At 65.9% G+C, this 115,343-nt stretch carries 105 protein-coding genes, 2 tRNA genes and 2 pseudogenes (1 of these 109 running past the window's edge); 46 read left to right on the top strand and 63 right to left on the bottom strand.

Features of this window, described 5'->3' with window-relative positions:
- The 5 genes from octT to ACGFK1_RS25645 form a co-directional block, all read right to left on the bottom strand.
- Positions 1-682 carry the 5' portion of a diglucosylglycerate octanoyltransferase gene (gene octT, locus ACGFK1_RS25665; RefSeq protein WP_393436105.1) on the bottom strand. It extends 62 nt beyond the left edge of the window, so 682 of the gene's 744 nt are visible here — the first part of the coding sequence; its start codon is at positions 680-682; the stop codon falls past the left edge of the window.
- Positions 672-1,340 carry a glucosyl-3-phosphoglycerate phosphatase gene (gpgP, locus tag ACGFK1_RS25660; RefSeq protein ID WP_393436102.1) on the bottom strand — a complete coding sequence of 223 codons (669 nt, stop codon included), beginning with the start codon at positions 1,338-1,340 and terminating at the stop codon, positions 672-674. The genes octT and gpgP overlap by 11 nt, the downstream gene beginning before the upstream one ends.
- Positions 1,337-1,705: a ribosome silencing factor gene (rsfS, locus tag ACGFK1_RS25655; protein ID WP_393436099.1), complete on the bottom strand. Its 369-nt coding sequence runs from the start codon at positions 1,703-1,705 to the stop codon at positions 1,337-1,339. The genes gpgP and rsfS overlap by 4 nt, the downstream gene beginning before the upstream one ends.
- Positions 1,702-2,340 carry a nicotinate-nucleotide adenylyltransferase gene (gene nadD / locus ACGFK1_RS25650; RefSeq protein ID WP_393436096.1) on the bottom strand — a complete coding sequence of 213 codons (639 nt, stop codon included), beginning with the start codon at positions 2,338-2,340 and terminating at the stop codon, positions 1,702-1,704. The genes rsfS and nadD overlap by 4 nt, the downstream gene beginning before the upstream one ends.
- A 108-nt stretch (positions 2,341-2,448) precedes the next feature.
- A complete protein-coding gene (locus ACGFK1_RS25645; RefSeq protein WP_393436093.1) occupies positions 2,449-3,198 on the bottom strand; it encodes a GntR family transcriptional regulator in 750 nt (249 codons plus the stop codon).
- A gap of 138 nt (positions 3,199-3,336) precedes the next feature.
- Here ACGFK1_RS25645 and ACGFK1_RS25640 point away from each other — a divergent pair, with 138 nt between their 5' ends.
- The 4 genes from ACGFK1_RS25640 to ACGFK1_RS25625 are packed head-to-tail and all read left to right on the top strand — an operon-like array spanning position 3,337 to position 8,902.
- The gene (locus tag ACGFK1_RS25640; RefSeq protein WP_393436295.1) at positions 3,337-4,839 is read left to right on the top strand and encodes an amino acid permease; all 1,503 of its coding nucleotides are present in this window, start codon (positions 3,337-3,339) and stop codon (positions 4,837-4,839) included.
- Positions 4,840-4,842: 3 nt separating this feature from the next.
- On the top strand, positions 4,843-6,282 hold the full coding sequence (locus tag ACGFK1_RS25635) for an FGGY family carbohydrate kinase (RefSeq protein WP_393436090.1): 1,440 nt from the start codon (positions 4,843-4,845) through the stop codon (positions 6,280-6,282).
- Positions 6,279-7,670, top strand: a complete 1,392-nt coding sequence (locus ACGFK1_RS25630) for an NAD(P)/FAD-dependent oxidoreductase (protein ID WP_393436088.1) — start codon at positions 6,279-6,281, stop codon at positions 7,668-7,670. The genes ACGFK1_RS25635 and ACGFK1_RS25630 overlap by 4 nt, the downstream gene beginning before the upstream one ends.
- Positions 7,667-8,902: an NAD(P)/FAD-dependent oxidoreductase gene (locus tag ACGFK1_RS25625; RefSeq protein ID WP_393436085.1), complete on the top strand. Its 1,236-nt coding sequence runs from the start codon at positions 7,667-7,669 to the stop codon at positions 8,900-8,902. The genes ACGFK1_RS25630 and ACGFK1_RS25625 overlap by 4 nt, the downstream gene beginning before the upstream one ends.
- A 13-nt stretch (positions 8,903-8,915) precedes the next feature.
- Here the strand turns inward: ACGFK1_RS25625 and ACGFK1_RS25620 are convergent, their stop codons facing one another.
- From ACGFK1_RS25620 to ACGFK1_RS25610, 3 genes are read right to left on the bottom strand one after another with little or no spacing between them, the layout of a single operon-like run.
- Positions 8,916-10,358, bottom strand: a complete 1,443-nt coding sequence (locus ACGFK1_RS25620; protein WP_393436082.1) for a VWA domain-containing protein — start codon at positions 10,356-10,358, stop codon at positions 8,916-8,918.
- Positions 10,358-11,257 (bottom strand): AAA family ATPase, encoded by a 900-nt coding sequence (locus tag ACGFK1_RS25615; RefSeq protein ID WP_393436080.1) that lies wholly within the window; start codon positions 11,255-11,257, stop codon positions 10,358-10,360. Before ACGFK1_RS25615 ends, ACGFK1_RS25620 begins: the two co-directional genes overlap by 1 nt.
- Positions 11,258-11,267: 10 nt before the next feature.
- The gene (locus ACGFK1_RS25610) at positions 11,268-12,515 is read right to left on the bottom strand and encodes a glutamate-5-semialdehyde dehydrogenase (protein ID WP_393436077.1); all 1,248 of its coding nucleotides are present in this window, start codon (positions 12,513-12,515) and stop codon (positions 11,268-11,270) included.
- Positions 12,516-12,590: 75 nt separating this feature from the next.
- Between ACGFK1_RS25610 and ACGFK1_RS25605 the strand changes: the two genes are divergently transcribed.
- The 6 genes from ACGFK1_RS25605 (at position 12,591) to ACGFK1_RS25580 (ending at position 16,219) form a co-directional block, all read left to right on the top strand.
- On the top strand, positions 12,591-13,463 hold the full coding sequence (locus tag ACGFK1_RS25605) for a ribokinase (protein WP_393436074.1): 873 nt from the start codon (positions 12,591-12,593) through the stop codon (positions 13,461-13,463).
- Positions 13,460-14,281: an enoyl-CoA hydratase/isomerase family protein gene (locus ACGFK1_RS25600; protein WP_393436072.1), complete on the top strand. Its 822-nt coding sequence runs from the start codon at positions 13,460-13,462 to the stop codon at positions 14,279-14,281. Before ACGFK1_RS25605 ends, ACGFK1_RS25600 begins: the two co-directional genes overlap by 4 nt.
- Positions 14,282-14,373: 92 nt before the next feature.
- Positions 14,374-14,679 (top strand): ArsR/SmtB family transcription factor, encoded by a 306-nt coding sequence (locus ACGFK1_RS25595; RefSeq protein ID WP_393436069.1) that lies wholly within the window; start codon positions 14,374-14,376, stop codon positions 14,677-14,679.
- Entirely contained in the window at positions 14,676-15,281 is a 606-nt protein-coding gene (locus ACGFK1_RS25590) for a cation transporter (RefSeq protein WP_393436066.1), read from the top strand. The genes ACGFK1_RS25595 and ACGFK1_RS25590 overlap by 4 nt, the downstream gene beginning before the upstream one ends.
- A gap of 43 nt (positions 15,282-15,324) precedes the next feature.
- Entirely contained in the window at positions 15,325-15,669 is a 345-nt protein-coding gene (locus tag ACGFK1_RS25585; RefSeq protein WP_393436063.1) for a hypothetical protein, read from the top strand.
- 10 nt (positions 15,670-15,679) lie between these two features.
- Complete coding sequence (locus tag ACGFK1_RS25580; protein ID WP_393436060.1) at positions 15,680-16,219, top strand: YbhB/YbcL family Raf kinase inhibitor-like protein; 540 nt, start codon at positions 15,680-15,682, stop codon at positions 16,217-16,219.
- Positions 16,220-16,246: 27 nt separating this feature from the next.
- Here the strand turns inward: ACGFK1_RS25580 and ACGFK1_RS25575 are convergent, their stop codons facing one another.
- The gene (locus ACGFK1_RS25575; protein WP_393436057.1) at positions 16,247-18,289 is read right to left on the bottom strand and encodes an NAD(+) synthase; all 2,043 of its coding nucleotides are present in this window, start codon (positions 18,287-18,289) and stop codon (positions 16,247-16,249) included.
- A 43-nt stretch (positions 18,290-18,332) separates the two neighbouring features.
- Between ACGFK1_RS25575 and ACGFK1_RS25570 the strand changes: the two genes are divergently transcribed.
- From ACGFK1_RS25570 to ACGFK1_RS25550, 5 genes are all read left to right on the top strand, one after another.
- Entirely contained in the window at positions 18,333-18,872 is a 540-nt protein-coding gene (locus tag ACGFK1_RS25570) for a cysteine hydrolase family protein (RefSeq protein ID WP_393436054.1), read from the top strand.
- Positions 18,873-18,906: 34 nt separating this feature from the next.
- The gene (locus tag ACGFK1_RS25565; RefSeq protein ID WP_393436052.1) at positions 18,907-21,351 is read left to right on the top strand and encodes a molybdopterin oxidoreductase family protein; all 2,445 of its coding nucleotides are present in this window, start codon (positions 18,907-18,909) and stop codon (positions 21,349-21,351) included.
- Positions 21,348-21,827, top strand: coding sequence for a hypothetical protein (locus ACGFK1_RS25560; RefSeq protein ID WP_393436049.1), 480 nt, complete (start codon positions 21,348-21,350; stop codon positions 21,825-21,827). The genes ACGFK1_RS25565 and ACGFK1_RS25560 overlap by 4 nt, the downstream gene beginning before the upstream one ends.
- A gap of 99 nt (positions 21,828-21,926) precedes the next feature.
- On the top strand, positions 21,927-22,433 hold the full coding sequence (locus ACGFK1_RS25555; RefSeq protein WP_393436046.1) for an Hsp20/alpha crystallin family protein: 507 nt from the start codon (positions 21,927-21,929) through the stop codon (positions 22,431-22,433).
- Between the two features lie 24 nt (positions 22,434-22,457).
- Positions 22,458-23,294: an NAD-dependent protein deacetylase gene (locus ACGFK1_RS25550; RefSeq protein WP_393436043.1), complete on the top strand. Its 837-nt coding sequence runs from the start codon at positions 22,458-22,460 to the stop codon at positions 23,292-23,294.
- Between the two features lie 11 nt (positions 23,295-23,305).
- Here the strand turns inward: ACGFK1_RS25550 and proB are convergent, their stop codons facing one another.
- The 12 genes from proB to ACGFK1_RS25490 form a co-directional block, all read right to left on the bottom strand.
- A complete protein-coding gene (gene proB / locus ACGFK1_RS25545) occupies positions 23,306-24,418 on the bottom strand; it encodes a glutamate 5-kinase (protein WP_393436040.1) in 1,113 nt (370 codons plus the stop codon).
- Positions 24,415-25,860 (bottom strand): GTPase ObgE, encoded by a 1,446-nt coding sequence (gene obgE, locus ACGFK1_RS25540; protein ID WP_393436037.1) that lies wholly within the window; start codon positions 25,858-25,860, stop codon positions 24,415-24,417. Before obgE ends, proB begins: the two co-directional genes overlap by 4 nt.
- Before the next feature lie 87 nt (positions 25,861-25,947).
- Complete coding sequence (gene rpmA / locus ACGFK1_RS25535) at positions 25,948-26,214, bottom strand: 50S ribosomal protein L27 (RefSeq protein WP_393436035.1); 267 nt, start codon at positions 26,212-26,214, stop codon at positions 25,948-25,950.
- Between the two features lie 46 nt (positions 26,215-26,260).
- Positions 26,261-26,584 (bottom strand): 50S ribosomal protein L21, encoded by a 324-nt coding sequence (gene rplU / locus ACGFK1_RS25530; RefSeq protein WP_393436032.1) that lies wholly within the window; start codon positions 26,582-26,584, stop codon positions 26,261-26,263.
- Positions 26,585-26,717: 133 nt separating this feature from the next.
- A complete protein-coding gene (locus ACGFK1_RS25525; protein WP_393436029.1) occupies positions 26,718-29,399 on the bottom strand; it encodes an Rne/Rng family ribonuclease in 2,682 nt (893 codons plus the stop codon).
- Positions 29,400-29,693: 294 nt separating this feature from the next.
- Entirely contained in the window at positions 29,694-30,104 is a 411-nt protein-coding gene (gene ndk / locus ACGFK1_RS25520; RefSeq protein ID WP_393436026.1) for a nucleoside-diphosphate kinase, read from the bottom strand.
- A gap of 10 nt (positions 30,105-30,114) precedes the next feature.
- Positions 30,115-30,504, bottom strand: coding sequence for a DUF4233 domain-containing protein (locus ACGFK1_RS25515; RefSeq protein WP_393436023.1), 390 nt, complete (start codon positions 30,502-30,504; stop codon positions 30,115-30,117).
- Positions 30,501-31,907, bottom strand: coding sequence for a bifunctional folylpolyglutamate synthase/dihydrofolate synthase (locus tag ACGFK1_RS25510; RefSeq protein WP_393436020.1), 1,407 nt, complete (start codon positions 31,905-31,907; stop codon positions 30,501-30,503). The genes ACGFK1_RS25515 and ACGFK1_RS25510 overlap by 4 nt, the downstream gene beginning before the upstream one ends.
- 124 nt (positions 31,908-32,031) lie before the next feature.
- Positions 32,032-34,686 carry a valine--tRNA ligase gene (locus ACGFK1_RS25505; protein ID WP_393436017.1) on the bottom strand — a complete coding sequence of 885 codons (2,655 nt, stop codon included), beginning with the start codon at positions 34,684-34,686 and terminating at the stop codon, positions 32,032-32,034.
- Positions 34,687-34,778: 92 nt separating this feature from the next.
- Positions 34,779-35,387 carry a DUF937 domain-containing protein gene (locus ACGFK1_RS25500; protein ID WP_393436014.1) on the bottom strand — a complete coding sequence of 203 codons (609 nt, stop codon included), beginning with the start codon at positions 35,385-35,387 and terminating at the stop codon, positions 34,779-34,781.
- 82 nt (positions 35,388-35,469) lie between these two features.
- Positions 35,470-36,726 carry a saccharopine dehydrogenase family protein gene (locus ACGFK1_RS25495; RefSeq protein WP_393436011.1) on the bottom strand — a complete coding sequence of 419 codons (1,257 nt, stop codon included), beginning with the start codon at positions 36,724-36,726 and terminating at the stop codon, positions 35,470-35,472.
- Between the two features lie 11 nt (positions 36,727-36,737).
- Positions 36,738-38,705: a prolyl oligopeptidase family serine peptidase gene (locus ACGFK1_RS25490; RefSeq protein ID WP_393436008.1), complete on the bottom strand. Its 1,968-nt coding sequence runs from the start codon at positions 38,703-38,705 to the stop codon at positions 36,738-36,740.
- Between the two features lie 78 nt (positions 38,706-38,783).
- Here ACGFK1_RS25490 and ACGFK1_RS25485 point away from each other — a divergent pair, with 78 nt between their 5' ends.
- Genes ACGFK1_RS25485 through ACGFK1_RS25470 form a run of 4 tightly spaced genes read left to right on the top strand, consistent with a single transcriptional unit; the run spans position 38,784 to position 41,449 of the window.
- Positions 38,784-39,173, top strand: coding sequence for a winged helix-turn-helix transcriptional regulator (locus tag ACGFK1_RS25485; RefSeq protein WP_393436005.1), 390 nt, complete (start codon positions 38,784-38,786; stop codon positions 39,171-39,173).
- On the top strand, positions 39,170-39,700 hold the full coding sequence (locus tag ACGFK1_RS25480) for a PaaI family thioesterase (RefSeq protein WP_393436002.1): 531 nt from the start codon (positions 39,170-39,172) through the stop codon (positions 39,698-39,700). The genes ACGFK1_RS25485 and ACGFK1_RS25480 overlap by 4 nt, the downstream gene beginning before the upstream one ends.
- 16 nt (positions 39,701-39,716) lie before the next feature.
- The gene (locus ACGFK1_RS25475) at positions 39,717-40,886 is read left to right on the top strand and encodes an FAD-dependent oxidoreductase (protein ID WP_393435999.1); all 1,170 of its coding nucleotides are present in this window, start codon (positions 39,717-39,719) and stop codon (positions 40,884-40,886) included.
- The gene (locus ACGFK1_RS25470) at positions 40,883-41,449 is read left to right on the top strand and encodes a VOC family protein (protein ID WP_393435996.1); all 567 of its coding nucleotides are present in this window, start codon (positions 40,883-40,885) and stop codon (positions 41,447-41,449) included. The genes ACGFK1_RS25475 and ACGFK1_RS25470 overlap by 4 nt, the downstream gene beginning before the upstream one ends.
- A 117-nt stretch (positions 41,450-41,566) precedes the next feature.
- On the opposite strand, the gene ACGFK1_RS25465 is transcribed toward ACGFK1_RS25470, so the two are convergent.
- From ACGFK1_RS25465 to ACGFK1_RS25435, 7 genes and pseudogenes are all read right to left on the bottom strand, one after another.
- Positions 41,567-42,493 (bottom strand): alpha/beta hydrolase, encoded by a 927-nt coding sequence (locus tag ACGFK1_RS25465; protein ID WP_393435993.1) that lies wholly within the window; start codon positions 42,491-42,493, stop codon positions 41,567-41,569.
- Positions 42,494-42,664: 171 nt separating this feature from the next.
- Positions 42,665-43,141, bottom strand: coding sequence for a transglycosylase family protein (locus tag ACGFK1_RS25460; protein ID WP_393435990.1), 477 nt, complete (start codon positions 43,139-43,141; stop codon positions 42,665-42,667).
- A gap of 210 nt (positions 43,142-43,351) precedes the next feature.
- Positions 43,352-43,579: pseudogene (locus ACGFK1_RS25455) on the bottom strand (transglycosylase family protein); the annotation flags it as partial.
- 1,124 nt (positions 43,580-44,703) lie between these two features.
- Positions 44,704-45,291 (bottom strand): molybdenum cofactor guanylyltransferase, encoded by a 588-nt coding sequence (gene mobA / locus ACGFK1_RS25450; protein WP_393435987.1) that lies wholly within the window; start codon positions 45,289-45,291, stop codon positions 44,704-44,706.
- An 11-nt stretch (positions 45,292-45,302) separates the two neighbouring features.
- Positions 45,303-46,412, bottom strand: a complete 1,110-nt coding sequence (locus tag ACGFK1_RS25445) for a 2-oxoacid:ferredoxin oxidoreductase subunit beta (protein WP_393435984.1) — start codon at positions 46,410-46,412, stop codon at positions 45,303-45,305.
- A complete protein-coding gene (locus ACGFK1_RS25440) occupies positions 46,409-48,346 on the bottom strand; it encodes a 2-oxoacid:acceptor oxidoreductase subunit alpha (RefSeq protein ID WP_393435982.1) in 1,938 nt (645 codons plus the stop codon). The genes ACGFK1_RS25445 and ACGFK1_RS25440 overlap by 4 nt, the downstream gene beginning before the upstream one ends.
- 290 nt (positions 48,347-48,636) lie before the next feature.
- Complete coding sequence (locus tag ACGFK1_RS25435; RefSeq protein ID WP_393435979.1) at positions 48,637-49,641, bottom strand: LacI family DNA-binding transcriptional regulator; 1,005 nt, start codon at positions 49,639-49,641, stop codon at positions 48,637-48,639.
- A gap of 186 nt (positions 49,642-49,827) precedes the next feature.
- Between ACGFK1_RS25435 and ACGFK1_RS25430 the strand changes: the two genes are divergently transcribed.
- The 4 genes from ACGFK1_RS25430 to ACGFK1_RS25415 are packed head-to-tail and all read left to right on the top strand — an operon-like array spanning position 49,828 to position 53,832.
- Positions 49,828-50,991 (top strand): phytanoyl-CoA dioxygenase family protein, encoded by a 1,164-nt coding sequence (locus tag ACGFK1_RS25430; RefSeq protein ID WP_393435976.1) that lies wholly within the window; start codon positions 49,828-49,830, stop codon positions 50,989-50,991.
- Complete coding sequence (locus ACGFK1_RS25425) at positions 50,988-51,995, top strand: Gfo/Idh/MocA family oxidoreductase (protein ID WP_393435973.1); 1,008 nt, start codon at positions 50,988-50,990, stop codon at positions 51,993-51,995. The genes ACGFK1_RS25430 and ACGFK1_RS25425 overlap by 4 nt, the downstream gene beginning before the upstream one ends.
- Positions 51,992-52,873 (top strand): sugar phosphate isomerase/epimerase family protein, encoded by an 882-nt coding sequence (locus tag ACGFK1_RS25420; protein WP_393435970.1) that lies wholly within the window; start codon positions 51,992-51,994, stop codon positions 52,871-52,873. The genes ACGFK1_RS25425 and ACGFK1_RS25420 overlap by 4 nt, the downstream gene beginning before the upstream one ends.
- On the top strand, positions 52,870-53,832 hold the full coding sequence (locus ACGFK1_RS25415) for a Gfo/Idh/MocA family protein (protein WP_393435967.1): 963 nt from the start codon (positions 52,870-52,872) through the stop codon (positions 53,830-53,832). Before ACGFK1_RS25420 ends, ACGFK1_RS25415 begins: the two co-directional genes overlap by 4 nt.
- On the opposite strand, the gene ACGFK1_RS25410 is transcribed toward ACGFK1_RS25415, so the two are convergent.
- The 4 genes from ACGFK1_RS25410 to ACGFK1_RS25395 are packed head-to-tail and all read right to left on the bottom strand — an operon-like array spanning position 53,829 to position 59,859.
- The gene (locus tag ACGFK1_RS25410; protein WP_393435964.1) at positions 53,829-55,421 is read right to left on the bottom strand and encodes a GMC family oxidoreductase N-terminal domain-containing protein; all 1,593 of its coding nucleotides are present in this window, start codon (positions 55,419-55,421) and stop codon (positions 53,829-53,831) included. The two genes, ACGFK1_RS25415 and ACGFK1_RS25410, sit on opposite strands and share 4 nt — an antisense overlap.
- On the bottom strand, positions 55,418-56,107 hold the full coding sequence (locus ACGFK1_RS25405) for a hypothetical protein (RefSeq protein WP_393435961.1): 690 nt from the start codon (positions 56,105-56,107) through the stop codon (positions 55,418-55,420). Before ACGFK1_RS25405 ends, ACGFK1_RS25410 begins: the two co-directional genes overlap by 4 nt.
- A complete protein-coding gene (locus ACGFK1_RS25400) occupies positions 56,107-57,186 on the bottom strand; it encodes an alpha/beta fold hydrolase (protein WP_393435958.1) in 1,080 nt (359 codons plus the stop codon). Before ACGFK1_RS25400 ends, ACGFK1_RS25405 begins: the two co-directional genes overlap by 1 nt.
- A gap of 30 nt (positions 57,187-57,216) precedes the next feature.
- Positions 57,217-59,859 carry a LuxR C-terminal-related transcriptional regulator gene (locus ACGFK1_RS25395; protein ID WP_393435955.1) on the bottom strand — a complete coding sequence of 881 codons (2,643 nt, stop codon included), beginning with the start codon at positions 59,857-59,859 and terminating at the stop codon, positions 57,217-57,219.
- A gap of 194 nt (positions 59,860-60,053) precedes the next feature.
- Here ACGFK1_RS25395 and ACGFK1_RS25390 point away from each other — a divergent pair, with 194 nt between their 5' ends.
- The gene (locus ACGFK1_RS25390) at positions 60,054-61,424 is read left to right on the top strand and encodes a YncE family protein (RefSeq protein WP_393435953.1); all 1,371 of its coding nucleotides are present in this window, start codon (positions 60,054-60,056) and stop codon (positions 61,422-61,424) included.
- Positions 61,425-61,660: 236 nt separating this feature from the next.
- Here the strand turns inward: ACGFK1_RS25390 and ACGFK1_RS25385 are convergent, their stop codons facing one another.
- Genes ACGFK1_RS25385 through ACGFK1_RS25375 form a run of 3 tightly spaced genes read right to left on the bottom strand, consistent with a single transcriptional unit; the run spans position 61,661 to position 64,533 of the window.
- Positions 61,661-62,485 (bottom strand): ATP-binding cassette domain-containing protein, encoded by an 825-nt coding sequence (locus tag ACGFK1_RS25385; RefSeq protein WP_393435950.1) that lies wholly within the window; start codon positions 62,483-62,485, stop codon positions 61,661-61,663.
- A 3-nt stretch (positions 62,486-62,488) separates the two neighbouring features.
- Positions 62,489-63,547 carry an ABC transporter permease gene (locus ACGFK1_RS25380; RefSeq protein WP_393435947.1) on the bottom strand — a complete coding sequence of 353 codons (1,059 nt, stop codon included), beginning with the start codon at positions 63,545-63,547 and terminating at the stop codon, positions 62,489-62,491.
- On the bottom strand, positions 63,547-64,533 hold the full coding sequence (locus ACGFK1_RS25375) for a substrate-binding domain-containing protein (protein WP_393435944.1): 987 nt from the start codon (positions 64,531-64,533) through the stop codon (positions 63,547-63,549). Before ACGFK1_RS25375 ends, ACGFK1_RS25380 begins: the two co-directional genes overlap by 1 nt.
- Positions 64,534-64,686: 153 nt before the next feature.
- Here ACGFK1_RS25375 and ACGFK1_RS25370 point away from each other — a divergent pair, with 153 nt between their 5' ends.
- A complete protein-coding gene (locus tag ACGFK1_RS25370) occupies positions 64,687-65,460 on the top strand; it encodes a TIM barrel protein (RefSeq protein WP_393435941.1) in 774 nt (257 codons plus the stop codon).
- A 14-nt stretch (positions 65,461-65,474) separates the two neighbouring features.
- Here the strand turns inward: ACGFK1_RS25370 and ACGFK1_RS25365 are convergent, their stop codons facing one another.
- From ACGFK1_RS25365 to ACGFK1_RS25320, 10 genes are all read right to left on the bottom strand, one after another.
- The gene (locus tag ACGFK1_RS25365) at positions 65,475-66,248 is read right to left on the bottom strand and encodes a GntR family transcriptional regulator (protein ID WP_393435938.1); all 774 of its coding nucleotides are present in this window, start codon (positions 66,246-66,248) and stop codon (positions 65,475-65,477) included.
- A gap of 65 nt (positions 66,249-66,313) precedes the next feature.
- Positions 66,314-67,255: a Gfo/Idh/MocA family protein gene (locus ACGFK1_RS25360; protein ID WP_393435935.1), complete on the bottom strand. Its 942-nt coding sequence runs from the start codon at positions 67,253-67,255 to the stop codon at positions 66,314-66,316.
- On the bottom strand, positions 67,252-68,193 hold the full coding sequence (locus ACGFK1_RS25355) for a sugar phosphate isomerase/epimerase family protein (protein WP_393435932.1): 942 nt from the start codon (positions 68,191-68,193) through the stop codon (positions 67,252-67,254). The genes ACGFK1_RS25360 and ACGFK1_RS25355 overlap by 4 nt, the downstream gene beginning before the upstream one ends.
- Positions 68,194-68,217: 24 nt before the next feature.
- Positions 68,218-69,342 (bottom strand): Gfo/Idh/MocA family protein, encoded by a 1,125-nt coding sequence (locus tag ACGFK1_RS25350; RefSeq protein ID WP_393435929.1) that lies wholly within the window; start codon positions 69,340-69,342, stop codon positions 68,218-68,220.
- A gap of 34 nt (positions 69,343-69,376) precedes the next feature.
- Positions 69,377-70,333, bottom strand: a complete 957-nt coding sequence (locus ACGFK1_RS25345) for a sugar phosphate isomerase/epimerase family protein (RefSeq protein WP_393435927.1) — start codon at positions 70,331-70,333, stop codon at positions 69,377-69,379.
- The gene (locus ACGFK1_RS25340) at positions 70,320-71,219 is read right to left on the bottom strand and encodes an ABC transporter permease (protein WP_393435924.1); all 900 of its coding nucleotides are present in this window, start codon (positions 71,217-71,219) and stop codon (positions 70,320-70,322) included. The genes ACGFK1_RS25345 and ACGFK1_RS25340 overlap by 14 nt, the downstream gene beginning before the upstream one ends.
- On the bottom strand, positions 71,212-72,138 hold the full coding sequence (locus ACGFK1_RS25335; protein ID WP_393435921.1) for an ABC transporter permease: 927 nt from the start codon (positions 72,136-72,138) through the stop codon (positions 71,212-71,214). The genes ACGFK1_RS25340 and ACGFK1_RS25335 overlap by 8 nt, the downstream gene beginning before the upstream one ends.
- A 1-nt stretch (position 72,139) precedes the next feature.
- A complete protein-coding gene (locus ACGFK1_RS25330; RefSeq protein ID WP_393435918.1) occupies positions 72,140-73,270 on the bottom strand; it encodes a PotD/PotF family extracellular solute-binding protein in 1,131 nt (376 codons plus the stop codon).
- A 16-nt stretch (positions 73,271-73,286) separates the two neighbouring features.
- On the bottom strand, positions 73,287-74,291 hold the full coding sequence (locus tag ACGFK1_RS25325; protein ID WP_393435915.1) for an ABC transporter ATP-binding protein: 1,005 nt from the start codon (positions 74,289-74,291) through the stop codon (positions 73,287-73,289).
- 100 nt (positions 74,292-74,391) lie between these two features.
- A complete protein-coding gene (locus ACGFK1_RS25320; protein WP_393435913.1) occupies positions 74,392-75,528 on the bottom strand; it encodes a Gfo/Idh/MocA family protein in 1,137 nt (378 codons plus the stop codon).
- Between the two features lie 643 nt (positions 75,529-76,171).
- Between ACGFK1_RS25320 and iolC the strand changes: the two genes are divergently transcribed.
- From iolC to ACGFK1_RS25290, 6 genes are read left to right on the top strand one after another with little or no spacing between them, the layout of a single operon-like run.
- Positions 76,172-77,143: a 5-dehydro-2-deoxygluconokinase gene (gene iolC, locus ACGFK1_RS25315; protein ID WP_393435910.1), complete on the top strand. Its 972-nt coding sequence runs from the start codon at positions 76,172-76,174 to the stop codon at positions 77,141-77,143.
- On the top strand, positions 77,136-78,017 hold the full coding sequence (locus ACGFK1_RS25310) for an aldolase (RefSeq protein ID WP_393435907.1): 882 nt from the start codon (positions 77,136-77,138) through the stop codon (positions 78,015-78,017). Before iolC ends, ACGFK1_RS25310 begins: the two co-directional genes overlap by 8 nt.
- 2 nt (positions 78,018-78,019) lie before the next feature.
- The gene (gene iolB / locus ACGFK1_RS25305; RefSeq protein WP_393435904.1) at positions 78,020-78,904 is read left to right on the top strand and encodes a 5-deoxy-glucuronate isomerase; all 885 of its coding nucleotides are present in this window, start codon (positions 78,020-78,022) and stop codon (positions 78,902-78,904) included.
- Between the two features lies 1 nt (position 78,905).
- Complete coding sequence (gene iolD, locus ACGFK1_RS25300) at positions 78,906-80,846, top strand: 3D-(3,5/4)-trihydroxycyclohexane-1,2-dione acylhydrolase (decyclizing) (protein ID WP_393435901.1); 1,941 nt, start codon at positions 78,906-78,908, stop codon at positions 80,844-80,846.
- Positions 80,847-80,849: 3 nt separating this feature from the next.
- Positions 80,850-81,752 carry a sugar phosphate isomerase/epimerase family protein gene (locus tag ACGFK1_RS25295; RefSeq protein WP_393435898.1) on the top strand — a complete coding sequence of 301 codons (903 nt, stop codon included), beginning with the start codon at positions 80,850-80,852 and terminating at the stop codon, positions 81,750-81,752.
- A 14-nt stretch (positions 81,753-81,766) separates the two neighbouring features.
- The gene (locus tag ACGFK1_RS25290) at positions 81,767-82,762 is read left to right on the top strand and encodes a Gfo/Idh/MocA family protein (RefSeq protein WP_393435895.1); all 996 of its coding nucleotides are present in this window, start codon (positions 81,767-81,769) and stop codon (positions 82,760-82,762) included.
- Between the two features lie 13 nt (positions 82,763-82,775).
- Here ACGFK1_RS25290 and ACGFK1_RS25285 read toward each other — a convergent pair whose 3' ends face one another.
- The gene (locus ACGFK1_RS25285; RefSeq protein ID WP_393435892.1) at positions 82,776-83,156 is read right to left on the bottom strand and encodes a VOC family protein; all 381 of its coding nucleotides are present in this window, start codon (positions 83,154-83,156) and stop codon (positions 82,776-82,778) included.
- Positions 83,157-83,263: 107 nt separating this feature from the next.
- Between ACGFK1_RS25285 and ACGFK1_RS25280 the strand changes: the two genes are divergently transcribed.
- The 3 genes from ACGFK1_RS25280 (at position 83,264) to ACGFK1_RS25270 (ending at position 85,604) form a co-directional block, all read left to right on the top strand.
- Positions 83,264-84,364, top strand: coding sequence for a Gfo/Idh/MocA family protein (locus tag ACGFK1_RS25280; RefSeq protein ID WP_393435890.1), 1,101 nt, complete (start codon positions 83,264-83,266; stop codon positions 84,362-84,364).
- Positions 84,365-84,408: 44 nt separating this feature from the next.
- Positions 84,409-85,233 carry a formate dehydrogenase accessory sulfurtransferase FdhD gene (gene fdhD, locus ACGFK1_RS25275; protein ID WP_393435887.1) on the top strand — a complete coding sequence of 275 codons (825 nt, stop codon included), beginning with the start codon at positions 84,409-84,411 and terminating at the stop codon, positions 85,231-85,233.
- Between the two features lie 236 nt (positions 85,234-85,469).
- Complete coding sequence (locus ACGFK1_RS25270; protein WP_393435884.1) at positions 85,470-85,604, top strand: hypothetical protein; 135 nt, start codon at positions 85,470-85,472, stop codon at positions 85,602-85,604.
- Between the two features lie 17 nt (positions 85,605-85,621).
- Here the strand turns inward: ACGFK1_RS25270 and clpX are convergent, their stop codons facing one another.
- Positions 85,622-86,902, bottom strand: coding sequence for an ATP-dependent Clp protease ATP-binding subunit ClpX (gene clpX, locus ACGFK1_RS25265; RefSeq protein WP_393435881.1), 1,281 nt, complete (start codon positions 86,900-86,902; stop codon positions 85,622-85,624).
- Between the two features lie 260 nt (positions 86,903-87,162).
- Here clpX and mmuM point away from each other — a divergent pair, with 260 nt between their 5' ends.
- Entirely contained in the window at positions 87,163-88,041 is an 879-nt protein-coding gene (gene mmuM, locus ACGFK1_RS25260) for a homocysteine S-methyltransferase (protein ID WP_393435878.1), read from the top strand.
- Positions 88,042-88,095: 54 nt separating this feature from the next.
- On the opposite strand, the gene clpP2 is transcribed toward mmuM, so the two are convergent.
- The 4 genes from clpP2 to ACGFK1_RS25240 form a co-directional block, all read right to left on the bottom strand.
- On the bottom strand, positions 88,096-88,743 hold the full coding sequence (gene clpP2 / locus ACGFK1_RS25255) for an ATP-dependent CLP protease proteolytic subunit ClpP2 (RefSeq protein WP_393435875.1): 648 nt from the start codon (positions 88,741-88,743) through the stop codon (positions 88,096-88,098).
- Positions 88,740-89,324 (bottom strand): ATP-dependent Clp protease proteolytic subunit, encoded by a 585-nt coding sequence (locus tag ACGFK1_RS25250; protein WP_200828136.1) that lies wholly within the window; start codon positions 89,322-89,324, stop codon positions 88,740-88,742. The genes clpP2 and ACGFK1_RS25250 overlap by 4 nt, the downstream gene beginning before the upstream one ends.
- Positions 89,325-89,434: 110 nt before the next feature.
- Positions 89,435-90,829 (bottom strand): trigger factor, encoded by a 1,395-nt coding sequence (gene tig, locus ACGFK1_RS25245; protein ID WP_393435872.1) that lies wholly within the window; start codon positions 90,827-90,829, stop codon positions 89,435-89,437.
- A gap of 40 nt (positions 90,830-90,869) precedes the next feature.
- Positions 90,870-90,943, bottom strand: a tRNA-Pro gene (locus tag ACGFK1_RS25240).
- Positions 90,944-91,099: 156 nt separating this feature from the next.
- Between ACGFK1_RS25240 and ACGFK1_RS25235 the strand changes: the two genes are divergently transcribed.
- Positions 91,100-91,173: transfer RNA gene (locus ACGFK1_RS25235), tRNA-Gly, on the top strand.
- A gap of 210 nt (positions 91,174-91,383) precedes the next feature.
- Here the strand turns inward: ACGFK1_RS25235 and ACGFK1_RS25230 are convergent.
- Positions 91,384-91,623, bottom strand: coding sequence for a hypothetical protein (locus tag ACGFK1_RS25230; protein ID WP_393435869.1), 240 nt, complete (start codon positions 91,621-91,623; stop codon positions 91,384-91,386).
- Between the two features lie 279 nt (positions 91,624-91,902).
- Here ACGFK1_RS25230 and ACGFK1_RS25225 point away from each other — a divergent pair.
- Positions 91,903-92,372 (top strand): annotated as a pseudogene (locus ACGFK1_RS25225) (YkgB family protein).
- Positions 92,373-92,382: 10 nt separating this feature from the next.
- Here the strand turns inward: ACGFK1_RS25225 and ACGFK1_RS25220 are convergent.
- Positions 92,383-92,991, bottom strand: coding sequence for a CGNR zinc finger domain-containing protein (locus tag ACGFK1_RS25220; protein WP_393435867.1), 609 nt, complete (start codon positions 92,989-92,991; stop codon positions 92,383-92,385).
- 201 nt (positions 92,992-93,192) lie between these two features.
- Between ACGFK1_RS25220 and ACGFK1_RS25215 the strand changes: the two genes are divergently transcribed.
- From ACGFK1_RS25215 to ACGFK1_RS25205, 3 genes are all read left to right on the top strand, one after another.
- Positions 93,193-93,357, top strand: a complete 165-nt coding sequence (locus ACGFK1_RS25215; protein ID WP_393435864.1) for a hypothetical protein — start codon at positions 93,193-93,195, stop codon at positions 93,355-93,357.
- Positions 93,358-93,519: 162 nt separating this feature from the next.
- The gene (locus ACGFK1_RS25210; RefSeq protein ID WP_393435861.1) at positions 93,520-97,134 is read left to right on the top strand and encodes a PQQ-dependent sugar dehydrogenase; all 3,615 of its coding nucleotides are present in this window, start codon (positions 93,520-93,522) and stop codon (positions 97,132-97,134) included.
- Between the two features lie 91 nt (positions 97,135-97,225).
- Positions 97,226-99,553: a CocE/NonD family hydrolase gene (locus ACGFK1_RS25205; protein WP_393435858.1), complete on the top strand. Its 2,328-nt coding sequence runs from the start codon at positions 97,226-97,228 to the stop codon at positions 99,551-99,553.
- A gap of 8 nt (positions 99,554-99,561) precedes the next feature.
- On the opposite strand, the gene ACGFK1_RS25200 is transcribed toward ACGFK1_RS25205, so the two are convergent.
- On the bottom strand, positions 99,562-100,602 hold the full coding sequence (locus ACGFK1_RS25200) for a tetratricopeptide repeat protein (RefSeq protein ID WP_393435855.1): 1,041 nt from the start codon (positions 100,600-100,602) through the stop codon (positions 99,562-99,564).
- Positions 100,602-101,810 (bottom strand): ATP-binding protein, encoded by a 1,209-nt coding sequence (locus ACGFK1_RS25195; RefSeq protein ID WP_393435852.1) that lies wholly within the window; start codon positions 101,808-101,810, stop codon positions 100,602-100,604. The genes ACGFK1_RS25200 and ACGFK1_RS25195 overlap by 1 nt, the downstream gene beginning before the upstream one ends.
- Before the next feature lie 145 nt (positions 101,811-101,955).
- Here ACGFK1_RS25195 and ACGFK1_RS25190 point away from each other — a divergent pair, with 145 nt between their 5' ends.
- On the top strand, positions 101,956-103,149 hold the full coding sequence (locus ACGFK1_RS25190; RefSeq protein WP_393435850.1) for a serine hydrolase domain-containing protein: 1,194 nt from the start codon (positions 101,956-101,958) through the stop codon (positions 103,147-103,149).
- 35 nt (positions 103,150-103,184) lie between these two features.
- Entirely contained in the window at positions 103,185-104,018 is an 834-nt protein-coding gene (locus ACGFK1_RS25185; protein ID WP_393435848.1) for a DUF1542 domain-containing protein, read from the top strand.
- A gap of 3 nt (positions 104,019-104,021) precedes the next feature.
- Here the strand turns inward: ACGFK1_RS25185 and ACGFK1_RS25180 are convergent, their stop codons facing one another.
- The 4 genes from ACGFK1_RS25180 to ACGFK1_RS25165 form a co-directional block, all read right to left on the bottom strand.
- Positions 104,022-105,701 carry a cation:proton antiporter gene (locus ACGFK1_RS25180; protein WP_393435845.1) on the bottom strand — a complete coding sequence of 560 codons (1,680 nt, stop codon included), beginning with the start codon at positions 105,699-105,701 and terminating at the stop codon, positions 104,022-104,024.
- Positions 105,702-105,745: 44 nt separating this feature from the next.
- Complete coding sequence (locus ACGFK1_RS25175) at positions 105,746-106,540, bottom strand: Fpg/Nei family DNA glycosylase (RefSeq protein WP_393435842.1); 795 nt, start codon at positions 106,538-106,540, stop codon at positions 105,746-105,748.
- Between the two features lie 2 nt (positions 106,541-106,542).
- Entirely contained in the window at positions 106,543-107,022 is a 480-nt protein-coding gene (locus ACGFK1_RS25170; RefSeq protein WP_393435839.1) for a ribose-5-phosphate isomerase, read from the bottom strand.
- 289 nt (positions 107,023-107,311) lie between these two features.
- Entirely contained in the window at positions 107,312-107,932 is a 621-nt protein-coding gene (locus tag ACGFK1_RS25165) for a DsbA family protein (RefSeq protein WP_393435836.1), read from the bottom strand.
- Positions 107,933-108,108: 176 nt separating this feature from the next.
- Here ACGFK1_RS25165 and ACGFK1_RS25160 point away from each other — a divergent pair, with 176 nt between their 5' ends.
- Positions 108,109-108,480, top strand: a complete 372-nt coding sequence (locus ACGFK1_RS25160) for a DUF732 domain-containing protein (RefSeq protein WP_393435833.1) — start codon at positions 108,109-108,111, stop codon at positions 108,478-108,480.
- 36 nt (positions 108,481-108,516) lie between these two features.
- Complete coding sequence (gene pepN / locus ACGFK1_RS25155; RefSeq protein WP_393435828.1) at positions 108,517-111,111, top strand: aminopeptidase N; 2,595 nt, start codon at positions 108,517-108,519, stop codon at positions 111,109-111,111.
- Positions 111,112-111,201: 90 nt separating this feature from the next.
- On the opposite strand, the gene ACGFK1_RS25150 is transcribed toward pepN, so the two are convergent.
- From ACGFK1_RS25150 to ACGFK1_RS25135, 4 genes are all read right to left on the bottom strand, one after another.
- Positions 111,202-111,543 (bottom strand): HNH endonuclease, encoded by a 342-nt coding sequence (locus tag ACGFK1_RS25150; RefSeq protein WP_393435824.1) that lies wholly within the window; start codon positions 111,541-111,543, stop codon positions 111,202-111,204.
- A gap of 87 nt (positions 111,544-111,630) precedes the next feature.
- A complete protein-coding gene (locus ACGFK1_RS25145; RefSeq protein ID WP_393435821.1) occupies positions 111,631-112,107 on the bottom strand; it encodes a DUF5130 domain-containing protein in 477 nt (158 codons plus the stop codon).
- On the bottom strand, positions 112,094-112,339 hold the full coding sequence (locus ACGFK1_RS25140) for a hypothetical protein (protein WP_393435818.1): 246 nt from the start codon (positions 112,337-112,339) through the stop codon (positions 112,094-112,096). The genes ACGFK1_RS25145 and ACGFK1_RS25140 overlap by 14 nt, the downstream gene beginning before the upstream one ends.
- 89 nt (positions 112,340-112,428) lie before the next feature.
- Positions 112,429-113,088, bottom strand: a complete 660-nt coding sequence (locus tag ACGFK1_RS25135; RefSeq protein WP_393435815.1) for an HNH endonuclease — start codon at positions 113,086-113,088, stop codon at positions 112,429-112,431.
- A gap of 130 nt (positions 113,089-113,218) precedes the next feature.
- On the opposite strand from ACGFK1_RS25135, the gene ACGFK1_RS25130 reads away from it, so the two are divergent.
- Positions 113,219-113,623 (top strand): globin, encoded by a 405-nt coding sequence (locus ACGFK1_RS25130; RefSeq protein WP_393436292.1) that lies wholly within the window; start codon positions 113,219-113,221, stop codon positions 113,621-113,623.
- The gene (locus ACGFK1_RS25125) at positions 113,623-115,188 is read left to right on the top strand and encodes an alpha-amylase family glycosyl hydrolase (protein WP_393435812.1); all 1,566 of its coding nucleotides are present in this window, start codon (positions 113,623-113,625) and stop codon (positions 115,186-115,188) included. The genes ACGFK1_RS25130 and ACGFK1_RS25125 overlap by 1 nt, the downstream gene beginning before the upstream one ends.
- Positions 115,189-115,343 lie beyond the last annotated feature (155 nt).

Below are 115,343 nucleotides of genomic sequence, written 5' to 3'. Positions count from 1 at the left end.
CCGCCTGATGGGCTTCGAAGTTCCAGTGGATGCCGTCGGGATTACCACGGCCACTCATGATGTGTTCTTCGACCGCGGCCTTCAGATCGACGAGCGCAACCTCGTGCTCTCTGGCCCATTGGGTGATCGCCCTGACCGTGCCTTCTCGACCGTGGTGCGCCCTGCCGTAGGTCTCGGCGATGTGCACAGACGGCAGTGATGCGACGATGGGTATTCCCGGACGATTGAAATTAATTGCGCCCCTGGTCATTTCCAGATATTCCACCGATACATGCGGCGGAAGGGCGGCACGCGATACGGGTGACAGCCGTGGCTGCACCCAGCCGTAGCCGTCGCGCATCAACCGCCGCAGCCAAGCGGGCCGGACATACCGGATCAACTCACGCAGCGCGGTTGGCAGCGGTGAGGGCAGCGAATCCATGCCGCCGGTCGCGAATATCACGGCCCCCGCTCGGGGCAATGCCGCCCACGCTCGCGGATCCTGAGTGGCTGCCCACCAGACGTCACGACACGTCCATCCGATCCGACCGATCACCTCGACGTCCCAACCCAGTTGAGAGGCAACGATATTCGGCCAGATACGCGGATCGTCTGCCGGCAGTCCTCCGGTGGGGCCGTAGTAGGACAGGGAGTCACAGAAGACGAGAAGCGTCCGGCGGGGTTGATTTGGGTCAGAGGACATCGTTGGCGACCTGTGCCGAAGCGTTCCAGACATCGAGTCGCCAGCGGATGTCGTGCGCCGTGGCGTCGCTTCCCGAATACCCGGACAGCTGTACCCAACTGGCGTTGCCCATGCCGCCCAGTGCGGGCCAGTTGTCGACGGGCAGACCGAGCAGCGCGGCCGTCAACGCGGCGATCAGGCCGCCGTGCGCGACAAGCACCACCGGGCGCTCGGGATCGTCTACTCCCCACTCGGTCTGGTCGGCGATCAGTTCGGTCACCAACGGCATACTGCGGGCGGCGACGTCGACGCGACTTTCCCCGCCGTGCGGCGCCCAGCGTGCGTCGTCACGCCACGCCAGCCGCGCGCCGGGGGCGGCGGCATCGACCTCGAGGTGGGTGAGCCCCTGCCAGTCGCCGAGATGCGTTTCGCGCAGCCGGGTGTCGACGAGCACGGGCTGTCCGGACCGTTCGCCGAGTGCGACCGCGGTGTCGAGCGCACGTCGGAGATCCGATGAGATGATTACCAGCGGTTGCCTTTTCGCCAGCACCTCGGCAGCGGCGACGGCTTGATCGCGACCCAGATCGGATAGGTCGGTGTCGAGCTGGCCCTGCATCCGGCTGCTGGCGTTGTAGCCCGTCTGCCCGTGCCGCAGCATCACCAGCCGGCGCACCCTCATGGCGTCTCGTCCAGATCTACCGGCACGAGCGGGCAGTCGCGCCACAACCGGTCGAGCGCATAGAACTCGCGTTCATCCTGATGCTGGATGTGCACCACGATGTCGACGTAGTCGAGCAGCGTCCACCTGCCTTCGCGGGTGCCCTCACGACGCGCAGGCTTGTAGCCCGCAAGGCGCATCTTCTCCTCGACCTCGTCGACGATCGCGTTGACCTGGCGCTCGTTGGACGCCGACGCGATGACGAAGCAGTCGGTGATCACGAGCTGGCCGGACACGTCGATCACGACGACGTCGTCTGCCAATTTGGCGGCGGCCGCACGCGCCGCCACGGTCGCCATCTTCACGGCTTCGTCGGAGGCGCTCATGAATTCCCGTCCTTGGTCACCGCCGGCTGACCGGCGTAGAGCTTGCGCTTGGCCACGTACTGCACGACGCCGTCGGGCACCAGATACCAGATCGGCCTGTCCTCCTCGGCGCGTTTGCGGCAGTCGGTCGACGAGATGGCCAAGGCGGGCACCTCGACGAGGCTGAGTGCATCGGCGGGCAGTTCGGCAAGTGCCGCCGCGATGTGCTTGCCGTCCAATTCATAGCCGGGCCTGCTGACTCCGACGAACTTCGCGATCGAGAACATCTCCTCCCAGTTCTGCCACGACAGGATCGACGCCAGCGCATCGGCGCCGGTGATGAAGTAGAGATCGGCCTCGGGGTTGAGCGCCCTCAGATCACGCAGCGTGTCCTTGGTGTAGGTGGGGCCGCCACGGTCGATGTCGACCCTGCTGACCGAGAACCGCGGATTGGACGCGGTCGCGATGACGGTCATCAGGTAGCGGTCCTCCGCGGCCGTGACGTAGCGGTGGTGCTTCTGCCATGGCTGACCTGTCGGCACGAACACCACCTCGTCGAGCTCGAACAGGTCGGCGACCTCACTGGCCGCTACGAGGTGGCCGTTGTGGATGGGGTCGAATGTCCCACCCATCACCCCAAGCCGCCGTGAATTCACAAAGAGCCAGCTTACGGGACTGCCCGACGCGGCTATCCGCCCGCCGAAACGGTATTCCAGCAGGCCTGTACTCGCACTTTCGCTGCTGGAATACCGTTTCGGCGGAAATCAGACCGACGAGAGCCGGCGCGAGCCCAGCAGTTCGGATACCTCGAACGACGCGCGGTCGGCGCGGTAGACGTCGCGTGCGTATTCCACGCATCGCCCGGACGCGTCCTCGGTGCACCGGGTGAGCAAGGTACCCGCCGATCCCGCCCGCACACCGAGCTGCGCGCTGGAGGCGTCGTCGAGGACGATCGACTCGAGTACGGCCGTCGAGCGGGCCAGGTCGATGCCGTACCGGGTGCGCAGCACCGCCCACAGCGAGCCGTCGTCGGAGACGTCGAGAATGCCGGGGGTCAGCTCCGCGGGCAGGAAGGTCGTCTCCAGGGCGAACGGCACGTCGTCGACGGTGCGCAGCCGGTGGAACACATTCACCATCGCCTGGTCGTCGAGCCCGAGCGCCATCCGCACGGCGGGCGTCGGGTGTTGATGCTCGGCCCACAGCAGGCGGGCGGCGGGCCGATGGCCGAGCCGGGACACCTCTTCGGAGAAGCTGCCGATGTGGAAGCGCACCCGCGGCTCGGCGACAAACGTGCCCCGGGGCGGCTTGCGGTAGACCACGCCTTCGCTTTCCAGCAGCGAAAGGGCCTGCCGCGCGGTCATCCTGCTGACCCCGTGCGCTGAGGCCAGCTCGCGCTCGGAGGGCAGCAGCGTATGAGGTCCGAGCTGGTCAGTAGCGATACGGTCGCGCACCAGGGCCGCGATCGCGATGTAACGCGGCGTCGCCGGCGGCCCGGTTCGTGCGGCGCGAGGCATGCCATGGAGCTTAACCGCTTTGGCCAACCAACTGGTCTAGGCCATCGACTTGTGAACACTTCGTGACCGGGGTTGACGAGATCTGGATCACATCACATACTACGGTTCAACCACATGGTCTATACCACGGGAGGGACGATGACCGGTCCGAATTCCTCGCCGGACAGCGACGCCGCTGACCTGGCCAAGTTCGGTTACAAGGAAGCGTTGGAGCGGCACACCGGAAAGTTCGCGTCGTTCGCGGTGGCGTTCGCATTCGTCTCGATAGCCACCGGCATCTTCACCACCTACGGGTCGGTGCTGAACTCGTCGGGTCCGATGGGCATCTGGACGTGGCCCATCGCCGTGATCGGACAACTCGCCGTCGCTTTCGTGCTCGGCGCCCTCGCCGCCCGCATCCCGGTGACCGGCTACCACTACCAGTGGATGTCGCGGTTGGCTAATCCGGTGCTGGGCTGGATTCTCGGCTGGATCTCCTTCACGTTCCTGGCCATCGTGGTGGTCGCGGTCGACTACACCATCGCGTCGACGATCCTGCCGGTGCTGCTGAACTATCAGGGCACCGCGACGATCGCCTGGCTGGTGACCGCGCTCGTGCTGCTGATACAGGCGGCGTTGGTGGCGTTTTCGACGCCGTGGGCGGAGCGCCTCAACAACGCCTTCGTCTCGCTCGAACTCATCGGAATGGTGACCCTGACGGCGCTGCTGCTCGTCGTCGCGGCGGTGCGCGGCGACATGGATTTCTCGAATCTGTTCAGCAAGGGCGCCGTGCCCGCCGAGAATTACTGGAGCTTCGGCGATTTGACCACCGCAGGCCCGTGGATGCTGGGCTTCCTGCTCGGCGCCTTCACGATTGTGGGTTTCGAGTCCGCGGCGAATCTCGCCGAGGAGACCAATGATCCGGAACGCGTCGTGCCGCGGGCGATGTGGCAGGCGGTGCTGGCGTCGGGTGTGCTGGGTTTCCTCTTCATCGTCGCGGTGACGCTGGCCGCGGGCGACCCGGTCGCCCTGGCCCAATCCGGTACGCCTATCGCCGACGTGATCGACAAGACACTGGGTTCGGCGGTCGCGACGCTCCTGCTGCTGATGGTGGTGCTGGCGATCTTCGCCTGCGGGCTGGTGATCATGATCACCGGCGTCCGGCTCACATGGGCGATGTCGCGGGACCAACGCTTCCCCGGCTGGCAACAATGGAACCAGATCTCGCCGAAGTTCCTCACGCCGCTGAAGGCCACGGTGCTGTATGTCGTTCTCGCCGAACTGATTTTGGCGATCTTCTCGCACTCCGAGACGGCGTTGTTCACGTTGTTCGGCGCGGCGACGCTGCTGCCCGCCGTGATGTACGCATCGACGGTGGCGTTGTACCTGGTCAAACGCAAGTCGCTGCCGGTCAGCGATAAGTTCAACCTCGGCGCGTGGGAGATCCCTGTCCTCGTGGTGGCGGTCGTGTGGCTGGTGTTCGAACTGGCGCTGTTCCGGGACGCGAGTTTCAAGCAGGCGTGGGCGTACGTCATTGTGATGGTGGTCATCGGCGCGCTCTATCTCGGTTACCTGTTGGTCAGCCGGGGCAGGCACGGGTTGTCGATGCCGGATATGCATTCGATCGACGCCGAACTCGAGGCGCAGGCCGCGAAGGATTGAGCTATGCCCCATTTCCTGGCGATCGACCAGGGCACCTCGGGCACAAAGGCCGTTGTGGTCGACGACGCCGGGCGGACCGTGTCGATCGCCGAGGTGCCGGTGCGACCGGCGTACCTGGCAGGCGGAGGCGTCGAGCAGGATCCGGAGGCTTTGTTCGACTCTGTCGTCACGGCTGGCCGACAAGCCTTGGCGCGCAGTGGCGTTGCGGTCGCCGCAGTGGCACTGGCCAACCAGGGTGAGACCGTACTCGGCTGGGACCGAGGGACCGGGCAGCCGTTGACCCCGGCCGTGGTGTGGCAGGACCGCCGAGCGGAATCCATCTGCACACCCCTGGCCGCGTCGGCGGATACCGTCGCGCAGCGCACCGGGCTGGTGCTCGACCCCTACTTCTCCGCGCCCAAGATGGCATGGATCCGTGCCAACATGACAACCGACGGCGTGGTCACCACCACCGACACCTGGCTGGTGCACAGGCTGTGCGGCGCGTTCGTCACCGATGCATCGACAGCAAGCAGGTCGCTGTTGATGGCATTGGATTCCGTCGAGTGGGACGAGTTTCTGGTAGGCCTGTTCGGCCTGGCGGACGAGACGCTGCCCGAGATCGTCGACTGCGATCAAATCGTCGGCAGCACAGATGTTTTCGGCCCGACCATTCCGGTTGCGGGGCTGATCGTGGACCAGCAGGCGGCGCTGCTCGCCGAAAGCTGCCTCGACCCGGGCCAGGGCAAAGCCACGTTCGGCACGGGCGCCTTCCTGCTGGCCCAACTGGGCGGTAAGCCGACGCGATCGACTTCGGGCCTGACCACCTCGGTGGCGTGGCGGCTGCGCGACCTGACGTCGTACTGCGTCGACGGTCAGGTGTACACCGCCGCCAGCGCGGTGCGGTGGGCGATTGATCTTGGGTTGCTGGGCGCGGCCGACGAAATCGATTCCACCGCAGCGGCTTCCAGTGACGGTGTGCTGTGTGTGCCGGCACTGGCTGGGCTGGCCGCTCCGTGGTGGGATGCGGCGGCCACCGCGTCGTTGACCGGGATGACGTTGAGCACTGGTCGCGGACACCTGGTGCGCGCACTCGTGGAGGGCATCGCCGCCCAGGTGGCCGCGTTGGTCAACCTGGTCGGCACCGACCTGAGCCAGCCACTGACCCGGCTTCGAGTCGATGGTGGGCTCACTCGTTCCGCGGTGCTGATGCAGGCACAGGCCGACCTCGCGCGCATCCCCGTCGACGTCTACCCGTCGCCGCATGCCACCGCCCTCGGCGCCGCGGCCTGCGCGCGGTTGGCGCTCGACCCGAGCCTCGAGGTGGCGGACGCCGTCGGGGCGTGGACTCCACAGCACACATATCAGCCCGAATGGTCCGCAGACCGGACCGCAGCGTTCTTGTCCGCGTGGATGCAAGCCGCGGAATCCGTTCTGACACAGAAGGAAAGATCGATCTCATGAGCAACAACCCGGACGTTTCCGACGTGGTTGTGGTGGGCGGTGGGATCGTGGGCTGCGCGATTGCCCGCGCCGTGGCGGGGACGAGGCTCTCGGTGACCCTGCTGGAAGCCCGGGCCGATGTCGGCGACGGCACCAGCAAGGCCAATACGGCATTGCTGCACACCGGGTTCGACGCGACGCCCGCAACGCTCGAATCGCGGTTGGTGGCGCGCGGGTATGAATTGCTCAGCGGCTACGCGGAGCAGACCGGGATACCGGTCGAGCGCACCGGCGCCGTGTTGGTCGCGTGGACCGACGAGGAACGCGACGCGCTGCCTGGTCTGAAGGACAAGGCGGAACGCAACGGCTACCACGACTGCGCGATCGTCACCGCCGACGAGGTGTACCGGCGGGTCCCTGATCTCGGCGCTGGGGTGTTGGCGGGCCTGACCGTTCCCGGCGAGTCGATCATCTGTACCTGGACCACGAACCTCGCCCTTGCCACCGACGCCGTCCAACGCGGCGCGCGTCTGCTTCGCGGCGCGCGCGTGACAAGCGTCGAGGCCGCGGACGGATGCACCACGCTTCAGACGACTCGAGGCGACGTTCACGGTCGGTGGGTCATCAATGCCGCGGGCCTTGGTGCGGATCATCTCGACGCGCAGTTCGGGCACCACCGCTTCACCGTGACGCCGCGGCGCGGCGAACTGCTCGTGTTCGACAAGCTGGCGCGGCCGATGGTCCCGTTGATCGTGCTGGCGGTGCCGTCGTCTCGGGGCAAGGGTGTGTTGGTCAGCCCGACCATCTACGGCAACGTCATGGTGGGGCCGACATCGGAGAACCTCGACGATCGCACCGCCACAGGCACTTCCGAGCAGGGTTTCGACTTCCTGGTCAGCAAGGGCCGCGCGTTGATGCCCTCGTTGTTCGACGAGGAGATCACCGCGACCTACGCCGGGCTGAGGGCCGCGATCGACCGCGACGACTACCTCATCGACCTCGACGCGCGGGCGCGCTATGTCCTCGTCGGCGGAATCCGCTCCACTGGGCTCACGTCGGCAATGGCGATCGCCGAGCATGTGCTCGGTCTGCTCGGCGATGCTGGGGTTGACGTCACCGAACGCGCGGATTTGCCCGCGCCGCCACGGATGCCGAATATCGGCGAGGTCGGCGTGCGCCCATACCGGGACTCCGCGCGCATCGCCGAGGATCCCGAGTACGGCCGCATCGTCTGCTTCTGCGAGCGGGTCAGCGCAGGCGAGATCCGCGACGCGTTCCAATCCCTGATTCCGCCAGCCGATCTCGACGGCCTGCGGCGCCGCACCCGGGTGATGAACGGCCGCTGCCAGGGCTTCTACTGCGGCGCCCGCACAAGTGAACTGCTGGCCACCTGCGGTGACGTCCGATGAGCGAGGTGGCGGTCGCGATTGTCGGCGGCGGACCGTCGGGACTGACGGCCGCGGCGGCGCTGGCGCCGCACGTCGACGGCCGGGTCGTGGTCATCGAACGCGAGCCCGAGATGGGCGGAATACCCAGGCACAGCGACCATCCGGGCTACGGGATGCGCGACTTGCGGCGCTTCCTCTCGGGTCCGGCGTATGCGCGAAGGCTGACACGCATGGCGCAGGACGCTGGTGCGATGCTCGAAACCGAGGCGATGGTCACCGGCTGGGCGGGTGAGCGGACGCTGCAGATCACGTCGCCACGCGGGGTACGGACCGTCACCGCCGACGCGGTGATACTGGCCACCGGCGCACGCGAGCGGCCCCGGCCCGCGCGACTGGTCCCCGGCGACCGTCCCGACGGCGTGTACACCACCGGGCAGTTGCAGAATCTCGTGCACCTTCACCATGCGCCGGTGGGCAGCCGCGCGGTGATCGTCGGTGCCGAACTGGTGAGTTGGTCCGCGGTGCTGACGTTGCGCGAATCCGGCTGCACCACTGTCGGAATGGTCAGCGCGTACCCTTCTGCGGAGGCCTATACGGCGTTTCGGCTGCCCGGCCGGTTACTGATGAGCGGACCGGTGTTGACCTCGAGTCGGCTCGTCGAGATACGCGGTAAAGACCGGGTGCACAGCGTGGTGATCGAGAACACCGACAGCGGTGAGCGGACCACGATCGACTGCGACACCGTGGTGTTCACCGGCGACTGGATTCCCGATCACGAACTCGCCCGCACCGGCGGGCTGGCCATGGATGCCGGCACGCGTGGCCCGCTCGTTGATGCCGGCCTACGAACCAGCCAGCCAGGGGTGTTCGCGGTCGGTAACCTCCTACACCCGGTGGACACCGCCGACGGCGCCGCCTTGGATGGCCGCCACGTGGCAACTGCCGTGCATCGATGGCTGCGGCACCGCGAAGAGCCCGCGAAGGCCGTCAAGATTCGTGTCGACCCACCATTCAGATGGGTTGCGCCTCAGCTTGTTTCGCCTGACGGTGGCGTCGCTGCGCGTGGCGACCTGTTGTTCTGGTCCGACGAGTACCGCAGGCTACCGAAGCTGATCGCCGTGCAGGACGGCCGGGTCATCGGGAGCAAGCGGACGCCGTGGCCGGCCTCGCCGGGGCGCGTCTACCGGGCACCGTGGTCGCTGGTGGCCAACGCCGACCACGACGGCGGTGACGTCACCGTGTCGCTAGCCTGATGTCCGGCGGAAATCAGACGGGCAGCAGGGCGTCGATCACGCCGGCCAGTTGTTTGGCCGACCGGCATTCGTGCATGGTGATGACGTCCTGATACCGCGGTACCGCCGAGTCGCCGCTGCCCCAGAGATGTTTGGGCTCCGGGTTCAACCAATGCGCGTGCCTGCTGGCGTTGACCATGTGGGCCAGCAGGTCGGTTTCCGGGTTGCGGTAGTTGTTGCGGCCGTCGCCGAGCACCAGCAGCGAACTGCGCGGCGACAGCACGTTCGGCCACTTCTCCATGAACGACACGAACGCGTTGCCGTAGTCGGAGTGCCCGTCGCGGGTGTACACGCCGGCCTCGCGGGTGATGCGCTGCACCGCAACGGCCAAATCGGCGTCCGGCCCGAACAGCTCGGTGACCTCGTCGGTGGTGTCGATGAACGCGAAGACGCGCACTCGCGAAAACTGTTGACGCAGCGCGTGCACCAACATCAGCGTGAAATGGCTGAAGCCGGCCACCGATCCCGACACATCGCACAACACCACCAGCTCCGGGCGGGCCGGATGCGGCTTCTTCAGCACGACGTCGATGGGCACTCCACCGGTCGACATCGACTTGCGCAGCGTCTTGCGCATGTCGATCTCCCCGGCGCGGGACCGGCGCCTGCGCGCCGCCAGCCGGGTGGCCAGCGTGCGGGCCAACGGCTGCACCACCCGCCGCATGTTGCGCAGCTGTTCGCCTGAGGCCCGCAGGAATTCGACGTTCTCGGCGAGCTGCGGCACGCCGTACATCTGCACGTGGTCACGGCCGAGCTGCTCGGCGGTGCGACGCTTGGTCTCCGCCTCGACCATCTTGCGCAGCTGCGCGATGCGTTGCGCGGCAAGGGCTTTGGCGATCTGCTCCTGCGACGGAGTCGGCTCGTCGCCGTAGGGCGCCAGCAGCCCGGCAAGGAGTCTGCCCTCGAGATCGTCGAGGCTCATCGCTTTGAGCGCCTGATACGACGAGTACGACGGGCCGCGGCTGGACTGGTAACGGCCGTAGGCCTCGACGATCTGCGCGATCATCGCGGCCAGTCGCTCGTCCATGTTGGCCAGATCCGCGTTCTCGCTGAGCATGTCGACGAGCGCCGAGCGCAGTGCCTCGATGTCCTCCGGCGGCAGGCCCTGGTCGTCGGCGGGCTCCTCGTCGTCCTCGAGCACCGTTCTGGCGCCCAACGCCGCAGGGAAGAACAGGTCGAACAGCGCGTCGTAGGTGTCGCGGTGGTCGGAGCGGCGCAGCACCGCACAGGCGAACCCCTCGCGCAGCGCCTCGCGGTCGCCAAGCCCGAGTACGGACAGCACCCGTCCGGCATCGACTGTCTCCGAAGGCCCGACCGAAATCCCTTGTTTGCGCAGCGCTTCGACGAACTCGACCAGGTGGCCGGGGATACCGTGGGGAGCCAGCGGCTGAGGCGGCCGGACGCGACGGGCGGCCATCAGTTCAGCCTGAGTTCCCCGGATGCCTTGATCTGATCGGACTGGTGCTTGAGCACCACGCCGAGTGTCGCGGCAATGACTTCGTCGTCGATGGTGTCCATGCCAAGCGCCAGCACCGTGCGACCCCAGTCGATGGTCTCAGCGACCGAGGGCAGCTTCTTGAGTTGCATGCCGCGCAGCACGCCGATGATCTTGACGAGTTCGGCAGCCAGATGCTCGGGCAATTCGGGAACGCGCGACAGCAGGATGCGGCGCTCCAGGTCAGGGTCGGGAAAGTCGATGTGCAGGAACAGGCATCGACGTTTCAGCGCCTCCGACAACTCCCGGGTGGCGTTGGAGGTCAGCAGCACGAACGGCGCACGTTGGGCGGTGATGGTGCCGAGTTCGGGCACGGTGACCGCGAAGTCGGACAGCACCTCCAGCAGCAGGCCCTCGATCTCGATGTCGGCCTTGTCGGTCTCGTCGATCAGCAGCACCGTCGGATCGGTGCGCCGGATCGCGGTGAGCAGCGGACGCGACAGCAGGAACTCCTCGCTGAACACGTCCATCTTGGTCTGGTCCCAGTCGCCGCCGGCCGAGCCGGCAGTCGAACTATTCCCGGCCTGGATGCGCAGGATCTGCTTGGCGTGGTTCCATTCGTACAGCGCGCGCGCCTCGTCGACACCCTCGTAGCACTGCAGCCGCACCAGGCCGGAACCGGTGGCCTGCGCGATGGCGCGCGCCAACTCGGTCTTGCCGACACCTGCGGGACCTTCCACCAGCAGCGGCTTGCCCAGCCGGTCGGCGAGGAATACCGCCGTGGCCGTTGCGGTGTCGGGCAGGTAGCCGGTCTCCGCCAGCCGTCGCGCGACATCGTCGATGTCGGCGAACAGCGGCGCCGGGCGTGCGGGGACGCTCACATGTGCTCCTTTAAGCCGGGCGAGTGTGGCCGTCTCCCCACACAATCCACTTGGTCGAGGTCAATTCGGGCAGGCCCATCGGTCCGCGTGCGTGCAGCTTCTGGGTGGAGATGCCGATCTCGGCGCCGAACCCGAACTGCTCGCCGTCGGTGAAGGCCGTCGACGCGTTGACCATCACCGCGGCGGCGTCGACTCGCTCGCTGAACCGTTGGGCCACAGCAAGATTGGTGGCAACGATGGCCTCGGTGTGGCCGGTGCCGTACTCGTTGATGTGATCGATCGCCGCGTCCACGCCGTCGACGACCGCCAGCGCGATGTCCATCGACAGGAATTCGGCCCGCAGTTCCTCGTCGGACGGATCGCTGTGCACGGTGACGCCGGCGTCCTGCAGCGCCTTGGTCAGCCGCGGCACCGCGTGCTCGGCGATCGCCTTGTCGACCAGCAACGACTCGGCGGCGTTGCAGACGCTGGGCCGACGGGTCTTGGCGTTGAGCAGAATCTGCTCGGCCACGTCGAGGTCGGCCGATTCGTGAACGTAGACATGGCAATTGCCGACGCCGGTCTCGATGGTGGGCACCATCGCGTCGCGGACCACGGCGTCGATCAGCCCGGCCCCGCCACGGGGAATCACCACGTCGACAAGGCCGCGTGCCTGGATCAGATGCGTGACGCTGGCACGGTCCTGGCTCGGCAAGAGCTGGACCGCATCGGGATTGCGGTTCTCGAGTTCCAGCGCATCGCGGAGCGCCTTGACCAGTGCGGCATTCGAGCGCGCCGCCGACGAGCTGCCGCGCAGCAGCACCGCGTTACCCGACTTCAGTGTCAACCCGAACGCGTCGACGGTGACGTTCGGCCTGCCCTCATAGACAATGCCGACCACGCCGAGCGGCACGCGCTGCTGCCGCAGTTGCAGGCCGTTGGGCAGCGTGCGTCCCCGCAGCACCTCCCCGATCGGGTCGGGTAAACCTGCCACCTGACGCAAACCCGAGGCGATGCCGTCGATGCGGTTCGGGTTCAGCGCGAGCCGGTCGAGCATCGCGTCGGGCGTGCCCGCCGCCTTTGCCGCCTCCAGGTCCTCGGCGTTGGCTGCGAGGATGGCGCCGGCGTCGCGCAGCAGATTGTCGGCCGCGGCATGCAACGCGGAATTCTTCGTCTCGGTACTCAGCGTGGCCAACCCACGGGCGGCGATCCGGGCCCGACGCGCAGCGTCGTGCACCTGCTCACGCAAGTCCGAGGCCGCTGGTGCCTGCACACTCATCGATCCAGCGTATCGGACATGCCCGAGCCGCTCGACGGGTGTCAGGTCGACCAAGCTGGGCTAGCGTTGAGGCTTATGGTCGCGCGGGTCTGTGTGGTGGGAAGTGTCAACGCCGACCTCACCTTCACAATGGATGCGCTGCCGCGCCCCGGGCAGACCGTGCTGGCGTCGTCACTGGCGTCGGCGCCGGGCGGCAAGGGCGGTAACCAGGCGGTGGCAGCGGCCCGAGCGGGCGCTTCCGTTCAGCTGGTGGCGGCGCTCGGCGCGGACTCCGCGGCTGACCAACTGCGCGCCCACCTCCGCGACAACGAGGTAGGCCTCGACGGGGTGGTCACCGTGCCGGGACCGAGCGGCTCGGCGGCGATCTTCGTGGACTCGGCGGCCGAGAACACGATCGTGGTGGCCCCTGGCGCGAACGCCCACCTGACGATCACGTCCACCGACGTCCGCGCGGTCATTGCCGACAGCGACGTGGTGCTGCTGCAACTCGAGATCCCGATCGCGACGGCCGTCGCGGCCGCCGGGGTCGCGCGGGCCGCAGGCGCGGTGGTGATGCTCAACGCGTCGCCGGCGGGCGCGCGGCCCCATCAGCTGCTTGCGTTGTCCGAGCTGGCCGACGTGGTCGTCGTCAACGAGGCCGAAGCACGCGAATGGCATTGGCCGGTACCGCATTTGGTCATCACCCGGGGTGCGCGAGGGGCAAGCTACCTCGGCGACGACGAACGGTTCGACGTGCCTGCGCCCGCCGTGGAGGCCGTCGACACCACCGGTGCAGGCGATGTGTTCGCCGGGGTGCTGGCCGCGGGATGGCTGGACGGCCACGAAGACGCGCTGCGCCGGGCCTGCGCGGCAGGCGCATTGTCGACGCTGGTGCCCGGCGCCGGCGACTGCGCACCGTATGCGGAGGCCATCGACGACGCGGTCACCGACAGAGAAAGGCAGTTATGACGTCAACCACGCCGCGCCCACCCGATGGCGACTGGCTCGGCACGCCGTATCTGCGCTTCACCCGCGAGGGGCCGTTCGGGGTCTGCACGCTGGACCGCCCTGCGGCGCGCAACGCGATGACACCCGCGATGTACTTCGGCATCCGATACGCCGTCCGGCATGTCGACGCCGACCCGGACCTGGCGGGACTGCTGATTACGGGCACCGGCGACGTGTTCGCGCCCGGCGGCGACATGGGCGGCGGCGACGGTTCGGACAACTGGCTGACGTACGGGTCGGCGCTGGGCATGGATGTCACGCCGTTCGAGACGCTGCGACAGTCGGTGAAGCCGGTGGTATCGGCTGTCAACGGGTTGTGTCAGGGCGGTGGAATGCAGATCGCACTGTGCAGCGACATGGCCGTCGTCAGCGACCGCGCGACGTTCCGCGTGCCCGAACTGCTTCGCGGTATCGCCGACACCTATTACAGCCAGATGCTGGCCCGGTTGATCGGACCGGTGCGCACCCGGGACTTGATGTTCACCGGTCGCACGTTGACCGCCACCGAGGCGCACGAATGGGGCATGGTCGCGCGGGTGGTGCCGCACGACTCGCTGCTCGACGAGGCCCGCGAGGTGCTCGGGCATTGCTGCCGGACGGCGCCCGCGGCGCGCAGCGTGGTGAAGTCCAGCCTGGACACCTACATGGGATTGTTCGACCGCATCGGCATGCAGGCCAGCTACTCGTCGCCGGAGGCGGCGGAAGGCTTCCGCGCGTTCAAGCAACGCCGCTCCCCCGACTGGGTGCACCCGGACCTGCGCGTCGACGGTCGCCTCTGAAGCGATTTGTGGAGTCTTACCCGCGCTGACCGCGGCTGCGGCTCCACAAATCGCTACCGGATAGTACAGAATTTGCTGTACTATCCGGACTCATGCAGACAGCGACGAGCATCGACGCTCTGGCACGATTTGGCTACGCGCTCTCAGACACCACCAGAACCAAGATCTTGCTGACGCTTCGGCGCGGACCCGGTTATCCGTCCGACCTCGCCGAGGAGATCGGGGTGTCACGGCAGATCCTGTCCAACCACCTGGCGTGTCTGCGTGGTTGCGGCTTGGTGATCGCCCAACCCGAGGGTCGACGCACGCGTTACGAGTTGGCCGACCCGAGGATCGCGCACGCGCTTGCCGACCTCGTCGGCCTCGTGCTGGCCGTCGACCCCGCCTGCTGCTCATGACGGTCGAGGCGCGGCGTTCGACATTGCGCCGCCGGATCCGCCTCCTGGTCGCCGCCACCATCGCCTACAACGTCGTCGAAGCGGTGGTAGCGCTCGCGGCGGGCACCCGCGCGTCGTCGTCGGCGTTGGTCGGGTTCGGGCTCGACTCGATCGTCGAGGTCTCCTCGGCGGCGGTGGTGGCGTGGCAATTCTCGGCCGAGGATCCGGAGAGGCGGGAGAAGGCCGCGCTGCGGTTCATCGCGTTCTCGTTCTTCGCACTCGCCGCCTATGTCTCGGTCGACGCGGTGCTGTCGCTGTTCGGCGTCGGCGAGGCCCGGCCCTCGCCGATCGGCATCGTTCTCGCGGCGGCGAGCCTGGTCGTCATGCCGGTGCTGTCGCTGACGCAACGGCGTGCCGGTCAGGAGTTCGGATCGGCCTCGGCGGTCGCGGATTCCAAGCAGACGCTGCTGTGCACATATCTGTCCGCGATCCTGCTGGCGGGCCTCGTGCTGAACAGCCTGTTCGGGTGGTCGTGGGCCGATCCCGTCGCGGCTCTCGGCATCGCCGCGATCGCAGTGCGGGAAGGAATCAACGCCTGGCGGGGTGACCCATGCTGCCCGTGATCTCACTGCAGCTCTTCGCGGTGTTCGCCGTGCTCGGATTCGGTTGGCGCAGCTGGGCACAACGACGTCGCACCAGTTGGTCGTCGCACTGCTCGGCGTGGTGTCACCCGTCGGCGTGCTGCACGCGCCGTGGCTTCAGGCTGCGGGCGTCGCGATCGGCATCGCCGCAACGGTGTATGCGCAACTGGACATGGGCGACTCGTGGCGCATCGGAGTGGACCCAAGCGAAACGACGACGTTAGTGCGTTCCGGCGTGGTGTTCGGATCCGGAATCGCTTTGGCGACAGCGAATCCGGTCGCGATTGCCGGATTGTCCAAGCATGGCGATGCCTACCGCTACTACCTCGCCGATGTCGGTCGCTTAGTCCCGGGAATCGGGCACGTCTAGACTGCCGGGCATGCCTTTGCCAGGAAAGCTGCTCCGCCGGTTGCGCGCGGGCGAGGCCCGCAGTCCGCTGTCCGGCAAGGAGTACTCCGCGGCCGCCACCATCGACGTCAGCAGCCCCGCCTTCACCGACGGCGGCGCCATCCCGCAGAAGCATGCGGGTAAAGGCGTCGGCGACAACGTATCCCCCGCGCTGCAGTGGACCGGCGTGCCCGCCGACGCCAAGCAGTTGGTGCTCGTCATGGACGACCTCGACGTGCCGATGCCCAAGCCGTTGATGCACACCATCGCAGTGCTCGAACCCGATCGCGGCGGGCTTGGCGAAGGCGAACTGACGCCGGGCACCACCGGTGTGCGGCTCATCAAGGCGTTCGGCGACACGTATGTCGGCCCGCGTCCCATCGCCGGCCACGGTCCGCACCACTATCGGTTCCTGGTGTTCGCACTCGATCGCGCCATCGGAGATGACGTCGCCGACCACGGCGCGTTGCTGTCAGCGATGGCCGGCCACGTCGTCGCGCGCGGTGCACTGACGGGCACCTACGAACGCTGATCACTTGCGCGCCAGCGCTGGAAGCCGTTAGTCCTCGGGAACTTCGCGCTCGATCTCGTCCAGCCAGACCCGGGCGGACATGTCCGACGGCGCCCGCCAGTCACCGCGGGGAGACAGCGATCCGCCGTGCGAGACCTTCGGCCCGTTGGGCAGCGCCGACCGCTTGAACTGTGAGAACGAATAGAACCGCTGCGCGAAGACCTGTAACCAGTGCCGAATCTCCTTCAGCGAGTAGGCGGGTCGCTCCTGGTCGGGGAAACCGACGGGCCAGTCGCCGTGGTCAGCATCGCGCCAGGCATGCCACGCGAGGAACGCGACTTTCGACGGCCGGAACCCGAAGCGCAGCACCTGGAACAGCGAAAAGTCTTGCAAAACATACGGGCCGACCTTCGATTCGCTGCTTTGAATCTCATCGTCCTCGCCCGCCGGCACCAGTTCAGGGCTGATCTCGGTGCCGAGAACGGATTGCAACACGTCGTTGACGGCGTCGTCGAACTGCCCTGATGTAATCACCCACCGGATCAAGTGCTGGATCAGTGTTTTCGGCACTCCGGCGTTGACGTTGTAGTGCGACATCTGATCGCCGACACCGTACGTGGACCAGCCGAGGGCCAGTTCGGACAGATCACCGGTGCCCAGCACGATGCCGCCGCGCTGGTTGGCCAGCCGGAACAGATAATCGGTGCGCAGACCCGCCTGGACGTTCTCGAACGTGACGTCATAAACCTTCTCGCCACGAGCGAACGGATGATCCAACTCCTTGAGCATCAGTTCCGCGGTGGCCTTGATGTCGATGGTCTCGAACGTCACCCCCAGCGCTTCAGCGAGCCGTGTCGCGTTGCTCTTGGTACGGTCACCGGTCGCGAAGCCCGGCAGAGTGAACGCGAGAATATCGCTGCGCGGCCTGCCTTCCCGGTCCATCGCTCGGGCGGCGACGATCAATGCGTGGGTGGAGTCCAGTCCGCCGGACAATCCCAGCACCACCTTCGGGTAGTCCAGCGCCCGCAGCCGTTGTTCCAGCCCCGCGACCTGGATGTTGTACGCCTCGTAGCAATCCTGTTCCAACCGTTGGGGATCCGCAGGGACGAACGGGAACCGCTCGACCTCACGGCGCAGCCCGATGTCGCCGGTGGGCGGGTCGACCCGGAATTCGATGCGCCTGAACGATTCCGCGGTGATTCCGTGGTGCAGGCGGTTGTCGTCGAACGTGCCCATTCGCAGTCGCTCCGAGCGCAGCAGTTCCAGATCGACGTCGGCGACAGAACGCCGGTCGCCCAGCGGAAACCGCTCGGACTGGGCCAGGCAGACGCCGTTCTCCCACACCATGGTCTGACCGTCCCAGGCCAGATCGGTGGTCGACTCACCCTCGCCTGCCGCGGCATAGACGTAGGCGGCCAGGCATCGCGATGACGCCGACCGAGCCAGCAGACAACGGTCCTCGGCCCTGCCGATGGTGATCGGGCTGCCGGACAGATTGGCCAGCACCGTTGCACCGGCCAGCGCCGCCTGCGCGCTCGGCGGGATCGGCACGAACATGTCCTCACAGATCTCGACGTGCAGCACGAACCCCGGCAGGTCTGTCGCGGTGAACAGCAGATCGGGCCCGAACGGCACATCGGTGTCGCCGATCCGGATCGCGCCGCGCATGGCGTCGCCCGCCGCCATCTGGCGCCGCTCGTAGAACTCGCGATACGTGGGCAGGTACGACTTCGGCACCACGCCCAACACCCGGCCGCGGTGAATCACCACGGCGGTGTTGTAGATCCGGTGCTGATACCTCAGCGGAGCGCCGATGACCAGCACCGGCATCAACTCGGCCGAGGCGACCACGACGTCGAGCAGCGCGTCCTCGACCGCGTCCAGCAGTGCGTCCTGAAGCAGAATGTCCTCGATCGAGTAGCCGGACAGGGTCAGCTCGGGGAAGACCGCCAGCGCGACGCTGTCGTCATGGCAGGCCTTGGCGACCCGCACCACGGCTTGCGCGTTGGCCAGCGGATCAGCGATGGACGTGTGGTGGGTGCACGCGGCCACTCGCACGAACCCGTGGCGGTAAGCCGAGTAAAAATCCATACCTCAATGTTGCCCGAAAACGGATCGGGGTATGCAAACCCCCATGAGTGACGTCGCGGTGCTGGTCATCGACATGCTGAACACTTACGCGCACGAGGATGCCGACGTGCTGGCGAAAAATGTCGCCGACATCGTCGACCCGTTGGCCGGCCTCCTCGGCCGGGCCCGAAAGCGCGACGACGTGGATGTGATCTACGTCAACGACAACTACGGCGACTTCACCGCGGACTTCGACGACCTGCTGGACGCGGCGCGAAATGGGGAGCGACCGGATCTGGTGACCCCGATCGAACCCGCCGGGAACTGTCCGCGACTGCTCAAGGTCAGGCACAGCGCGTTCTATTCCAGTTCGCTGGACTATCTGCTGGGCCGCCTCGATGCGCAACGGCTGATCCTGACCGGTCAGGTGACCGAGCAGTGCATTCTCTACACCGCCCTGGACGCGTACGTGCGGCACTTCTCGGTGATCGTCCCACCGGATGCCGTCGCGCACATCGATCCCGAACTCAGCGACGCCGCGCTGACCATGATGCACAAGAACATGCACGCCGAGGTCGTGCCCGCCGACAAATGCCTGGACTAGGTTTTGACCTGAGGTTCCTGGGTAAGCGCCCGACGTGGCGACGCAGGACCGGATCGCCGAACCGTGGGGTGGCCGAACTCCATACGGCCGCGGTGAACATTGGCCCGAGCGGGTCGACTGTTTCCTCGACGGTGTCGACGCCGACGCGGTGGACAAGTGGGTTCAATCGGCGTCCGTCCTGCATTCCAACGGTGACGGGCTCGACATCGCCGTCAAGGACGGTCGCATCGTGGGTGTTCGCGGTCGGGTCGACGACCGGGTCAACCATGGTCGAGTCGACGCCAAGGATCTGTTCGGCTGGCAGGCGAATCGGTCCGCCGACCGGTTGACCACACCGCTGATCCGCCGCAACGGCGAGCTCGTCGAAACCGACTGGGACACAGCGATGGACGCGGTTGTGCAGCACAGCAAGCAGCTGCTGGACACCATGGGTCCCAGCTCCATCGGCTTTTACACCTCGGGTCAACTGTTCCTCGAGGAGTACTACACGCTCGGCATGATCGCGCACGGCGCGATCGGCACCAACCACGTCGACGGCAACACCAGACTGTGCACGGCGACCGCCGCGGCCGCCCTCAAGGAATCCTTCGGCAGCGACGGACAGCCGGGGTCCTACACCGACGTCGATCACGCCGACGTGATCGCGCTATACGGCCACAACGTCGCCGAAACCCAGACAGTGCTGTGGATGCGGATACTCGACCGGCTGGCGGGGCCGAACCCGCCCGCATTGGTGTGTGTCGATCCGCGTCAGACACCGGTAGCACGACATGCCGCGGTCCACCTGGCGCCGTTGCCCGGCACCAATGTCGCATTGATGAACGGTTTACTGCACGAGATCATCCGCAACAACTGGGTCGATCACGACTACATCGCCGCGCACGCGGTCGGTTTCGACGAACTCGCCAAGCGCGTTGAGGAGTTCCCTGCCGACCGTGCCGCCGAGATCTGCAAGGTGCCCGCCGCCGACATCCGCGAGGCGGCCCGGTTGATCGGCACCTCCACCGCGCTGATGTCGACCGTGCTGCAGGGCTTCTACCAATCGAATCAGGCGACCGCGGCAGCCGTGCAGGTGAACAACATCCACATCTTGCGCGGCATGTTGGGTAAGCCCGGATGCGGCGTGCTGCAGATGAACGGCCAACCCACGGCCGAGAACACCCGCGAGTGCGGCGCCGACGGCGATCTCGCCGGATTCCGCAACTGGTCCAACGATTCTCACGTCGCGGAACTGTCCGCGCTGTGGAACCTCCAGATGCATCAGATCCCGCACTACGCACCACCAACTCACGCGATGCAGATGTTCCGCTTCGCTGAACAAGGCACGTTGCGCATGCTGTGGGTCAGCGCGACCAATCCGGCGGTGTCACTGCCCGAGTTGGCCCGCATTCGCAGCATCCTCGCCCAAGACCGGCTTTTCCTTGTGGTGCAGGACATGTTCGGAACGGAGACGACCGCGCTCGCGGACGTGGTGCTGCCCGCCGCAGGATGGGGTGAGAAGACCGGCACCTTCACCAATGCCGACCGCACGGTGCACCTCTCCGAGAAGGCGGTCGACCCGCCCGGTGCGGCCAGAGCCGATCTCGACATCTTCCTCGACTACGCGCGCCGGATGGACTTCCGCGACAAGGACGGCAGGCCGCTGCCGCCGTGGACGGATCCCGAGTCGGCGTTCGAAGCCTGGAAGCAGTGCAGCGCCGGACGGCCCTGCGATTACACCGGGCTCAGCTACGCGAAGCTGCGGGGATCGAGCGGCATCCAATGGCCATGCACCGCAGAACATCCCGACGGCACCGAACGGCTCTACACGAACGGCGAGTTCTGGGCCAAGCCCGACTACTGCGAGTCCTATGGCCGCGACCTCATCACCGGGGCGCCGCTGGAGCCCACCGAGTACCGGGCGATGAATCCCGACGGCAAGGCCATTCTCAAGGCGGCCGAATACTTGCCGCCGCACGAGGCACCGAGTGCCGACCATCCCTTCGTGTTGATCACCGGGCGAACGCTGTACCAGTTCCACACGCGCACCAAGACCGGCCGTACGCCGCAACTCGCCCACGCCGCGCCAGAGCCGTGGGTCGAAATGTCAGCGCGCGACGCCGAGCGGCTCGGGGTTGCCGAAGGTGACGCGGTGGAGGTCGCCACGCCGCGGCACTCGGTGATCGCGCCGTGCCGGATCAGCGGCATCCGCGACGGTGTGGTGTTCGTGCCATTTCACTACGGCTACTGGGATGTCGACGATCCCGACGGTCATCACCGCGCGGCCAACGAGATGACGCTCACAGATTGGGATCCGGTTTCCAAACAGCCGATCTTCAAGACGGCCGCCGCCAGGGTGCAGCGTCTCCGAAGGGGAAGCTCGGCGGCACCAGCGCCGACGACGGCCGGCTCTGCACCGGTCAACGGGCACATCGCGAAGACGGCAGGCGGGCACGCCGCCGAGGCCGTCGAGACACTGAGCGGAGCGGACCGACGATGAAGCTGGGACTCGCGCTGCGTGAGCTACACCGTTCAGAGTTGAGGCTGGCGCGTGCTCTTGACGCGATCGCGTCGCGCCACCACAACGACCATGGCATCTATCACGTCGCGTTGGACCTGGCCATGTGGTCTCGCGAGCACGTCGAGCTCATCGCCAAGGCCGGTGAGCGGTATGGGGTGCGGCTGCGTCACAAGCCGCGCATCACGGCGGTCACCGAGTCCGCGCAGGCGTGGATCAGCGACCGGATGGGCCGACGCCCCGAAACCGGACTGCTGCTGTTGGCTGACCTGCGCCGGCTGCACCGGCTGGCGGCCGGCGTGTCACTGGACTGGGAACTGCTCGCGCAAGGCGCGCAGGGCGTGAAGGACACCGACCTGCTCGAGTTGGCCGAGCGCTGTCATCCGCAGGCGCTGCGGCAAATGCGTTGGGCGAACGCGATGCTCAAGGAACTCTCACCGCAGACGCTCGCGAATTGACCGTGTCGGATTTTGTTGGCCTGTAGTTCGCCCGTCGGCACCGCGCTTTTTGCTCTGCTCGCGCATCGTGGCTGACACCACCCAACCCTGGAGGTCATCGTGAACAAGCCTGCCGTGCAACGTCAATCGCGTACCTTGCTGCCGGAACTCTCCGATCTGTTCGGCGGACTTCCTACGCTCGCCCACCTGCGGCCGCTGCTCGACAACCGGCTGCCTCGGCTCGAAGACGAGCACAAGTACGGCGTCTACGAGGTCCGCGCCGAGCTGCCGGGTGTCGACCCGGTCGCCGATATCGAGGTGACGGTCCACGACGGCCGGCTGACCATCAAGGCCGAGCGGACACAGACCAGCGAATCCAACGGTCGATCGGAGTTCTCGTACGGATCGTTCACCCGCACGCTCGCGCTGCCCGCCGGCGCGGACGAAGACGACATCAACGCCACCTATGACCGTGGCATCCTCACCGTGTCGGTTCCGCTTTCCGACGACAGCCCAACCCAGAAGCGAGTCCAGGTGGTCGAGACGACCGTGGTCGACGAGGACGAGCAGCCAGTGCTCGAGGCCGCCGAGCACGCGGAGTCCGAGGAGCAGCACCAACCCGCCTGAACTGGATCGCATAGCCTGGGATACGTGGAAGCACCGGAACTCGTCGCGCTGCTGTACGGGCGGCGTGTTGCGGTGCTCACGGGCGCGGGCATGTCGACCGACTCGGGCATCCCGGACTACCGGGGCCCGGATTCGCCGCCGAGCAATCCGATGACGATCCGCCAGTTCACCGCCGACCCGCTCTTTCGGCAGCGGTACTGGGCCCGCAACCACGTCGGGTGGCGGCACATGGACGCGACGGTGCCCAACGCAGGCCATCGCGCGCTGGCCAGACTGGAGCATGCTGGCGTCGTGTCCGGGCTGATCACCCAGAACGTCGACCTTCTGCACACCAAGGCGGGCAGCCGCACAGTGGTCAACCTGCACGGCACCTACGCCCAGGTGATCTGTCTGGACTGCGGGCACACCATGTCGCGCGCCGCGCTCGGCGACTTGCTGGATGCCGCCAACCCCGGCTTCATCGAGCGCGCCGAGGCGCTCGGCGGCATCGCGGTCGCCCCCGACGCCGACGCCGTGATCGACGACACGGCCTCTTTCGTGATCATCGACTGCCCCATGTGCGGCGGCATGCTCAAGCCCGACATCGTCTACTTCGGTGAGAATGTGCCGAAACAGCGTGTGGGCGACGCGTATTCGCTTGTCGACGCCGCCGACGCGCTACTGGTCGCGGGGTCTTCGCTGACGGTCTACTCGGGATACCGATTCGTGCGGCACGCCGCGGCGCTCGGCATCCCGACCGCGATCATCAACCGCGGGCCCACCCGCGGCGACGAGTTGGCGACGGTGAAGGTCGACAGCGGGTGCTCGGAGATGTTGGTGCTGCTGGCCGACGAACTACCCGCAGTCGCGAATTCGGCATAGCTATCCGCAGATCAGACGGCGACCAGATCGTCGGCGTGCACTGCGGGACGGCGCATTTCGGCTGGCAGGTCCGAGGTCGAGCGCCCCAGCATGGTGGCAAGCTCGTTGTGGTCGTAGGCCACCACGCCACGTCCCACCATCGTCGCGTCCTGTGACCGCAACTCCACCACGTCGCCGCCGTAGAACCGGCCCGACACCGCGGTGATACCCGCAGGCAGCAGCGAACGCCGTTGCCGCACAACGGCTCGCACCGCGCCGTCGTCGAGTGTCAGCGCTCCCGCTGACTCGGCCGCGTATCGCACCCAGAATCTGCGCGCCGACATCCGTTCAGCCCTCGGCGCGAACACCGTACCCACCGACGCGTCGGACAATGCGGTCGCCGCATCGGTCGCGGCGGCCAACAACACCGGAACCCCAGCATCGGCGGCGAGCAACGCCGAGGACAACTTCGACGCCATTCCGCCGGTACCGAGGTGGCTGCCCCGCCCGGCCACCACGCCGTCCAGGTCCGCGGGCTCGTCGACCTCAGGAATGAAGCGCGCCCCGCCTGTTTCGCGCGCTTTTCGCGGGTCCGAGTCGTAGAGGCCGTCGATGTCCGACAACAGCACCAGCGCGTCGGCGCCCACCAGATGTGCGACCAACGCCGATAACCGGTCGTTGTCGCCGAACCGGATCTCGTTGGTCGCGACGGTGTCGTTTTCGTTGACGATCGCCACCGCGTGCAACGCGCGCAACCGGTCAAGTGTGCGCTGTGCGTTGGTGTGCTGCACCCGCATCGAGATGTCGTGCGCCGTCAGCAACACCTGACCGACGGTCCGGTGGTAGCGGGCGAACGCCGCGCTCCACGCATTGACCAGCGCCACCTGCCCGACGCTGGCCGCGGCTTGTTTGGTGGCCAGATCGGTGGGGCGCCGGGACAGCCGCAGCGGTTCGATACCCGCCGCGATCGCACCCGACGACACGATCACCACGTCGGAACCGGATTTCATGCGGCCCTCGATGGCGTCGGCCAGCACGGCCAGCCTGCTCGCATCGAACACACCGGCCGGGGTGGTCAGGGCGGTGGTGCCGATCTTGATGACCACGCTGCGCGCGGTGCGGATGGCTTCCCGATGTTGGCTCACGACTGGTCACCGGGGCGTCGCCGCTCCCTGCGCGCCGCCTTGCGCTCGGCCGCGCCGACGCGGTCCGTCTGCTCCAGCCGCGAATCAGTGCCGCGGCCGGACAGCGTGACGTCCACTCCCGCGGGGGTCTGCGGCTCCCAGTCGAAGGTCATCGCGCCAATCGTCACCGCGCAGCCCGGTTTGGCGCCGAGGCGCAGCAGTTCGTCCTCGACACCGAGGCGGGCCAACCGGTCGCCCAGATAACCAACCGCCTCGTCGTTGTCGAAATCGGTTTGGTTGATCCAGCGTTCGGGCCGCGTGCCGCGCACCACGAAGCCACCTTGGCCGTCGGATTCGACGGTGAAGCCGCTTTCGTCGACGGGGATCGGCCGAATCACCGGCCTGCGTGGCACGACAGGCGGCTGCGCCGCGCGGTAGGCCGCGACCATGTCCCACAGCGCGAAGGTCAACGGCCGCAGCCCTTCTCGCGACACTGTCGACACCTCGAACACCGGCCAGCCGAATCGGCGGGCGATCTCGCCGCGGACGAAATCCGCCAACTCCCGCGCATCGGGCACATCGATCTTGTTGAGCACCACCGCGCGCGGGCGTTCGGCCAGATCGCCGAGCGTCAGGTCGCCCTGCAGCGTCGGAGTGTATGCGGCCAATTCCGCTTCCAGCGCCTCGATGTCGGATACCGGGTCGCGGCCGGGCTCCATCGTCGCGCAGTCCACCACGTGCACCAGCACCGCGCAGCGCTCGATGTGACGCAGGAAGTCCAGCCCAAGGCCGCGGCCCTCGGACGCGCCCGGAATCAGGCCGGGCACGTCGGCGACGGTGAACGTGTGCTCCCCCGCCGACACCACCCCGAGGTTGGGCGTGAGCGTGGTGAACGGGTAGTCGGCGACCTTCGGCTTGGCCGCGGAGACGGCCGACACCAATGACGACTTGCCGGCCGACGGGAAGCCGACCAGGCCGACGTCGGCGACCGTCTTGAGTTCCAGCGTGAGGTCGCGGATCTGACCCTTCTCGCCAAGCAACGCGAAACCCGGCGCCTTGCGGGCCCGCGACGCCAGTGCGGCGTTACCCAGCCCGCCGCGGCCGCCCGCCGCCGCCTCGAACCGGGTGCCCGCCCCGACGAGGTCGGCGAGCAGTCGGCCGTTCTCGTCGAGCACGACCGTGCCATCGGGAACCTTGACCTCGAGGTCGGATCCCGCGGCGCCGTCGCGGTTGCTGCCCGCGCCTTGCTTTCCGGACGGCGCGACGACATGCGGATGGAAGTGGAAGTCGAGCAGGGTGTGCACCTGCGGGTCGACGACCAGGACGACGCTGCCACCGCGGCCACCATTACCGCCGTCGGGGCCGCCCAACGGCTTGAACTTCTCCCGATGGACCGACGCGCAGCCGTTGCCACCGTTGCCCGCCCTCGCGTGAATGACAACGCGGTCTACAAAGCGGGGCATTGGCTGTCCTTCTCGACTGTGAAGCTGTTGCGAGATTTCCGGTCAGAACTCGCAGCAGCTTCACATTCGCGGAAAGTCCTCCGGCGGCTAGGCCTCCTGCGGCTGCGGTCGCACCACGCTGACCGTCTTGCGACCGCGTTTGGTGCCGAACTCCACCGCGCCGGGAGCCGTCGCGAACAGCGTGTCGTCGCCGCCGCGGCCGACGTTCACACCGGGGTGGAAATGAGTACCCCGCTGCCGCACCAAAATCTCGCCGGCCTTGACGATCTGGCCGCCGAATCGCTTGACGCCGAGCCGCTGGGCGGCTGAGTCGCGGCCGTTGCGTGAGCTGGAAGCGCCCTTCTTGTGTGCCATTAGATTGCCCTCCGCCTGTGCTGTCTGTTCTTCGCCTGACGGCTGATCACGCGATGCCGGTGACCTTGAGGACCGTCAGCTGCTGGCGGTGCCCCTGCCGCTTGTGATAGCCGGTCTTGTTCTTGAACTTGTGGATGCGGATCTTCGGCCCCTTGGTGTGCTCGAGCACCTCACCGGTGACCGCGACCTTCTCCAGGTCCTTGGCGGCGCTGGTGACCTTCGCGCCGTCAACAACGAGCGCAACGGGCAGCGACACGGATGCGCCGGCCTCGGCGTCGAGCTTCTCGACCTTGACCACGTCTCCGACGGCGACCTTGTACTGCTTGCCGCCGGTCTTGACGATTGCGTACGTGGCTGTCTCGGCTGCCATCTTTCCTTCTTCAGTCTCTTGGCGCGCATGACCTGCGCTGCTCATGTCTGGGTCTTGGACTGCCGCCGGCTGGGCCTGGCGACAACCGCTCAAGGGTACGTGAGGGCCGCCTACAGGGTCAAATCACCGCAGGTCAGCCGTCATGGCTTGGCGGACCGGCCGGGCGCGCCGCGGCGCGGCGACGGTGACGGCCACCGGGCGAAGTCACGGCAACCTGCTGGGCACCGTTGTCGGAATCCTCGGAATCCTCGGAGTCGTCCTCGTCATCGAAGTCCTCGTCGTCCGAGTCTTCCTCGTCCTCCGAGTCGTCGGTGTCACCGTTGATGACCTCGATGTCGTCGTCGATGTCCTCGTCCTCGTCATCGGCGTCGAGGTCGATCTCGTCCTCATCGGACTCATCGTCGTCTTCATCGTCGGCGGACTCGTCTTCGTCGTCGAAGTCCTCGTCGTCGAGTTCTTCGTCCTCTGACTCGACGAACGCCTCCCCGATGGTGGAGGGCTCGAGCTCGGCCACGTCCTCGGGCGCCGCGGCTTCCTCTGTCTCTCCGTCGGCGTGTTCATCGTGGTCGTGCTTGCCGTTGGCCGCGGCCATCGCCTTGAACATCGGGTGCTCGCCGGCGGGATGCGGCGGCACCTTCGCGACCTCGACCTCTTCGGCTTTGCCACCCTTCTTGCCGCGCTTGCCGCGGCGCCCGCCCGAGTCGGACTTGCGGCCCATCGCCGACGCGGAGTCGACCGGATCGCCGTGCAGCAAAATCCCGCGGCCCGCGCAGTGCGGGCACTGGGTGGAGAATGCCTCAATCAGTCCGGTACCCAACCGCTTTCGCGTCAACTGCACCAGCCCCAGCGACGTCACCTCGGACACCTGATGACGAGTGCGGTCGCGAGCCAGCGCCTCGGTCAACCTGCGCAGCACCAGATCCCGGTTCGACTCCAGCACCATGTCGATGAAGTCGATGACCACGATGCCGCCGATGTCGCGCAGCCGCAGCTGGCGCACGATCTCCTCGGCGGCCTCGAGGTTGTTGCGGGTGACGGTCTGCTCCAGGTTGCCGCCGGAGCCGGTGAACTTGCCGGTGTTCACATCGACAACCGTCATCGCCTCGGTGCGGTCGATGACCAGCGTGCCGCCGGACGGCAGCCACACCTTGCGGTCCATCGCCTTGGTCAGCTGCTCGTCAATGCGATGCACCGCGAAGACGTCCGGACCGTCCGCCGCCGGTTCGTACTTGGTCAGACGCGGGACAAGCTCGGGGGCAACGGAATTCACGTAGTCGTTGATCGTGCTCCACGCATCGTCGCCGGACACAATCAGCCCGGAGAAGTCCTCGTTGAACAGGTCACGGATCACCTTGACCAGCACATCGGGTTCTTCGTACAGCGCGACGGCAGCGCCAGCCTTCTTCGCGGTGGTCTCGGCGGCCTTGGCCTCGATCTCGGCCCAGCGCTTCTGCAGGCGCTCGACGTCGGTGCGGATGTCTTCTTCCTTGACGCCTTCGGACGCAGTGCGGATGATCACGCCCGCATCGGCGGGCACTACCTCACGCAGGATTTCCTTGAGCCGCTGGCGCTCGGTGTCGGGCAGCTTGCGGCTGATGCCGGTCGAGGACGCGCCGGGCACATAGACCAAATAGCGACCCGCCAGCGACACCTGCGTGGTCAGTCGGGCGCCCTTGTGACCGACCGGGTCCTTGCTGACCTGCACCACGACGTAGTCGCCGGGCTTGAGCGCCTGTTCGATCTTGCGGTTGGCGCCGCCCAGTCCGGCGGCCTCCCAATTCACCTCGCCCGCGTAGAGCACGCCGTTGCGGCCACGGCCGATGTCGACGAACGCCGCCTCCATCGACGGCAGCACGTTCTGGACGATGCCGAGATAGATGTTGCCGACGAGCGACGCCGACGCGGCTGACGTGACGAAGTGTTCGACCACGACGCCGTCTTCGAGCACCGCGATCTGGGTGTAGCGGGCGCCTTCGTGCGGCGGTTCGGTGCGGACCTTGTCGCGCACCACCATCGTCCGCTCGACAGCTTCGCGCCTGGCCAAGAACTCGGCCTCGCTCAGGATCGGCGGGCGCCGCCGTCCGGCATCGCGGCCGTCGCGGCGGCGCTGCCGCTTGGCCTCCAGCCGGGTAGACCCGCTGATGCCCTGGATCTCGCCGTTGTCCTTGTCGGCCTTGTCCTTGCTTGCCCGGGGCGCGCGCTCGTGGACGACGGTGTTCGGCGGATCGTCGGGCGATCCGGAGTCGTCGCCATCGTCACCGGAACCCGACTTGCGGCGGCGGCGGCGACGGCGGCGACGGGTCGCCCCCTCCGCGCCGGTCTCGTCGTCACCGGTGTCCTCGTCGGAATCCTCGCCGGAGTCGTCGTCCTTGGCGTCGGCCTGCGAATCGCCGGAGTCGTCGTCGTCCTCGCCGCCCTGCTCACCGCGACCACGTCCGCGGCCACGCCGGCCGCGGCGGCGGCGCCGCCCTGCGGGACGCTCCCCCTGGTCGTCGTCGGTATCGGGACCGCCGTCGTCGTCCTCGTCGTCCTCGTCGGCGTCCGACTCGTAGTCCGACTGGACGGGCTGCGGTGCCATGAACAGCGGCAGGTAATCGGCGCGCTCGGGTTCAGCGGACGTTTCCAGGATCAGCCGCGACTCGGGTTCCTCATCGTCAACCTCTGCCGGCGGATCCGCGGCGTCCTCGGAGCTTTCGGTGCCCTCGTCGGAGCTTTCGGCGGGCGCGTCGATCAGCGTTACGTGCTGATCGTCACTTGGCTGGGTCTCTTCTGAAAGCTCTTCGGTATGGGCTGGAAAATTTTCACTGTCGGCCACGTATTCTCCTCAAGCCCCCGGGCGCGTCATGTCTGACGCGGCCACGCGAGGGCTCTCGCTCTTGTACCCGGGCAACTTCCCCGAGCTTGTTATGGTCTCGCCCCGAGGGGTTCCGGTCAGGAACCGTCTCGGTGCCGGTCTGAATGATGGCTGGACGGTCGGCGCCGCATCGCGGTAGCGATGGTCGCGCACGTCGAAGTCTTCATTCGAGCATCCGCCCCGCGTAACAGGACGGCTACCCGGAGCCAGTATCCCACATCACGGGTGCCAGACCGACCAGGCTGGACCAGCCGACTATTTGCCAGGGAACCAGAGTTCGATTTCGCGGGCCGCCGACTCGGGCGAATCGGAGCCGTGCACGAGGTTGTCCTGGGTGATAAGTGCCAGGTCACCGCGGATTGTTCCGGGCGCGGCCTTCTCCACCGGGTCGGTGCCGCCGGCGATCTGCCGGAACGCGGCGATCGCCCGCGGACCCTCAACGACGGCGGCCACGACGGGTCCCGAGGTGATGAATTCCAGCAGCGACCCGAAGAACGGCTTGTCCTCGTGCTCGGCGTAATGCTTGTGGGCGAGGTCGTCGTCGACATTCTTGAGTTCGAGCGCCGCGATGCTCAGGCCCTTGCCTTCGATCCGGCGCAGGACCTCTCCGATGAGGCGTCGCTGCACACCGTCGGGCTTGATCAAAACCAGGGTCCGCTCAGTCACGGCCGACAGCCTAGTCGGACGGTGGCTTTTGTCCCGGCAGCAGGCCACGCTTCTGCCGACGCAGCACTTCGGCGCGCAGGTATGCGATGAACAGCCATACCGCGGCGAAGATCAGCCCGATGAAGCCGACCGCGCCGTGCGCCAGCCACCCCGCGATCAACACCACCTGCACACCGACGTTGGCCCAGATCGCCCACGGCCTGCCCTGTACCCCGCACAACAGCACCAGAACGATCGCGAAGCCGATCAGGTAGCCGGCGGTCAACGGGGTGAGTCCGTGATCGGCGGCCGCCACGACCGGCAGGGCCAGCAGCACAACGATCGCCTCGAGGATCAGCGTGCCCGCCATGACCCCGCGGAAGCTCTTCCACGGGTCTGGCGCTTGTGGCTGTTGGGTCACTCGGGGTCCTTCCCGAACAGGGTGCGGGCCGCTCCGGCGGTGACGACAGATCCGGTGATCACCACGCCCGCGCCGCTGAACCCCTCGCCATCGTTCCCGGACTCCTCGACCAGCGCGGTGGCGGTCTCGATCGCATCGGGCAACGTCGCCGCGACGACGACGCGCTCGGGTCCGAACCGTTCCTCGGCACGAATCGCCAGCCCTTCGACGTCGAGCGCGCGCGGAGATCCGTTGTTTGTCACCACAATCTGGTCGAAGGCGGGCTCCAGGGCGGCCAGGATGCCGTCGACGTCCTTGTCGGCCATCACCGACACCACGCCGACCAGGTAGCGGAAGTCGAACTCGTCTTGCAGCGCCTGCGCGAGCGCCGTTGCACCGGCGGGGTTGTGGGCCGCGTCGATGAACACCGTCGGTGCTGTGCGCATCCGCTCCAGCCGGCCAGGGCTGGTGGCAGCCGCGAAACCCGCTCTCACCGTGTCGATGTCGAGTTGGCGCTCCGCACCCGCTCCGAAGAACGCTTCGACCGCTGCAAGCGCCACTACTGCGTTGTGGGCCTGATGCTCACCGTGCAGAGGGATGAAGATGTCGGAATAGCGACCGCCGAGGCCCTGCAACTCCAGCAGTTGACCGCCGACGGCGACCTGGCGGCCGAGCACCGCGAACTCGGAGTCTTCGCGTGCCACCGCGGCGTCGGCTCGAACCGCTTGCGCGAGAAGCACTTCCATCGCCTCGGGCAGCTGGCGGCCGATAACTGCCACCGTGTCGGTAGGAACCAGGTCGTCTTGCTGTTTGGTGATGATGCCAGCTTTTTCACCAGCGATCTGCTCGATGGTGTCACCGAGATAATCGGCGTGGTCCACGCCGATCGGCGTGATCACCGCGACCGGGGCGTTGACCACATTCGTGGCGTCCCAGCGCCCGCCGAGGCCGACTTCGACCACGGCCACATCGACGGGGGCGTCGGCGAACGCGGCGAACGCCATCGCGGTGACGACCTCGAACTTGCTCAGTCGCGGCCCGCCTCCGGCTTCGGACTGCTGGTCGACCAGTTGGACGAACGGCTCTATCTCCTGGTAGGTCGCAACGTAAGAGGCCGGGCTGATCGGCCTGCCGTCGATCGAGATCCGCTCCACCGCTGACTGCAGGTGCGGACTCGTGGTGCGACCGGTGCGGCGACTGAACGCGGTGAGCAGCGAGTCGACCATCCTGGCCACCGACGTCTTGCCGTTGGTGCCAGCGATGTGGATCGACGGATAGCCGCGCTGCGGCGAGCCGAGCAGTTCCATCAGCGCAGCGATGCGCGTGGTGCTCGGCTCGAGTTTCGTTTCCGGCCAACGCTGATCAAGCAGGTGCTCGACCTGTAGCAACGAAGCGATTTCGTCAGGAGTCGGGACGTCACTCATCCGTTGTCGCTCTTCGCGCAAGCGCTCATCGGCCGTTGTCCGCTCTTCGCGCAAGCGCTCATCGGCCGTTGTCCGCTCTTCGCGCAAGCGCTCATCGGCCGTTGTCCGCTCTTCGCGCAAGCGCTCATCGGCCGAGCCCAGCCAGCCTCGACGTGATCCGGTCGACCTCTTCGCTTGCCACCTCTTGACGCGCGCGGATTTTCTCGACGACGTCGGCGGGCGCCTTGGCAAGGAATGCGTCATTGCTGAGTTTTCCTGTGGTGCCTGCCAATTCCTTCTGCGCAGCGGCCAGGTCCTTCTCGAGGCGACGCCGTTCGGCGGCGACGTCGACGGTGCCCGAGGTGTCGACCTCGACGACGACGGTGGCCTGCGACAGTCGCACCTCGACCTGTGCGGAAGCCTTGAACGATTCGTCGCTCTCGGTGAGCCAGGCCAGCGACCGTACGGCGGGCACCTGCGCTTCGAGGTCGCCGGTCTCGATGTCCGACAGTCGGGCGGGCACTCGCTGCCTGTCGTTGAGCCCCTGATCGCTACGGAATCGGCGGACCTCGGTGATCAGCTTCTGCATGTCCGCGATGCGTTGCGCGGCAATGGGATCCACCGTGAAGCCGGACGACTGCGGCCAGTCCGCGATGACGATCGACTCGCCGCCGGTCAGCGTCTTCCACAGCACCTCGGTGACGAACGGCATCACCGGATGCAGCAGCTTGAGCAGCGTGTCCAGCACGGCGGCCAGCACCGCCGTCGTGTGCTTCACACCGTCCGCCAGCTGGACCTTGGCAAGCTCGACATACCAGTCGCAGAACTCGTCCCAGGCGAAGTGATAGAGCGACTCGCAGGCCCTGCCGAACTCATAGCCGTCGAACGCCGAATCCACTTCGGCACGAACCTGTTCCAACCTGCCGAGGATCCACCGGTCGGCGTCGGTCAGCTCTTCGGCGTCGGGCACGGGCGCCGGCGCCGCGCCGTTCAGCAACGCGAACCGAGTCGCGTTGAACAGCTTGGTGGCGAAGTTGCGCGACGCACGGGCGTGGTCCTCGCCGATGGACAGGTCGCCGCCGGGGCTGGCGCCGCGGGCCAGGGTGAAGCGCAGCGCGTCGGCGCCGAACTGCTCGACCCAGTCCAGCGGGTCGATGCCGTTGCCGCGCGACTTGCTCATCTTGCGACCGAATTCGTCGCGAATCAGGCCGTGCAGGAACACGTTTTCGAACGGCACCTGCCGTGCACGCGTGCCGCCGAGGGTGATGGCGGGGTCGTCACCGACGAACGTGCCGAACATCATCATCCGCGCGACCCAGAAGAACAGGATGTCGTATCCGGTCACCAGCACCGTCGTCGGATAGAACTTCGCCAGGTCGTCGGTGTGCTCGGGCCAGCCCATGGTGGAGAACGGCCACAGCGCCGAAGAGAACCAGGTGTCGAGCACGTCGGGGTCCTGCCGCCAGCCCTCGGGCGGGGCTTCGTCGGGTCCGACGCAGACGGTTTCACCGTTGGGACCGTGCCAGATGGGGATGCGATGGCCCCACCACAGCTGACGGGAGATGCACCAGTCGTGCATGTTGTCGACCCAGGCGAACCACCGCGGCTCCAGGCTCGGCGGGTGAATCACGGTGTCGCCGTTACGCACGGCGTCACCCGCAGCCTTCGCCATCGACTCGACCTTGACCCACCATTGCAGCGACAGTCGCGGCTCGATCGGCTCGCCGCTGCGCTCGGAATGGCCGACGCTGTGCACATAGGGGCGTTTCTCCGCGACGATGCGGCCCTGCTCGGCCAGCGCCTCGCGGACCTTGACGCGCGCCTCGAAACGGTCGAGGCCGTCGAATTCGGTTCCGGTGTTCGCGATCCGGCCCTTGGTGTCCATGATCGACGGCATCGGCAGCTGGTGCCGCAGCCCGATCTCGAAGTCGTTCGGGTCGTGCGCGGGGGTGACTTTCACTGCGCCGGTGCCGAATTCGGGATCGACGTGGCTGTCGGCGACGATGATGATGTCACGATCCAAGAACGGGTGCGGCAGTGTCTTGCCGACGAGATCACGATAGCGGTCGTCGTCGGGGTGCACGGCGATCGCGGTGTCCCCCAGCATCGTCTCGACGCGGGTGGTGGCGACCACGATGTGGGATTCGCTGTCATCCAGTGAGCCGTACCGGAACGACACCAACTCGCCCTCGACGTCGACGTAGGACACCTCGAGGTCGGAGATCGCGGTTTCCAGGATGGGCGACCAGTTGACCAGACGCTCGGCCTGGTAGATCAGCCCCGCGTCGAACAGCCGCTTGAAGATGGTGCGGACCGCCCGCGACAGGCCGTCGTCCATGGTGAACCGGTCGCGGCTCCAGTCCACGCCGTCACCGAGCGCGCGCATCTGCCAGCCGATGGTTCCGCCGGATTCGCGCTTCCAGTCCCAGACCTTCTCGATGAACAGTTCGCGGCCGAAGTCTTCCTTTGTCTTGCCGTCGACCAGCAACTGCTTTTCCACCACGCTCTGGGTGGCGATACCCGCGTGATCCATGCCGGGCAGCCACAGCACCTCGTAGCCCTGCATCCGTTTGCGGCGGGTCAGCGCGTCCATCAGCGTGTGGTCGAGCGCATGACCCATGTGCAGGCTGCCGGTCACATTCGGCGGTGGCAGCACGATCGAGTACGGGGGTTTACCGCTGGCGGCGTCGGCCTTGAAGTAACCGGCGTTCACCCAGCCCTCGTAGATCTGCGATTCCACCGCGCCCGGATCCCACGACTTGGGCAGGGCTTCGGCGGATGCGTTGGTGCTGGCGGTCACCTCGGCAATTCTAGGGAGACACCGCGAGCAGTCGTAAAAGGCCCCGACACGCCGCGCAAAAGCGACCCCGCCGCGTCCGCTCGGGAGTGGGCCTACTTCTTGCCGCCCAGCAACCCGCCGAGGATCTCCCCGATCGGATTGCTCTGACCGCCACCGCCGCCGCCGAGCACGCTGCCGAGGATGCTACCCAACGGGTTGTCTCCGCCGCCGCTGCCTGTGCCTGTGCCGCCGAGGATGCTGCCAAGCACGTCACCCAGCCCGCCACCACCCGCGGCCTGGCCCTGCTGTTGTGAGCCCCTCGTCAATTGTTTGCCGAGGTAGGCCAGCACGATCGGCGCCAGGATCGGCAGCAGTTTCTTGATCAGATCGCCACCGCCGGCACCCTGGCCCGCCAGCGCGGAGGCGACCGCATTGCTGTCGTTGCCGCCGAAGATCTTCGCGACGTACTGGTCGCCCCGATTCTCGTCGACCGCGTCGACGCTCACCCCACCGTCGAGCAGGCCGCTGGTGCCTTCTTGCGCGACGGCGGACTCGAGGTCACTGGAATCGATCTGATCAGCGTGCACGTTTTCCGCGACACCACCGACGAGCGCGGGCACCAAAGTCCGAATCGCGTTGTTCACTTCGCCTTCGTCGGCACCCAGTTTGGTCGCTATCTCCGAAACAGGGATCTGGGCGTAAAGATCGTCGAGATCAGCCATCGCATCTCCACCTTCGTCGTTGAAAGTCGCGGTGCCGACACTAGCCGGTCTGATCTTGGCGCACAGCGTTCTGCGCAGGCCTTCAATTCAACCGCGTTGTCTCCAATGCCACTCCGGCGCCGGGAAATCGGGCGATCAGCGCATCGCCCATCGCGGCGGCCGGGGTCAGCACACCGCGTAGCTCGGACAGGCGGTCGCGGTCCAGCGCGAGCGCCAATCCGCTCTCGCCCAGCAACACCGACGTGGCCTTGTATCCGGGATCGCCCTTCTGCGACATGGTGCACCGGTAGCGCGCCCCTGAGGTCGTCGTGGTGTAGGTCTCGAAGGTGTAGTGGCCCTGTTCGCGGACGCGTTCGTTGGGCCCGGTGCCCGGTTTCGGGACGATCCGTTCGATGAGTTTGTCGGGCAACCGATTGAAATAGCGCGTGCCGAGCGCCACCGTCGCGGTGTTGCCTGCGGTGGCCATGGCAGCGGCAACAGGCGCGGCGATCGACTTGCCAAGGCTCATCTGCTCGGCGTACTCGAACCGCCTGCCGTATGCATAGTCGAGTAATGCGTTCGAGCGGCGGACAATTCGGGTATTCGCGATGGCCATCACGAACGCCCCGGTCCAGTAGCCGTCCAGTTCGGGCGCGATCTCCCTGCCACGCCGCCACCGGGCGTCGGGCTGTCCGCCCAGTTCCGGTTCCGCGCTGCGGTCGGGGGTCAGCGTGTACGGGTCGGACATCAAGGCCCGCGCCTCGGGATCGGACGACGCCGCGCGGAACAGTTCGATCATCGACGCGATGGTGCCGCCGGACACCCCGGCTGCAAACGAACGCACCACCATGTTGGTGTCGGTCAGCTGACCCGCGTCGTCCTCTGCGGCGCGTCGGTACAATGCGAAGACGGTGAGATCCGAAGGGATGGAATCGAATCCACACGAGTGCACGATGCGGGCGCCGGTGTCGATGGCCTGCTTGTGATGGAGGTCAATGCTTTCCCGGATGAACAGCGCTTCCCCGGTCAGGTCGGCGTAATCCGTGCCGGCGGCGGCGCATGCGGCGACCAACGGCAGCCCGTACTTGAGGTAGGGCCCGACAGTGGTCACCACCACCTGCGTCCTGGCGGCCATGGCATTCAGCGTCGACGGCTGTGAGGCGTCCGCCACGATCAGCGGCCATTGCTGCGCCTTCTCCCCGAGCGTCTCCCTGACAGCGAGCAGTCTGTCCGGCGACCGGCCCGCCAGCGCGATGCGCGCATCGCCTCCTGCACTGGCCATATACTGTGCGGTCAGCTTGCCGGCGAAGCCGGTCGCGCCGTACAGGACGATGTCGAATTCACGCTCAGTTGCCGCCATGCAAGACGACGCTACCCCAGCAATTCCGGCGGTTCGACGTGCTGTCCCAACACATGACGGGCCAGAAACGCGGTGACCACCTGGTACCAGATCTTGGCGTGCTGCGGGCTGAGCACCCAGTGGTTCTCCGACGGAAAGTAGAGGAACCGATGCTCGCTGGTGCCGTCGTCGGCGGCGGGCAGGCCGGACTCGGTGAGAAGCTCGAACCACAACCGCAGCGCTTCGCCGATCGGCACCCGGTAGTCCTTGTCGCCGTGGATGACGAGCATCGGCGTGCGGATCTCGCCGACGAAGCGGTGCGGTGAATTGCGCTCCGTCATCTCCGGTGTCATCTCGCGCGCCCACCAGTACGCGCCGTCGGTGGTCGGTCCGAACTGGTCGAGCGCCCACAGGCTGGCGTGCGTGACGATCGCGTCGAACCGGTCGGTGTGCCCCGCGATCCAATTGGCCATGTAGCCGCCGAACGAGCCACCCATCGCCGCGGTGCGCGTGGCGTCGATCCTGGGGTGCGCGCACGCGGCGTCTGTCGCCGCCATCAGATCGGTGTACGGCGCGAAACCCCATGCGCCCCACCCGCGTTGAATGAAATCCTGGCCGTAGCCGGTAGACAGTGCGGGATCCGGTAGCAGCACTGCATAGCCCTTGGCGACGAGCAGCCATGGATTCCACCGCCAGTGCCAGGCGTTCCAGCTGGCCAGCGGTCCGCCGTGCACCCACAACACCAGTGGCGCCGGATCGTCACCGTGCGGCACCGCCAACCACGACCGCACGGCCCGCCCGTCGTCGGCCGTCGCGGTCACCTCCGTCAGTGTGCCGGGCAGGTCGGGGACCGCCAGGCACGCCAACTCCGTCACGGTGCCGTCGGGATCGATCCGGACCGGATGCGGCGGCCGTGCATAGTTACTGCGCATCGCGTACACGACCGCGTCGGGTGCAGCGCGTACGTCGGTGTAGGTGTAGTCGTCGTCGGTGAGCCTGCGAACGGCGCTGCTGGCAGGATCGACAAGGAAGATGGGGCCGCGGCCGTTGTCGTCGGCAGTGACGATCAGCGCCGAGCCGTCGACGGACCAGGTGACCGACGTCGGCCATCGGTCCCATTCCGTCAGTTCGACGAACGGCGCACCGAACCGCATGTGACACAGCGTGATTCGCGGTGCCTTCTGCGGCGTGGAATGAGTCTCCCTGGTGAACGCCACCGCGGCCCCGTCCGGCGAGATCGCGGGTAACCCCAAGTCGGCGCTGGGGTCGTCGGCGATAACGGTGCGCTGCGCGTCGGCAACGTCGATGCGGACCAACGTGCCGCGGATCGCGGCGCCGGGCGCCGGGACATGCCACGACGCCACCACGAAGGTGCCGTCCGGACTGACCGCGAAGTCGGCCTCGCGCAACGCGTCACCGGGCACAGGAGTCAGGTCGCGCGACCCGTCCACATCGAGTAGGTGCGGCTGGTCGGGCCCCAGATCGTGATCCCAGTACCGCACCGGATAGCCGCTGTGCAGCACCGCCGACACCTTGTTGTCCTTGCGCAGCGCCCACAGGCGCTGGTTCTCGTCGACGCCGTCGGCGGAGCGCAGCAGCTTCGCGGTCACCACTGTGGTGCTCGCGGTCCGCGCGGTGCGTACGCCGTCGACGCCGCCGGGCAGCGCCAGCACCTCGACGGCTTCGCCGCCTCGGGCGGGTAACCGCCACAACGACGCGGGCGGCGTGTCGTCGTCCTCGGTCGGCCGGGCGGCCAGGAACAGCAGATCGCCCTCGGCTGTGAACACTGGCGACGACTCGCCCTTCGCGCCGCGAGTCAGCCGGCGAGCAGGTCGTCGGCCGTCCGGGTGCACTTCCCAGATGGCGGTGACGAACTCGGTGCGCTTTTCGTTCAGTTCGGTGATCGACGTGACGACACGCGATCCGTCCGGTGACACCGCCAGACCCGATGCGCGCGGCAAAGCGAGGGATTCGTCGAGGTCGTCGAATGGTGTCGTCATGTGCACTTGGTAGCACACGACGCAAACCGATTCCCTAGTCAGTTTGACTTTCAAACTCATAGTGGTCATGCTGGAGGCATGAGCGCAGTGGTGTTGCGTGAGCTTCCAGGGCGGCCATGCCCGATCGCCGCGGCGCTCGAACTCGTCGGCGAGCGGTGGGCGCTGCTGATCGTCAGGGAGATCGCACTCGGGGCAACCCACTTCGGCGACATCGTCGCCGGCACAGGGGCGCCCCGCGACCGGATCTCGGCGAGACTGAAGGCACTCGAGAGTGCCGGCGTCGTGGTGCGGTCGCCCTATCAAAGTGCGCCCACCCGTTACGAGTACCGACTGACCGCTGCAGGGGAAGCCCTGATTCCGGTGCTCGACGCGCTTCTGGCGTGGGGTAAGGCGCACGCCGTCTCCCCCGATGATCCCGACCGACAGCAGAAGTACCGACTACTGAGCGAACAGAAGGAATCTCGATGACCGCAGAACTCGTTGACCCCGACCTTCGCGCCGACTGGGGTCAGGAACGCTCGCGCACCGTGAGGTGGCACTCGCCCGGTCCCACCACCGCCAAGGGACTCTCGATGGCGGGTATCGACTACTTACGCGCGATGGTCGACGGCGCACTTCCCCCGCCGCCGATCGCAGGACTCCTGCAATTCGAGCTCGTCGAGGTCGAGCATGGCCGGGCCGTATTCACCTGCGTCCCACACGAATCCGCGTACAACCCGATCGGAACCATCCACGGCGGATTGATCTGCACGCTGCTGGATTCGGTGACGGGCTGCGCGGTGCACACCACGCTGCCGCGGGGCAAGGGCTACACCTCCATCGAGATCAAGGTGAACTACCTCAAGGCGGTCCGACTCGACAGCGGACTGCTGACCGCCACCGGCACGGTGGTCAAGGCCGGTTCGCGAGTCGGCTTCACCGAAGGAGTTTTGACCGATACCCGCGGAACCGTGGTCGCGACGGCAACGAGCACGCTGCTGACCTTCGACCTGTAACCGTTACGTTGATGGGATGGCCCAGCACATCCTGATCATCGGGGCAGGCATCACAGGACTGGCGACGGCCGTCGCGCTGCAACGACGTGGGCACGACGTCAGCGTCATCGAAGAACGCACCGACACCGCGTCCGGTGCCGGAATCAGCATCTGGCCCAATGCTCTTGCGGCACTTGATGAAATCAGCCTCGGCGACGCAGTCCGGGACGCCGGTGGGCGGGTGACCGCCGGTGCGCTGCGCTGGCGCGACGGCACCTGGTTGCGTCATCCCGCCAAACAGCGACTGGTCAAGTCGCTGGGTGAGCCGTTGGTGGTGATCCGTCGCTCCGCGCTGACCGGCGTGCTCACCGATGCGCTCAGCGACGGGACCGTGCACACCGGGCGATCCGCTCAGGAGTTGGTGGCGACGGCCGACGGTGTGCGCGTCACGCTGTCGGACGGATCGACCCGTGAAGCCGCGGCCATTGTCGGCGCCGACGGCACCCGCTCGGTGGTGGCGCGTCACCTCAACGGCGCCCTGGCCGACCGCTATGTCGGCTACACGGCGTGGCGCGGAGTGGCCGACTGCGTGATCGACCCCGATGTTGCCGGCGAAGTGCTGGGTCCCGGCGTCGAGTTCGGCCTGGTCCCGCTCGGCGCCGAGCGCACCTATTGGTTCGCCACCGAGCGCGCACCGGAGGGCGGCGCTGCGCCGCACGGCGAACTGGCCTATCTCAAGGCGCGATTCGGGTCATGGGCCGACCCCATCCCGTCGGTGCTGGCGACGACCGATTCGTCGGCGGTCCTGCGCAACGATCTTTATGACCGCGACGAGGCGCGGCAGTGGTGCAGGGGCCCGGTCGTGGTGGTTGGCGATGCCGCTCACCCGATGCGTCCACATCTGGGTCAGGGTGGGTGCCAGGGGCTGGAAGACGCGGCGACGCTGGCCCGGTTCGTCGACCACCCCGACGACCTCGCGGCTTCGTTTTCTCGATTTGTGCAGTTTCGTCGGAAGCGGGCGCGCGCCCTGGTGCGGGAATCGAAGCTGGTCGGCCAGATCGTCAACCTGCGGCCCGCGCTGCTCAGCGGTCTGATAGGCCGCGCGACGGTGATGGTGCCAGAAGCCGTGATGACCCGGCACCTCGCGACGGTGGCGGCGCGATCAGCCTTTGTGCTGCCCAACGGTCGTGAGATCGAGGCGACGTGAACCTCACTCTCGGTCCTCTGGTGGTCGATGCGGTCGATCCGCAGGGGTTGGAAGACTTCTGGGCCGCCGCGCTCGGCCGGCAGGCGCAGCGGACGTTGTTGTCGGCCCGCCCACAGACTCAGGAAAAGGTCGTGAAAAACCGTGTGCACCTTGACATCTACACCAACTCGATCGAAGCACTGCTCGAACTCGGTGCGACGGTGTTGGCCGATTACCGTCCGGAACGCGTGACGCTGGCCGATGTCGAGGGCAACGAGTTCTGCGCTTTCCTTGATGGCGGGCTAACGGATCAGCCACCGGCCCGAGCCTTCGCGGTCTGCACAGACAGCGATCGTCCTGAGGAGCTTGCGGCCTGGTGGGCGGGCCGCGTCGGTGCCCAGGTGCGCGACGGTCCCGACGGCACACCGCGTTGGCTCTATGGGTCAGCGGGCTGGGAGGACTTGGTTTGGAAGTTCGTCCGGGTCGCCGACAAGCGGATGGTCCCGAATCGCTGGCGGTGGAGCGTGCGCGAGAACCCCGGCGTACTGGGCGACCCTCAAGGCAATGAGTTCGCGGTCATGTGACGCCGCACCCGGGTGGAATCCGCGCACCCGGCGGGTGTGACGACGACCGGCGATATCGCAACTGCGGCCGGCGTTGTGGGAGTCAACAACGCCAATAGCGTCACGAGACTCCGTTCATCAAACTGCAGGGCTGCGAGAAGAGTTCAGATGCCGGGAAATGAACTCGGCGGCTGTGTCGAGCGCACGGCGTGCGGGGATCAATTGCTCGACGTTGAGCTGGAAGACGTGGTGCATCCCTTGCCACACTTCGAGTTCCACGGTGCCGCCGCGGCCCGCGACGGCGTCGGCGAACCGGCGGGAATCGTCGAGTAGGATCTCGTCAGATCCGACCTGGATCAACAACGGCGGCAACGCATCACCACCGGAAGCGACCCCGAACAGTGGTGAAGCCCGAGGGTCTTCCGGCGCTGCGGGTCCCAAATAGGCGGCCGCCGACGCACGCAGATACGCCACATCGAGCAGCGGATCACCGACGGCGTGCTCGCGGACGCTGGCACCGGTCAGGCTGAGGTCGGTCCATGGCGAGAATGCGACCGCTGCAGCCACTTCGAGTCCGGCCCGCACCGCACGCGCCACGGTCGCGAGCGCAAGACCGCCGCCCGCTGAATCACCGACAACGGCGACGGCGGCGTGGCTGTCACAAAGACGGCCCAGCGTGGCCACGGCGAGATCGAGCGCGACAGGCAGTTGGGCCTCGGGGGCCAACGGATATTCCAGTGCGAACACCGGTACCCGTGTGCGGGCGGCAATCTGGCTGACCAAACCGACGTACGACGATGCGCTGCCCAATCCGTATCCGCCGCCGTGGACGAACATGATGGCCGCGCCCGCGGTTGCGTCGTTGGGCCGCACCCAAATTCCCGGACCCGGATCATCTGTCGTCGCATTCTGGGCGTTTACGTCGGCAGCCGTCGGAGTGGCCGCGGTGAACCGGTCGTAGACGGTGCGGGGCTCCCCGCGCTCAGTGGACCAGAAGCGGGCGAACTCGGTGCGCAGCGCGCGGGCGGCGGGGATGTCGGCGTCGTCGATGGGGATCACGGACACTCGTCCTCCTTCGCGCGACTAGACGAGTCGTCTGCTGCTGGCTCCGGCGATCGTGACGGTGGTCAGGTTGGTACCGCCGAGATGGTATCGGGCTGATCGACGCGACGGTTGCCGCAATGAGCCGGCGGGCGCGATACAACTCGGGGGCTCGGCGATCCCGACCGCGAGCAGTCAGGCCCCCAGCGGGTTGAGCAGCGCCGAGCACATTTGGCGCGGGTTGATGAAGCCGAGAAGGCCGCTGGTCGGCATCGCGGCGCATCCAGTTGCAGTGGTGGGGGCCGACGGGGTGCTCGGTGTCGTCCACACGGCGGGGCTGGCGCCGCGAGCGCCGCACTTGGGCCACGCCTTCAGGCCCTGGGTGCGCAGCACGTTCTCGGCGACGCGGATCTGCTCGGCACGCGACGCGGTGGCGGGGTTGCCCACACCGCCGTTGGAGCTCCAGGTGGCCTGCTTGAACTGCAGGCCGCCGTACGCGCCGTTGCCGGTGTTGGTGGCCCAATTACCACCGGATTCGCACTGGGCGATGGCGTCCCAATTCACGCTGTCGGCGCTGGCCATGCCCGTCGACACGGCCATCGGCACGCAGCCGAGCGCTCCGGCGATTGCGGTGGCCAACAAGCCCTTGGTGAAAGCCTTACCAATGTTCATCACTGCGGTCCTTCCCCGACCGTTTGAAACAAGGCCCGCTGTGGAGAAGCTGTGCTGCTCCGACGCGGCTATCCGGTGTTTCGGGTGATCAACATCACGCGTTACGCAAGTGTCAAAAGTTTTAGTCGTTACTTAATTGGTGTAAGAGGTCTATGAGGAAGAAGAGGCGGTGCCGGAACGACCCCGGCACCGCCTCTGTCCCGCTGACTATCAGCCGCGCTTGCCGCACACCGGCCAGGCGCCGATGCCCTGCGAACGGAGCACGTTCTCGGCGACGCGAATCTGCTCCTCACGGCTGGCGTGCTGCGGCGAGCCGCTGCCGCCGTTGGCATGCCAGGTACCCATGGTGAACTGCAGGCCGCCGTAGTAGCCGTTACCCGTGGCGATCCCCCAGTTGCCGCCGGATTCGCAGGCTGCGACGGCATCCCAGTTGACGCCGCTTTCCGCATTGGCGGTGCCGGCCCCCAGCGCGATCGGTGCCACAGCGAGCGCACCGGCAAAGGCGGCCAGTCCAAACGTCTTGCGGATGTTCTTCACTTCTATCCTTTCGCCAAGCGCGCGCCATGAACACCCGCGCGAGGACGCGGGCGTGGGTGCCTGATGCACAGGCGAGGGGGATGGGCCGCACCGTCTCGGTCAGGTGCGGCAGCGGGAGGCATGAAGTGCCTCACCGGGCATCAGGCCCGGCGGCCGAGGAAGCGAAAACCGCTTCCCGTTAGGTGTCAGCCCCGACTCACACGCAGGTTCTTGGTTTTGAAATTATTTGCTCCGTTTGAAGCTTTTGGGAACGTACAAAGCGCGCGGCGCAAAGTCATATCAAGCGATCGGTGTGTCGCGGTTAGATCACGGGAAGATCACGGTCGGTGTGGAGAAACGTCCACGCAGGTCAAATACCGATTCGGCGAGGCCGCGGAACTCGTAGCCCCGGCGTGGCACCGTGACGCGAATCACGATCATTTTGTGAGCTGGCCCACGTACTGGCGGGTTTAATCGCAGGCGAAACCCACCGCGCGAGTGGGTAAACCGTTGCTCGTGGCGCCGAACAGCGCGATCAGCGTCAACCGTTCGCTGAGCGGTGGAGTGCCGGTGCAGCCGACGCTCATCCGAATCACGCTGTCCCACTTAGGTATTCGCCGCCTCCCGCGATGCTGCGGATGCGGCGCTCACCGATCGGGACATGCAGGTCTGTCACGAATACCACTGTCGGAACGCACATTTCGGCTTCATTAACCCGGCGGCGCCTAGCCTCCCGCCAAGGTGTCCACCCGACGCGGGCCGAACCAGCGCAGCCGTGACAACCAACGGCCTTCACACGGTGTGGCGTCATGGCTGTTCCCTGCGGCCGGTCGAATTCGTAACGTGACGAAATCAGCGGCATTGTCGACGCAGCGGCAGATTAAGCCCTTGGCGCGCAGCCGATCTCAGACCGGTCGGCGCCACCAGACGACGCGGTGACATTCGACGTCACCGGCCGCATGAATAAAGGCGAAAATCGGAAGAGATTTGGGCGCTGCAATTGGCAGAAAGGGTGTCGAATTCGAAATTCAGAATCGGCGAATTTGCTAGGCAATTCGGGGCGGCATACTGGCGGCCAGTTCGGCGGCGGTGTTGACGTTGGTCAGCGACGGCTGTTCTGGCATGACGATCCGCTGGGTGTCCACGCGGTCCACCAATGCCCGCATGCTGCGCTCCCCCGCCGCGACCAGTTCATGGACGCGACCGGCCAGCGAGGTTCGGTAGATACCGGCCAGGTAGTGGTCGCGACCGTCCCATGGCAGCACCACGTCGGCGCCTAGACGCACCGCGGGCCCGACCAGTTCGTCGATCAAAGCGGCGTCGAGATGCGGCATGTCCACCGCACAGACGAAGGCCAATTCGCGCCCGGCGTCGGCGGCCGCCTGCAGGCCTTGCCCCGTCGCCAGCAAGGGGCCGACCCCGCGGGCCTCGTCGCGCAGCACTTCGGCGTCGACCGCGGGAAGTGCCTGCCCCAACGCGGCCATCACGAAGACCGGTGAACAGCGCGGACTCACGATCGACACCGTGCGCTGCAGCAGCGTGGTGCCTTGGTACGGGAGGCTGGCCTTGTCGCGGCCCATCCGGCGGGACTCCCCGCCGGCCAGAATGATCGATGCAAGCGGCAGGGGGGTCACGTCAGATGAGGCTAGTCGACGGTCCAGGTGTCCTTGCCGCGAAGCAGCGACTGAAGCGCGGCCGTGTCGTGCGGCTTGGCTTCGCGCGCCGACGCGACCTGATTGCGCGCCGCATCGTCGTAGGTCGGCTTGCTCACCTGACGGAAGATGCCCATCACCATGTGCTCGAGGTTCTGCTCGGACAACCGCGACAATGCGAACGCGTACGCCGGATCCTCGACATTGGCGTTGTGCACCACGATCTCGTCGGCGGACACGTCGGCGGTCTTGGCCACCTCGAGCCCGTAGCCCGACTTCACCACGCAGTAGGCGCCGTCGGTGCCGAAAGTGATGGGCTCGCCGTGGGTCAGGTTGATGATCCGCTCCTCGGCGCCTTCCTTGCGCAGCGCGTCGAACGAGCCGTCGTTGAAGATCGGGCAGTCCTGCAGGATCTCGACCAGTGCGGCGCCGCGGTGCGCGGCCGCGGCGCGCAGCACCTCGGACAGCCCCTTTCGGTCGGAGTCCAGCGCGCGGCCGACGAATGTGGCGTCCGCACCGAGCGCCAACGACACCGGGTTGAACGGGTAGTCCAGCGAGCCCATCGGCGTGGACTTGGTGATCTTGCCGACCTCGGAGGTGGGCGAGTACTGGCCCTTGGTCAACCCGTAGATCCGGTTGTTGAACAGCAGGATCGTGATGTTGATGTTGCGGCGCAGCGCGTGGATCAGGTGGTTACCACCGATCGACAGCGCGTCGCCGTCGCCCGTGACCACCCACACCGACAGATCGGGGCGGGCCAGCGCCAGCCCGGTCGCGATGGTCGGGGCGCGGCCGTGAATCGAGTGGAACCCGTAGGTTTCCAGGTAGTACGGGAACCGGCTGGAGCAGCCGATACCGCTGACGAACGCGATGTTCTCGCGGCGCAGCCCGAGTTCGGGCAGGAAGTTGCGAATGGTGTTGAGGATGACGTAGTCACCGCATCCGGGGCACCAGCGGACCTCTTGGTCGCTGGTGAAGTCCTTGGCCTTCTGCGGCTCGTCGGTCGTGGGGACTCCGCTGAGCTTCGACAGCGGGGTGACGCCGAGGTCCGATCCGATCAGCTGGGTCGATGCCCGATCCGCTTGGCTTCTCGCTGTTGTCATGCGTTAGCTCCCACGCCATTCTCTATGGTGGCCGTCGCCAACCGTGCGAACTTGGCCTTGTCGATTTCCTTGTCGCCCAACGTCCCATCCAGCGCGGCGTCGATGATGCCCTCGACCTCGTCGGCCAAAAACGCCATGCCCTCCACCTTGGTCACCGACTGCACGTCGACCAGGAACTTGCCGCGCAACAGCAGCGCGAGCTGGCCCAGGTTCATCTCCGGCAGCACGACCTTCGGGTAACGGCGCAGCACCTCGCCGAGGTTGGCGGGGAACGGGTTGAGGTTGCGCAGCTGGGCGTGGGCGACCTTGATGCCCTTGCGGCGGGCGCGCCGGCATGCCTCGCCGATCGGGCCGTAGCTGCTGCCCCAGCCGATCATCAGCAATTCGGCGTCGCCGGTCGGGTCGTCGACCTCGAGGTCGGGCACCTTGATGCCGTCAATCTTGGCCTGACGCAACCGCACCATCAGGTCGTGGTTCTTCGGCTCGTAGGAGATGTTGCCCGAGCCATTGGCGGCTTCCAGACCGCCGATGCGGTGCTCGAGACCCGGTGTGCCGGGCACCGCGAACTGGCGTGCCAGGGTCTCCGGGTCGCGGGCGTAGGGCTGGAACGGCTCGCCCGTCTTGGCGAAGGTGTGCTCGATGGGCGCGTAGGTGCTGACGTCCGGAATGCGCCACGGCTCAGAGCCGTTCGCGATCGCGCCGTCGGAAAGGATCAGCACCGGGGTGTGGTAGGTGACCGCGATGCGGGCGGCCTCGATCGCGACGTCGAAGCAGTCCGACGGCGAGCGGGGTGCCACGATCGCGACCGGTGACTCGCCGTTGCGACCGAACATCGCCTGCAACAAGTCGGCCTGCTCGGTTTTGGTGGGCAGGCCGGTGGACGGTCCGCCGCGCTGCACGTCGACGACGATCAGCGGAAGCTCCGTCATCACCGCTAGGCCGATGGCCTCTGATTTCAGCGAGATGCCGGGACCCGAGGTGGTGGTGACGCCGAGCGCACCGCCGTAGGACGCGCCGATGGCCGAGCCGATGCCCGCGATCTCGTCTTCGGCCTGGAAAGTCAGCACGTTGAAGTTCTTGTGCTTGGACAGCTCGTGCAGGATGTCCGATGCCGGCGTGATCGGGTAGCTGCCGAGCACCAATTGAATGTCGCCAAGCTGGCCCGCGGTGATCAGCCCGTACGCCAGCGCCGTGTTGCCCGAGATCTGGCGATACTCGCCGGAGGTCAGCTTGGCCGGCGACACCTCATAGGTGCTCGCGAACGCCTCGGTGGTCTCGCCGTAGTTCCAGCCCGCCTTCAACGCCAGCACGTTGGCCTCGGCGATATCGGGCTTGCGCGAGAACTTCTCGCGGATGAACGCCTCGCTGTGCTCGAGTTCGCGGCCGTACATCCACGACAGCAGCCCGAGCGCGAACATGTTCTTGGCGCGCTGGCCGTCCTTCTTGGAGGCACCGATCGCCTCGACGGCGCCGAGGGTCAGTGTGGTCATCGCGACCGGCTGCACGACGTAATCGGACAGCTCGTCGGTTTCCAGCGGGTTGGTCTCGTAGCCGACCTTCGCCAGATTGCGCTTGGTGAACTCATCGGAGTTGGCGATGATCAGGCCGCCGCGGGGCAGATCGGACACGTTGGCCTTGAGCGCGGCGGGGTTCATCGCGACCAGCACGTCGGGACGGTCACCGGCGGTCAGGATGTCGTAGTCGGCGATCTGGATCTGAAACGACGACACGCCGGGCAGCGTGCCCTGCGGGGCACGGATCTCGGCGGGGTAGTTCGGTTGCGTCGCAAGGTCATTGCCGAACAGCGCCGCTTCCGAGGTGAACCGGTCACCGGTGAGCTGCATGCCGTCGCCGGAATCACCGGCAAAACGAATGACGACCTTTTCGAGCTTGGTGCGCGTCGCCGGATTGGCGCCGTTTCCGTTCGCCCCCACTCGCCTGCCTTCCGTGCTGATTCGAACCGTCCGGGCGAATGTCCTCCGAGTCGCGGTAAGGCCGACGCGGCGTCGATGGACTACCACCTGATTTTTGATGTCACTGCCAGTACCGATTATTGCACTTCTCTTAGGCATGCCTTTACCCGACGCGCAGGTGAAGCCCGCATGACCGGGCGCCAAAGTCAATGCTCAGTGCATGTGTTCGCGGTTCACACCAGACGCCATTGTGTTTTCCGTCACGTTTGGGAGAACGTCATTCTCTTAGAAATGGTTACCGATCAGTAGCTCTAGCCCGGCACGTTGTAGGGCGTGATCACCTGGATCGGCGTTGGCCGCGGCGGCTCGACCGGCAAAGCTCCACGCTCCTGAAGGATCAGCCGGATGGCCAGCCGCGCATCGGCGCGCAAGTCGTTGTGCAGCACGACCGAGATGCGGCCCTCTCGCAGCAGTCGCCGATTGTCGGCGTCGAGGTCATGGGCGATGAACACTCGGCAGGGCCGCCCGAGTGCGTCGAAGGCCGCGACGGTGGCGGTGTTACCGCCGCCAACGGAGTAGACGGCCTCCACATTGGGGTGCTCTTGCAGCGCGTGGAGTACCAGCCGTTCGTTGGTGGCGTCGATCCCGTCGCTGTCGCTGACCTCGACGATGCCGCGCCCGGTGGCCCGCAATGCTGACCGGAATCCGACCTCGCGCTCGCCCTCGCCGCGGAACACCGTGCGCGACAGCGTGATGAGCACATCCGAGGGGGCAGACCCCAGCCACTGGTTCATCAGGTAGGCCGCCGTCACCCCGGCGCCGTGGTTGTCGATGCCGACGTAGGCGCAGCGCGAACTGGCCGGGACGTCGGTCGTGTAGGTCACCACCGGCACCCCGGCGTCGACGAGGCGGTCGATGGCGTCGGCGACCTCGGGATCGTCCTGCGCCTTGAGCACCACGCCGTGACTGCCGCGCAGCCGGCCCAGCGCGTCGACCATCTGCGCCGTCGAACCCGACTCCCAGAGGTGGAATCGGGCGCGCACCATCGCCGGAGCGAACGCGGGCAACTCGGCCTCGACCGCGGCGCGGAAGGCGTCGGAGAACCGTTGCGGTGTCTGCATCACGACGTCGATCAGGTAACGGCGTCCAACCAGCCGCAGCTGAGCCCGTTGTTTGTCGAGGTCCGTGATCGCCTGCATGACCTCGGCCCTGGTGTTCTCCCGCACGCCCGGCCGCTGGTTGAGCACGCGGTCGACAGTCGCCTCGCTCAGCCCGCACTGCTGGGCGATCTCGCGGACCTTGTAGCGGTGCGGCACGGCGTTCCCTCTCTTCGCCGAGGGCTTCCTCTTCGCCGAGGGCCCCCGCGGAGCCGAGCAGACGTAAAACTGCCCACTTTTCGGCCTTTTAGGGCAGTTTTGTGTCTGTTCGCCGCCGGTGGCTGAGGCGTTTTTGATGGGTTTCTGGCGTTGATTGCGGTTGGTGTCACAGCAAGACTAACCGGCATGACGGCCGCGGCACACACGACACCCAAGGCGTGGATCGACGAGGCGGACGTGCGCCTCGACGACTTCCGCGCGCAGGTGCTGCGCAGTGTCGAACCCGCCGACTATCCGCTCGCGACTGACATCCGAAGCAACGTGCTCTGCTACTCCTCGGCCGCACTCGCCGCCGCCGACCGCAGGGCGCTGCAGTGCGAGGTGATCCAGGCGCTGGCCGACGGTCCCGGCGTGGTGGTCTTCGAGGGCGCGTTCGACGGGGGTGTCGTCGACCGGGCCAGCGACGCGTTCTTCGCGATCATCGACGAGCAGCGCGCCGCGGGCACCGCCGCCGGTGACCACTTCGGCAAGCCGGGCGCCAACGACCGGATCTGGAACGCCGCGCAGAAACTCGCGCTGCATGACCCGGAGGTATTCGCCGAGTACTACGCCAACGACACACTCGCCATCGTCTCGCAGGCCTGGCTCGGCCCCCGGTACCAGCTCACGTCGCAGGTCAATGTGGTCAACCCCGGTGGAACGCAACAGGTTCCACACCGCGACTACCACCTAGGATTCGTCTCCGACGAGCACCTCGCCGCCTATCCCGCGCATCTGCACCGCACCTCCCCGGTGCTGACGCTGCAGGGCGCCGTCGCCCACTGCGACATGCCGGTCGAGAGCGGCCCCACCATGCTGCTGCCGTTCTCACAGCGCTTCGAGGGCGGCTACCTCGCGTTCAACCGCCAGGAGTTCATCGAGTTCTTCGCCGCGCACCACGTGCAGATCCCGCTCAGGAAGGGCGACGCGGTGTTCTTCAACCCGGCGCTGTATCACGGTGCGGGGTCCAATGTGTCGACGGATATCCGACGCATCGCCAATCTGCTGCAGATCTCGTCGCCGTTCGGACGTGCGATGGAGGCGCTGGACCGCACCGCGATGGTGCGCGCGATCTATCCGGCGCTGCGCGCGATGAAGGCGGCGGGCCGTACCGAGCGCGACCTGCTGAACGTCGTCGTCGCGACCGCCGAGGGCTACGCCTTCCCCACCAATCTCGACAGCGATCAGCCGATTGGCAGCCTGGCGCCGCCCAGTCAGGTCGACACCGTCTTGGCCGCGCTGGCCGACGACCTCACCCCAGAGCAACTCGACGTCGCACTGCGCGACCATGATGATCGGAGAAAGCCATGACCACACTCGGTGTAATCGGGTTGGGCCGCATCGGCGCGTTCCACACCGAGACGTTGTCCGGCCTTGCCGGCGTCGACGGCCTTGTGGTCGCCGACGAGCGCGCCGACGTGGTGGCCGCGGTCGCCGCGAAACACGGTGCGAAACCAGCTGATTCGGTGGAAGAGCTGTTGTCGTCGGGCGTCGACGGCGTCGTCGTGTCGGCTGCGACACCGGCCCACGCCGAGCTGACGCTCGCCGCCGTCCACCGCGGTCTGCCCACCTTCTGCGAGAAGCCGATCGCCGCGACCGCCGCGGAGAGCGCGCGAATCGCCGAGGTGATCGAAAAGTCGCGGGTGCCCGTGCAAGTGGGCTATCAGCGGCGGTTCGACGCCGCGTTCGCCGCGGCCAAGCGCGCGGTCGACGACGGCTCGCTCGGGCTGTTGCACACGGTGCGCAGCACCACCATGGATCCCGCTCCCCCACCCATGGAGTACATCGCCGGCTCGGGCGGCATCTTCCGCGACTGCGCCGTACACGATTTCGACGTGCTGCGGTGGATCACCGGACAGCAGGCCGTCGACGTATACGCCACCGGCAGTGTGCAGGGCGACCCGCGGTTCACCGAGTACGGCGACGTGGACACCGCCGCCGTGGTGGTCATGTTCGACCAGGGCACCATCGGGCTGGTCTCCGCGGCGCGGTACAACGGTCGCGGCTACGATTGCCGACTGGAAGTACACGGCTTTCATGACACCGTGGTCGCCGGATGGGACCAAGGCGCCCCGGTGCGAAACGTAGACCCGGGCAACGAGTTTCCTGCCGGCCCCGCGCACCACTTCTTCATGGACCGCTTCACCGACGCGTTCCGCGCGGAGCTGAGCGCGTTCGTCGACGTGGTCAACGGCACCGCCGCGCCTGCCTGCACGGTGGCCGACGCGGTCGAGGTCGCGTGGCTGGCCGAGGCGGCGACAGAGTCGTTGCGCCGCGGTGTCCCGGTACGAATCGACGAGGTGAGGTCGAAGTGAACAACGTGAAGATCGCGGGAGCGCCGATTTCTTGGGGTGTGTGCGAGGTGCCAGGCTGGGGCCATCAGCTTGCCGCTGCGCGTGTGCTCGCCGAGATGCGTGAGATTGGTTTGACGGCAACCGAACTGGGGCCAGAAGGCTTCCTGCCGTCAGATCCAGCGGAGCTCACAGCGCTGCTGAATTCCTACGGGTTGAGTTGTGTCGGCGTGTTCGTTCCTGTCCTGCTGCACGATGCGGGCCACGATCCGTTGCTGGACATCGCCGGGCCCCTCGATGCGTTGCTGGCCTGCAAGGCTGATGTGCTGGTGCTGGCGGCGGCGACGGGCACCGATGGATATGACTCACGTCCGAGCCTGGATGACAACCAATGGGCAACACTGCTCGGCAATCTCGACCGTCTCGCCGCGGCCGCCGGCGACCGGGGCGTGCTCGCGGTGCTGCACCCGCACGTGGGAACGATGGTGGAGACTCGCAGCGATGTCGACCGCGTGTTGGCCGGCTCCGCGATCAAGCTGTGCCTGGACACCGGCCACTTGCTGATCGGCGGCACCGACCCGCTGCAACTGGCCCGCGAGGTGCCAGGCCGCATCGCGCACGCGCACCTCAAGGACGTCGACGCCGGGCTGGCCGCCCGCGTGCAGGCCGGTGAGCTGACCTACACCGAGGCAGTGCGCGCCGGGATGTACACCCCGCTCGGCAGCGGTGACGTGGACATCGCGGGCATCGTGACCTCGCTGCGCAGCAATGGCTTTGATGGATGGTTCGTCATGGAACAGGACACCGTTTTGGACGCCGAACCTGTCGACGAAGGACCCGTGCGCGATGTGCAAACCAGCGTGGCGTACCTCACCGACGTGTGCCGCGCCGTGTCGGTATGACGTTACGCATTGGCGTGCTCGGCGCGTCGCGGATCGCCGAACTGGCCATCGTCGGGCCCGCGCACGAGCTGGGTCACCGACTGGTCGCCGTCGCGGCGCGTGACCCGCAGCGGGCACAGTTGTTCGCCGAAAAATACGGAGTGGAACGGGTTTTGGCGTCGTACGACGCGCTGGTCAACGATCCCGAGGTCGACGTCGTGTACAACCCGCTGGCCAATGCGCTACATGCGCCGTGGAATCTCGCGGCCGTCGCGGCGGGTAAACCGGTGCTGACCGAGAAGCCGTTCGCGCGCAACAGGGCGGAGGCTCGACAGGTCGCCGCGGCCGCCGACGCAGCGGGTGTCGCGGTGATGGAGGGCTTTCACTACCTGTTTCATCCGGTCACCCGGCGCGCGCTGGCACTGGCGGGCGACGGGACGCTGGGTGAGTTGGTTCATGTAGAGGTGCGCATGGCGATGCCGGCGCCCGACGAGGGCGACCCGCGCTGGTCGCTGGAGTTGGCCGGTGGCGCGTTGATGGACCTGGGCTGTTACGGCCTGCATGTGATGCGGCAACTGGGGCATCCTTCGGTGGTGCGGGCCCATGCCGAGCAGCGCAGCCCTGGCGTCGATGCGTGGTGCGATGTCGACCTCGCGTTTCCGAGCGGGGCGACGGGGCTGAGCGCAAACTCGATGGTCGCCCACGCCTACATGTTCACGCTGCGTATCGTCGGGACGCGCGGCGATGTGTTCGCGCACAATTTCATCAGGCCGCACGACGATGACCGGCTGACGATCAACACCCCCGACGGCACGACGGTCGAGCGGCTGGGCACCCGCCCCTCGTACACCTACCAACTCGAGGCGTTCGCCGACCACGTGCGGCATGGCGCCCCGCTTCCGATCGGCACTGCCGACGCGGTCGAGAACATGGCGTATGTCGATGCGGCGTATCGAGCGGCGGGCATGTCTCCGCGTTAGAGCCTCTCGAGAAGCTTCTCGCAACTGCGCTCGGCGACCGCGGCAATCGTCTTCGACGGATTGCGGCCGATGGCCCGTGGAATCACCGCGCCATCCATCACGAACAGGTTCGGGTGGTCGAACACTTCGCCCATGTGATTGGTCACGCCGGCCCCGGCCGCGGCCGCCATATTGCAGCCGCCCAACGGATGCGGTGTGACCAGTGTCCGCAACCGGCTCCACGTCGCCAACGGAATCGGCTTGCCACCCGTTGCGAGCGTCATCGCGACATGGACGTCTTTGAAGGCATCGAGCGCGCCGACCGAGCGTTGCGGATTCCAGTTCAGCCGTGTCCGTGCGCGCCAGAACCGCAGAGGATTCTGCAGTGAGAACTCGCCGTCGGCGGCGTCGATCGACTGCCCGAACCACGGCACCATGCTGCGGAAGTCGGTGAGATCACTGGCTTTTCGGTGCGCCCATCCCTTCGGTCCGCGTTTGCCCTGCCAAGCCTTGAACACGTGCGCGCCGATGTTCGGCAGCCCGCCGTCCTCGATGAAGAGCCGGCCGTCGAACCCGATCATGTTGTCGTCAGGCAGATCGACGCCCCCGAGGAAGTCGATCGCCCCGCCGATTGTCGGCCCCTTCGTCGGCTGTAGCCAGGGACGGTCCTTGTCCTTCTTGTAGCGGGCCAGCGTCAGGAAATCGCCGTTGGGACTCCAGCCCCGGCCCAGCGCCCTTGGCAGCTTCGTCAGCGTGCGGAACCCGTCGCGGGAGCGCAGCAGAATCTCGGTCGATCCGATCGACCCCGCCGCGAGAATCACGATTTGTCCATCGATTTGACGCTTCCGACGGTCGAACCGCTCGTCGAGGTCGAGGTAGTGCACGCGCCACCCGCCGTCTTCGGAATTCTCGATGTGGGTCACCATCGACAGCGGCCGGATCTCGGTGTCGTTGCCGTTCCCTTTCGCGAACTTGAGGTAGTTCTTGTCGAGCGTCTTCTTGGCACCGTTGACGCAGCCGATCACACATTCCCCGCAATGCACGCAGGTCTCGGGCGCATACCCCTCGGGATCGCGCCACGGCTCACCGTGCTTGTCACCCGCCTTGTCGTCGAATGCCACGGCCAGCGGCAGCGGCTTGTACATCTCCGGAATCCCGAGTTCAATCGCCGCGTCCCGCAACCGGCTCATCCGCGGGTTGAGCTGTCCGGGCGGTATCACCTGCGGGTCGAGCACTTCGTTGACCTTGCCGTAGTACCGCCGCATCTTGTCAGCTGAGATCTGTGACGGCCAGCCGCTGTCGAACACGGCGTCCGGCGCCTCGATGCAGACGTTGGCGTAGATCAGTGAGCCGCCGCCGACCCCGGCCCCGGTGGCAACGATCATCTGGTCGAGGAGGCGGATGTCCAGCCAGCCGTTGAACAGACTCGGCATCCGGCTGGAATAGAGGTAGTCGCGGGCGCGCTGGGGCGTCCTGCCCCCCTGTGACCAGTCGCGCCCCCGTTCGAGCACAACGAGTTTCCGGTCCGCGCTGGCGAGGCGGCACGCCGCAACCGCGCCGCCGAACCCGCTCCCGACGATGACGACGTCCGCCCGCTCGGCGGTGCTCACCACCGACGGCCCTTCACATAGGTGTTGACGAGCGAGGTGACGAAGAACCGGTAGAACGCCGACTTCTGAGCACACCTGTCGATCCACCAGAAGTCGCCGAGCACCTTCATCGACAACAGTTGCCTGACGAATCCCCACAGCGTGATCCGAAGCAGTCCGGCCGCGATGGGTTCGCCGGTCCCGCCACTCGTCGGGAACAGTTGCACGTGAAGCGTCGTCGTCGCGGGCCACACGCGCCACGGAGGCGACGGTTCGACATACTTGCGGCCGCGCATCCGGTACTTCTGGCCGTCGATCGAGAACGTGGTGTCGTAAACCATCTCCCGCACACCTTTTCCGTTACGGATGGCGCGGCGGAAAAGGCCGAAGTCACCGTCTTCGATGCCGATCAGGTCTCCGCCCAGCACCGGGATCGACCCGGCGGCGCGCCACTGCCCCCTGTGGTTGGGGTCTTTGATGAACGCAGGCAGGTTCGGCAGCGTGACGGTGGCATGCAACTGCATGGCGATGGCCGCATCGTTCTGATAGCCCTTCACCGGATCGGTGATGCCCATCGTGATCATGCCGGTCATCACCTCGCGAAACCTCAGACCGGGCCGGGCCACCCGCAGCTTGCTCCGCACTTCATCGACCGTCGGCCGAGGGATCCGGTCCTGCGCCTCAACGGGATTCGCTTCCAGCACCATCACTTGCTCAATTCGTCGAGGATGAACGGGAAGACGTCGCGGTGCGAGTACTGCCCGAGGAATACGTCCAGATGTCCGTAGTCGGCGAACTTCTGTAGCGTGTGCCTGCCTGGCTGGTGCCGTTCGTAGTATTCGAAGGTGCGGCCCATGCCGATCGGCAGGAACGTCTGATTCCTGTCGCCGGTCATGAACACGAAGCGGGCATCGGTTTGCGGGGCATCGGCGGTGAACAACGGGGGCAGTTCCCGATATTTGCCCGTCGATACCATTTCGCCCGCCGCAGACGAGTCCGCGATGTGGCCGTAGTACGACATCGGCACCTGGCCGAACTCACCCTTGATCCATTCGTGGGTGGCGTCGTTGAGATTTTCGTGCCGCCACAGGGTCGGGTGGCCGTACCCGTACATGAAGCTGGTGTGGTTGCACACCGCGTTGTCGCACTCGTCGTGACTGGCCCTGACGTACCAGTTGAGGATTTTGGGCAACAGCCGCGGCGCGTGCAGGCCCCACTGCGGGTTGATGCCGGTGATCTTCTCGGCATTCAAGAAGGCAACGGCCAGCGGTAGTTTCAGGCGCGCCTGCCATGGCATCACCGGGTGCAGCGCCGACGAGTTCGAGATCACCAGCGACACGTCGGGGAGCAGGCCCGCGGTGATCGCCATCATGAACGCGCATGACCCCTGGCAGTGGATCAGCGCCTTGATCTTGTCGGCGCCGGTCTGCCTGCGGACCTCCTCGACTGCCCTCGGCATGTCGAGCACCGCTGCATCGTCGAGCGTGTAACTGACCGCGGGCAGATCGATGCTGGAGCGCCAGTTGAGCATCCACACGTCGAATCGGCGCTCGGAAAGCTGCTTCAGCAGGTTCCTGGTTGGCGGGTTCCACAGATTGGCCCGCGTGCCGGTGCCCGCGACCATCAACAGCGGCTCGCCGTCACCGCGCAGCCGTTTGAAGTTCAAGGTGAAGCCGTCCCTGGCCGGGAATTCGATGGTCTCGAAGCGGTCCTGTGGAATCGGTTCGATCGGATCGGTGACCGTCAGGGCCTGCCCGTTGGTTGAAGGGTGCACTGCAACAGCCATCTGACCTCCTGCGCGTCGAGGGGCTCCTAGCTACAGCGTGCTCGGCGAGCGCGACGCAGTCTTGCGTAGTCCGGTACTCGTTTTTGCCGACGCGACCACTTCGGCCAGCAGCGTGCGGTCGGCGACGTCGAGTTTCGTACACGCTCGGTAGATGTGCCCCTCCACCGTGCGCACCGAGACGGACAGCCGCTCGGCGATCGCCTTGTTGGTCATGCCCTCGGACACCATGATCGCGACCTCGAGTTCGCGCCCGGTCAACGGCAGCGGGTTGAGCACCTGATCGAGCGCTGGCGTGGAGGCACCGCCTGCGAGCTCGGCGGCGCGGGCCATCGCCTCAACCTCGCCCTTGCGTTGGTGGCGGGCGGCGAAAACCTTGGCCGCCTGCGCGGAAGCGTCGGCGGCCGCACACTTCATCCCCAAGTCGGCGAGTTCGGTTGCCGCGGCTGTCAATCCGTCGGCGTCGGCGGCGGCCAGCGCACGCCCGTGTGCCAGCGCGGCCCGGCCCGCGACGCAATCGAGGCTCGTGGCCACCCGGGCGATGGCGTCGGCGGCGGTGGTGTCACCGAGACGAACAGCATCATGCAATGCCTGTATCGCGACGGCGAGCTGGCCGGAGCGTTCGGCTATCCGGGCCGCGTCGCGGGCCGCGCTGACCGCGCCCGCCATGTTGCGGGCCGCCGCAAGCGTCCACGCGCGTCCAAGAGCCAGTTCCGGGGCGTAGAGCTCTGACCGCATGCTGTGTCGAGATTCGGCGCGCGCCGACACTTCTGCGGATCCCGCGGCGTCACCCTGTTGTCCGAGGGCCTGCGCCAGATACATCAGCGCCAGCGGGCCCCAGGAGTAGCCGGTCTCCGAAAGCGCCGCCGCGGATTGACGCAGCAAGGACGACGCCACATCGAGCTCGCCGGCCGCGATCAGCGTACGGGCGAGCAGGATTTCACCGATCGCACGGCCCGGCTGCTGCAGCTCGGAGAACTCCATGAAGTGCCGTGCCAGCCGCTGCGCGTGCGGCACGCTCCTGGTCATCAACAGCGTCGTGATCTGTCCGAGCCCGATGGTGAACCGAAGCAGACCAAAATGCGACGCCGCCAGGCCGCGTTCGGCCAACGCGCCGACCTCGTCGAATCGGCCCAGCCGCGCACTCGACAACGCAGCTGTCGCCGCCGCCCAGGCGACCGCCAGGTCCTGTGCAGCAGGCGAATCCAGCACCTGACCGGCGATCTGCATTGCACGGTGCGGATCACCGGAATTCATCGCGAAGGTGGCCACCAACGCATCGATGACCGCGATCGCGGCGGGCTCGGAGATACGGTCGCGCATCGCGTACAGAAAGTCGACGGCCGCCTGCGGCTCGTCGAGCATCCAAAACTGGTTGGCCGCTTTGGGCAATGTCCAGGAGGTGAGGTCCCACTCAGGGAGGCTGTCAGGGTCGACCGGCGTCAGGACGGCGTCGGCGTCTGGACCGCGGCCCAGCCATGACAGCGCGTGGGCCAACGGCAGTCGCGCGCTCAATCCGCCATCGCGATCGAGGGCGCTTTGCGCCAGGCGCTCGCCCAGCAGCAGGTCACCGAGCCGCATCGCTTCCCACGACGACATGACGACGTCGTCGACCGGCGGCGGGGTGTCGCTTTCAATGGCCAACGCCGCGAGCCGCAGCCGGGCACTGACGTGTTCGATCGGCTTGGCTGACAACTGCGCGACGAGCTGCGTACGTAGCCGCCGAGTGGCGATCTGGCCGAGTGAGGCGCGGACCTGCTCGGCGTAGAGCGGATGCGCGGAATGCACGACGAGGTCATCGCCACGCTTGACGACCTCGATGATCCGTCGGTCCTCGGCCTCTTCGAGGGCCTCCCTGCCCGCCAGCTCAGTCAGATCTCCCAGGCTGAGCGGCTCCTCCACCGCGAGGTAATTCAGCACCGACATCACCGACGGCGGCAGCGCCTCGAGATGTCGGCCAATCAATGCGGACAGTTCTGCCGACAGCCCGATATGGCCGCGCAATTGCCAGACCCCGTCCACTTCGCGCAATGCGCCGGAGCTCATCGCACTTTCCGCCAAGTGCCGCAAATACAGCGGATTTCCCTGACTTGCGGCGAATACCTCGTGCGCACTCGACGTCTCCATCGGACCGCCGAGAACGGCTTCCAGCAAACTCTTTGTCTGTGCAGGATCAAAGGGTTCGATGTCGAGCCGGTCCAGCAGTCGGTCTTTCCACAGGGAGGTAATCGCGTCGGGCGCCTGCTCACCGGCCCTGACCGTGATGACGAACCGCGCCGCACCGGTCAGCGCCAGCTGATGCACCAGCGTCGCGGACAGATTATCCAGGTGATGGGCGTCGTCAATGGCCAGCAGCAGTCCCCGTCCGCCGTGCTGCAGCAGCGATGCTCGCGCCGACCGCAACAGCGTCGGCGAGTCGCCGACGCCGGCGACATCGACCAGATGGCTGAACGCGCCGAACGGGATCTGACTCGCGGAAGCCGTGCCGGCCAGCCATTGGACAGACACACCTCCGTGCCGCTGAGCAAATCGATCGACGGCATGTCGAGCAAGTACGGTTTTGCCAACTCCGGCCGAACCGGCAAGCACCGCACCCAGCCGGTTCTTGCTTTTCAGCGTGGACTCCAATAGGCCCAGCGATTGCCCGCGCGGAACCGTGCGCCATTCGATGGCCATTCGCGGATCCTATGCCGCAGAACGCGTTTTCTCCTGGCATACGAGCAAACTGTGGCGAACGTCAGTTGCTGCCCTGACATGCAGCGATGCGAAACAGGTAGCGCACTACTCGTGATCCTGGCACGCCGATCTCCCTACTCTGCAGGAGCGGAGCAAACTCTGCGTACTTCCGGGAAAGGACAGGAGATGAACGGTTGGGCGCATCGACAGTCATCGAGCGCGCGTTGGCACGGGCGCTCTCGGCGGGGATAACGATCGCGATGTCGGCACAGCCAGCTGTCGCGACAGCCAGACGCGGGCCCGAGGATGTGGGGGCACGCCCGTCAGCAGGCTGGGTCAGCGCTCTCGCCGCGAGGTTCGGGGCACTGGGCCGCAAACCGTCGGCGAGCGGTCGAGTGATCCCGGCCGCCGCAGTGGGATCGGTCGCGGGCATCGGTTCGGTGCGCGACATCGCCTTGTCGCCGGACGGGCGATACGCCTACGTCGCAGCGTCGCGCGACGGCTGCGAGCGGTGGGCTGTCTACGTCGTCGACACCGACCTGACGACAGTGATCACGACGATCGACGGGCTGTCCGAGGTGATACCGACCGGCCTTGCGGTGTCACCGGATTCGTCACGGCTATACGTCGCTGACCGCAACGCCGCGGCCATTCGCGTCGTCGACATCTCCGAGGGCAGTCCGACCCGCAACCGGGTGGTGGATTCGCTGCTCTTGGAAGGTTCGCTGCCGGTCGGCTATGGCACACCGACTTCAATCATCCTCAGCCCCACTGGGTCGCGTCTGTACGCGCTGATGACCGACCCCGCAGTGCTGATCCTCGACCCCGAGTCACGCGTGTTGGTCAGAGCCGTTTCCGGCGGAGATTCGATCGCGATGTTCACTGAAAACAAGCGGGTCTACGTCTGCGCGGGTGACCGACTCGGCCACACCAACGTCACCGCGGGTGTGGTGATCCTCGACGCCGACACCGGAACAGAGCTGGGGTCGTTCGGACTCAATGACGCCCCCGCGTTCATTCGCCAACCCATCCTTGCCGGTGGCGACGGCCGGTTGTACCTCGACATCGACGACCTCGACGGCCATTTGGAAGTGGTCGACACATCAGCGTTGAATGTGGTGGCGCGCATCAGGATCGATGCGTCGGCCGACCGGCAACTTCGCAGCATTCCCTCCGCCGCAGTGCTGAGTCCCGACGGCCGATGTCTGTATGTGGCCAATCAGGGCGTGCGACTGTCCTCCGACGAGGCCACGGAGGTCGGCTGGATCTCCGTGATCGACACCCGGCGCAACCAGGTCGTCCACGACATCACGCTGCCCGCAACGAGCGCCGACGAATACCGCGGCGCCAGCCCACAATTCATCACGATCAGCCCGGCGGGCGACCGCTTGGTGGTGGTCAACGAGTACGGCGTCGCGTCGGTCATCGACATCGCGTCAGGGTCGGTGCTCAGCACGGTGACGCTCGGAAAATCAACGGACCGACCGCGGGTGGTCATTGGCAACCCGACGCGCAACGCCGTTTACGTCGGCGGCGATTCAGGGTTGACCGTGATTCCTGTGTAGCGGTCGCCCGTCACTTCCCTCGGCGCGTCGTTCGTGCCACCTCAGCCGCAACAGCAAAAGGTGACGGTGCGCCCGGAACCCCGCCGACAGCGGGTCACGCCAGGCCGGCGTGTGCGCGTTCGATTCAGGTTCTGTGTGCACGGTCCCATTGTGCCGCGTTTGCAAGCGCGGGCCGTGCTGCCATGCTGCCGCTGAGGTGAACGATCGCGTAACGTTCGTCACCGCCAGGCGTCGATCTATGCGTCCTTGCCCCGCAATTCGTGCGACAGAGCCTCCAGTTCGTCGCCGCCCGCCATCTCCTGCGTCAGGTGTTCGAGGGTGATCTCCTGATAGCTGCAGTCGAGCTTCTGTCGACCGCGATTGAGCAGGACGAAGTGGTCGCCGACCATGTGGGCGTGGTGCGGGTTGTGCGTGATGAACACCACACCGAAACCCGCCTCCTTGGCGGCGGTAATGTACTTCAGCACCACACCGGACTGTTTGACACCCAGAGCGGCGGTCGGTTCGTCGAGGATCAGCACCCGCGCGCCGAAGAAAACCGCGCGAGCGATCGCGACGCACTGGCGTTGACCACCTGACAACGACCCGATCGGCACGTCGACGTCGGGCAGGTCGATGCCCATCTTCGACAGTTCGCTCAACGTGGTGGCCCGCATCGCGTTGGCGTCGAGTGACCACGGGAAGCGGGTCTTGCGGATTTCCTGGCCGAGGAAGAAGTTGCGCCACACCGGCATCAGCGGTACGACGGCGAGATTCTGATAGACCGTCGCAATGCCTTTGGCCAGTGAGTCTTTCGGCGAGTTGAAGGTCATCGGTTCACCGTCGACCAAGAGCTCGCCTTCGGTCTGCGGATGGTAACCGGCGATGATCTTGATCAGCGTCGACTTGCCTGCACCATTGTCGCCGAGGATGCCGGTCACTTCACCGGCATGGACCCGCAGCGAAATGTCCTTGAGTGCAGTGATGTTGCCGTACGCCTTGCCGATGTTTTTCAACTCGACCAGCGGCACCTTGCCGCCGGAGGGGGCATCGTGCACGGGCTTGTCCACTGTTGCGGTCATCGGTTACCTCTTCGCCGCGTAGTTGCGGAATGCGTTGTTGGCGATCACCGCGAACAGCAGCATGCCGCCGAGGAAGAACTTGAACCAGTCGGGGTTCCAGCCGGCGTACACGATGCCCTGATTCACCATGCCGAAGATGAACGCGCCGATCGCTGCTCCGATCGCGGTGCCGTAGCCGCCGGTCAGCAGGCAGCCGCCGATGACGGCGGCGATGATGTAGAGAAACTCGTTGCCGACGCCCTGGCCCGATTGCACTGTGTTGAAAGCGAACAACAGGTGCATGCCGACGAACCAGGCCGAGAAGCCAACGAACATGAACAGGCCGATCTTGACCTTGGTCACCGGCACACCGACCGCGCGGGCGCTTTCCTGATCGCCGCCGACCGCGAAGATCCAGTTTCCGATGCGAGTCTTGAACAACACATACGTCGCGACAGCGGTGAACAACAGCCACCACAGCACGGTGATGCGGATGCTCACGCTGCCGATCGAGAACGACGACGAGAACACCGCCTTGGCGGAGTCCCACCCCTGCATGTCCGAAACGCTCGCGGTGGCGACCTGGCCGGAAACCAGTTTGGTCACAGCGAGATTGATGCCGGTGATCATCAGGAACGTGCTCAGCGTGATGAGGAAGCTGGGGATCTTGGTCTTCATCACGAGATAGCCGTTCAAGAACCCGACGGCCAAAGCGAGGACCAACGCGAGCGCGGCGCCCAACCACAGGTTGAGGTGCAGGTTGTAGGCGAGCATCGAGGCGGCCAGCGAACTGAACGTCACCGCGACACCCGACGACAGGTCGAACTCACCGCCGATCATCAGCAGCGCGACCGCGCAGGCCATGATGCCGATGGTGGAGCTAGCGTACAGCACGGTCGCCAGCGCCTCGGGACTGCGGAACGGCGCCGCGACGATCATGAAGAAGATGAAGATGGCGATCGCGCCGATCAGCGCCCCCATCTCGGGTCGAATCAGCAACCGCTGGACGCGGTTTCGCTCTTTGACCCGCTCGTCGTGGACGACCTTCCGTTGCGAAAGGTCGACCTCTGACTGGGTAGTCATTATCGGGTTCCGTTCTTCGCATACTCCGCAACAGCGTCGATGTTCGACTTCTCGATGAACGCTGGACCGGTGAGGGTCGGCTGGCCGCCGCCGATGACGTTGCCGTTGGTCAGATACAGCCACAGCGAGTCGACGGCCAGGTAGCCCTGCAGGTACGGCTGCTGGTCGACGGCCCACAGCACGTCACCGTTCTTGATCGCATCGACCAGCGCGGCGTTGGTGTCGAAGGTGCCGATCTTTGCTTTGCTGTTCGCGTTCTTCGCCGACTGCACGGCCGTCAGCGCGAACGGCGCGCCCAGCGTCACGATGTAGTCGATACTCGGATCCTGTTGCAGCTTCGCCGTGATCGTCGACTCGACCGATGGCATGTCCTTGCCGTTGACGTTGAGGTTCTCGGTGGCGGGGAAGGTGCTCTTCAGGCCAGCACAGCGGGCCTCGAGGTCGACGTGGCCCTGTTCCTGGATCACGCAGATGGCTTTCTTGGCGCCTTCCTTGGTCAGCCGGTCGCCGGCGCTCTGCCCCGCGATGAAGCCGTCCTGACCGAAGTACTCCTTGACGCCCATCGCCTGCCAGTCCTTCAGGCCGGCGTTGAAGGCCACCACCGGGATGCCCTTACCCTCGGCGGCCTGTACCGCCGCGCGCATGGCGTCCGGCTTGGCCAACGTCACGGCGATGCCCTTGACGCCGCTGTCGACGGCCGTCTGCACCAAGTTCGCCTGGTTGGGCGCCTCCGGGTCGTTGGAGTAACGAAGTTCGATGTTGTCCTTCTTCGCGGCCGCCTCAGCGCCCTTGCGGATCAGGTCCCAGAACGAGTCGCCGGGCACTTCGTGGGTGATCATGGCGATCGTCATCCGGGGCGTGTCGGCGGTTCCGCCTCCCCCGCCGCTGTTCGACTCCTGGGGCTTGCCCCCGGTGCCCGAACATGCCGCGAGTCCCACTGCGAGCACGCTCGCCGCGGCGGTGACAGCGAGCCGACTGAACTTCATATTTCCTCCGCTCGTAGAGTGCGGCGTGACACGCCTCACGGCTCGATGTAATACGCCTCACAGCAGAATGTCAATACTTTGTCCTGACATTAGGACTGCACATCAAATGCTAGGGTCGTCGCTGCTGGTCAGACCGAGGGAGGTGACGACGCGGTGAGCGACTTCGAGCTCGCGGTGTGCGCGGAAATGGTGTTCACGGACCTCCCCGTCATCGACCGCGTTCGGCGCATCCACGACATGGGCTTCGCGGTCGAAATATGGAGTTGGCGCGACAAAGACCTGCAGGCGCTCGCCGATACCGGTGCGACGTTCTCGTCGATGACGGGCTATCTGCACGGCGACCTGATCGACCGCGCCACCGCCGACGACGTCGTGCGGACAGCCGAGCTGTCCATCAAAGCCGCTAAGACGCTCGGGGTTCCGCGACTGAACCTGCACACCGCCGAATTGGTCGACGGCAAGGCCGCTCGGCCCCGGTACCGAGTCGACGGCACGATGTGGACCAGCGCACTGCGCACGCTCGAGCGGGTCGGCGAGTTGGGCGCGACGGCGGGCGTGATCTTCTGTGTGGAGAACCTCAACACGATCGTCGACCATCCCGGTGTCCCGTTGGCGCGGGCAAAAGACACGCTCGCGTTGGTGGAGGGTGTCGGGCACCCCAACGTGAAGATGATGCTCGATCTGTACCACGCGCAGATCGGCGAGGGAAACTTGATCGAGTTGGTGCGGCGTTGCGGCGCTGCGATCGGCGAGGTTCAGGTCGCCGACGTGCCGGGCCGCTGCGAGCCGAGCACCGGTGAAATCAACTATCCTGCGATCGCGAAGGCGTTGCGCGGCATCGGATTTGCCGGAACGGTGGGCATGGAGGCGTGGGCCTCCGGCGACAGCGTGGCGGCGCTTCACGCCTTCCGTCGCGCGTTCAGTTGATTGCGCGGGAAAAGCTACCGGTCGACCAAGGTGGTGTCGAAGTAGTAGCGCGACGCGCGGTAGCAATGCGTGCCGAACTCGACCGCGCTGCCCGAATCGTCGAACGCGGTGCGCGCCATGGTCAGCAGCGGCGCGTTGGGCTTCTCGTCGAGCAGGCGGGCCTCCGACCGCGTGGCGCCGCGTGCCCCGATGCGCTGGCGGGCCAGCCGGATGTGCACGCCGCGCGCCCGCAACGACTGATACAACCCGTTGCTCTCCAACTCCTCGGGCGCAGGGGCGATCTCGACGGGCAGATGGTTCGTCATCACCGCGAGCGGCTCGCCGTTGGCGCAACGCAACCGGTGGATGGACACCACTTCTCGACCCTCGGCGAGGTTGAGTTCGCCTGCAACCTCTTCGTCGGGTGGTCCGACCCGGTACTCGAGCAGCTGAGTCGTCGGCTCCTGGCCGGCGCGGGCAAGGTCGTCGAACAGACTGGTCAGCTCGACCCGCCGATGCACGGGGTTCTGCACCACCTGGGTGCCCACGCCCCGCTTGCGCACCAGCAGGCCTTTGTCGACCAGTTCCTGGATTGCCCGCCGTGTTGTCGGTCTGGACAAGGTCAACCGCTTGGCCAACGCCAGTTCGTTCTCGAAGCGATCGCCCGGCGAGAGTTCGCCGTCGCGGATCGCGGCCTCGATGGCCTGCGCGAGCTGATAGTAGAGGGGGACAGGGCTCGACCTGTCGAGCTCCACCGTCAGGGGCACGTCGTCTCCGATCTCCGGTTCGACCAGAAAGAGCAGCTGCATCTTAACATTGCATGATCGAAAGATAGAATGTCAGGACAAATTGCCGCATAGGTGCCGGATCGCGGTCAGGACGCGCCGAGCACGGCAACGCCTGCGGCTTCGGTCAGGCCGTGGGCGAGTTCGAGCACCCGCGCGGCTTCCTCCGCCGTCGTTCCTTCTTGGGCCGCTCCACGCGCGTGCCGCGCGAACGCCTCGGCCTGCAGTTGCAGGGCACGCAGTTGCGGTCCTTCGCCGGTCTCCGGCGACACCACATCGAACCGGGTGTGGTCCCGTGATCCGAACAGCTCCACGGAGACGATGTCTCCGCCCTTGTAGAACCGACCCAGCGATACCACTGTCGACGTGCCGCCGGACAGCATCACCAACGCTTGGGCACTGTCCACGTCATTCTGTGCACCTGGGTCTTCGGTGGTCGGAAACGATTGCGTTTTGTAGTCGGTGAAATCCTGGCCGAGCAGCCACATGGTCTGGTCGATTTCGTGCACACCCATGTCGATGTAGATGCCGCCGCTGTCATTGCGGAACGACAGCGGTGGTGGTGCTTCGTCCCACTGGGAACACACCAAGAAGTGCACGGAGCCGTACTTGCCGTCGAGCAGATCTCTTCGCAGTGCGGAAAGCTGCGGGACGAATCGACGCCAATAAGCGATCTGCAGAGCCAGGCCCTTATCGCCAGCCAGCCTGCCCGCTGCCCTCGCATCCGCCGGCAGCAGCCCGAACGGCTTCTCGCACAAGACCGGAAGACCGGCCTCGAGAGCCTTGCGGGTAGTGTCGATGTGCTGAGGCGTCGGAACGGCTATCAAGACGCCGTCGAGGACCGATTCGGCGAACATCTCCTCCGCCGACCGGAACACCGGCAGTCCCTGTTCGCGCAGCGAAGCCGCGGCACTCTCGACGGGCTCGGTCACGGAGACGATCTCGACCTCCGTCGAACCTCCCAAGCCGCGCAGGTGGGTACGACCCATCCGGCCGCCGCCGATCAAGCCGAACCGGAAAGGTGCGCTCACAGGCCACGCTCCCGCAGGAATTCACGGTTCGCCCGCTGGTCGGCGGCCGCCTGCGCGAACCGCTCCGCGGTCGTCGGGAAGATGTCCTGCTCGACGACCATCCAACCTGCGTAATCGATCTCGCGCAGGGCGGCCAGGAATGCGTCCACGTCAAGGGCGCCTTCACCCAGCTTGGGGAACACCTCACGCTCCCAGATCGCATTGGTGGGCAGACCCTCGTCCACGACCTGCTGGAAGCGCGGCAGATCCGCCGTCTTGATGTGAACGTGGTCTATGCGGCCGGCCCACTTCTTCAGGTACTCAACGGGATCGCCGCCACCGAGCAGGAAATGGCCTGCATCCATGCATAGCCCGATCTCGGAGACCTCGAGCATCCTGCCGACCTCTTCAGGGGCTTCCACGAACGTGCCCGTCTCGTTGTGGAACACCGGTTGATAGCCACGCGAGCGGCACCGGTCGACCACCACGGCCATACCCCTCGCGAACTCCGCCCACTGTTCTTCGGTGTATCCGCTGGCCGGGTTACGCGCACCCGAGCCCGGATTGTTGCGACGAAAGTTGGCGCCGTCGCCGACGCCAAGGTCGGCCAGTGTTGGACGTGGGTCGGGGCCGAGGCCGAGGGGCTTGACCGAGTCGAAGATGTCGAGCATCGCGTCAAGCTCAGGAAGGGTTTTCTCGAGCATTTCCGGGTCGGCGTAGGGCAGTTCGAGATACGCACCGGCCAGACCCAGACTCCGCTTGGCGAGCTTGGAGCCGAGATTCTCGGTGGTACCCAGGTAGCCGACCGGTCCGAGGTCGATGCCGGCATATCCGGCAGCGCTGACCTGATCCAGGATCTCGTCTCCGTCCGGAACGTTCGGATCGAATCCGATCGTCACTTCGAAGGCGCCGTAGCTGACAGGTGCGTTCGCGACGATGATTCCGCTGTTGCTGCTCATATTCGTACTCCTTCTATTTGGTGGCTATTTGGTGGGCGCCAGCGCGGCAATCGCGCTCGGGTCCCTGATCGGCTGACGGTCCTGAACGAACCGGATGATCGCCTCGCACAGCGCGAGGTCGTGAATCGCGTCCTCTGCACTGGTGGCCGGTGCCGTCCCCGACACCACACACTGATGGAAGGCTTCCAGCTCAAGCTTGAATGCGCTTTCATACGAAATGATTTCGCTGATGCTGCGTGATCTCGTGGTGCCCGTCTCACCTTCGACGATCTCCACGGTCGCAGGCGCACTGCGCAGGAACGGTGAGGGAAAGGTCAAGGTCACTCGCTGCTCGGGACCGTAGAGTGCGAATTCCATTCCGTAACGGGTGATACCGGGAAGATCCATCCAGTGGATCGACACCGAAAGCTCGCCGAACTTCATAATCACGGTCAGCTGACCGGGCTGCATGTCGACGTATTCCAGGCTCGTCGGTTCACCAAGGACTCCGCGGACGGTGTTGAGTTCGTGGACAAGGGTGTCCAGCAGCACAAGGTGATACTCCTCGCGCAGGAAGGGAGTCGCTTCGCCGATCGCGCGGGTGATGCTGGCCTGCGTTTCCGCCGTAAACGTTTCGATCGCATCTTTGGGGATCGGCGCGACGGGCGCCAACGGGTAATGGCTGATGTACGGAAGAAACGGCGACTCGAACGTGGTGACCCGCATGAGCCTTGGCTCGGCGACATTCACCGCGACGTCACGGAAGCGCTCGAACGCTGGATCGTAACGCTTTGGGTACGCAACCATCAACGTCACTCTCGCCGCGTCGGCGGCCGCCTTCATCTCGAGTCCCTCGGCGACCGAGAAGCACATCGGCTTTTCGACTAACACGTGCTTACCGGCATTCGCCGCCGCGATAGCGATCGGCGCGTGGCTGCCCGAGGTCAGTATCAAAACGGCGTCGATATCGGCGTCGTCGAGCATGTCACGCCAGTCGGTGTATCTGTTGCCGATGTCGTAACGGTCGGCGTTATTGGCGACGTTCTCATCCGAGATATCGCACAGAGCAACGACTTCGAAGCGGTTGGACAGTTCACGCAAGTAGTTCAGATGCATGACCTGCGCGATCACTCCCGCGCCGACAACGCCAACCTTGAGCCGATCAGCCATTGGGTATTGCCTCCTGTGTTTGTGCGCGACGCGCTTATTGGGATTGAGTCAGCGCGGACTTGATCAGGGCAGCGGTCTCTTTTACCCCGGTCTTCGGGTCGACGAACGGGTCCTCGTGTTCGATGGAGAAAGCCCGGACCGCAGAACCGTCGAAGCGAGCGATGAACTGGTGCCACCACGCGGCGTCCCTGCCGTGGCCGGGAACCGAGAAGTTCCACGGCATCTTTTCCGGTGCCGATGGCCACCGATGGTCGAGCAGGCCGTTCAGACCCAGTGCCTCTTCGTTGAAGGTGACGTCCTTGGCGTGTACGTGCCCGATGCGCGCCATGATGCGCTCGACCACTCGGTCGGCGTCCATCTGCATCCAAAAAAAGTGGCTGGGATCCAGGTTGGCGTAGAGGTTTTCACCCAGAGTGACAAACTTCTCGAAGGTCTCGACGTTGTAGACGGTAGTTCCGGGGTGTAGCTCGATGCAGATCTTGACGTCGGGGTTCTCCCTCGCCGCGAACTCCGACAGTTCCGACCAGTACGGCACCACCGACTGCTCCCACTGGCGGTCATGCACGCCCTCCAGATACGGCAGCCAGCCGCCTGCACCGAACACGGCGGCGCTGTCGCCTGCGACGCCGGCGGCGGCACCCGACATCGCGACGATCGTTTCGGTGCCGAGGTCACCGCACAATCGCACCGCGCGGCGCAGCGCCACATCGTGGTCGTTGGCGATCGCCTTCTCGGGGTGCAATGGGTTCCCCCACACGTTCAACGCGTCCAACCGGATGCCGTACCGGTCGAGCTTGTTCAGCCACGCCTGCCGAGCCCCTGGGTCGGTGAGTAACTCATCGGGATCCAGATGCGGGTGCGGGGCATAGCCGCCCGCACCGACCTCGACTGCCGTGACCTCCGGCACCTCGGTGCTGAGCCAGGTCAGCGTCTCGTCGAGCGACAGGTCGAGAAAGGCCTCGAGCACGACGGAAATGTCACACTTCTGCACTAGCGGGTTCTTCCATTCGTTTGGTGTTCTTGGTGGCCTCGGAGTTCGGTGGCCGGTGACCTCGGACCGACGCCAGCACCTTCACCAGGCGCAGCGCACCTAAGGTTCCGCCGGCAACAGCCAGCGTGCCGAGCAGCATCAACGTGGCGAGCGCGTTGACCTCCGGCGTGATGCCGAACTTGAGTTGGTTGTAGATGTAGATGGGCAGCGTCTGGTCTGCGCCGATGATGAAGTTGGTGACGACGAACTCGTCGAGCGACAGCGTCAACGCGATCAGCGCCGCCGCGATGATGCCGGGATAGATGAGAGGAAGCACCACGAAGACGATGCGTTGGAATCCGTTGGCACCCAGGTCGGCGGCGGCGCGCTCGAGGTTTCTGTCGAGTGCCTCGAGCCGGGAAGACACCACCAGGATGACGAACGGTGTGGCCAGCACGGTCTGGCCGATGATCGCGGTCTCCAGCGACGGCTGGATGTGCAGCACGTTGGTCGCAAGTACCAAGATGGCCACGCCGATGAGCAGACCGGGCATCATGATCGGCAGGGTGATGAAAACCCTTACCCCGCCGCGGTTCTTAATGTTCGCGCGCACCAACGGGAAGGCCGCCATGGTGCCGATGACGGTGGATAGCAGCGTGACCCAGAACGCCACCATCAACGACTTTTCGAGCGCATTGAGAATCACGTTGTCGCTCGCCAACCGGGCATACCAGTCGGCGGTGAACCCCGCCATCGGGAAGCCGACGACCCTGGAGGTGTTGAAGGACAACAGGATCATCACTGCGATCGGCGCAAACAAGAAGATGTAGATGCCGACGCCGTAGAACGACAGGATGGTCCGGAACAGCCGGGCCCGCGGATTCACCGCCTGCAGGTCGTCAGACATAGATTTCCTTGGTATCCAGGCTGCGCCGGAACACGATGAGCACGATGGTGATCACGAGTGCGATCAACACACTGGCCGCCGCACCCAGCGGGAGCAGATAGCCGGAGAAGAAGTTCGCGACCAGGTTTCCCATCATCACACCGTGCGTACCGCCGATTGCCGAAGGTGCCAGGTACTCGCCGAGAATGGGGATGAACACGAAGATTCCGGCCGTCACCAACGCCAGCCGCATCTGCGGAAGCAGCGTGTTGGCGATGGCGCGCATCGGGGTGGCGCCGAGGTCGACTGCCGCGTGCAGCAGCCGCCAGTCGAACCTCTCCAGCGACGCGTACAACGTGAGCGCCGCGAACGGGAAGTACAGGTACACCAGGACGATGAACACGCCCGGGTTATCGTAGAGGAACAGCCGGATCGGGGCGTCTGTCAGGCCCAGCGCCTTGAGCATCGAGTTGATTGCACCCTTATCGCCGAGGATTGCCACCCACGCGTAGACCCGCAGCAGATAGCTCGTCCAGAACGGGAGAATCACTAGGAGCAGCCCGACCCGCTGCAGCTTCCTCGGGACATAGCGCACCAGCCAATAGCAGAACGGGAAGGCCAGTGCCAGCGCGGTGAGCGTGGCCAGGATGGCCATCAGCACGGTCTTGCCGAACGTCCTCACGTAGGTGCCCGTCGTCAAGATCGTCTTGTAGTTAGCGATGGTGGCGTCCGGGACCAACTCGTAGTTCTTGGTAATCCAGAACGAGTAGACGACGATCAGGCACAACGGAGCGATGAAGAACACACCGAAAAGGATTGCGGCCGGTACGAACCCGACGAACTGACGCCAATCTCGGCGGTCACTCTTGACGTCAGCGCGTCGTGGTTCCGTCTCATCCGGCCCCCCGCCCGCTTCGCGGGCATAGGAGGCAACGCTCATCTCACGCCCCGAAGACCTTGTTGAACGCCTCGGTGTAGGCCTGCTGATCCTGAGCAGGGCCCTTAAGGGTCATTTGCAACGCCTTGTCCGGATCGGTCATGAAGAGCCGCTTGGCGTTGTCCGCGGTCTTCGGATCCGCCGTCAGCGCCTCGGCGGCCTTCTGGTTGAACAGCGGACGCCAGTTGGTGGTGAAGTTCGCGACGATCCACTCGGACTGCTGCATCGCATCCAGGAACGGCTTGACCAGAGCCTTGTTCGCCCCCTTGGCGACGATCATCTCCGAGTCGATGAAGCCGATCGTGCCCTCCGGCGGGTACGCGGACTTCAGTTCCGGGCCGCCGGCATCCTTGACACGCACGTCGGTGCCGAGGTTCGAGATGCCGATCGCGGCTTCCCCGCTCGCCATCATCGTCACGATCTCGTTGTTCTGCGAGGCGAGCTTCACCATGTTCGGCTTCAGCGCGTTCAGAAAGTTCGACGATGACGAGATCTGTTCGGGCGTCTGCGCATAGGGCGATCCCTTGGCGCCCGTCGCGATCCCTGCGATCGCCATCAGGTCGGTCGGAATGTTCTCCGCGACGATCAGACCCTTGTACATCGGGTCGGTCAGCGAATCCCATGACGTCGGCGGAGTCCTGACCTTATCGGGGTTGAAATAGATCTGCACCGTCGACCACGAGAAGGGGTATCCCAGTGCGCCCTTCGGATCGTTGAGGAACTCGAACTTGGTGGCCATCGGGAAGAGTTGGGCACTCGACTTGATCTCAGCCAGATCGAACGGTTCGATCAGCCCGTCTTCCATGTACTTCTTCACCCACAGCGCGTCGCCCGACACCTGGTCGAACTGCGACCCGGTCTGCTTGACCTGAAGCAAGGCATCGGCGTTGTCGGAGAACAGCTTCGGCTGGCCGGTGATCTTGGTGGTGTCGGCGACCTTGGCGAGCTGGTCCTGAGAGTAGTGATCGGACCATGTCAGCCAGTTGACGTTCCCGCCACCGCCGGACCCACCGCCGCTTCCGGCGTTCTCCGCCTTCGAACACGCAGACAACAGCAACGGACTGGCCGCGCCCAGCATCAACGCTCCCCCGACGAAGGAGCGGCGGCTGAGTTTGGCTTCAGAGATTCGAGACATGCGACTAACCTGACTTTCAGTGGGCTACCAGAGGATGGGCTGCATCCGTCGACCATGACAGCTTGACGAAGTCACCTGTCTCTAGGCCGATTTCAGTGAGACCTTCTATGTCGCCATCGTTCAACGACGACACGACTTGCATTTCCGAATTCTCCAGCTGCAGCACCATGCGGGTGATTGACCCGAGATACCCACGCGAGAGCACCTGTGCGCCGATGAATCCGTCCTTGCCGATCCGCAGGGCCTCCGGCCGGATCACCAACGAGGTGACGCCGTCCGGCACTCGCCGTGAGATCGGAACCCCTGCACCGTTTTCCAGTACGAAGGTGCCCCCATCCTTCCTGCCGTGCAAGATGTTCGATTCCCCGATGAAGTCTGCGGCGAACAGACTCGCAGGCCGTCGATAGATCTCCTCCGGTGTGCCGATCTGTTCGATACGACCTTCGTTGAGGATGACGATGCGGTCCGCGAGAGCCATCGCCTCCTCCTGATCATGGGTGACGAAGACGAACGTCGTCCCGACATGGCGTTGGATCAGCGAGAGCTCGGTCTGCAGTCGCTTGCGCAGCTTCAAATCGAGAGCACCGAGCGGTTCATCGAGCAGCAGCACACTGGGCTTGTTCACGAGCGCCCTTGCGATTGCGACACGCTGTGCCTGGCCACCGGATAGTTGACTGACCGGACGCTCGGCGAACGTCCCGAGGCCGACGAGGTCAAGGGCTTCGCGCGCACGCGTTCGCTGTTCACTCTTGCCTACGCGGGCCATCCGCAGTCCGAAGGAGACGTTCTCGAGCACGTTGAGGTGCGGGAACAACGCATACGATTGAAAAACCGTGTTGACCGGACGCCGGTTGGGCGGGCGTTTGGTCATGTCGTCTCCGGCGATCCGCACCACACCCGAGGACGGGGTGGTGAATCCTCCGATGATGTTCAGCGTCGTCGTCTTCCCGCACCCAGACGGTCCGAGCAGGCAGAAGAATTCGCCATCGCGGATATCCAGATCGAGGGGGTGTAATGCCACGGAGTCTCCGAAACTCTTGCTAACACTGCGCAGCTCGATCGCATTGGCGCGCTCGCTCGTCTCGGCTGCGGGCGCGGCGAGGAGTTCGTCCACCGGGAAACTAGTCAATGCTTACCGCCCTTCGAGCGCGTGCGCTCGTTTGAATCGCCGCGACCAGCGCAACCATGCGATAGCCGTCGGCAAGTGTTGGATAGGAGACGTCGGCACCCCCGATAGCGGAGTAGACGTCACGGAACAGATTTCTGAAGGCGTCACCGAACCCCTCGGCGTGGCCCGCGGGCGCGAACGACAAGCGCGCGGCGGACGCGGCCATCGCGTCCGGGTCTCGGATGATGGTTGCCACCGATCCGTCGGCCCGACGATGAAGGATTTCGTTGGGCCGATCGACCTTCCAGCGAAAACCGCCGTCGGTGCCGTCGACGTCTATCGAGCAACCGTTCGGCTCGCCTGCTGTGACGCCGGAAAATGTGGCAGAACCGACCGCGCCGCCGGTGAAGTCCAGGAAGATCCGGACATAGTCCTCGGCTTCCACCTTGACCGGCGCGCCGTTCCGATAGCGGGTGGGACGCAGCGTGGAGAACCGCGCATCGACCTCGGTGATGCGCCGGCCGGTGACGTATTCTGCGAGGTCGAGCCAGTGCACGCCGAGATCAGCTGTGGCGTAGGAGGTTCCGGCGACCCCCGGGTCGAATCCCCAACCCCAGTTGTCGTGATTGGAATCCCACGACAGGAATCCGCCGCGAATGGCGGTGACGTGGCCGAGTTCACCGCCCAGGATACGGGCCCGCAGGTCGGTGACCATCGGGTAGGAACGCTTGGTAAAGCAGACGGCGGCGTGCACGCCAGCGTCCTCCGCGGCGGCGATCACGGCTCGTGCGTCGGCCTCGTCGGTCGCCAGGGGCTTTTCGACGATGACGTGGATTCCGCGTGTGACCGCTTCGATGGCGTGTGCCGCGTGCAATCCGTGCGGGCTGCAGACGTGAAGGACGTCCGGCTTGATTTGGTCGAGCATGGCGCCGAGATCATCGAAAACGTTCAACGGTGCACTTAGCCGTCCGGCGGGACGGAGGTCGTTCGCAACAGCGCGCGCATTCATCACATTGCGTCCGCAAACTCCGACGACAGTCGAGCCGAGGTCCTGTAGACGCCAGCCGTGAATTCGGGATATTCCGCCGGTGCCCACGATCGCTGCTCGCAGCTCGGGGGCGTAGTAGGTCTTGCGCACATCTGTCGCCACACCGGTTTGCTGAGGCGAATTGTTTGCTGGGCCTACTGCCACGTGCACTTCCCATCGCGCGAATCTCCGACCGCCGGGGGCGCCGCCGGTAAACGTGAACCGACCCCGGCGTGTTGTGTGAGTGAAGTCTGGACATGTGTTGATCGATTGTCAATACATCACGACATCAATCCTCAAGAGTCGCAGTCCCTACCAGCTCATCTTGGTCGCGGGGCCGTTGCACCCACCGCCGGACGGCGTGTAATCCGTGCGTATACCTCCCGGCTGACGGCGGTACGAGTTAGGCCTCGCGCCATCACCGCCAGAGAGAATCCAGCGATCTGACATGCCGCTTCGGTCGATGGGCGTGCACATACCAGAATTTTGCTAACGGTGATACAGGTCCACGTCACGCGGCTGTCGAGGGCATTCACAGTTCGCCGGTCGACAGCCGCATTTACCACACTTCGACGCCGTTGGATGTTTGCGCCGGTATCCGCCAGGGCGAATCGCCTCTTCCAGGCTTGCCATCAGTGGCCGGGCGGTGCGCTGAAGCCTCCGCCGGTTACTTAAATGACCGAATGTCAGGACAAAGTATTGACAGGGCTGCGTGACGCGGGCACAGTCGTATCCGAGCGATCATCTACCCTCTGGAAGGCCGACTTTGAGTACCGCACAGCCATTTGACGTCCTTGCCATCGGGCGAAGCGGCGTCGACATCTATCCGCTGCAGATCGGTGTCGGGCTGCAAGAGGTCAGGTCATTCGGCAAGTTTCTCGGCGGCAGCGCCGCCAACGTCGCGGTGGCCGCGGCGCGGTTGGGTGATCGCGCCGCGTTGATCTCCGGTGCCGGCGACGACCCATTCGGGACCTTCGTCCGCGACGAGTTGGCCCGCCTCGGCGTCGACAACCGCTACGTCACGACGCACGGCGAGTTCCCCACCCCGGTGACGTTCTGCGAGATCTTCCCGCCCAACAATTTCCCGCTGTACTTCTATCGCAAGCCCAGCGCGCCGGATCTGCAGGTGCGCGCCGAGGAGATCGACGTCGACGCGGTTCGCTCCGCTCGGCTGTACTGGTCGACGGTGACCGGCCTGTCCGAGGAGCCCAGCCGCAGCGCGCATTTCGCCGCTTGGGAAGCACGCGGGCGCCGACCGTTCACCGTGCTGGATCTCGACTACCGGCCGATGTTCTGGGATACGCCCACCGCCGCCACCGAACAGGTGCAGCGTGCGCTGCAGCACGTGACCGTCGCGGTCGGCAACCAAGAGGAGTGTGAGATCGCCGTCGGCGAGCACGACCCGCACAAGGCCGCCGACGCGCTCCTGGATCTCGGCGTCGAGTTGGCCGTCGTCAAACAAGGCCCCCGCGGCGTCTTGGGCAAGACGCGGGATACCGATGTGACGGTGGCGCCCAACGTCGTCGAGGTGGTCAACGGGTTGGGCGCTGGTGACGCATTCGGCGGCAGCCTGTGCCACGGCCTGCTGCATGGCTGGCCGCTGGAGAAGACACTGCGCTACGCCAACGCCGCCGGCGCCATCGTCGCCTCCCGATTGGAGTGCTCGACGGCGATGCCGACCGCCGTCGAGGTCGCCGAACTCGCCGAGCGGGCCGCCGCCGAGGCCGCCAATGTCTAGCGCGCTGTGCAACAGCTATGCCGAGATCACCGAATTGCGCGCGACTGATCCAGAAGCGATCAACCGCGCGTGGCAGGACCGCATCACCCGGCCTGCCGTGCGCGGCAACGGCAGGCTGATGATCGTCGCCGCCGACCACCCGGCGCGCGGCGCGCTGGCGGTGGGCGCGCGGCCGACGGCGATGAACAGCCGCACCGACCTTCTCGACCGGTTGCGCGCAGCGCTGGCCGACCCCGGCGTGGACGGTGTGCTGGCGACCGCCGACATCCTCGACGACCTGGTGCTGCTCGGCGCGCTCGACGACAAGGTGGTGTTCTCGTCGATGAACCGCGGCGGCCTTGCGGGCGCCGCGTTCGAACTCGACGACCGGATGACCGCGACCACCGCTGCAGCCACCGCCGCGATGCGGATGAACGGTGGAAAGATGTTGTGCCGCATCGATCTCAGCGATCCAGGCACCGTCGCCACCCTGGAGGCGTGCGCGCGGGCGGTCGACGAACTCGCATCGCGCGGGCTGATCGCGATGGTCGAACCGTTCATGTCGTCCCGGGCCGGCGGCAAGGTCCGCAACGACCTGTCCCCCGACGCGGTGATCAAGTCGATCCACGTCGGCCAGGGCCTCGGTTCGACGTCGGCCTACACCTGGATGAAACTGCCGGTGGTCGACGAGATGGAGCGCGTGATGGAGGCGACGACACTGCCGACGCTGCTACTCGGCGGTGACCCCGCCGATGCCGACGAAGCGTTCGCCAGTTGGGAGAAGGCACTGGCTCTTCCGTCGGTGCGCGGCCTGATCGTCGGTCGCACCCTGCTTTATCCGGCCGACGACGATGTCAGTTCCGCGGTCGCCACCGCGGTCTCGATGGTGAGGTGAACATGCAGAGCAAGTACTACATCCCCGCTCGGTCCGCGACTCCCCCGTACACCGTCGACGTCACTCCGGAGTCCGCGGGTTGGACCGAATCCAGCCTGCAGGTCGTCGAATTGGATGCGGACCTCAGGCTCGACACCGGCAGCACCGAGGTGATGATCCTGCCGCTGGCAGGCCAGGGCACGGTGACAGCCGACAGTGAAACCTTCGAATTGTCCTTGCGGGCATCGGTTTTCGACGGTCCCGCCGACATGGTCTACATCGGCACCGGCCAGTCGTACACGTTGTCCGGTGAGGGCCGCTTCGCGATCTGCGGTGCGCGGGCCAAACGCCAGTTGCCCAATCGTCGGGTGGCCGGCGCCGACGTGCCGGTCGAACTGCGCGGGACCGGCAACTGCAGTCGACAGGTGCACAACTTCGGCACCGCGGGCGCTTTCGAGGCCGACTCGCTGATCGCGTGCGAGGTGATCACGCCCGGCGGCAACTGGTCGAGCTACCCCGCGCACAAGCACGATGAGAACACCCCGGTCGAGTCGGCGCTGGAGGAGATCTATTACTTCGAAATCTCTTCGGGACCCCGGCTTGATGTCGCGCCCGATGGCGCTCCGGGTGATTCCCGCGGTTTCGGCTACCACCGCGTCTACGGCACCCCGGACCGTCCCATCGAAGTACTCGAAGAAGTTCGCAGTGGCGACGTCGTTCTTGTCCCCCACGGCTTTCACGGGCCGTCGGTCGCAGCCCCTGGCTATCACATGTACTACCTGAACGTGATGGCCGGTCCAGGCGAGGAACGCGCATGGAAGATCGTCGACGACCCCGAACATGCCTGGCTGCGCGGCACCTGGGAAAACCAGGATGTCGACCCCCGGCTGCCAATGCGAGGAGTGTGACGTGGTCTCCAAAGCATCCCCATTCAAATCGCCACACAACGAGTCGACGGTGCGACTGACCGTCGCGCAAGCCACTATTCGGTTCCTGGCCAACCAGTACGTCGAACGCGACGGGGAGCGCAGCCGGTTCTTCGCGGGCTGCCTCGGCATCTTCGGACACGGCAACGTGGCGGGCATCGGGCAGGCGCTGCTGCAATCCTCGCTCGATGAGAATGGGCCGTCGCTGCGGTATGTGTTGGGCCGCAATGAACAAGCCATGGTCCACACCGCCGCGGCCTACGCGCGGCAGAAAGACCGGATGCAGACTTGGGCGGTAACGGCCAGCATCGGGCCCGGATCGACGAACATGTTGACCGGCGCGGCCCTGGCCACCATCAACCGGCTTCCGGTGCTGTTGCTCCCGTCGGACACCTTCGCGACGCGCGTGAGCGCGCCGGTTCTTCAAGACCTCGAGCAACCACATGACAGCGAACTGACCGTCAACGACGCGTTCAAGCCGCTGTCGCGGTTCTTCGACCGGGTGTGGCGTCCCGAGCAATTACCGTCCGCACTGCTCGGCGCGATGCGGGTGCTGACCGATCCGGTCGAGACGGGTGCGGCGACTATCGCGCTGCCGCAGGACGTGCAGGCCGAGGCGTTCGACTGGCCGGAATCGCTGTTTGCCGAACGGACTTGGCACATCGCAAGGCCGGTTCCGGAACGATCGGTGCTCGCCATGGCGGCCGAGATGATCCGGTCAGCGCAGCGGCCCTTGATCGTCGCGGGCGGCGGGGTGATCTACTCGGGCGCCAGCGATGCGTTGGCGGCTTTCGCGGAGGAAACCGGCATCCCGGTGTCGGAGACGCAGGCCGGCAAGGGCTCGCTGCCATACGACCATCCGCAGCAGGTCGGCGCGATCGGCTCGACCGGTACCACTGCGGCCAACGCGTTGGCCGCCGAGGCCGACGTGGTGATCGGCATCGGGACCCGTTACAGCGATTTCACCAGCGCCTCGCGCACCGCGTTCAACAATCCTGGCGTGCGCTTCGTCAACATCAACGTCGCCTCGTTCGACGCCGTCAAACAGGGTGCACTGTCGGTGGTGGCCGACGCCCGCGAGGCAATCGAAGCATTGTCGCAAGCTCTCGACGGTTACGCCGTGAATTCCGAATACGGTTCGCAGACAGCACAGTTGGCTCAGGAATGGGACGCGACGGTGTCGGCGGCGTACCGCGTCGACGCTGACGGCAGCACGCTGAACCAGAGTCAGGTGATCGGGCTGGCCAACACGCTGTCCGATCCGCGCGACGTGGTTGTCTGCGCTGCGGGTTCGATGCCCGGCGACCTGCACAAGCTCTGGCGCACCCGCGACCGCAAGGGATATCACGTCGAGTACGGCTATTCCTGCATGGGATACGAGGTGGCCGGCGGCATCGGCGTGCGGATGGCCGCACCCGACCGCGACGTCTTCGTACTGGTCGGCGACGGCTCGTATCTGATGATGGCGACCGAATTGGTGACCGCTGTCCAGGAGGGCGTGAAGGTCATCGTGGTCCTGGTGCAGAACCACGGCTTCGCGTCGATCGGCTCGCTGTCGGAGTCCTTGGGTTCGCAGCGATTCGGCACCGCCTACCGCTACCGCGACGACTCCGGCCGACTGGCAGGCGACAAGCTTCCCGTCGACCTTGCGGCCAACGCGGCCAGCCTGGGCGCGGAGGTGATCAAGGTGACCACGGCGGCCGAGTTCACCGACGCGGTCAAGGTGGCCAAGGCCGGTGAACACACCACTGTCATCCACGTGGAAACGGATCCGCGAGTGTATGCGCCGGACAGTCGATCCTGGTGGGACGTTCCGGTCAGCCAGGTTTCGGCGCTGGAATCGACGCAGTCGGCCTACGAGACGTACGCCGAGTGGAAGAAAGTTCAGCGCCCGTACGTGGCGCCCTACGATTCGAAGGATTGATCTGTGAGCGCGATTCTCGTGGGTTCGGCGCCCGATTCGTGGGGCGTGTGGTTCCCCGACGACCCGAACCAGACGCCGTACAGCCGCTTCCTCGACGAGGTGGCGGACTCCGGTTATCGATGGATCGAGTTGGGGCCGTACGGTTATCTGCCGACCGACCCGCAGAAGCTCTCGGACGAACTCGCGTCGCGCAACCTGAACCTCTCCGCAGGAACGGTTTTCGAGCACCTGCACCGGGACGATTCGTGGGCGGCGGTATGGCAGCAGATCGAGGACGTCGCGAAGCTCACGGCCGCGGTCGGCGGCAAGCACGTCGTCGTGATTCCCGAGATGTGGCGGGATCCGGCCACCGGCGAGGTGCTCGAGGACCGCAGTCTGACCGCCGAGCAGTGGAAGAAGAAGACCGGCGGCATGAACGAGCTCGGCAAGGCGATGTTCGAGAAGTACGGCGTGCGAGCCCAGTATCACCCGCACGCCGACAGCCACGTCGACACTGAGCAGAACGTCTACCGCTTCCTCGACGGCACGGATTCCGAGTTCGTCAACCTTTGCCTGGACACCGGACACATCAGCTATTGCGGCGGCGACAACCTCGCGATCATCAACCGCGCACCCGAACGCATCGGCTACCTGCATCTGAAGCAGGTCGATCCGGAGGTGCGCGCCAAGGTGGAGGCGGAGGATCTGCCGTTCGGTGAGGCGGTCAGGCTCGGCGCCATGACCGAACCGCCGCGGGGCATCCCGGAGATGCCGCCACTGCTCGCGGCCATCGACAAGCTCGGCATCGACGTGTTCGCGATCGTCGAACAGGACATGTATCCGTGCGATCCGGATCAGCCGCTGCCTATCGCGCAGCGCACCCGCCGCTACCTTGGGTCCTGCGGCATCCCCTCGGTCACGTTCTAGGAGTTCCAAACACCGTGTCAGATCTGCGTATCGCCGCGCTCGGCGTCGGCGTGATGGGTGCCGACCATGTCGCCCGCATCACCGGCCGCATCAGCGGCGCGCGCCTCGCCGTCGTCAATGACTACGTTCCGGAGAAAGCGGCCGAAATTGCAGCGGCCGTCCGTGGGTCGCGCGTTGCGGCCGATCCTTTCGATGCGATCGCGGCCGACGATGTCGATGCGGTGCTGCTCGCGACGCCTGGGCCGACGCACGAAAAGCAACTGCTGGCCTGCCTGGAACAAGGCAAGCCGGTGCTGTGCGAGAAACCGTTGACCACGGAGTCGGCGTCCTCCCTCGAGGTGGTGCGCACAGAAGCCGAACTGGCAAGGCCGCTGATCCAAGTCGGCTTCATGCGCCGCTTCGATCCGGAGTACCAGCAACTGAAGGCACTGATCGACGGCGGAGAACTGGGCAGGCCGTTGGTCATGCACTGTGTGCACCGCAACCTCGCCGTGCCGCCGACTTTCACCTCGACGATGGTCGTCAGGGACTCGTTGGTGCACGAGGTCGACGTGACGCGGTTCCTGTTCGGCGAGGAGATCGCCTCGGTGCAGATCATTCGGCCGGCCGCGAGTCCCGCCGCGCCCGAAGGCCTGCAGGATCCGCAGATCGCGATCTTCCGGACCGCGAGCGGCCGTCACGTCGATGTCGAACTGTTCGTCACCACAGGCGTCGGCTACGAGGTGCGCACCGAGGTGGTCGGTGACCGGGGAAGCGCCACAATCGGTGTGGACGTCGGGCTGGTGCGCAAATCCAGGCCCGGCATGTGGGGCGGCCGCATCGCACCGGGTTTCCGCGAGAGGTTCGGGACCGCGTATGACATCGAGGTTCAGCGATGGGTGGACGCCGTCAGGTCCGGGGTCAACGTTGACGGTCCGACCGCATGGGACGGCTACGCCGCTGCGGCGGTGTGCGAAGCGGGGGTGCGGTCGCTGGAGACCGGCGAGCGCGTCGACGTGGAGATGGCGTAGGGCCGGTGCTGATTCAGTCGGGGCGCACAACGCTGAGACAAAACGGGTGACCAGCGGGATCGAGCAGCACACGCCAGCGGTCGGGTGCGGGCTGGCGCGCAGCCTCGACAGCGCCGAGTGCGATCGCTGCCGGCACCGCCGAGTCCAGGTCGTCGACGGCGACGTCGATGTGCATCTGTTGGTGTTGTGGGCCTTCCGGCCACGACGGCGCCGTATAGGAGTCGACGCGCATCAACGTCACCATCGGACCCGCGCCTGCCAGGCAGACGACTCCGCGGTCCGGCGTCGCGAACGCTTCCTGCAACCCCAGCAATGCACGGTAAAAGGGCGCCAGCGCGTCGGGATCGAGGCAATCGATCGAGATGGATGCGAGAGATCCGACGCGGTTGACCATGCGATCAGGGTAGTCAGCGCACCTTCGGCTTCCGCGAGCGTGCGCCGTCTGCACGCGAATCGCGGCGTGTCGGCGTGCAGACACGCACGCTCGCGGAAGATGGGGGGATGATGCGACTCGTTGCAGGGATGGTCGGCGGCGGACCCGGCGCGATGATTGGCGCTGCCCACCGCCACGCGATGTGGCTGGACAACCAATACGATGTTGCCGCAGGGATTTTCGGAAGGAACCCGGCCGCGTCGAATGAGTTTGCCGAAACCCTAGGCGTCGAACGTGTTTACGACGACTACCGAGAGATGGCCAGACACGAAGCCGACCGCCTCGACGTCGTCGCCGTCGTCACGCCGAACGACAGCCATTTCGACATCGCCACCGCATTCCTCGAGGCGGGTATCGCGGTGGTGTGCGAAAAGCCGCTGACCAACGACTCGGGCACTTCCGAAAGACTCGTCGCGACAGCCGCCGCCAATGACGTGATTCTTGCTGTCCCGCATATCTATTCGGCCTATCCGATGGTCCGGCAGGCGGCCAGGATGGTGCGCAACGGTGACCTTGGCAGGATTCGGTTCGTCGCCGCGGAGCACGCGTCGGGTTGGGCGGCGGCCGACGTCGACCAGTGGCGGATGGACCCGGCACGGGGCGGTGTCGCGACCGCTGTGGCAGACGTCGGCACCCATGCGTTCCATCTGCTGCGCTATATCACCGGCCTCGAAGCCGTCCGTATCTCAGCCGAACTCAGCACACTCGTCCCCGGTCGTGCCGTGTTCGACAACGCGACTGTGCGCCTGACCCTGTCCAACGGCGCGCCCGCGACCGTGTGGGCGACGATGGCCGCGACTGGCCATGAGCACGGGCTGCGCATCCGCGTGTTCGGCGACAAGGCCAGCCTCGAATGGCGCCATGAGGATCCCCAGCACCTGACGGTGCGCGACTCCGAAGGCGGGGCAACGATTCTCGCGCACGGTATGAGCACGCTTTCCGACGACGCGGCCCGCCTCACCCGAGTCGGACTGGGCCATCCGGAAGGCTTCCTCGAGGCGTTCGCGAACTTCTATCTGGACCTGGCGGATTTGTTGCGCGGGCGACCTGCCCGCGAATTGTCCATCCCTACCGGTATTGACGGCTTGATCGGCGTCCGCTTCGTCGAGGCCACCCTCGCGTCGAACGCCGCCGACGCCGCCTGGGTGGACTTCGGGGTAGGTCAATAGGAGCCCGGGCGATTCGAACGCCGCACTCGTCCTAGGCTGGAGGCATGGGCAGAGTCACCGCGCGCAGGCGCGTCCAGCACGTGACCGCCGACGACACGGTGGCGCGGCCGGAGACACTGGTCGTCGAGGAGCCACTGGAGATCAGGGTCAACGGCACCGCGGTCACCGTTACCATGCGCACGCCGGGCTCCGATGTCGAACTGGCGCAAGGGTTTCTGCTCACCGAGGGGGTGATCGCCCGCCGCGACGACGTGCTCACCGTGCGGTACTGCAAGGGCGCCACCGACTACGGTGTCAACACCTACAACGTGCTCGACGTCACGCTCGCGCCGGGTGTCCAGATGCCCGACGTGGATGTCACCCGCAACTTCTACACCACCTCCTCGTGCGGGGTGTGCGGAAAGGCGTCACTGGACGCGGTGCGGCTGATCAGCAGGCACTGCCCCGGTGACGACCCGTCGACGGTGACCGCCGAAACCCTGTCGGCCATGCCCAGCAAGCTGCGCGCGGCGCAGAAGGTGTTCGCCAGCACCGGTGGCCTGCACGGCGCCGCGTTGTTCGGCACCGACGGCACCACACTGGTCGTCCGCGAAGACATCGGCCGCCACAACGCCGTCGACAAGGTGATCGGCTGGGCGTTGGAAGCCGACCGCATTCCGCTGGCCGGCACGGTGCTGCTGGTCAGCGGGCGGGCGTCATTCGAGCTCACCCAGAAGGCGGTGATGGCCGGGATCCCGATGCTGGCCGCGGTGTCGGCACCGTCATCGTTGGCGGTCGACCTCGCCAGCCAGTCCGGGCTCACGCTGGTCGCGTTTCTGCGGGGCGAGTCGATGAACGTCTACACCCGCCCGGACCGCATCAGGCGTTAGTTCGGGCCCCTGACCGCGATCTCCACCTGATCTCCACACCACCTCCAAGCTGCGCCGCCCGAAGTCGGCGAGCATTGAGCAATGCCCCTCGCTCTCGCCCGTCGGTCACATCGCTCCGCCGACCCGTTCGGCAGAGCACAAGTTGAACTTGTCGTGCCCGACGACCGTCGTGAGAACAGAAAGTCGCGTAGTCGGCTACTCGTGCTTATCGCAAACGGACGGAGAAGGCTCGAATCATGGTTACCGAACTGCAATTCGTCGCGGTGGGGGTCTTCTTGATGTGGGGCCTGGCGGCGTCGTTGTGCGGGCTACTCAAGCCCGACGCCGACGACACGCAGTTGGTGCAGCGGGACAGCAGCGCCGAGAGTTAGGCGGGATTTGATCGTCGTCAGGCGGACTTGTCGCGACGCTCTGCACGCGACGGCTTGCGCGGCACGATCGTCGGAAGCACGTTGTCCTGCACGGTTTCCTTGGTGACGACCACCTTGGCGACGTCGTCACGGCTCGGGATGTCGTACATCACCGGCAGCAGGACCTCTTCCATGATCGCGCGCAGGCCGCGGGCGCCGGTGCCGCGGTGGATGGCCTGATCGGCGATCGCGTCCAGCGCGTCGTCAGTGAACTCCAGCTCGACGCCGTCCATCTCGAACAGCCGAACGTACTGCTTGACCAACGCGTTCTTCGGCTCGGACAGGATCTTGACCAACGACTCCTTGTCGAGGTTGGTCACCGACGCCACCACCGGCAACCGGCCGATGAACTCGGGGATCAGTCCGAACTTGATCAGGTCCTCCGGCATCACTTCGGCGAAGTGGTCCTGGGTGTCGATCTCGGCCTTGGAATGCACCTCGGCGCCGAAGCCCAGTCCGCGCTTGCCGACGCGGTCGGAGACGATCTTCTCCAAACCGGCGAACGCACCCGCGACGATGAACAACACGTTGGTGGTGTCGATCTGGATGAACTCCTGATGCGGATGCTTGCGACCGCCCTGCGGAGGCACCGAGGCCTGCGTGCCCTCGAGGATCTTCAGCAGCGCCTGCTGCACGCCCTCACCGGAAACATCACGGGTGATCGACGGGTTCTCGCTCTTGCGGGCGATCTTGTCGACCTCGTCGATGTAGATGATGCCCGTCTCGGCGCGCTTGACGTCGTAGTCGGCGGCCTGAATCAGCTTGAGCAGAATGTTTTCGACGTCCTCGCCGACATAGCCCGCCTCGGTCAGCGCGGTGGCGTCGGCGATGGCGAACGGGACGTTGAGCATCTTGGCCAGCGTCTGCGCCAGGTAGGTCTTGCCGCAGCCGGTGGGTCCGAGCATCAGGATGTTCGACTTGGCCAGCTCGACAGGCTCGGCGCGTGAGTCGCGCATCTTCTCCTGCGCCTGCACGCGCTTGTAGTGGTTGTAGACGGCCACGGCCAGCGTGCGCTTGGCGGTGTCCTGGCCGATCACGTAGCCCTCGAGGAATTCCCGGATTTCCGCCGGTTTCGGCAGCTCATCGAGCTTGACGTCGTCGGCGTCCGCCAGTTCCTCTTCGATGATCTCGTTGCACAGGTCTATGCATTCATCGCAGATATAGACGCCCGGGCCCGCAATGAGCTTCTTCACCTGCTTTTGGCTCTTGCCGCAGAACGAGCACTTCAGCAGGTCACCGCCGTCTCCAATGCGCGCCATGGTGGTGGGGTCCTACTTTCCTCGCGGTCGGTAATAACGCTTTTTACGAGCCACCGTCGGGTGTTGGTCCCGACGCTACCCGTATGTTCCGGCGCGGTGCGACCGATAAAGCCGAATCGCGTCGTTGGTATTTATCTGTGTTCGCAGAACATATCGCTTGTCACACCCCGCAACCCCCTGGAACCCGCCACCGTGTCCCTGGCGTGTCGCCGCCGTTATGAGACCGAGAGGCCCCAGGTAGGTGGCCGTAGAGTTGCGATGTGGTGTTCGCTGTGCCCCACGATACCGTGCTGGTTGCCGACGGCGGGCTCGCAACCGAACTGGAGGCCCGCGGCCACGACCTGTCCGATGACCTGTGGTCGGCTCGCTTGCTGATCGATGCGCCTGCTGAAATTGTGGCCGTGCACTGCGCGTTCTTCCGCGCCGGCGCCTCGATCGCGACGACGGCGAGCTATCAGGCGTCCTTCGACGGGTTCGCTGAACGCGGAATCCCGCGAGCCGAGGCCGCCGGGCTGATGCGGCGCAGTGTCGAGTTGGCCAAGGCGGCCAAGGAGGAGGTCGGCCATGGGTGGGTTGCCGCGTCGGTCGGGCCGTACGGCGCCGCGCTGGCAGGCGGCCAGGAGTACGTCGGCCGCTACGGGTTGTCCGTCGCGGAGTTGAGGAACTGGCACCGGCCGCGACTGGAGGTGCTTGCCGAGGCGGGCCCCGACGTGTTGGCGCTCGAGACGATGCCCGATGTCGACGAGGCCGAGGCGTTGGTCGGCGTGGTCGGTGACGTCGGCGTGCCCGCCTGGCTGTCGTACACGATCGCTGGCACCACGACGCGCGCGGGACAGCCACTCGCCGACGCGTTCGCGGTGGCCGCTGACGTGCCGGAAATCGTTGGGGTAGGCGTGAATTGCTGTGCGCCCGACCATGTGCTCGGCGCCGTCGAGATCGCCCGCGAGGTGACGGGCAAGCCCGTCATCGTCTACCCCAACAGCGGCGAATCGTGGGACGGCGAGCGGCGCACTTGGGTCGGCCAGAGTCGATGGAGCGTTGACCTGGCGCCGCGGTGGGCCGCCGCTGGGGCACGCGTCATCGGCGGGTGTTGCCGGGTGCGGCCCGACGACATCGCCGCACTAGCGCGCCGAGTGTGAACCCACTGCGGTAATTCGGCCGAAAAGTCGCAGTGAGTTCACACTCGACGAGAGCTAGGCGGTCTGGGCCGACAGCTTGCGGTACTCCAGAACCGTGTCGATGATCCCGTAGTCCTTGGCCTCTTCGGCCGTCAGGATCTTGTCGCGGTCGGTGTCCTTGCGGATGACCTCTGCGTCCTTGCCGGTGTGGCGGGCCAGCGTGGCCTCCATCAGCGTGCGCATCCGCTCGATCTCCTTGGCCTGGATCTCGAGGTCGGAGAACTGGCCCTGGATCACGCCGGACAGCGCGGGCTGGTGGATCAGCACGCGCGCGTTGGGCAGCGCGAGCCGCTTACCCGGCGTGCCGGCGGCCAGCAGCACCGCGGCTGCCGACGCGGCCTGCCCGAGGCACACGGTCTGGATGTCGGCGCGCACGTACTGCATGGTGTCGTAGATCGCCATGAGCGAGGTGAACGAGCCGCCGGGCGAGTTGATGTACATCGTGATGTCCCGGTCGGGATCCAGGGACTCCAGCACCAACAGCTGCGCCATGATGTCGTTGGCCGAAGCGTCGTCGACCTGCACGCCGAGGAAGATGATGCGTTCCTCGAAGAGCTTGTTGTACGGGTTCGACTCCTTGACGCCGAAGCTGGAGTGCTCGATGAACGACGGCAGGATGTAGCGGGCCTGCGGTTGCAGCCGAGGATCGGTGTGGTCGGTCATGGCTTGACTCCGTTGACGTTGGCGTTGGTGATGATGTGGTCGACGAAGCCGTATTCCAGGGCTTCCTGCGCGGTGAACCAGCGGTCGCGGTCGGAGTCGGCCTCGATGCGCTCGATCGGCTGCCCGGTGAACTCGGCGTTCAGCCGGAACATCTCCTTCTTGATGACCGCGAACTGCTCGGCCTGGATCGCGATGTCGGCGGCGCCGCCGGTGATACCGCCGAGCGGCTGGTGCATCAGGATCCGTGCGTGCGGCAGCGCGTAACGCTTGCCCTTGGTGCCTGCGGCGAGCAGGAACTCACCCATCGATGCGGCCATGCCCATGGCGTACGTCGCGACATCGCACGGCGCCAGCACCATGGTGTCGTAGATCGCCATACCAGCGCTGATCGAGCCGCCCGGCGAGTTGATGTAGAGGTGGATGTCCTTTGTCGGATCCTCGGCGGCGAGCAGGAGGATCTGCGCGCACAACCGGTTGGCGATGTCGTCGTCGACCTGTGAACCGAGGAAGATGATGCGCTCGGACAGCAACCGCTCGTATACCGAGTCGACAAGGTTGAGCCCTGCCCCGGCGCCACGCATGTCAGTCACGACTGGATACCTGCTTTCTGTTCACGTCCTAGTTCATTTGACACTAACCAACTGGCGCCGCCGAACACTCCCCAGACGACGCCCGTTCGCTCACAGCGTCACTAGGCGTCGGCGGGTTCCTCGTCGGAGGCGGTCTCCTCGGCCGCCTCATCAGCAGCCTGCTCGGCCTGCTCGCCCGACGGCCCGAAGAACTCCGTGGTGTCGATAACGTTGCCGTCGGTGTCGGTGACGGTGCCGTTGTGCACGACGGCCGCGACGGTCAGGCCGCGCCGCACGTCCGCGAACATCGCGGGCAGCTGGTTGTTCTGCTGCAGATACTGCAGCAGCTGCTGCGGTTCGAGCCCGTACTGACGCGACATCAGCACCAGCCGCTCGGTCAGGTCGTTTTGACCCACCTGGATGTCGAGCTTGTCCGCGACGGCGTCCATCAGCAGCTGCGTCTTGACGGCCTTCTCGGCGTTGGTGCGGTTGTCGGTGTCGAACTCCTCGCGGGTGCTGCCCTGCGCCTCGAGCGCCTCTTCGAACTTCTTCTCGTCGTGGTCGAGACCGTGGATCGCGTTGTGCAGTGTGTCGTCGATCTGGGCCTGCACGATCTTCTCGGGCAGTGGGATCTCGGTCTGCTCGAGTAGCGCCTCGATCGCCTTGTCGCGGATCTGCTCGGCCTGCTGGACGCGCTTGACCCGTTGCACCTGCTCGACGAGGCTGCTCTTCAGCTCCTCGATGGTGTCGAATTCGCTTGCCAATTGCGCGAATTCGTCGTCGGGCTCGGGCAGCTCGCGTTCCTTGACCGACTTGACGGTGACGGTGACCTGCGCCTCCTTGCCTGCGTGGTCACCGGCGGCGAGGGTGGTGGTGAAGACGCGGGTCTCGCCCTCCTTGAGCCCGATGATCGCGTCGTCGAGACCCTCGATCAGCTGGCCGGAGCCGACCTCGTGCGAAAGCCCTTCGGTCTTGGCCTCTGGCACGTCCTCGCCGTCGACAGTGGCGGACAGGTCGATCGAGACGAAGTCGCCGTTCTCGGCGGCGCGCTCGACGCCCTTGAGGGTGCCGAAGCGGGCGCGCAGATTCTGAAGCTCGGCGTCGACCTCCTCGTCGGTCACCTCGATGGGGTCGACGGTGATCTTCAGCCCCTCCAGGTCGGGCAGCTCGATCTCCGGGCGGACGTCGACCTCGGCGGTGAAGGTCAGGTCCTGGCCGTACTCCTTGTTGGTGATGTCGATCTCGGGCTGGCCGAGCGGTTGCACCTCAGAGGTCGTCACTGCCTCGGAGTAGCGGGCGGGCACGGCGTCGCCGATGACCTGGTCGAACATCGCCTGCTTGTCGACGCGGGCCTCGAGCAGTTTCACCGGGACCTTGCCGGGCCGGAAGCCCGGCATGCGGACCTGCTTGGCCATCTGCTGGAACGCGGTGTCGATGTCCGGCTGCAATTCAGTGAAGGGCACCTCCACGTTGATGCGAACCCGGGTCGGGCTCAACTTCTCGACGGTGCTCTTCACGCTCATGCTCCTTGTTGTCTGTAGTGGTATGCGTCTGGAGTCGGGGTGACAGGATTTGAACCTGCGGCCTTCCGCTCCCAAAGCGGATGCGCTACCAAGCTGCGCTACACCCCGGTCGTACTGCTCCTCGCGCTAGCGCTCGTCGCGGCACCTGTTGTGGTCAGCCTGAAACGCAGACCTGACCACGCGAGATACTACGGGCTGGACACGCGAACCATTTAATTGGATTTGATTCGGGCGGCGCTAGTACAGTCTGCTGGTGCTGCACATGCGGGCGTAGCTCAATGGTAGAGCCCTAGTCTTCCAAACTAGCTACGCGGGTTCGATTCCCGTCGCCCGCTCCACCAGGTCAGAGCGTGTTTTGCTGCGAGGACCGATTCCCGCAAGGCGCCCGCGACCTTTGCAACCTGCAGTTATGTTGCCCGGAATCAGCGACACATCGGCTAGCTTCGTGCCTCCAGAACACAGAAGCCCCCCTCTTCGGAGGGGACTCTCTGCGTTTCCGAGCGAATCGCCCGGGTGAAAGTGAACGTCGGGTGAAGTGATCTCACCCATCAGCTGGCCAAGCTGGTGTATGTCCGGTGGCTCGCCGACCCCTCCCCCGGAGGCGGGCTACTGGACTTCCAGAAGTCCCGAGCACCACCGGCCAGCTCAGACATCTGCTTCGTGATCTCCTCGTCACGGGCCTGAGATGCCATCTGGTACTTCATCGCCATGCGCGGTGTCGTCTCTCCGAAACGCACCATCAGCACCTTGGCAGTCGCACCCGGCTGGGCGGCATAGGTCGCGCCCACGGCGCGTAGGTCGCGTAGCCCACGAACCGAGCCGGCACACGGTTGATCGGCCCGCCCGAAACTCGAAAAACAGGCCGCGGCAACGCGATACGCAGACTTCGCCACTGACCAACCACCGAAGCTTTTGGCGCCGCGGCGAGGCGAGGGACATGCGACGTGTCGGCTTGACCTGCACCCCCCTTCGGCCTACTCTCCTAATGGTTAATAAAGAAGTAACCATTAGACAGGGTGTCAGAGGACGAAATGACGACGTTTTCGAACCGATCGATCAATGACCGCATGCTTCACCTGCCGACCATCGATGCCATCGCCGGTGTCCTCGGGCGCTACGGGCTCGTCATCGTCATCGGATGGATCGGAGCACTGAAGTTCGCGAACTTCGAGGCACACCAGATTCAGCCGCTGGTAGCGCACAGTCCGTTCATGGGCTGGCTGTACGACTTCCTGCCCGTGTACACCTTCTCGGCGCTGTTGGGTGTCTTTGAAGTCGCCGCTGCGGTTCTGCTTGCCGTCAAACCGCTGGCTCCGCGCCTTTCGATCGTCGGCAGTCTGATGTCCATCGTGTTGTTCGTGTTCACGGTCAGCTTCCTGTTCAGCACACCAGGCGTCGGCGAACCCGCCGGTGGTGGTTTCCCGGCGATTTCGCTGACCGGCGAGTTTCTGCTCAAAGACATTCCGCTGCTGGGCCTTCGTTCTGGACGCTGGCGGATTCGATCCGCGCTGCGCAGCGGCGGCTGGCGACGATTTGACGGGAACCCGTCAGCCGCGTTGACGTTGCGCGTGCCGGGCCACCCGGGCGCGGTTGCCGCACAGGGCCGAGCACCACTCCCGACGAAAGTGATCCTTGACGAAGTAGTACGCGCAACCCGGCGCCGTGCACGGCCGAAGCTGGCGCCACTGAGGGCTGGTGACAAAGTCGATCGTCTGCCGCGCGATCAGGGTGATCAGCGCGTCGGCATAGGACTTCCCAGCCCAGAGTTGACGACGTGTCACTCCGCGATCATCGGGCCGAAGTTCCGGCCATACCGACGTCGCCGTGGCCGCAGCGTTGACGATCGACATCGCCGTAGACACATCGGGTACGGGAGACTGCCCCACGGTTCGCGGATCGGTGGTGTGCTCGGCCGCCAGTCTGCGAACCGCGTCGCGCAGGCGGACCAGGCGCTCGACGGCGTCCCCGGCGACCTCCTCCGCGTCATGGCTCGCGGGAGTCAATTCGGACTGTTCACCGACGGCCCTCACCCACGCATTCGCATAGGTCTCGTCGGCAATCGCGTCGTGAACGCCGGTCCGATCGATCCAGACCGTGTTGGCGAGTGCGAGCGGAGCGGGCTCAGACAGCCGAGGCGGAGGTGGCGCCGGCGTCACAGGCTTTCCCCTCCTCCCTCTGAGGCTGACCAGTTGAACCCACTCTAATGGTTATGGAAAGTGCCTTCCATTAGCGAGCAGCACCGAGGGCCCGGTCCGCCCGACGTGATGCAGCCCACCGGTCTGGTATGGGAATTAATGGCAAGACAACCTTGTTGCCATTAGTGGTCGCATCGAGACCACAGGACCAAGGAGAGCCACATGAAGAAGTTCGGAATCGCCTCGCTGATCGCGGGCGCGCTGACCGCCGGCATTGTGGGCCTGGCGGGCCCCGCTCAGGCCGACATCGGCCACCACGTGTGGGTCAACGACATCACCCAACCCCATGTCTATGTCCCCCACGTGGACACCTCAGTTCATCACTGAGACTCAGCGACAACGCAAGATCGGGCAGCTGCGGCTGCCCGATCTTTTTATTGCCGGGGGTGAAGCGATTCGAAAACCGCAATTCTTACGCGGCAGTCAATTAATCGTGGGATAGTTGCCACCGCAAACATTGATTCGAATCGGTGTTCTCCGGGGGTCGTCGTGACAGGCACGCACGCGAAATGCATCGGTCGAGTAGGCGCACTCGCAGTGGCGCTCGGTATCGGCAGTTGGACCGTGACCACCCCCTCGGTGGCGCGGGCCGAAGATCCGCCGTCGACCTCGACCAGCGAACCGTCGTCGTCCGCGACGACTGGGTCGGACTCGCCTGAGTCCCCAGCTCCTTCGAAATCGGACGCGTCGGCGTCAGATACGAAATCCGACGATTCGGAGAAACAGCCCGTCGACCCGGCGCCGTCGGCCTCGCCCACCGAGACGGAAGCGACACTCGACAACGGCGTGATCGTGCGGTCCTCCGGCGGCGCGGTGACGTCCGCACCGGACGACGAAGCCAAGCCTTCGGACTCCGAAGGCGACACTGACGACCCCGATCCGGACGACAGGAAACGACCGGTCATCCCGGCCGACAAGAAGACCCGCAAAGAGACGCCACACCTGTTGCGGATCGCGGCCACGCCGGAAACCCGTTCCAACACAACTCAACTCGGCACGAGTAACGAATCGGACATCTCCGACAACCGTGAAGTCGACGCCCCGCAGCCGGCGGGCAACACGCCTGTGACGGAAAGCGTCGCCGCCGAGACAGCGCTCCCAATGGCGATCACCGCCGCTGTCGTCGCGCCCACCCCGACCCCGGCGCCGAAGCTGGTCCCCGATCTGCGGATGGCCCCGGCCACGGTGCTCCAGACCGCGGTCAAGTTGCTCAACGTGGCGCTGGCGCCGCTGCTCGGACCCGGCCCCACATCACCACCCGAGTCACCGCTGCTGTGGGGGTTGATGGCATGGGTGCGCAGGCAGTTCGGCCTTGACGCTTCCACCAAGACCGCCACCGTCACCACCGCCCAAGCGACGCTCGCCGCGGCGTCGGGCCTGCCCGCCGACTTGGAACGCACCGTCCTGGTGTCGGGACTCGACCAGCCACTGGATTTCCGGTTCCTGCCGAACGATGGCGGCATTCTGATCGCCGAGAAGAACGGCGCGATCAAGCTCTATCACGACGGCCACACCGAGACGGTGATCACGCTGCCGACCAGTTCGGGCGGCGAACGCGGAATAGGCGGCATCGAAGTCGACCCCAACTTCGCAACCAACCACTACATCTACGCGTCCTACACCACGGTCAACGCCGCAGGCACCAACGTCAACCGGTTGTCCCGGCTCACCTTCAGCGACGATTTGCATTCTCTGCAAGCCGAACGGGTCATCCTCGAGTTCAGCGAGCCCAACCTCATCCACCACGGAGGCACAATCCGGTTCGGGCCCGTCGACCACATGCTGTACTGGTCGACGGGCGAGAACGACTACGCCCCGAACGCCCAGGATCTTTCGAACCTGCACGGCAAGATCATTCGCATCGATCCGGAGACCCTCAAAGCCGCGGCGGGCAACCCGTTCATCAACACACCCGGCGCCCGACCGGAGATCTACGCATACGGGTTCCGCAACCCGTTCAGGTTCACGTTCACCCCCGAAGGCAAACTGCTTGTCGGCGATGTCGGCAGCGCCGACTGGGAAGAACTCGACCTCGTCTCGGCGGGCGCCAACTACGGGTGGCCCCTCGCCGAAGGCAATTGCAGCAGTTGCTCTTTCGTCAATCCCATCTACGCCTACCCGCACACCGGGTTGCCGGCCAGGGCCGGCGCCATCACCTCAGTCCTTTTCTACACCAGTGACGCGTTGGGCGAGCAGTACCGGAACCGGGTGTTCATCTCGGATTACACCCTCGGCTGGATCAAGATGCTGACCTTCGACAAGAACTTCACCAGCCTGATCGACACCGAAACGTTCGACGATCAGGCCGGCATCGTGTTGCAGTTGTTACAGGGATCCGACGGGAACATCTATCAACTCGACTATCGCGGCGAGCTTTCCGTCATCGCGCCATCCGGCGGCAATCGGGCACCCACGGCGGTGATCTCCGCGACTCCGGACAGCGGTTACGCCGACCTGGCCGTGCAGTTCTCCGGCACCGGTTCCAGCGACCCGGAAAGCTCTGCGCTGAGCTATCTTTGGGACTTCGGCGACGGCGGGGACGCGGACACCTCGACCGCGATCACCCCCACCTGGACCTACACTCAGAACGGTTCGTATCTCGTCACGCTGACCGTGACGGACGCCGGAGGAAAGACCAACCAGGCGACCCGCCAGATCGTCGTCGGCAGCATCGCGCCCACGATCGACACCCTTACGGTCAGCCAGCCGAAATACAACGCCGGCGACACCATCACCTTCACCGCGACGGCCTCGGACACCGACGACGGCGCGCTCGACCCCAGTGCCTACCACTGGAAAGTGTTGTTCCGCCACGCCGATCACATCCATCCGTTCGTCGACGACATCACGGGAACCTGCGGCAGCATCACCATCCCCCGCGACGCGCACAACGTCGACACGACGCGGTATGAGATCATCCTCACCGTCACCGACAGTTCTGGTCTGTCGACAAGCAAGTCGATCACGGTGAACCCCAATCTCGTCCAACTGCAATTCACTTCGAACGACCCCGACGCGGTCTACACAATCGACGGCGTGCCCCACAAGGGCACGTACACCGAAACGGCGGTCGTCGGCGTGGAGCGTGTAATCGGCGCCGTCTCATCGCAATTCGTCAACGGCAGGAAACTGGTGTTCGGATCCTGGTCAGACGGAGACCTGCCCACCCACACCATCGTGACACCGGCAACCGCCACGACATACGCGGTGGCGTACGACGAATACGTCGCGCCGGGCACTCCAGACCCGTGGTCGATCCCCCCGCAGATCTACCTGTCGCAGCGCGCGAACGCCGAACGCCTTGTAGGCGCGTTCACCGCATCGGCGGGAATTCTGGCCGCGGCAGCGGCCCAGCTACATTCGGATGTTCTCGACGCCGTTGCAAAGATGGCCGCGAACCCATTGCGAATCCCGGCGGTGGCCGCGCACCTGACAAGCGGATTCATCAGCATGACCGCGTTTGCCGCCGCACCAGTGCTCAACGCCGTCACCGACGTCGTCGCCGCCGAGACGATCCGGGCGGTCTCCGTGGCGGCCGCGCTGGCCTCCAATGTCATTCCCTTCACCGCCACCGTGCTCAAGGCACCGGCGGAGATCGCCAATGTCCTCGTCGACACGGCGCTCGCATTGCTGCAGGCGGCAATCAGTCCCGACGGTCCCGCCGCGTTGGACGCACTCGACCTGGTGCAGGTCCTTCTCAAGGACGAAGTGGCCGAACAGCGTGGCTTGATTCTCGGCGCGTTGGCCAACCTGATCGATGACGTAGCCACGGCGTACGCCGTTCCGCTTCCGCCTCAGGCGGAATCTGGTGCATCCGGCGCCTGGTCGCTGCAGCGGTCGCTGAGGATCGCGGAGCAGGTCGCCGACTCCACGCTGGCGATTCTGCGGGCCACCGCCGCCGCCCCGATCGGGGTAGTCGACAACGCGATGACGGGACTCCGGGTGTTCGCCGCTTCCGACCCGTCGATCGATCTCATTCCCGACTGGATCGTGTTCATCCTCGGCCAGGCTGTGCGAGAGGCGACCGACGGACGACAAGCGGTGCTGCACGCCATCATGAGGGCCGGTGAAGAGCTTTCAACCGCAGCGCAATTGCGCGTATGAGTAAGCAGTATGTGACTTCTCAACCTCTAGCGCCCTGCTCGCGTTAATGTCGCGCCGAGTGCGCGTACGCGTGACCGAGGGGAGAAGGTCCATGGTGTCGCATCAACTCGGTGCGTTGGCCGTCGCGCTGGGCATCGGGTCCGCCGTCGTAGCCGGCCATGGTGTGGCGTCGGCCGATACGCCGGACGGATCGACCACAACGTCGACCGACAAGACGAGTTCGGCGGAATCGACGCCGGGCGACCAGCGGACCGAGAGCCACACGGACACACCCAACGCGGAAACACCCAAAACCACACCGGATTTCGACACCGACGTCAAAAAACCCAGGCCCAAGAAGGGAACCAAGGGTCCGCGGCCTTCGACCACCGCGACTCCCAAGACCAGGCATCCCGCGGATGCCGCCGTCAGCACCAAAACGCCCAAGCCCGCCGCGATGGCCGACACCGCCGAGGAACTCAAGGCCGCCATCGTCAACACAGTCAACACCCCGGACACCCCGATCGCGTCACAGGCGGTGCAGACCGCAGCGGTGGCGCCCGCGGCGCCCAAAACGTCGACGGCCACCAAACGGGACGACCCCGCCCAGGTGGTGACGGTTGCCGTCGCGAAGGCATTCGACGCGCTGCTGCACCCCGACGCTGACAACGCGCCCGCGTCGCCGCTCGAGGCACCCGCGGTGTGGACCCTGGCGGCGGCGGCACGACGCGAGTCGCTGACCACCTCGGTGAGCATCGACAAACCCGCCGACCCGGCGACCACCAGCCTGACGACGGCGTCGACGCCCGCCGCGGCGGCGGTCACGCCCGTCGTCGCCATTCCGCAGATCGCACCGCTGGCTTTCCTTCAGCAGATACCGGTCATCGGACCGGTCGCCTTCACCCCGATCGTCGCGATCATCCACCAGATCCCGGTCCTCGGCGATGCCCTGCACCCGTTCGTCGGCTACCCCGTCGGGTCGGGCGCGCGTGACGTCAAGGTGGTGTCGGCGGACGGCACGCTGATCTACGTCCATTTCATACCCGCGAGCGGCCTTCGTCCCGGACAGCAGGCGCCCACGGTGCTGAACGGGCCCGGGCTGGGGATGCCCGGTTCGACGAGCATCAACGGAACCCCGCTGGACGCCGTGCTGACCGACGCAACGGGCATGATGAGTGTCGGCACCTTGCGGCACGCCGGCTACAACGTTGTTACGTGGGATCCCCGCGGCGAATGGAATTCCGGCGGCCGACTGGAACTCAACTCCCCCGAATTCGAGGGCCGCGACGTCTCAGCCATCATCACCTGGATCGCCGACCAACCGGAGGCGCGCCTCGACGCCCCCGGCGATCCGCGGATCGGCATGGTCGGCGTGTCGTACGGCGGGGGGATCCAACTGGTGGCCGCCGCGAATGATCATCGGATCGACGCGATCGTTCCCGCGATCACCTACAACAACCTGACCACCACGCTGTACAAGAACACGGCGTTCAGGAGCAGTTGGGCCACACCGCTGACAGTGGTGATGCTGCTGACCGCCGGCCAGATCCATCCGCGGATTCTGCCGGTCGCGATCTACGGCGCCCTCACGGGAACGATGCTTCCGAGCGACATCGCCATCTTGAACGCGCGCAACCCCGACATCAGCAAGATCACCGCGCCGACACTGCTCATCCAGGGCACCGCCGACACGATCTTCTCGACGCAGCAGTCCGATGCCACCGCGCAGACCTTGAGGGCCAACGGCGTGCCGACCAAGGTGGTGTGGTTCTGCGGCGGGCACGGTGTCTGCCTGAACAATCCACTCGATCTCCGCGACGGCGCGCTGATCCAGCGGCGCACGCTGGAGTGGTTGGACCGCTACGTGATGGGCCTGCCTGTGCCGACGGGGCTGCAATTCGAGTGGGTCGACCAACGCGGGCAGTGGTATTCGTCCAACACGTATCCGGTGGCCGCGGGCACGCCGCTCGTCACCTCGAGCAGCCAACAGCGCACGTTGCCGTTGATTCCCTACCTGGGTGGCTCGGGAATTCCATTCGTGCCGTTGGCCTTCACGGCTCCATACGCGCTGAACCTGAAGACAGCGGCCGCCACGACGATCACGTATGTCGTTGGTGCGCCGAAGATTTCACTGACCTACTCCGGCACGGGTATTAGCACACATGTCTATGCCCAACTCGTGGACAACAGAACAGGTTTGGTGCTCAGCAATCTCGCCACGCCGATACCCGTGACACTGGACGGCAAGACGCACACGGTTGACCTGCTGCCGCTGGAGCCGGTGTCGTACACGATGCGCCCTGGCGACTCCGTCACGCTGCAACTGGTCGGCTCGGCGGGACTGTACGCGACGGTGATTCCGCCGGGTGGCGTGCTGATGGTATCGATCATCGAACTCATGCTGCCGACTGCGGACCCGTCGGCTGTCACGCCGACATGAGCTGATGGTCAGTGTTTTTCGCGGTCCACCTTGTCCAACCACTCCTGGTCGAACCGCGGTGCGAGCCATGACACCACCACCGTCAACAGCAGCGTGCCCGCCAGAACCATGTGATTGAGCGGCACGCCCAGCGCGTACACGCCCATCACCACGAGCACCAGAATGCCAAGCGCGAGATACATTTTCAGCGACCGGTAGTCACGTTGGCGCAGCAGCGGCCCCCACAACGGACGGGGCAGATGGCGCGCCAGCCAGCCGAACATGACCACCAAGACGACGGCGCCAATGGCCGCGACGATGCGCGCCGCATCCGCGTGTTCGTCGAACCTGAGCAGGATCCACAGCGCCACCCACGCCGCGATGGTCGTCCAGCTCAGCCACTGCCGCACGGTGGCGGTGATGTTGCGGCGGACCTCGTCGCCGAGATGCGGGTCCAGCCGTCCGGCCTCAGTGAACCCGGCAAGCGCACCGGAGAGGTTCCTGCTGTTCGCCCGGTTCACCGCAAGGTTGGCCAGCGCCCGTGCGTGGCCAGGCTGCAATTGCAGCGCCTTTTCGTGTTCGGCCGTCGACTCGGCGCGTCGTCCCAGCATGCCGAGGACCACACCCATCAGGTCGTGCGCATCGGCGTCGTCGGGCGTACGACGCAACATCTCGGCGGCCACCGGCAGAGCGTCGGCGGCCAGTCCGGAGGCGGCCAGCAACCGGGCGTACTCGTAGTGCGAGAAGTGATCGAGCGGCGCGGCGTCGACGCACTTGCGCGCCCAGTGGAGCCCCTCGCGCTGTCGACCGAGTTCGACGAGGACCGACGCGTATACCCGCATCGCAAGGGCGTTGTCGGGTTCGAGTGCCAGCGCGTCGCAGGCGCTGCGTTCCGCGGCGGCATTGTCGCCGCGGAAGTGCTGGGCGCGTGCCAGCTCGGTCAACAGACTTGCGTTGTGCGGGTTGTGCGCCAGCGCGGAGCGCAGCAGTTCCTCGGCGCGCCGGTAATTCCTGGCTTCCATGTAGCGGCCGGCCATGACGATCGCGGTGACGACATCATCCTCTGACATCATCGAAACTTTCTGCGCTGCATGTACTTTGCCAGGTCATCGTAGGTACCGTCGCGATTGCCGAATTCGACCACGTTGCGCGCGACGTCGAACCACTCGCCCGCGCTCGGCCGTATCTGGGTCATGGCCGCGGAGATGTCGTCCATCGATATGGGACGCACCTGACCTGACCGCGCAGAGTCGGCCAACGCCAACTGGGTTGCGGTGTCGCAGATATGGGCGAGGTCCGCACCGGTGAAACCATCCGTACGGCCCGCTATCGCCCTCAGGTCGACGCCGGCAACGGGACGGTCGTGTAGGTGGAATCGGACGATCTCGGCGCGCGCTTCTTCATCGGGCAGTCCGACAAAGATCACCCGGTCGAAACGTCCTGGCCGGCGCAGTGCCGAGTCGGCGTCCCACGGCGCGTTTGTCGCGCCGAGCACGTAAACACCGGTGTTGTCCGAAGTCGCCGGATCCATCTCGGCGAGAAGCGCATTGACCACCGTTCGGTGCCCGGAATCGCCGCGCAAGTTGGCGCGACGCATCCCGAGCGCGTCGATTTCGTCGAAGAACAACACGCAGGGCGCATTGCGTCGAGCCACCTCGAAAATCTCGTGGACGGCCCTTTCGCTGCTGCCCAGCCAACGGTCGAGCACATCGGAGATGCCGATCGGATAGAAGTTCGCATCGAGCTCACCGGACACCGCCCTTGCCAGGAACGTCTTACCGCATCCCGGCGGCCCGTACAGCAGCAGCCCGCCGCGCGCAGAAATCTTGTAGGCCCGCATCAATTGCGGGTTGCGGATGGGCCCCAGCAGCGAGACCTCCAGCCGGTCCTTGACGTCCTTCATCCCAGCGACGTCGGCCAGCTTGACGTCACTCGGGGCAAGCACATCGACGTCATGTTCGCTTTCGACGTCGGGTTCGCCACCGCCATCGACGAACGCGGGCTCGATGATGTCGGCCACCTGTTCTTCGGCGGCCGACCAGTCGAACGTCGCCTTGTCGACCGACTGTGCCGACATTGCGGCGCTGCACCGCTGCAGTAGTGCCAGCGCGGCGGCGTTCGAGGAGTCGTGCGTGAGCGCAATGCTGCAGTGCGACAGCGCTTCTGCGTGTCGACCCGCCTCCAGCAGGAGTTCCGCGAGGTGTAGCCGTAGTTCCAACGAGTCAGGGTGTCGTTTTACCGCAGCCGACAACTCGCCTATCAGCGCATCGTCTGCCACGTGTCCACCCCCTGGGGAACTGATGGTACTGACACCGACGCGTTGCCAACACTGCTTTATCCACGAGGTGCGCCGCCGTAACCGTGGCCATAACGATGCTCAACTGCGACCGATCCTTGAAGGGTCCGTCCGTAGGCTTCACCCAATGCTCGACAGACCCGCAGCTCCCATCGATGGGATGTGCGCTGCTGGATTCGAGCGGGTACGCGAGAAATTCGCGTCGAATTTCACCGACCGCGACGACGTCGGCGCCGCAGTGGCGGTCTGGGTCGAGGGTGACCTCGTCGTCAACCTGTGGGGCGGCTACGCCGACGCCGCAGGTGACCGTCCATGGCGCGCGGACACCCTGGCCAGCATCTACTCCGGCTCGAAGGGCCTGACGAGCACGTGCGTTCACCTGCTGGCCGACCGCGGCGAGCTTGACCTGAACGCGCCCGTGGCCCGCTATTGGCCGCAGTTCGGCAGGGCCGGCAAGCAGCACATCACCATCGCGATGGTGCTCGGTCACCGGTCCGGGGTCATCGGGCCGCGTAATCGGATGCACTGGGCCGACGCCGCGGTTTGGGACGCGGTATGCGCACGCATCGCCGCCGCCGAGCCGTGGTGGGAGCCGGGCACTGCGCAGGGCTATCACATGGTGACGTTCGGCTTCATCCTCGGCGAGGTGATCCGCCGGGTGACCGGCCGCACCATCGGGCAATATCTGCGCACCGAAATCGCCGAGCCGCTCGGCATCGACGTCCACATCGGCCTGCCCGCCGCTGAGCACCGCCGCTGCGCCGAGATGATCAACAAGCCGCACATCCGCGATGTTCTGGCCGACGGCGAGGCGCCCGAGCATCCAGAGTCGCTGGCCGAGCATCCGATGGCCGGCCTTGCGGTGGCGATGGGATTCGTCCCCGACGACGAGTTGGGCTCGAACGCATTGGAGAGGTGGCGGACACTCGAATTTCCCGCGACCAACGCGCATGTGACGGCGCTCGGCATGGCGACGTTCTACAACGCGCTGGCGCAAGGCAAGCTGTTGTCGCGTGAGCACATGGAGCGGGTCCGGGTGTCGCAGGGTGGCTTCGACACGGACGTGGTGTTGGGGGCACGGGTCGCCGATCACGGGTGGGGCCTCGGCTACATGCTCAATCAGCGCGGCGTTGCGGGCCCGAACCGGCGGACGTTCGGCCATGGCGGATCGGGTGGCTCGTACGCGTTCGTCGACCTCGAACACGGCATCGGATATGCGTACGTGATGAATCGCTTCGACGCCACGAAGTGCAACGCCGACCCGCGCAGCGTGGTGCTCTCCGACGAGGTTTACTCCGCTCTGGGCGTAAAGCGCGACTGACTGCCGTCCGGTTTCCTGTCGGTACGCTGGACGCCATGAACGGCGTCTTGCTCGTCCTGATCATCGTTGTCATCGCCGCTATCGCGCTGGCAATGTACAGCTCGTCGAAGGCGTCGGGTAGGCGCAATGCGGCATCGTTGGCCGACGCGAAGGCCGACGCGCGTCGGCTCATCGAACGGCTCGGCGGCCAGGTGCTGAACGTGACCGGCACCAACGACGCCGCCAAGCAGGCGATGGCCGATGCGTCGGAGCGCTACACCGCGGCCTCGTCACAGATCGAGCAGGCCACCAGCGTGCGACAGGCGGCGCTGGCCAAGGAAAGTGCGGTCGAGGGCCTGTATTACGTGCGCGCCGCGCGCACCGCAATGGGCATGGACCCAGGACCGGAGTTGGAGTCGCTGGCCGGGCAACAATCGGCGGGCACCGTGACCGAAGATCGGCGCGTCGACTTCGAGGGTCGCGAGATCGAGGCGTCGCCGTCGCCGTCGCAGCGCACACCGAACTACTATCCCGGCGGTCGGGTTGCCGGCCGTCCGGTGCCTGCCGGCTGGTACTCGGAGCCGTGGTGGAAGCCCGCTCTGGTGGCAGGTGCGTGGGGCCTGGGGTCGGTGCTGTTGTTCGATGCGCTGTTCGACGGCATGCACGGAGTCGATTACGGCGCACAGGGTTTCGAGAACGGCTACGGCGACGGCTTCTCCGACGGGTTCGGAGCGGGGCAGGACGGCGGCGGCTATGACGGCGGGGGCTACGACGGCGGAGGCGCCGATGCGAGTGGCTTCGACGGGTACAGCGGTGACGGCGGCGGCTTCGACGGCGGGGGCTTCGGCGATTTCGGCGGCGGCGACTTCGGCGGCTTCGGCGATTTCTGAGCGCTAGATGCGGCTGTCCAGCCGCGCGGACACCCCGGCCTCTTGTAAGTCCAACCGCTCGAGCATGGCTCGCGCCGCCTCTTCCTCGATGCGTCCACCGTCGCGTTCCGCGATCAGCGCGCTGCGTTGCGCGGCAAGCACGTCCCGGTAGAGCTGGGAGAAGACTTCCGCGCGCCACGTGTGCGACTCGGGATCAGGCATCTCGTCGGCGTCCTGAGAGTGCCGCGCGATGGTCGACCTGATGCCGGCCACCGTCGCGGCGTCGAGGCCGGCGGGCGGGTCAGCGGCGAACTTCGCCAGCACGTCGTCCGCGGCGATGTGCACGATCTGCTCGGCTTTGCGGGTCTCGGCGTCGTCGAGGACTCGGTCTGCTTCGAAAGACGGCCCGAGCCAACGGATCAGCAACGGCAGTGTCCAGCCCTGCAGGAGCAGAGTGCCGACGCTGACCGCGAAGGCGATGGCCTGAATCGTCGCTCGTTCGGGGAACGGCTGGCCGGCGGTGGTCAGCACCGGGATACCCGACGCCGCGGCCAGCGTCACCACGCCACGCATGCCCGTCCACGAGACGACGACGTTCTCCTGCCACGTCAGCAGGCGGCGATCGATCATCGCAGACCACTTGCGGGTCAGGCGTTTTCGGGTGCCGAGCGCGCCGCGCGCACCGCCGACCGGAACGGGCACGCTGAGCCGTGACTCGACATGACGCGACAGCAGGCCTCGTCCGAACATCAAGAACACACATGCGGGCCGGATCAGCAGCACCACCGTCAGCACAACACCAGATGCCAACACGACCTCGGTCAGCGACTCGTGAGCCTCGCGGAGATCCTCCAGGACGAACCGCAATTGCAGTCCGATGTAGGCGAACACGAACGCCTCCAGCATCACATCGACGGAGTTCCACACATACCGCTCCTGCAACCGGGTCTGATAGCCCGCGTCAAGCGACCCATGACCGACGACGAAGCCCGCCACCACGACCGCCAGCACGCCCGACGCGTGAAGGTGTTCGGCCGAAATGAACGCGGCGAACGGCACCACCAGACCCTGGATCGTTTCCAGTCCCGGATGCGCGAGCCTGCGCCGGATCCACAGCGTGATGTAGCCCAGTGCCGCGCCGAGCGCTGAGCCCACGACGGCGCTGTAGGCGAACAGCAGCAGCGGGTTGGCGATGAACGCCTCGGTGCCGGCGACATGCGCCACCGAAATCGAGAACAACGACAGCGCCGCTGCGTCGTTGACCAGACTCTCGCCGGTCAGGATCGCCATCACCTTCTTGGGCAAGCCGAGTTTTCGGCCAACCGCGACAGCGGTGACGGCATCGGGCGGCGCCACCACCGCGCCGAGTATCAACGCGGTCGCGAATGTCAGCGACGGCACCAACCACGACGCGACACCAGCGACTACGACAGCGGTGACGACGACCAGGCCGACGCCGAGGCCGAGGATGGGCCGGATGTTGCGCAAGAACGTGGGGAACGAAAAATCAAGCGCGGCAGAGTAAAGCAGCGGCGGCAGCACCACGGACAACAGCACTTCTGATTCCAGCTCGACGCCTTCGAATTCGGGCGCGAATGACACCGCGAATCCGACCACGACGAGCACGAGTGCAGGTTCCAGCCCGCGCCGATGCGCGATGGCCGTCACCACGATGGCGCCGACGACTACCAGGATCAGTTCCACTCGGCGATTGTCGCCGAGTCATCGGGTTCGCGCTGCCTGCCGATCTACGTCTGGTCTGTCGGACACCAGAACAGATTGCGGCCCTCGAGTTCCGCGGTGCGAATCGTGGTGCCGCATATCCGGCACGGCTCTCCCGCCCTGCGGTAGACATACGTACGCGGACGACCGGGCGCGTACGACGGCAGACCGTGGTCGTCCTCGGGACGCACCACGATGATCTTTCCCCGCCGCAGCCCGATCTTCATCAGCTCGACGAGATCGGTCCACATCGCGTCGAACTCGGCCTCGTCGATGCGCGTGCCAAGGCGATACGGATCGATGCGGTGCCGGAACAGCAGTTCGTTGCGGTACACGTTGCCCACTCCGGCGATCACCGTCTGGTCCATCAACAGTGCACCGATCGGCCTGCGAGACTTGGTGATTCGCGCCCATGCCAGCGATCCGTCGGCGTCGCGCCGCAACGGATCGGGCCCGAGTCTGGCCACCACTTCGGATACCTCGGGCTCCTCGATCACCTCGCACACCGTAGGGCCCCGCAGATCGGTGCCATATTCGGTGCCGATCATCCGCATCCGCACTTGGCCGACCGGCAGCGGCAGCGGTATCGGCATCTCGGTGAAGGTGCCGTACAGGCCGAGGTGGACGTGCACCACGCGACCGCCCTCGTAGTGGTGGAACAGGTGCTTGCCCCAGGCGGTGGCCTTCTTCAGCACCCGCCCGTTTACCGATGCCGCTCCGTCGACGAACCTGCCCTGCGGGCTGGACACCATCACCGGCGCGCGACCGAACCGGCGCTGATGCAGCCGGGCCAGCCGGTGCAGCGTGTGGCCTTCGGGCATCCTCAGGCGGGTGCGCCCGGCACCGGCGGCGCGACGTGCGTCTTCTCGTATTCGGCCAGGATGTCGATCCGGCGTTGATGTCGTTCGGCTTTCGACCACTCGGCGGCCAGGAACGCGTCGATGATCTGCTTTGCCTGCTCGACGGTGTGCATGCGTCCGCCGATGCCCATCACCTGGGCGTTGTTGTGTTCGCGGGCCAGTGTCGCGGTCTCCACGCTCCACGCCAGCGCGCAGCGCACACCAGGCACCTTGTTCGCCGCGATCTGCTCGCCATTGCCCGAACCACCGATCACGATGCCGAGGCTGCCCGCATCCGCCACCGTCTTCTCCGCGGCAGCGATGCAGAACGCGGGATAGTCGTCCTCGGCGTCGTAGACGTACGCACCGCAGTCGATCGGCTCGTGGCCGGAGTCTCGGAGATGCTCGATCACGGCCTGCTTGAGTTCGAAGCCGGCGTGGTCAGAGCCCAAGTAGACGCGCATGGCGGCCATTGTGGCAGACGCGGCTCGCCGACGGTGATGGCGTCAAGCCGCTCCTTGATGAACACCGACGATGTCACCGGTCCTGGAACTGGGGGTTGGCCGCTGCCGAGCAGCTTGCGGTCCGGGCTGAACAATGCGGCATCCATCGATATGCCGCCCTGCACCAACGCTTTTCGGGCGTCCACGGCGATTTGGACAAACAGGGACAAACAAAGGCTTCGCCGGTTGACTCTGCGCTGACGGCGACAAAGTGCGAGAGGCCGTCGCCCTCAGCGCAGAGTCATAGACGTCAGTCGAACTCTGGCGCCTCAGTTCTGGTGCGCTTGAGTTCCCAGAAGTGCGGATACGAAGCGAACGTCACCGACGCGTCCCACAGCTTGCCGGCTTCTTCACCGCGCGGAATCCGCGACAGCACGGGGCCGAAGAACGCCACACCGTTGACGTGGATGGTGGGGGTGCCGACATCGTCGCCGACAGCGTCCATGCCCTCATGGTGGCTCTTGCGCAGCGCCTCGTCGTACTTGTCGGTGTCGGCGGCCTCTGCCAATTCAGCAGGCAGGCCGACCTCCTCGAGCGACTCCTTGATCACCTTCGAGTAGTCGGGGTCGTGCTCTCGATAGCCCTGGTTGTGGATCCGGGTGCCCATCGCGGTGTACAGGGGCGCCAGAATCTCGGGGCCCTTCGCCTGTTCGGCGGCGATGGCTACCCGGACCGGCCGCAACGCCGCAGCAAGTCCCTTTTTGTAGTCCTCGGGCAGATCGCGGCCCTCGTTGAGCACCGCCAGGCTCATCACGTGGAAGTTGACCTCGATATCGCGGACCTTCTCGACCTCGAGAATCCAGCGCGACGTGATCCAGCACCACGGGCACAGCGGGTCGAACCAGAAACCTGCAACCGACTTCTCAGCCATTAGTGTGTGGTCCTCTCGGGTAGTAGGTCAGGAATCCGTACAGCACAACCGCGCGCCTGAGCCAGGTGTTCCCACTGCCATGTAGGCCGAAAAGTCGCCCCACAGGACACGCATAGTGTGCAAAAGGTTATCCAAGCGTGTTGTCGATGTGACCGTTGTGAATCAGTGTTTCTCTTGTGATTAAAGCGAAACGAAGTCTGACCGCGACCTTGGTCGGCGCCGCGACGGCAATAACACTCGCAGCGCCGGCATCCGCCGACCCCGTCACCGACAATTCGTTCCTCAATGCACTGACCAACGCCGGCATCGGCTTCAACGATCCATCGGGCACCGAACAGCTCGGCCAGTCCATCTGCCCGATGCTGGTCGAACCTGGGAAGAACCTGGCGTCGGTGTATTCCACCGTGTCCCACAACGGCATCAATCCCGACATGGCGGCATTCTTCACCGGGATCGCGATCTCGATGTACTGCCCGTCGATGATGACCTCGATCGGCAACGGGACGTTCCTCAACCAACTGAGCGGGCTGAACATCCCCGGGCTGTAGTGGGCCGCGTGACCGCGCGGCCGATAAGTTGGACGCGTGGCACTTCCCAATCTGACTCGCGAGCAGGCCGTCGAACGCGCCGCGCTCGTCACCGTCGACAGTTATCGCATCGTCCTCGACCTCACCGACGGGGAAGGCAAACCGAGCGAGAACACGTTCCGTTCGGTGACGACCGTGGAGTTCGACGCCCTCGCCGGCGCCGATACCTACATCGACATCGCCGCCGAATCGATCCGCAGCGCGACGCTTAACGGTCGCGATATCGATGTGTCCGGCTACGACGAGTCGACCGGCATCCCGCTGGCGGGGCTCGAGGGCCGCAACACCGTCGTCGTCGACGCCGACTGCCGGTACTCCAACACCGGTGAGGGGCTACACCGCTTCGTCGACCCAGTCGACGGCGAGGTCTACCTGTACTCGCAGTTCGAAACCGCAGACGCCAAGCGGATGTTCGCATGCTTCGACCAACCCGATTTGAAGGGGACGTTCGACGTCACCGTCACCGCGCCGTCGCACTGGGAAGTCATCTCCAACGGCGCGGTGTCAGGCGTCGAGGATGACGGAGCGGCCAAACGGCACGCCTTCGCCGTCACACCGCGGATGAGCACCTACCTGGTGGCGTTGATCGCAGGCCCGTACGCCCGATGGGACGACACCTACAGCGACGACCACGGCGACATTCCGCTCGGCCTGTTCTGCCGTACGTCGCTGGCCGAGTTCATGGACGCCGACCGGCTGTTCACCCAGACCAAACAAGGATTCGGCTTCTACCACAACAACTTCGGCGTGCCATACGCGTTCGGCAAGTACGACCAGCTGTTCGTGCCCGAATTCAACGCGGGCGCGATGGAAAACGCCGGCGCGGTGACGTTCCTCGAGGACTACGTCTTCCGGAGCAAGGTCACCCGCGCATCGTACGAACGGCGCGCGGAGACGGTGCTGCACGAGATGGCGCACATGTGGTTCGGCGACCTCGTCACGATGCAGTGGTGGGACGACCTGTGGCTCAACGAGTCGTTCGCCACCTTCGCCTCGGTGCTGTGCCAGGCCGAGGCCACCGAGTTCACCGAGGCGTGGACGACGTTCGCGAACGTGGAGAAGTCGTGGGCCTACCGGCAGGACCAGTTACCGTCGACACATCCGGTGGCCGCCGACATCCCGGACCTGGCCGCGGTCGAGGTGAATTTCGACGGCATCACCTACGCCAAGGGCGCCAGCGTGCTCAAGCAACTCGTGGCCTACGTCGGCCTCGAGGAATTCCTCTCAGGGCTGCGGGACTACTTCCGCGACCACGCCTTCGCCAACGCCACCTTCGGTGATCTGCTCGGCGCGCTGGAGAAGGCGTCGGGCCGCGACCTGTCCGGCTGGGGGCAGCAGTGGCTCAAGACCACCGGCCTGAACACGCTGCGCCCGGACTTCGATCTCGATGGGGACGGACGGTTCACTCGGTTCGCGATCACGCAGAGCGGGGCGCAGCCCGGGGCCGGCGAAACGAGAGTGCACCGGCTCGCCGTCGGTATCTACGACGACGATGTTTCTGAAGGCAGCGGCAAGCTGGTCCGCATCCACCGCGAGGAACTCGACGTCGAGGGCGCGACCACGGATGTGCCCGCGTTGCAAGGCGTTTCACGCGGCAAGCTGATTCTGGTCAACGACGACGACCTGACGTACTGCTCGCTGCGGCTGGATCCGGAGTCGTTGCAGACGGCGCTCACCCGCATCGCGGACATCGCCGATCCGCTGCCCCGCACGCTGGCGTGGTCGGCGGCGTGGGAGATGACAAGGGAAGCCGAGCTTCGCGCACGTGACTTCGTGGCTCTGGTCGCAGGCGGCGTGCACGCCGAAACCGAGGTCGGTGTCGCGCAGCGGCTGCTGCTGCAGGCGCAGACCGCGCTCAGCGCATACGCCGAACCCGGGTGGGCGCGCGCCGAGGGCTGGCCCGCCTTCGCCGATCGACTGCTGGAGTTGGCCCGCGGCGCCGAGCCCGGCTCCGACCATCAACTCGCCTACATCAACGCGCTGTGCGGGTCGGTGCTGTCCGACCGGCACACCGATGTGCTGCGGGCGCTGCTGGACGCCGACCCGACCATGCAAGGCCTGGCAGGCCTCGAGGTCGACACCGACCTGCGCTGGCGCATTGTCACCGCACTCGCTGCGGCGGGCAAGGTCGACGCCGACGGGACCGACACACCGTTCATCGACGGCGAGGCGCAGCGGGACCCGACCGCGGCGGGCAAGCGGCACGCTGCCGCGGCCGCGGCAGCCCGACCGCAGCCCGCGGTGAAGGAGGCGGCGTGGCAGCAGGTCATCGAAGACGACACGCTGCCCAACATCACCGCGCGCTCGATCATCGGCGGTTTCGTGCGGCCGAGTCAGGAAGAGTTGCTGAACCCGTTCAGCGCCAAGTACTTCGGCGCGATCTCCGGGGTGTGGCAGCGGCGTTCGAGTGAGGTGGCGCAGACGGTGGTGATCGGGCTGTACCCGGCGTGGGACGTCAGCAAGGCCGGCCTCGATGCCGCCGACCGGTTCCTGGCCGAAGCCGACGTGCCACCGCCGCTGCGGCGGCTGGTGGTCGAGGGCCGCGCGGGCATCGAGCGCGCCTTACGAGCGCGCGCCTTCGACATCACCTGACTCACTTGACTTACCCGACTACGCCGAGCGTGCGTGTCTGCACGCCGACACGCCGTGTTAGGCGGGTATTTCACGCACGCTCGTCGGTGTCTACCGGGCCAATGCCGCACGGATTTGCATGTAGCGCATCAAGAAAGCGCGCTCGTCGAGGCGCTTTCGGCGCAGCCACGTGGTGACTTCTTCATTGCACTTGCTGGTGTTGCAGGACGCGCACGCGGGCACCACGTTGTCGAGCGTGTACCGCCCACCTCGCGAGATCGCCATGACGCAGTCACGCTGAAACGGTCCGTCAGAGGCGCCGCAGTAGGCGCAGCCGCTCCACGCGGCCTGAATCGCCGTCCATTGTTCAGCCGTGAGGTCATTGACGACGGCGTCCAACCGACGCTTGCGCTTCCGCGCCGCTCGGGCTCTGCGAGTTCTGCTAACCGCCATTCACGGAGCGTATGCACCGCGAGCGTGCGCAAACTGCCACGAAACCCCGGCGTGTCGTGTGCAAACACGCACTTTCGCGCTATTACGTCAGCGGGCTGAGACGCCCGCGCTGAGCACCCGGACGGCGCTGATCAGGCCGTCCATCAGGTTGCCCTCCTTGAACGACGCGGCGGCGGCCGACACACCCAGCGGCGCGGACTCCTCGATGCCGCGGCCCTGCACATCGGCGCCGTAGACCACCTCGATTGCGCGTTGGTTGGGCGAAACCGCCAGCAGCACAGCGTTGTTCGGGGTGGCCACCTTGGCCAGGATGGCCCTTGCCGTGGCCGCGGTGTCGGCACCGAGGTCGCCGACGTACACCGCGAAGCGGGCCTTGGCGTAGCGCGAGCCGTACTTCAGCGCGTCGTCGAGCACCACCAGATCCTTGACGGGGAACGGGTAGATGACTGACAGTTCACCGGGCTCGGTGACGCCGGAGATCCGACCGCTGTTGGTGACGACGAACCCGTGCGGCAGTTGAGCCGGAAGGGCCGATCCGACGGTCGAGACTTCACCACTTGCCACTTGCGCCGCCTCCAATCGTGACGCCATGCGAGCCATGGCTTCCGTGGCCGTGCTCGGCCGGTTCGTCGGACGCCCACAGAATCGGCTCGTGCGTCCACGGCTCGGTCAATTCGTAGGTCTGCGGGTGCGGGCCCTTGCGGCCCTTGCCGACGCCGTAGATCAGAGCGATCAATACCAGCAGTACAAGCAGCGGAACGCCCCCGAGGAGGGAATGAGTCAGTGCGGTGCTCACGTCGCAAACCCTATCGCAGGCCGCGATGAGCGCTCGCGCGAAGAGGGGGAACCGGCCGCCGGAAAGGGCAGGGTGACCGATATCACCGACTAGGCCGCGCCCTCACCCAGGTATCTCACCCATGCCGGGTCGAGTTCCTTGACCGAGGACAACAGCCGCCAATGCTGCCCCTTCGGAGGGACGGGGAGCGCGCGCAGGGTCCAGCCCAGCTCGGCCAGCAGCCGGTCGGCCTTGCGGTGATTGCACGTCGAGCACGCCGCCACGCAGTTCTCCCAGGAATGGTCGCCACCGCGGCTGCGCGGCACCACGTGGTCGACGGTGTCAGCCTTGCCGCCGCAGTAGGCGCAGCGGAACCGGTCGCGATGCATCAGCGCGGCACGTGTCATCGGGATGCGTGCCCGGTAGGGCACCCGCACGTAGGAATGCAACCGGATCACCGACGGCACCACGATCGACCTGGTGGCCGAGTGGATCACCGGACCGTTCGGGTCGTCGTGCACCACGGAGGCTTTGCCGCACATCAGCATGATGACCGCCCGCCGCATGGGCAGAGCGGTCAACGGTTCGTAGGTGGAGTTCAGCAGCAGCACGCGTCGGCGGCCCCAGATCGAGGCCTCGTTGGTACTGGGCGGGTGGGCGGTGTCGACACTGTGCAGAGCGCGCGATGGCGCGTGGCTAACTGCGGGCCCGGATATGCCCGTCGCGGCCTGGTGGTGCCGGTGGCCGCGACCTTTCTTGCGCTGCGCCATACGTCCTCCGACCGACAGTCCACCACGGATTGGGGACAATCGCACGACAATTCTGCCCGTGTTCGCTGGTCACTCTGGTGAACTCTGCGTGACGTCACCGATTGGCGGGCGGGCGTCGGCCATGGGGACAATGGAGCGTGTGACAGCTGCGCAGCGCTCGTTCTACGACGAAGTCGGTGGCCACGACACGTTTCACAAGATCGTGGCGCGGTTCTACCAACTGGTCCGTGAGGACGAAATTCTGCTACCGCTCTACCCCGAGGACGAACTGGACGCCGCCGAAGAGCGCTTGCGGATGTTCCTCGAGCAGTACTGGGGCGGCCCGCGGACTTACTCCGACCGGCGCGGGCATCCCCGGCTGCGCATGCGGCACGCCCCGTTCAAGATCGGCTACCTCGAGCGTGACGCGTGGCTGCGCTGCATGCACACGGCCGTCGCGGAGATCGACTCGCAGACGCTCGACGACGAACATCGCGCGAACCTGCTCAACTATCTGGAAATGGCGGCCCACTCGATGGTGAACTCTCCGTTCTGATGAGCACACCCTGGTGGTCGCATGCGCTGTTCTATCAGGTGTATCCGAGGTCGTTTCTTGACAGTGACGGCGACGGCGTCGGCGATCTCGACGGTGTCACCGCCAAGCTGGATTACCTCGACGCGCTCGGCGTGGACGCCATCTGGCTGAACCCGGTGATGGTTTCGCCGATGGCCGACAACGGCTACGACGTCGCCGATCCTCGCGACGTGGACCCGCTGTTCGGCGGCATCGACGCACTCGATCGGTTGACCGACGCCGCGCACCGGCGGGGCATCAAGGTGACCATGGACCTGGTGCCCAACCACACCAGCTCGCAGCATCCGTGGTTCCAGGCGGCGTTGGCCGCCAGCCCGGGCAGCGACCAGCGTGCGCGCTACATCTTCCGCGACGGCACCGGCCCCGGCGGCATTCACCCGCCGAACAATTGGGTCTCGATATTCGGCGGCCCCGCGTGGACTCGCGTCATCGAAGCCGACGGCAGTCCCGGCCAGTGGTACCTGCACCTGTTCGACGCAGAGCAGCCAGACCTCAATTGGGACAATCCCGAAGTATTCGATGACCTGGAGAAGACGCTGCGGTTCTGGCTGGAGCGCGGCATCGACGGCTTCCGCATCGACGTCGCGCACGGCATGGCCAAGCCGCCGGGGCTGCCAGACATGGAGGTCATCACGGCCGAGATGCTGCTGGCCGACATGGACGACGACCCACGGTTCAACAACGACGGTGTGCACGAGATCCACCGTCAGATCCGACGGGTGTTCGACGACTATCCGGACGCCGTGGCCATCGGCGAGGTGTGGGTCTACGACAACGAGCAGTTCTCCCGCTACGTTCGCGACGACGAATTGCACCTCGGCTTCAACTTCCGGCTACTGCGCGCGGAGTTCGATGCCGACGAGATCCGCGGGGCCGTGGAGAACTCGATGACCGCAGCCGCGTTGGTGGACGCCGTGCCGACGTGGACGCTGGCCAACCACGACGTCGACCGGGAGCCGACACGCTACGGTGACGGGCCCGTTGGGCTGGCCCGTGCGCGGGCGATGGCGTTGGTGATGCTCGCGTTGCCCGGCGCGGTGTTCATCTACAACGGCGAGGAACTCGGCCTGCCCAATGTCGACCTGCCCGACGAGGCATTGCGCGATCCGGTGTGGACCCGGTCCGGGCACACCCGCCGCGGTCGCGATGCGTCGCGTGTGCCGATGCCGTGGGACGGCGACACTCCCCCGTTCGGCTTTTCGTCGAATCCGGATACTTGGCTGCCGATTCCGCCGCAGTGGGCCGCGTTGACGGTGGAAAAACAGCTTACCGACCACCGGTCGACACTCTCGTTCTTCCGGCAGGCGTTCGAGTTACGCCGCAGCAGATCCGAATTCGGCGGCAGGACGGTGACGTGGTTGGACTCGCCCACCGACGGCGTTGTGTTCCGGATCAGCGGCGGACTGGTGTGCGCGCTCAACGCCGGCGAGCACCCGATGGCTTTGCCCGACGGCGAGGTGCTGTTGACCAGCGGGCCGTTGGTCGACGGCAGGCTGCCACCGAACACCGCAGTGTGGGTGGTCTAGTTCCCTGCGCGTGGGCCCACCCCCAAGCAGCGAACAGACGTAAAACTGCCCATTTCGCGGGGCGGTTTCTAGCGCTCTATGCAACAGCGGTCGGTGTGGACGGGTTGGAGAGTAGTTCGTCGAGGGCTTCGGCGGGTGTTTTCCAGTCCAGTGTT

It is taken from the genome of Mycobacterium sp. NPDC048908 (assembly GCF_043197955.1).
GTDB lineage: Bacteria > Actinomycetota > Actinomycetes > Mycobacteriales > Mycobacteriaceae > Mycobacterium.
The sequence above is the reverse complement of the archived record's forward strand: the minus strand, read 5'-3'. Positions and strand labels throughout refer to the sequence as shown.

What these genes read in the sequence shown, in the direction of transcription:
- gpgP (WP_393436102.1), bottom strand. Translation starts at nt 1,340, where the DNA reads ATGAGGGTGCGCCGGCTGGTGATGCTGCGGCACGGGCAGACGGGCTAC.
- rsfS (WP_393436099.1), bottom strand. Translation starts at nt 1,705, where the DNA reads ATGAGCGCCTCCGACGAAGCCGTGAAGATGGCGACCGTGGCGGCGCGT.
- ACGFK1_RS25645 (WP_393436093.1), bottom strand. Translation starts at nt 3,198, where the DNA reads ATGCCTCGCGCCGCACGAACCGGGCCGCCGGCGACGCCGCGTTACATC.
- ACGFK1_RS25640 (WP_393436295.1), top strand. Translation starts at nt 3,337, where the DNA reads ATGACCGGTCCGAATTCCTCGCCGGACAGCGACGCCGCTGACCTGGCC.
- ACGFK1_RS25635 (WP_393436090.1), top strand. Translation starts at nt 4,843, where the DNA reads ATGCCCCATTTCCTGGCGATCGACCAGGGCACCTCGGGCACAAAGGCC.
- ACGFK1_RS25630 (WP_393436088.1), top strand. Translation starts at nt 6,279, where the DNA reads ATGAGCAACAACCCGGACGTTTCCGACGTGGTTGTGGTGGGCGGTGGG.
- ACGFK1_RS25625 (WP_393436085.1), top strand. Translation starts at nt 7,667, where the DNA reads ATGAGCGAGGTGGCGGTCGCGATTGTCGGCGGCGGACCGTCGGGACTG.
- ACGFK1_RS25620 (WP_393436082.1), bottom strand. Translation starts at nt 10,358, where the DNA reads ATGGCCGCCCGTCGCGTCCGGCCGCCTCAGCCGCTGGCTCCCCACGGT.
- ACGFK1_RS25610 (WP_393436077.1), bottom strand. Translation starts at nt 12,515, where the DNA reads ATGAGTGTGCAGGCACCAGCGGCCTCGGACTTGCGTGAGCAGGTGCAC.
- ACGFK1_RS25605 (WP_393436074.1), top strand. Translation starts at nt 12,591, where the DNA reads ATGGTCGCGCGGGTCTGTGTGGTGGGAAGTGTCAACGCCGACCTCACC.
- ACGFK1_RS25600 (WP_393436072.1), top strand. Translation starts at nt 13,460, where the DNA reads ATGACGTCAACCACGCCGCGCCCACCCGATGGCGACTGGCTCGGCACG.
- ACGFK1_RS25595 (WP_393436069.1), top strand. Translation starts at nt 14,374, where the DNA reads ATGCAGACAGCGACGAGCATCGACGCTCTGGCACGATTTGGCTACGCG.
- ACGFK1_RS25590 (WP_393436066.1), top strand. Translation starts at nt 14,676, where the DNA reads ATGACGGTCGAGGCGCGGCGTTCGACATTGCGCCGCCGGATCCGCCTC.
- ACGFK1_RS25580 (WP_393436060.1), top strand. Translation starts at nt 15,680, where the DNA reads ATGCCTTTGCCAGGAAAGCTGCTCCGCCGGTTGCGCGCGGGCGAGGCC.
- ACGFK1_RS25575 (WP_393436057.1), bottom strand. Translation starts at nt 18,289, where the DNA reads ATGGATTTTTACTCGGCTTACCGCCACGGGTTCGTGCGAGTGGCCGCG.
- ACGFK1_RS25570 (WP_393436054.1), top strand. Translation starts at nt 18,333, where the DNA reads ATGAGTGACGTCGCGGTGCTGGTCATCGACATGCTGAACACTTACGCG.
- ACGFK1_RS25560 (WP_393436049.1), top strand. Translation starts at nt 21,348, where the DNA reads ATGAAGCTGGGACTCGCGCTGCGTGAGCTACACCGTTCAGAGTTGAGG.
- obgE (WP_393436037.1), bottom strand. Translation starts at nt 25,860, where the DNA reads ATGCCCCGCTTTGTAGACCGCGTTGTCATTCACGCGAGGGCGGGCAAC.
- rpmA (WP_393436035.1), bottom strand. Translation starts at nt 26,214, where the DNA reads ATGGCACACAAGAAGGGCGCTTCCAGCTCACGCAACGGCCGCGACTCA.
- rplU (WP_393436032.1), bottom strand. Translation starts at nt 26,584, where the DNA reads ATGGCAGCCGAGACAGCCACGTACGCAATCGTCAAGACCGGCGGCAAG.
- ACGFK1_RS25510 (WP_393436020.1), bottom strand. Translation starts at nt 31,907, where the DNA reads ATGAGTGACGTCCCGACTCCTGACGAAATCGCTTCGTTGCTACAGGTC.
- ACGFK1_RS25500 (WP_393436014.1), bottom strand. Translation starts at nt 35,387, where the DNA reads ATGGCTGATCTCGACGATCTTTACGCCCAGATCCCTGTTTCGGAGATA.
- ACGFK1_RS25495 (WP_393436011.1), bottom strand. Translation starts at nt 36,726, where the DNA reads ATGGCGGCAACTGAGCGTGAATTCGACATCGTCCTGTACGGCGCGACC.
- ACGFK1_RS25490 (WP_393436008.1), bottom strand. Translation starts at nt 38,705, where the DNA reads ATGACGACACCATTCGACGACCTCGACGAATCCCTCGCTTTGCCGCGC.
- ACGFK1_RS25485 (WP_393436005.1), top strand. Translation starts at nt 38,784, where the DNA reads ATGAGCGCAGTGGTGTTGCGTGAGCTTCCAGGGCGGCCATGCCCGATC.
- ACGFK1_RS25480 (WP_393436002.1), top strand. Translation starts at nt 39,170, where the DNA reads ATGACCGCAGAACTCGTTGACCCCGACCTTCGCGCCGACTGGGGTCAG.
- ACGFK1_RS25475 (WP_393435999.1), top strand. Translation starts at nt 39,717, where the DNA reads ATGGCCCAGCACATCCTGATCATCGGGGCAGGCATCACAGGACTGGCG.
- ACGFK1_RS25460 (WP_393435990.1), bottom strand. Translation starts at nt 43,141, where the DNA reads ATGAACATTGGTAAGGCTTTCACCAAGGGCTTGTTGGCCACCGCAATC.
- ACGFK1_RS25445 (WP_393435984.1), bottom strand. Translation starts at nt 46,412, where the DNA reads ATGACAACAGCGAGAAGCCAAGCGGATCGGGCATCGACCCAGCTGATC.
- ACGFK1_RS25430 (WP_393435976.1), top strand. Translation starts at nt 49,828, where the DNA reads ATGACGGCCGCGGCACACACGACACCCAAGGCGTGGATCGACGAGGCG.
- ACGFK1_RS25425 (WP_393435973.1), top strand. Translation starts at nt 50,988, where the DNA reads ATGACCACACTCGGTGTAATCGGGTTGGGCCGCATCGGCGCGTTCCAC.
- ACGFK1_RS25415 (WP_393435967.1), top strand. Translation starts at nt 52,870, where the DNA reads ATGACGTTACGCATTGGCGTGCTCGGCGCGTCGCGGATCGCCGAACTG.
- ACGFK1_RS25405 (WP_393435961.1), bottom strand. Translation starts at nt 56,107, where the DNA reads ATGGTGCTGGAAGCGAATCCCGTTGAGGCGCAGGACCGGATCCCTCGG.
- ACGFK1_RS25400 (WP_393435958.1), bottom strand. Translation starts at nt 57,186, where the DNA reads ATGGCTGTTGCAGTGCACCCTTCAACCAACGGGCAGGCCCTGACGGTC.
- ACGFK1_RS25395 (WP_393435955.1), bottom strand. Translation starts at nt 59,859, where the DNA reads ATGGCCATCGAATGGCGCACGGTTCCGCGCGGGCAATCGCTGGGCCTA.
- ACGFK1_RS25385 (WP_393435950.1), bottom strand. Translation starts at nt 62,485, where the DNA reads ATGACCGCAACAGTGGACAAGCCCGTGCACGATGCCCCCTCCGGCGGC.
- ACGFK1_RS25380 (WP_393435947.1), bottom strand. Translation starts at nt 63,547, where the DNA reads ATGACTACCCAGTCAGAGGTCGACCTTTCGCAACGGAAGGTCGTCCAC.
- ACGFK1_RS25375 (WP_393435944.1), bottom strand. Translation starts at nt 64,533, where the DNA reads ATGAAGTTCAGTCGGCTCGCTGTCACCGCCGCGGCGAGCGTGCTCGCA.
- ACGFK1_RS25365 (WP_393435938.1), bottom strand. Translation starts at nt 66,248, where the DNA reads ATGCAGCTGCTCTTTCTGGTCGAACCGGAGATCGGAGACGACGTGCCC.
- ACGFK1_RS25355 (WP_393435932.1), bottom strand. Translation starts at nt 68,193, where the DNA reads ATGAGCAGCAACAGCGGAATCATCGTCGCGAACGCACCTGTCAGCTAC.
- ACGFK1_RS25350 (WP_393435929.1), bottom strand. Translation starts at nt 69,342, where the DNA reads ATGGCTGATCGGCTCAAGGTTGGCGTTGTCGGCGCGGGAGTGATCGCG.
- ACGFK1_RS25340 (WP_393435924.1), bottom strand. Translation starts at nt 71,219, where the DNA reads ATGTCTGACGACCTGCAGGCGGTGAATCCGCGGGCCCGGCTGTTCCGG.
- ACGFK1_RS25335 (WP_393435921.1), bottom strand. Translation starts at nt 72,138, where the DNA reads ATGAGCGTTGCCTCCTATGCCCGCGAAGCGGGCGGGGGGCCGGATGAG.
- ACGFK1_RS25330 (WP_393435918.1), bottom strand. Translation starts at nt 73,270, where the DNA reads ATGTCTCGAATCTCTGAAGCCAAACTCAGCCGCCGCTCCTTCGTCGGG.
- ACGFK1_RS25310 (WP_393435907.1), top strand. Translation starts at nt 77,136, where the DNA reads ATGTCTAGCGCGCTGTGCAACAGCTATGCCGAGATCACCGAATTGCGC.
- iolB (WP_393435904.1), top strand. Translation starts at nt 78,020, where the DNA reads ATGCAGAGCAAGTACTACATCCCCGCTCGGTCCGCGACTCCCCCGTAC.
- ACGFK1_RS25285 (WP_393435892.1), bottom strand. Translation starts at nt 83,156, where the DNA reads ATGGTCAACCGCGTCGGATCTCTCGCATCCATCTCGATCGATTGCCTC.
- ACGFK1_RS25280 (WP_393435890.1), top strand. Translation starts at nt 83,264, where the DNA reads ATGATGCGACTCGTTGCAGGGATGGTCGGCGGCGGACCCGGCGCGATG.
- fdhD (WP_393435887.1), top strand. Translation starts at nt 84,409, where the DNA reads ATGGGCAGAGTCACCGCGCGCAGGCGCGTCCAGCACGTGACCGCCGAC.
- ACGFK1_RS25270 (WP_393435884.1), top strand. Translation starts at nt 85,470, where the DNA reads ATGGTTACCGAACTGCAATTCGTCGCGGTGGGGGTCTTCTTGATGTGG.
- clpX (WP_393435881.1), bottom strand. Translation starts at nt 86,902, where the DNA reads ATGGCGCGCATTGGAGACGGCGGTGACCTGCTGAAGTGCTCGTTCTGC.
- clpP2 (WP_393435875.1), bottom strand. Translation starts at nt 88,743, where the DNA reads ATGACCGACCACACCGATCCTCGGCTGCAACCGCAGGCCCGCTACATC.
- ACGFK1_RS25250 (WP_200828136.1), bottom strand. Translation starts at nt 89,324, where the DNA reads ATGCGTGGCGCCGGGGCAGGGCTCAACCTTGTCGACTCGGTATACGAG.
- ACGFK1_RS25215 (WP_393435864.1), top strand. Translation starts at nt 93,193, where the DNA reads ATGAAGAAGTTCGGAATCGCCTCGCTGATCGCGGGCGCGCTGACCGCC.
- ACGFK1_RS25205 (WP_393435858.1), top strand. Translation starts at nt 97,226, where the DNA reads ATGGTGTCGCATCAACTCGGTGCGTTGGCCGTCGCGCTGGGCATCGGG.
- ACGFK1_RS25200 (WP_393435855.1), bottom strand. Translation starts at nt 100,602, where the DNA reads ATGTCAGAGGATGATGTCGTCACCGCGATCGTCATGGCCGGCCGCTAC.
- ACGFK1_RS25190 (WP_393435850.1), top strand. Translation starts at nt 101,956, where the DNA reads ATGCTCGACAGACCCGCAGCTCCCATCGATGGGATGTGCGCTGCTGGA.
- ACGFK1_RS25185 (WP_393435848.1), top strand. Translation starts at nt 103,185, where the DNA reads ATGAACGGCGTCTTGCTCGTCCTGATCATCGTTGTCATCGCCGCTATC.
- ACGFK1_RS25175 (WP_393435842.1), bottom strand. Translation starts at nt 106,540, where the DNA reads ATGCCCGAAGGCCACACGCTGCACCGGCTGGCCCGGCTGCATCAGCGC.
- ACGFK1_RS25170 (WP_393435839.1), bottom strand. Translation starts at nt 107,022, where the DNA reads ATGCGCGTCTACTTGGGCTCTGACCACGCCGGCTTCGAACTCAAGCAG.
- ACGFK1_RS25165 (WP_393435836.1), bottom strand. Translation starts at nt 107,932, where the DNA reads ATGGCTGAGAAGTCGGTTGCAGGTTTCTGGTTCGACCCGCTGTGCCCG.
- ACGFK1_RS25150 (WP_393435824.1), bottom strand. Translation starts at nt 111,543, where the DNA reads ATGGCGGTTAGCAGAACTCGCAGAGCCCGAGCGGCGCGGAAGCGCAAG.
- ACGFK1_RS25135 (WP_393435815.1), bottom strand. Translation starts at nt 113,088, where the DNA reads ATGGCGCAGCGCAAGAAAGGTCGCGGCCACCGGCACCACCAGGCCGCG.
- ACGFK1_RS25130 (WP_393436292.1), top strand. Translation starts at nt 113,219, where the DNA reads ATGGAGCGTGTGACAGCTGCGCAGCGCTCGTTCTACGACGAAGTCGGT.
- ACGFK1_RS25125 (WP_393435812.1), top strand. Translation starts at nt 113,623, where the DNA reads ATGAGCACACCCTGGTGGTCGCATGCGCTGTTCTATCAGGTGTATCCG.